104 protein-coding genes and 1 other annotated feature (2 of these 105 cut by a window edge) are annotated in these 115,343 nt (G+C 37.9%); of the genes, 79 read left to right on the top strand and 25 right to left on the bottom strand.

From position 1 onward, the window contains the following. The 7 genes from mnmE to MKY71_RS18445 form a co-directional block, all read left to right on the top strand. Positions 1-1,371, top strand: the 3' portion of a protein-coding gene (gene mnmE / locus MKY71_RS18475; RefSeq protein ID WP_340733588.1) for a tRNA uridine-5-carboxymethylaminomethyl(34) synthesis GTPase MnmE. 15 nt of this gene lie to the left of the window's left edge; 1,371 of the gene's 1,386 nt are visible here — the last part of the coding sequence; its start codon lies beyond the left edge, outside the window; its stop codon occupies positions 1,369-1,371. 27 nt (positions 1,372-1,398) lie between these two features. After that, complete coding sequence (mnmG, locus tag MKY71_RS18470) at positions 1,399-3,294, top strand: tRNA uridine-5-carboxymethylaminomethyl(34) synthesis enzyme MnmG (RefSeq protein WP_339174577.1); 1,896 nt, start codon at positions 1,399-1,401, stop codon at positions 3,292-3,294. Positions 3,295-3,353: 59 nt separating this feature from the next. Then, positions 3,354-4,070 carry a 16S rRNA (guanine(527)-N(7))-methyltransferase RsmG gene (rsmG, locus tag MKY71_RS18465; RefSeq protein WP_340733587.1) on the top strand — a complete coding sequence of 239 codons (717 nt, stop codon included), beginning with the start codon at positions 3,354-3,356 and terminating at the stop codon, positions 4,068-4,070. A 249-nt stretch (positions 4,071-4,319) separates the two neighbouring features. Then, positions 4,320-5,204: a nucleoid occlusion protein gene (gene noc / locus MKY71_RS18460; protein ID WP_339174573.1), complete on the top strand. Its 885-nt coding sequence runs from the start codon at positions 4,320-4,322 to the stop codon at positions 5,202-5,204. 222 nt (positions 5,205-5,426) lie between these two features. Beyond that, on the top strand, positions 5,427-6,188 hold the full coding sequence (locus tag MKY71_RS18455) for a ParA family protein (RefSeq protein WP_339174571.1): 762 nt from the start codon (positions 5,427-5,429) through the stop codon (positions 6,186-6,188). Further along, a complete protein-coding gene (locus MKY71_RS18450) occupies positions 6,181-7,026 on the top strand; it encodes a ParB/RepB/Spo0J family partition protein (protein ID WP_339174570.1) in 846 nt (281 codons plus the stop codon). Before MKY71_RS18455 ends, MKY71_RS18450 begins: the two co-directional genes overlap by 8 nt. Positions 7,027-7,138: 112 nt before the next feature. Beyond that, complete coding sequence (locus MKY71_RS18445; RefSeq protein ID WP_339174569.1) at positions 7,139-7,846, top strand: DUF554 domain-containing protein; 708 nt, start codon at positions 7,139-7,141, stop codon at positions 7,844-7,846. Here the strand turns inward: MKY71_RS18445 and yyaC are convergent. Continuing rightward, entirely contained in the window at positions 7,763-8,389 is a 627-nt protein-coding gene (yyaC, locus tag MKY71_RS18440) for a spore protease YyaC (protein ID WP_339174568.1), read from the bottom strand. The two genes, MKY71_RS18445 and yyaC, sit on opposite strands and share 84 nt — an antisense overlap. Positions 8,390-8,504: 115 nt before the next feature. Here yyaC and MKY71_RS18435 point away from each other — a divergent pair, with 115 nt between their 5' ends. The 3 genes from MKY71_RS18435 to ychF all read left to right on the top strand — a co-directional run bounded on the left by MKY71_RS18435 (position 8,505) and on the right by ychF (position 10,843). Further along, positions 8,505-9,410, top strand: coding sequence for a mechanosensitive ion channel family protein (locus MKY71_RS18435; RefSeq protein ID WP_340733586.1), 906 nt, complete (start codon positions 8,505-8,507; stop codon positions 9,408-9,410). Between the two features lie 3 nt (positions 9,411-9,413). Next, positions 9,414-9,614, top strand: a complete 201-nt coding sequence (locus tag MKY71_RS18430) for a DUF951 domain-containing protein (protein WP_079523585.1) — start codon at positions 9,414-9,416, stop codon at positions 9,612-9,614. A gap of 128 nt (positions 9,615-9,742) precedes the next feature. Beyond that, a complete protein-coding gene (gene ychF, locus MKY71_RS18425; protein WP_339174564.1) occupies positions 9,743-10,843 on the top strand; it encodes a redox-regulated ATPase YchF in 1,101 nt (366 codons plus the stop codon). Between the two features lie 57 nt (positions 10,844-10,900). Here ychF and MKY71_RS18420 read toward each other — a convergent pair whose 3' ends face one another. Beyond that, the gene (locus MKY71_RS18420; protein WP_340733583.1) at positions 10,901-13,711 is read right to left on the bottom strand and encodes a carbohydrate binding domain-containing protein; all 2,811 of its coding nucleotides are present in this window, start codon (positions 13,709-13,711) and stop codon (positions 10,901-10,903) included. A gap of 395 nt (positions 13,712-14,106) precedes the next feature. Here MKY71_RS18420 and rpsF point away from each other — a divergent pair, with 395 nt between their 5' ends. From rpsF to rpsR, 3 genes are read left to right on the top strand one after another with little or no spacing between them, the layout of a single operon-like run. After that, positions 14,107-14,397 carry a 30S ribosomal protein S6 gene (rpsF, locus tag MKY71_RS18415; protein ID WP_008408357.1) on the top strand — a complete coding sequence of 97 codons (291 nt, stop codon included), beginning with the start codon at positions 14,107-14,109 and terminating at the stop codon, positions 14,395-14,397. Between the two features lie 38 nt (positions 14,398-14,435). Then, the gene (gene ssb / locus MKY71_RS18410) at positions 14,436-14,993 is read left to right on the top strand and encodes a single-stranded DNA-binding protein (protein WP_339174560.1); all 558 of its coding nucleotides are present in this window, start codon (positions 14,436-14,438) and stop codon (positions 14,991-14,993) included. A gap of 41 nt (positions 14,994-15,034) precedes the next feature. After that, the gene (gene rpsR, locus MKY71_RS18405) at positions 15,035-15,274 is read left to right on the top strand and encodes a 30S ribosomal protein S18 (protein ID WP_191701183.1); all 240 of its coding nucleotides are present in this window, start codon (positions 15,035-15,037) and stop codon (positions 15,272-15,274) included. Positions 15,275-15,427: 153 nt separating this feature from the next. On the opposite strand, the gene rbsB is transcribed toward rpsR, so the two are convergent. Genes rbsB through MKY71_RS18375 form a run of 6 tightly spaced genes read right to left on the bottom strand, consistent with a single transcriptional unit; the run spans position 15,428 to position 21,069 of the window. Beyond that, positions 15,428-16,366 (bottom strand): ribose ABC transporter substrate-binding protein RbsB, encoded by a 939-nt coding sequence (gene rbsB / locus MKY71_RS18400; protein ID WP_340733580.1) that lies wholly within the window; start codon positions 16,364-16,366, stop codon positions 15,428-15,430. A gap of 15 nt (positions 16,367-16,381) precedes the next feature. After that, entirely contained in the window at positions 16,382-17,323 is a 942-nt protein-coding gene (gene rbsC / locus MKY71_RS18395) for a ribose ABC transporter permease (protein ID WP_339174556.1), read from the bottom strand. After that, positions 17,310-18,806, bottom strand: a complete 1,497-nt coding sequence (locus MKY71_RS18390; protein WP_340733578.1) for a sugar ABC transporter ATP-binding protein — start codon at positions 18,804-18,806, stop codon at positions 17,310-17,312. Before MKY71_RS18390 ends, rbsC begins: the two co-directional genes overlap by 14 nt. A 15-nt stretch (positions 18,807-18,821) precedes the next feature. Beyond that, the gene (gene rbsD / locus MKY71_RS18385) at positions 18,822-19,211 is read right to left on the bottom strand and encodes a D-ribose pyranase (RefSeq protein ID WP_339196716.1); all 390 of its coding nucleotides are present in this window, start codon (positions 19,209-19,211) and stop codon (positions 18,822-18,824) included. After that, complete coding sequence (gene rbsK, locus MKY71_RS18380; RefSeq protein ID WP_339174552.1) at positions 19,208-20,086, bottom strand: ribokinase; 879 nt, start codon at positions 20,084-20,086, stop codon at positions 19,208-19,210. The genes rbsD and rbsK overlap by 4 nt, the downstream gene beginning before the upstream one ends. Next, positions 20,083-21,069 carry a LacI family DNA-binding transcriptional regulator gene (locus MKY71_RS18375; RefSeq protein WP_340733575.1) on the bottom strand — a complete coding sequence of 329 codons (987 nt, stop codon included), beginning with the start codon at positions 21,067-21,069 and terminating at the stop codon, positions 20,083-20,085. The genes rbsK and MKY71_RS18375 overlap by 4 nt, the downstream gene beginning before the upstream one ends. Positions 21,070-21,566: 497 nt before the next feature. Here MKY71_RS18375 and MKY71_RS18370 point away from each other — a divergent pair, with 497 nt between their 5' ends. The 14 genes from MKY71_RS18370 to rlmH all read left to right on the top strand — a co-directional run bounded on the left by MKY71_RS18370 (position 21,567) and on the right by rlmH (position 37,661). Beyond that, a complete protein-coding gene (locus tag MKY71_RS18370; protein WP_339196713.1) occupies positions 21,567-22,514 on the top strand; it encodes a YybS family protein in 948 nt (315 codons plus the stop codon). A 13-nt stretch (positions 22,515-22,527) separates the two neighbouring features. Continuing rightward, positions 22,528-24,504, top strand: coding sequence for a DHH family phosphoesterase (locus MKY71_RS18365; protein ID WP_339174547.1), 1,977 nt, complete (start codon positions 22,528-22,530; stop codon positions 24,502-24,504). Then, positions 24,501-24,947, top strand: a complete 447-nt coding sequence (gene rplI / locus MKY71_RS18360; protein ID WP_339174546.1) for a 50S ribosomal protein L9 — start codon at positions 24,501-24,503, stop codon at positions 24,945-24,947. Before MKY71_RS18365 ends, rplI begins: the two co-directional genes overlap by 4 nt. 12 nt (positions 24,948-24,959) lie before the next feature. Then, on the top strand, positions 24,960-26,312 hold the full coding sequence (gene dnaB / locus MKY71_RS18355; RefSeq protein WP_079523573.1) for a replicative DNA helicase: 1,353 nt from the start codon (positions 24,960-24,962) through the stop codon (positions 26,310-26,312). Positions 26,313-26,500: 188 nt separating this feature from the next. Further along, positions 26,501-27,787, top strand: coding sequence for an adenylosuccinate synthase (locus MKY71_RS18350; RefSeq protein WP_339174545.1), 1,287 nt, complete (start codon positions 26,501-26,503; stop codon positions 27,785-27,787). Positions 27,788-28,078: 291 nt separating this feature from the next. Continuing rightward, entirely contained in the window at positions 28,079-29,548 is a 1,470-nt protein-coding gene (locus MKY71_RS18345; protein ID WP_340733572.1) for a M23 family metallopeptidase, read from the top strand. 246 nt (positions 29,549-29,794) lie between these two features. Continuing rightward, on the top strand, positions 29,795-30,505 hold the full coding sequence (gene yycF, locus MKY71_RS18340) for a response regulator YycF (protein ID WP_008408338.1): 711 nt from the start codon (positions 29,795-29,797) through the stop codon (positions 30,503-30,505). Between the two features lie 5 nt (positions 30,506-30,510). Continuing rightward, on the top strand, positions 30,511-32,346 hold the full coding sequence (walK, locus tag MKY71_RS18335) for a cell wall metabolism sensor histidine kinase WalK (RefSeq protein WP_339196709.1): 1,836 nt from the start codon (positions 30,511-30,513) through the stop codon (positions 32,344-32,346). Next, positions 32,343-33,674, top strand: a complete 1,332-nt coding sequence (locus MKY71_RS18330) for a YycH family regulatory protein (RefSeq protein WP_339196706.1) — start codon at positions 32,343-32,345, stop codon at positions 33,672-33,674. The genes walK and MKY71_RS18330 overlap by 4 nt, the downstream gene beginning before the upstream one ends. Beyond that, positions 33,661-34,494 (top strand): two-component system regulatory protein YycI, encoded by an 834-nt coding sequence (locus MKY71_RS18325; protein WP_339196703.1) that lies wholly within the window; start codon positions 33,661-33,663, stop codon positions 34,492-34,494. Before MKY71_RS18330 ends, MKY71_RS18325 begins: the two co-directional genes overlap by 14 nt. A 12-nt stretch (positions 34,495-34,506) precedes the next feature. Next, positions 34,507-35,295 carry an MBL fold metallo-hydrolase gene (locus MKY71_RS18320; RefSeq protein ID WP_251691005.1) on the top strand — a complete coding sequence of 263 codons (789 nt, stop codon included), beginning with the start codon at positions 34,507-34,509 and terminating at the stop codon, positions 35,293-35,295. 175 nt (positions 35,296-35,470) lie between these two features. Then, entirely contained in the window at positions 35,471-36,763 is a 1,293-nt protein-coding gene (locus tag MKY71_RS18315; protein WP_340733570.1) for a S1C family serine protease, read from the top strand. Between the two features lie 163 nt (positions 36,764-36,926). Continuing rightward, positions 36,927-37,091: a CxxH/CxxC protein gene (locus MKY71_RS18310; protein WP_079523607.1), complete on the top strand. Its 165-nt coding sequence runs from the start codon at positions 36,927-36,929 to the stop codon at positions 37,089-37,091. A gap of 90 nt (positions 37,092-37,181) precedes the next feature. Further along, a complete protein-coding gene (rlmH, locus tag MKY71_RS18305; protein ID WP_339174534.1) occupies positions 37,182-37,661 on the top strand; it encodes a 23S rRNA (pseudouridine(1915)-N(3))-methyltransferase RlmH in 480 nt (159 codons plus the stop codon). On the opposite strand, the gene MKY71_RS18300 is transcribed toward rlmH, so the two are convergent. From MKY71_RS18300 to MKY71_RS18285, 4 genes are all read right to left on the bottom strand, one after another. After that, the gene (locus MKY71_RS18300; protein ID WP_340733568.1) at positions 37,596-39,317 is read right to left on the bottom strand and encodes a recombinase family protein; all 1,722 of its coding nucleotides are present in this window, start codon (positions 39,315-39,317) and stop codon (positions 37,596-37,598) included. The two genes, rlmH and MKY71_RS18300, sit on opposite strands and share 66 nt — an antisense overlap. Positions 39,318-39,384: 67 nt before the next feature. Further along, positions 39,385-40,854, bottom strand: a complete 1,470-nt coding sequence (locus tag MKY71_RS18295) for a recombinase family protein (RefSeq protein ID WP_340733566.1) — start codon at positions 40,852-40,854, stop codon at positions 39,385-39,387. Positions 40,855-40,859: 5 nt separating this feature from the next. Beyond that, positions 40,860-41,033 carry a hypothetical protein gene (locus tag MKY71_RS18290; RefSeq protein ID WP_340733565.1) on the bottom strand — a complete coding sequence of 58 codons (174 nt, stop codon included), beginning with the start codon at positions 41,031-41,033 and terminating at the stop codon, positions 40,860-40,862. Positions 41,034-41,363: 330 nt separating this feature from the next. After that, positions 41,364-42,029 carry a hypothetical protein gene (locus tag MKY71_RS18285; protein WP_340733564.1) on the bottom strand — a complete coding sequence of 222 codons (666 nt, stop codon included), beginning with the start codon at positions 42,027-42,029 and terminating at the stop codon, positions 41,364-41,366. Positions 42,030-42,154: 125 nt separating this feature from the next. On the opposite strand from MKY71_RS18285, the gene MKY71_RS18280 reads away from it, so the two are divergent. The 3 genes from MKY71_RS18280 (at position 42,155) to MKY71_RS18270 (ending at position 45,633) form a co-directional block, all read left to right on the top strand. Next, entirely contained in the window at positions 42,155-42,583 is a 429-nt protein-coding gene (locus tag MKY71_RS18280) for a helix-turn-helix domain-containing protein (protein WP_340733562.1), read from the top strand. Between the two features lie 353 nt (positions 42,584-42,936). Then, positions 42,937-43,935: a hypothetical protein gene (locus MKY71_RS18275; protein WP_340733560.1), complete on the top strand. Its 999-nt coding sequence runs from the start codon at positions 42,937-42,939 to the stop codon at positions 43,933-43,935. A gap of 894 nt (positions 43,936-44,829) precedes the next feature. Beyond that, positions 44,830-45,633 carry a lincosamide nucleotidyltransferase Lnu(B) gene (locus MKY71_RS18270; protein WP_340733559.1) on the top strand — a complete coding sequence of 268 codons (804 nt, stop codon included), beginning with the start codon at positions 44,830-44,832 and terminating at the stop codon, positions 45,631-45,633. 332 nt (positions 45,634-45,965) lie between these two features. Here MKY71_RS18270 and MKY71_RS18265 read toward each other — a convergent pair whose 3' ends face one another. Next, complete coding sequence (locus MKY71_RS18265) at positions 45,966-47,036, bottom strand: Fic family protein (RefSeq protein ID WP_339196678.1); 1,071 nt, start codon at positions 47,034-47,036, stop codon at positions 45,966-45,968. Positions 47,037-47,358: 322 nt separating this feature from the next. Between MKY71_RS18265 and MKY71_RS18260 the strand changes: the two genes are divergently transcribed. From MKY71_RS18260 to MKY71_RS18250, 3 genes are all read left to right on the top strand, one after another. After that, positions 47,359-49,734, top strand: a complete 2,376-nt coding sequence (locus MKY71_RS18260) for a TOTE conflict system archaeo-eukaryotic primase domain-containing protein (RefSeq protein WP_340725440.1) — start codon at positions 47,359-47,361, stop codon at positions 49,732-49,734. Positions 49,735-49,911: 177 nt separating this feature from the next. Next, positions 49,912-50,307: an SAM-dependent methyltransferase gene (locus tag MKY71_RS18255; RefSeq protein WP_340733558.1), complete on the top strand. Its 396-nt coding sequence runs from the start codon at positions 49,912-49,914 to the stop codon at positions 50,305-50,307. 36 nt (positions 50,308-50,343) lie between these two features. Continuing rightward, the gene (locus MKY71_RS18250; RefSeq protein WP_340733557.1) at positions 50,344-50,619 is read left to right on the top strand and encodes a hypothetical protein; all 276 of its coding nucleotides are present in this window, start codon (positions 50,344-50,346) and stop codon (positions 50,617-50,619) included. Positions 50,620-50,682: 63 nt separating this feature from the next. Here MKY71_RS18250 and MKY71_RS18245 read toward each other — a convergent pair whose 3' ends face one another. Then, the gene (locus MKY71_RS18245) at positions 50,683-51,873 is read right to left on the bottom strand and encodes an MFS transporter (RefSeq protein ID WP_340733556.1); all 1,191 of its coding nucleotides are present in this window, start codon (positions 51,871-51,873) and stop codon (positions 50,683-50,685) included. A 320-nt stretch (positions 51,874-52,193) separates the two neighbouring features. On the opposite strand from MKY71_RS18245, the gene MKY71_RS18240 reads away from it, so the two are divergent. The 5 genes from MKY71_RS18240 to MKY71_RS18220 all read left to right on the top strand — a co-directional run bounded on the left by MKY71_RS18240 (position 52,194) and on the right by MKY71_RS18220 (position 59,603). Then, a complete protein-coding gene (locus MKY71_RS18240; RefSeq protein ID WP_340733555.1) occupies positions 52,194-52,976 on the top strand; it encodes an alpha/beta hydrolase in 783 nt (260 codons plus the stop codon). 434 nt (positions 52,977-53,410) lie between these two features. Continuing rightward, positions 53,411-54,976, top strand: coding sequence for a histidine kinase N-terminal 7TM domain-containing diguanylate cyclase (locus MKY71_RS18235; protein WP_339174528.1), 1,566 nt, complete (start codon positions 53,411-53,413; stop codon positions 54,974-54,976). A gap of 134 nt (positions 54,977-55,110) precedes the next feature. Then, complete coding sequence (locus tag MKY71_RS18230; RefSeq protein WP_340733554.1) at positions 55,111-56,907, top strand: sulfatase-like hydrolase/transferase; 1,797 nt, start codon at positions 55,111-55,113, stop codon at positions 56,905-56,907. 709 nt (positions 56,908-57,616) lie between these two features. Beyond that, the gene (locus MKY71_RS18225) at positions 57,617-57,919 is read left to right on the top strand and encodes a DUF4212 domain-containing protein (RefSeq protein WP_339174525.1); all 303 of its coding nucleotides are present in this window, start codon (positions 57,617-57,619) and stop codon (positions 57,917-57,919) included. Between the two features lie 16 nt (positions 57,920-57,935). Further along, positions 57,936-59,603, top strand: a complete 1,668-nt coding sequence (locus tag MKY71_RS18220; RefSeq protein WP_340733552.1) for a sodium:solute symporter family protein — start codon at positions 57,936-57,938, stop codon at positions 59,601-59,603. A 62-nt stretch (positions 59,604-59,665) separates the two neighbouring features. Here the strand turns inward: MKY71_RS18220 and MKY71_RS18215 are convergent, their stop codons facing one another. Continuing rightward, positions 59,666-60,760, bottom strand: coding sequence for a YhgE/Pip domain-containing protein (locus MKY71_RS18215; protein ID WP_340733551.1), 1,095 nt, complete (start codon positions 60,758-60,760; stop codon positions 59,666-59,668). A 188-nt stretch (positions 60,761-60,948) separates the two neighbouring features. Here MKY71_RS18215 and MKY71_RS18210 point away from each other — a divergent pair, with 188 nt between their 5' ends. Further along, on the top strand, positions 60,949-61,539 hold the full coding sequence (locus tag MKY71_RS18210; protein ID WP_339174520.1) for a TetR/AcrR family transcriptional regulator: 591 nt from the start codon (positions 60,949-60,951) through the stop codon (positions 61,537-61,539). 59 nt (positions 61,540-61,598) lie between these two features. Here MKY71_RS18210 and MKY71_RS18205 read toward each other — a convergent pair whose 3' ends face one another. Next, positions 61,599-62,252: a TVP38/TMEM64 family protein gene (locus MKY71_RS18205; RefSeq protein ID WP_339174519.1), complete on the bottom strand. Its 654-nt coding sequence runs from the start codon at positions 62,250-62,252 to the stop codon at positions 61,599-61,601. A gap of 222 nt (positions 62,253-62,474) precedes the next feature. On the opposite strand from MKY71_RS18205, the gene MKY71_RS18200 reads away from it, so the two are divergent. After that, positions 62,475-63,218, top strand: coding sequence for a DUF4230 domain-containing protein (locus tag MKY71_RS18200; RefSeq protein WP_339174517.1), 744 nt, complete (start codon positions 62,475-62,477; stop codon positions 63,216-63,218). Positions 63,219-63,538: 320 nt separating this feature from the next. After that, positions 63,539-64,807 carry an OFA family MFS transporter gene (locus MKY71_RS18195; protein WP_340733549.1) on the top strand — a complete coding sequence of 423 codons (1,269 nt, stop codon included), beginning with the start codon at positions 63,539-63,541 and terminating at the stop codon, positions 64,805-64,807. A gap of 119 nt (positions 64,808-64,926) precedes the next feature. Here the strand turns inward: MKY71_RS18195 and MKY71_RS18190 are convergent, their stop codons facing one another. Further along, entirely contained in the window at positions 64,927-68,724 is a 3,798-nt protein-coding gene (locus tag MKY71_RS18190; protein WP_340733546.1) for a S8 family serine peptidase, read from the bottom strand. 350 nt (positions 68,725-69,074) lie between these two features. Here MKY71_RS18190 and MKY71_RS18185 point away from each other — a divergent pair, with 350 nt between their 5' ends. Further along, a complete protein-coding gene (locus MKY71_RS18185) occupies positions 69,075-69,299 on the top strand; it encodes a hypothetical protein (protein WP_339196647.1) in 225 nt (74 codons plus the stop codon). A 102-nt stretch (positions 69,300-69,401) separates the two neighbouring features. On the opposite strand, the gene MKY71_RS18180 is transcribed toward MKY71_RS18185, so the two are convergent. Beyond that, positions 69,402-69,989 carry a hypothetical protein gene (locus tag MKY71_RS18180; protein ID WP_340733544.1) on the bottom strand — a complete coding sequence of 196 codons (588 nt, stop codon included), beginning with the start codon at positions 69,987-69,989 and terminating at the stop codon, positions 69,402-69,404. Positions 69,990-70,344: 355 nt separating this feature from the next. Here MKY71_RS18180 and MKY71_RS18175 point away from each other — a divergent pair, with 355 nt between their 5' ends. The 8 genes from MKY71_RS18175 to MKY71_RS18140 all read left to right on the top strand — a co-directional run bounded on the left by MKY71_RS18175 (position 70,345) and on the right by MKY71_RS18140 (position 77,514). Next, entirely contained in the window at positions 70,345-70,767 is a 423-nt protein-coding gene (locus tag MKY71_RS18175) for an organic hydroperoxide resistance protein (protein WP_339174509.1), read from the top strand. Positions 70,768-71,154: 387 nt separating this feature from the next. Continuing rightward, entirely contained in the window at positions 71,155-72,363 is a 1,209-nt protein-coding gene (locus tag MKY71_RS18170) for a glycosyltransferase (protein ID WP_340733539.1), read from the top strand. Then, the gene (locus tag MKY71_RS18165; RefSeq protein WP_339196641.1) at positions 72,329-73,072 is read left to right on the top strand and encodes an HAD-IIB family hydrolase; all 744 of its coding nucleotides are present in this window, start codon (positions 72,329-72,331) and stop codon (positions 73,070-73,072) included. The genes MKY71_RS18170 and MKY71_RS18165 overlap by 35 nt, the downstream gene beginning before the upstream one ends. Before the next feature lie 161 nt (positions 73,073-73,233). Beyond that, positions 73,234-73,575 carry a CotD family spore coat protein gene (locus tag MKY71_RS18160; RefSeq protein WP_445683740.1) on the top strand — a complete coding sequence of 114 codons (342 nt, stop codon included), beginning with the start codon at positions 73,234-73,236 and terminating at the stop codon, positions 73,573-73,575. A gap of 171 nt (positions 73,576-73,746) precedes the next feature. Beyond that, positions 73,747-74,829, top strand: coding sequence for a type III polyketide synthase (locus tag MKY71_RS18155; protein WP_340733655.1), 1,083 nt, complete (start codon positions 73,747-73,749; stop codon positions 74,827-74,829). Position 74,830: 1 nt separating this feature from the next. Then, a complete protein-coding gene (locus tag MKY71_RS18150; protein ID WP_340733653.1) occupies positions 74,831-75,373 on the top strand; it encodes an isoprenylcysteine carboxyl methyltransferase family protein in 543 nt (180 codons plus the stop codon). A gap of 195 nt (positions 75,374-75,568) precedes the next feature. Beyond that, positions 75,569-76,708: a zinc-dependent alcohol dehydrogenase gene (locus MKY71_RS18145; RefSeq protein WP_339174503.1), complete on the top strand. Its 1,140-nt coding sequence runs from the start codon at positions 75,569-75,571 to the stop codon at positions 76,706-76,708. Positions 76,709-76,872: 164 nt separating this feature from the next. After that, a complete protein-coding gene (locus MKY71_RS18140) occupies positions 76,873-77,514 on the top strand; it encodes a peptidylprolyl isomerase (protein ID WP_339196636.1) in 642 nt (213 codons plus the stop codon). Between the two features lie 25 nt (positions 77,515-77,539). Here the strand turns inward: MKY71_RS18140 and MKY71_RS18135 are convergent, their stop codons facing one another. Continuing rightward, the gene (locus MKY71_RS18135; protein ID WP_340733538.1) at positions 77,540-78,292 is read right to left on the bottom strand and encodes a DUF2268 domain-containing protein; all 753 of its coding nucleotides are present in this window, start codon (positions 78,290-78,292) and stop codon (positions 77,540-77,542) included. Positions 78,293-78,392: 100 nt separating this feature from the next. On the opposite strand from MKY71_RS18135, the gene MKY71_RS18130 reads away from it, so the two are divergent. Beyond that, entirely contained in the window at positions 78,393-78,650 is a 258-nt protein-coding gene (locus MKY71_RS18130) for a hypothetical protein (RefSeq protein ID WP_339174498.1), read from the top strand. Positions 78,651-78,758: 108 nt separating this feature from the next. On the opposite strand, the gene MKY71_RS18125 is transcribed toward MKY71_RS18130, so the two are convergent. Next, on the bottom strand, positions 78,759-80,327 hold the full coding sequence (locus MKY71_RS18125) for an IS1182 family transposase (protein WP_340733537.1): 1,569 nt from the start codon (positions 80,325-80,327) through the stop codon (positions 78,759-78,761). A 322-nt stretch (positions 80,328-80,649) separates the two neighbouring features. Beyond that, positions 80,650-81,498 carry a DegV family protein gene (locus MKY71_RS18120; protein ID WP_339196633.1) on the bottom strand — a complete coding sequence of 283 codons (849 nt, stop codon included), beginning with the start codon at positions 81,496-81,498 and terminating at the stop codon, positions 80,650-80,652. Positions 81,499-82,021: 523 nt separating this feature from the next. Here MKY71_RS18120 and mqo point away from each other — a divergent pair. The 8 genes from mqo (at position 82,022) to MKY71_RS18080 (ending at position 89,576) form a co-directional block, all read left to right on the top strand. Beyond that, positions 82,022-83,506 carry a malate dehydrogenase (quinone) gene (mqo, locus tag MKY71_RS18115; protein WP_339196630.1) on the top strand — a complete coding sequence of 495 codons (1,485 nt, stop codon included), beginning with the start codon at positions 82,022-82,024 and terminating at the stop codon, positions 83,504-83,506. Between the two features lie 101 nt (positions 83,507-83,607). After that, complete coding sequence (locus MKY71_RS18110) at positions 83,608-84,087, top strand: methylated-DNA--[protein]-cysteine S-methyltransferase (protein ID WP_339196627.1); 480 nt, start codon at positions 83,608-83,610, stop codon at positions 84,085-84,087. A 44-nt stretch (positions 84,088-84,131) separates the two neighbouring features. After that, positions 84,132-84,737, top strand: coding sequence for a class I SAM-dependent methyltransferase (locus MKY71_RS18105; protein WP_340733536.1), 606 nt, complete (start codon positions 84,132-84,134; stop codon positions 84,735-84,737). Positions 84,738-84,981: 244 nt separating this feature from the next. Further along, positions 84,982-86,193, top strand: coding sequence for an ABC transporter substrate-binding protein (locus MKY71_RS18100; protein ID WP_339174491.1), 1,212 nt, complete (start codon positions 84,982-84,984; stop codon positions 86,191-86,193). A 77-nt stretch (positions 86,194-86,270) separates the two neighbouring features. Beyond that, positions 86,271-87,146 (top strand): branched-chain amino acid ABC transporter permease, encoded by an 876-nt coding sequence (locus MKY71_RS18095; RefSeq protein ID WP_339174490.1) that lies wholly within the window; start codon positions 86,271-86,273, stop codon positions 87,144-87,146. Positions 87,147-87,155: 9 nt separating this feature from the next. Further along, on the top strand, positions 87,156-88,094 hold the full coding sequence (locus MKY71_RS18090) for a branched-chain amino acid ABC transporter permease (RefSeq protein ID WP_340733534.1): 939 nt from the start codon (positions 87,156-87,158) through the stop codon (positions 88,092-88,094). Then, a complete protein-coding gene (locus MKY71_RS18085) occupies positions 88,091-88,867 on the top strand; it encodes an ABC transporter ATP-binding protein (protein ID WP_339196622.1) in 777 nt (258 codons plus the stop codon). The genes MKY71_RS18090 and MKY71_RS18085 overlap by 4 nt, the downstream gene beginning before the upstream one ends. Position 88,868: 1 nt before the next feature. Next, positions 88,869-89,576, top strand: a complete 708-nt coding sequence (locus tag MKY71_RS18080) for an ABC transporter ATP-binding protein (protein WP_339174485.1) — start codon at positions 88,869-88,871, stop codon at positions 89,574-89,576. Positions 89,577-89,644: 68 nt separating this feature from the next. Here MKY71_RS18080 and MKY71_RS18075 read toward each other — a convergent pair whose 3' ends face one another. Further along, positions 89,645-90,370, bottom strand: a complete 726-nt coding sequence (locus MKY71_RS18075; RefSeq protein ID WP_340733533.1) for a DUF6904 family protein — start codon at positions 90,368-90,370, stop codon at positions 89,645-89,647. A 49-nt stretch (positions 90,371-90,419) separates the two neighbouring features. Beyond that, the gene (gene rluF / locus MKY71_RS18070; protein WP_339196617.1) at positions 90,420-91,124 is read right to left on the bottom strand and encodes a 23S rRNA pseudouridine(2604) synthase RluF; all 705 of its coding nucleotides are present in this window, start codon (positions 91,122-91,124) and stop codon (positions 90,420-90,422) included. A gap of 352 nt (positions 91,125-91,476) precedes the next feature. Here rluF and adh point away from each other — a divergent pair, with 352 nt between their 5' ends. From adh to MKY71_RS18045, 5 genes are all read left to right on the top strand, one after another. After that, on the top strand, positions 91,477-93,003 hold the full coding sequence (gene adh / locus MKY71_RS18065) for an aldehyde dehydrogenase (protein WP_340733532.1): 1,527 nt from the start codon (positions 91,477-91,479) through the stop codon (positions 93,001-93,003). Between the two features lie 17 nt (positions 93,004-93,020). Beyond that, complete coding sequence (locus MKY71_RS18060) at positions 93,021-93,377, top strand: DUF779 domain-containing protein (RefSeq protein WP_339196611.1); 357 nt, start codon at positions 93,021-93,023, stop codon at positions 93,375-93,377. A 116-nt stretch (positions 93,378-93,493) separates the two neighbouring features. Then, a complete protein-coding gene (locus tag MKY71_RS18055; protein ID WP_340733530.1) occupies positions 93,494-94,468 on the top strand; it encodes a DUF4003 family protein in 975 nt (324 codons plus the stop codon). A 31-nt stretch (positions 94,469-94,499) separates the two neighbouring features. Beyond that, on the top strand, positions 94,500-95,930 hold the full coding sequence (locus MKY71_RS18050; RefSeq protein WP_340733529.1) for an aldehyde dehydrogenase family protein: 1,431 nt from the start codon (positions 94,500-94,502) through the stop codon (positions 95,928-95,930). Between the two features lie 64 nt (positions 95,931-95,994). Beyond that, positions 95,995-96,483, top strand: a complete 489-nt coding sequence (locus MKY71_RS18045; RefSeq protein ID WP_008407032.1) for an acyl-CoA thioesterase — start codon at positions 95,995-95,997, stop codon at positions 96,481-96,483. A gap of 57 nt (positions 96,484-96,540) precedes the next feature. On the opposite strand, the gene MKY71_RS18040 is transcribed toward MKY71_RS18045, so the two are convergent. Then, positions 96,541-97,854, bottom strand: a complete 1,314-nt coding sequence (locus tag MKY71_RS18040; protein WP_340733528.1) for a globin-coupled sensor protein — start codon at positions 97,852-97,854, stop codon at positions 96,541-96,543. 165 nt (positions 97,855-98,019) lie between these two features. On the opposite strand from MKY71_RS18040, the gene MKY71_RS18035 reads away from it, so the two are divergent. The 8 genes from MKY71_RS18035 to radA all read left to right on the top strand — a co-directional run bounded on the left by MKY71_RS18035 (position 98,020) and on the right by radA (position 107,187). Next, a complete protein-coding gene (locus MKY71_RS18035; protein ID WP_339174468.1) occupies positions 98,020-98,232 on the top strand; it encodes an acyltransferase in 213 nt (70 codons plus the stop codon). A gap of 120 nt (positions 98,233-98,352) precedes the next feature. After that, positions 98,353-98,658 (top strand): DUF4870 domain-containing protein, encoded by a 306-nt coding sequence (locus tag MKY71_RS18030; RefSeq protein ID WP_339174467.1) that lies wholly within the window; start codon positions 98,353-98,355, stop codon positions 98,656-98,658. Positions 98,659-98,860: 202 nt separating this feature from the next. Next, positions 98,861-99,325 carry a CtsR family transcriptional regulator gene (locus MKY71_RS18025; protein ID WP_339174464.1) on the top strand — a complete coding sequence of 155 codons (465 nt, stop codon included), beginning with the start codon at positions 98,861-98,863 and terminating at the stop codon, positions 99,323-99,325. 12 nt (positions 99,326-99,337) lie between these two features. After that, positions 99,338-99,880 carry a UvrB/UvrC motif-containing protein gene (locus MKY71_RS18020; protein WP_079523516.1) on the top strand — a complete coding sequence of 181 codons (543 nt, stop codon included), beginning with the start codon at positions 99,338-99,340 and terminating at the stop codon, positions 99,878-99,880. Then, positions 99,877-100,974, top strand: coding sequence for a protein arginine kinase (locus MKY71_RS18015; RefSeq protein ID WP_339174460.1), 1,098 nt, complete (start codon positions 99,877-99,879; stop codon positions 100,972-100,974). The genes MKY71_RS18020 and MKY71_RS18015 overlap by 4 nt, the downstream gene beginning before the upstream one ends. Next, positions 100,971-103,415 (top strand): ATP-dependent Clp protease ATP-binding subunit, encoded by a 2,445-nt coding sequence (locus MKY71_RS18010; protein WP_340733527.1) that lies wholly within the window; start codon positions 100,971-100,973, stop codon positions 103,413-103,415. The genes MKY71_RS18015 and MKY71_RS18010 overlap by 4 nt, the downstream gene beginning before the upstream one ends. 133 nt (positions 103,416-103,548) lie before the next feature. Beyond that, positions 103,549-105,705: a leucine-rich repeat protein gene (locus MKY71_RS18005; protein ID WP_340733526.1), complete on the top strand. Its 2,157-nt coding sequence runs from the start codon at positions 103,549-103,551 to the stop codon at positions 105,703-105,705. 108 nt (positions 105,706-105,813) lie between these two features. Next, entirely contained in the window at positions 105,814-107,187 is a 1,374-nt protein-coding gene (gene radA, locus MKY71_RS18000) for a DNA repair protein RadA (protein WP_079523513.1), read from the top strand. A gap of 69 nt (positions 107,188-107,256) precedes the next feature. On the opposite strand, the gene MKY71_RS17995 is transcribed toward radA, so the two are convergent. Further along, a complete protein-coding gene (locus MKY71_RS17995; protein ID WP_340733523.1) occupies positions 107,257-107,904 on the bottom strand; it encodes an acetate uptake transporter in 648 nt (215 codons plus the stop codon). Between the two features lie 286 nt (positions 107,905-108,190). Here MKY71_RS17995 and MKY71_RS17990 point away from each other — a divergent pair, with 286 nt between their 5' ends. From MKY71_RS17990 to rlmB, 7 genes are all read left to right on the top strand, one after another. Beyond that, positions 108,191-109,267, top strand: coding sequence for a PIN/TRAM domain-containing protein (locus tag MKY71_RS17990; protein ID WP_340733522.1), 1,077 nt, complete (start codon positions 108,191-108,193; stop codon positions 109,265-109,267). Between the two features lie 13 nt (positions 109,268-109,280). After that, positions 109,281-109,961 carry a 2-C-methyl-D-erythritol 4-phosphate cytidylyltransferase gene (ispD, locus tag MKY71_RS17985; protein WP_339174446.1) on the top strand — a complete coding sequence of 227 codons (681 nt, stop codon included), beginning with the start codon at positions 109,281-109,283 and terminating at the stop codon, positions 109,959-109,961. Positions 109,962-110,083: 122 nt separating this feature from the next. Continuing rightward, positions 110,084-110,560 (top strand): 2-C-methyl-D-erythritol 2,4-cyclodiphosphate synthase, encoded by a 477-nt coding sequence (ispF, locus tag MKY71_RS17980; RefSeq protein ID WP_339196592.1) that lies wholly within the window; start codon positions 110,084-110,086, stop codon positions 110,558-110,560. 230 nt (positions 110,561-110,790) lie between these two features. Beyond that, the gene (gltX, locus tag MKY71_RS17975) at positions 110,791-112,251 is read left to right on the top strand and encodes a glutamate--tRNA ligase (RefSeq protein WP_340733521.1); all 1,461 of its coding nucleotides are present in this window, start codon (positions 110,791-110,793) and stop codon (positions 112,249-112,251) included. A 99-nt stretch (positions 112,252-112,350) separates the two neighbouring features. After that, positions 112,351-112,572: a binding site (T-box leader), on the top strand. A gap of 90 nt (positions 112,573-112,662) precedes the next feature. Then, positions 112,663-114,066: a cysteine--tRNA ligase gene (gene cysS / locus MKY71_RS17970; RefSeq protein WP_339174441.1), complete on the top strand. Its 1,404-nt coding sequence runs from the start codon at positions 112,663-112,665 to the stop codon at positions 114,064-114,066. Further along, on the top strand, positions 114,067-114,480 hold the full coding sequence (locus tag MKY71_RS17965; protein ID WP_339196586.1) for a Mini-ribonuclease 3: 414 nt from the start codon (positions 114,067-114,069) through the stop codon (positions 114,478-114,480). A gap of 2 nt (positions 114,481-114,482) precedes the next feature. Continuing rightward, positions 114,483-115,343 carry the 5' portion of a 23S rRNA (guanosine(2251)-2'-O)-methyltransferase RlmB gene (rlmB, locus tag MKY71_RS17960; RefSeq protein ID WP_339174435.1) on the top strand. 3 nt of this gene lie beyond the right edge of the window, so the window shows 861 of its 864 coding nt (coding positions 1-861); its start codon is at positions 114,483-114,485; its stop codon lies off the right edge, out of view.

Genomic DNA, 115,343 nt, shown 5'->3' with positions numbered 1-115,343 from the left:
ATTGCTGCGATTTCCACTCCGATGGGAGAAGGAGCTATTGCGATTGTTCGTCTGAGCGGCGATGAGGCGGTAGCAATTGCAGATAAAATATTTAAATCACCAAATCATAAGCGGTTATCGGAAGTTGCGACACATACGATCCATTATGGGCATTTGATCGACCCGAAAACTGATGAAGTGGTAGAGGAAGTAATGCTAAGCTTAATGCGCGGACCTAAAACATTTACGCGTGAAGATGTTGTCGAGATTAATTGTCATGGTGGTATTGTATCTGTTAACCGAGTACTGCAGCTTGTATTACGATATGGTGCACGTTTAGCAGAGCCTGGTGAATTTACGAAGCGCGCATTTTTAAATGGCCGTATCGATTTGTCACAGGCAGAAGCGGTAATGGATTTAATTCGTGCGAAAACCGATCGTGCAATGAATGTTGCACTCGGCCAGATGGATGGAAAGCTTTCACGTCTTATTACATCTTTACGCCAAGCCTTATTAGAGACATTGGCACAAGTGGAAGTAAACATTGATTATCCGGAATATGACGATGTAGAAGAAATGACGATTCCTGTACTTCTTGAAAAATGCGGTTGGGTTCGAGAGGAAATTATTAAATTACTTCAAACATCATCTCAAGGTAAAATTTTGCGTGAAGGTTTATCTACCGTTATTTTAGGACGTCCGAACGTAGGTAAATCATCTCTTTTAAATAGTTTAGTTCAAGAAAATAAAGCAATTGTAACCGACATTGCAGGTACAACTCGTGATATTATTGAAGAATACGTAAATGTTCGTGGAGTTCCTTTACGTTTAGTTGATACAGCAGGTATTCGGGAAACAGAAGATATCGTTGAACGAATCGGTGTTGCGCGTTCGAGAGAGGCATTGAAAGATGCTGATTTAATCTTGCTTGTATTAAATTACGGGGAAGAGCTTACAGAAGAAGATGAACGCCTTTTTGAAACGATTGAGGCGATGGATTATATTGTCGTTGTCAATAAGACAGATATCGAACGTAAAATCGATTTAAACCGTGTTCATGAATTGGCTGGTAAACATCGTGTCGTAACGACTTCGTTATTGAAAGAAGAAGGTGTAATTGAGCTGGAAGAAGCAATTGCAGCATTGTTCTTTGAAGGGCAAGTGGAAGCGAATGATTTAACATATGTATCAAATGCGCGACATATTGCGTTATTGCATCAAGCACAACAGGTAATTGAAGATGCGCTTGCTGCAGCTGAATCAGGTGTACCTGTCGATATGATTCAAATCGATGTGACTCGTACATGGGAGATTCTTGGTGAAATTATTGGAGATACTGTACAGGAAAGCTTAATTAATCAGCTATTCTCGCAGTTCTGTTTAGGGAAATAAATCGGAATAAAAGAGAGGAAGAACAACATGTCAATACAATACGAAGCAGGTAATTTTGACGTAATCGTTGTTGGTGCAGGACATGCAGGTGTGGAATCTGCATATGCAGCTGCAAAAATGGGTGCAAAAACACTCATGCTTACAATTAACTTAGATATGATTGCGTTTATGCCATGTAATCCATCAGTCGGCGGACCTGCAAAAGGAATCGTTGTTCGTGAAATTGATGCACTTGGCGGTTTAATGGGACGCATTATCGATAAAACACATATTCAAATGCGTATGTTAAATACCGGAAAAGGTCCTGCAGTACGCGCATTACGTGCACAGGCGGATAAATTCCAGTACCAGCATGAGATGAAACGGGTTTTGGAAGAAGAAGAAAACCTTCAAATTCATCAGGCAATGGTCGATGAACTAATTGTAGAGGATGGCGCAGTAAAAGGTGTTATTACTCAAGTTGGAGCAATTTACCGTGCACCGGCTGTCATCATTACAACAGGTACATTTTTACGCGGGGAAATTATTTTAGGAAATCTGAAATATTCTTCAGGTCCAAACAACCAGCAGCCATCAATCAAATTAGCGGATAACTTAAAAGAATTAGGATTTGACTTAATCCGATTTAAAACAGGGACACCACCACGTGTAAACAACCGTACAATTGATTATTCAAAAACGGAAATACAGCCTGGTGATGATGTACCCCGTGCGTTCAGTTTTGAAACAACTGAATATATTATGGATCAGCTTCCTTGCTGGTTAACTTATACAACAGAAGAAACACATCGTACAATTGAGGAAAACCTGCATCTTTCTCCAATGTTTTCAGGGATGATTAAAGGGACAGGTCCTCGTTATTGCCCATCAATTGAAGATAAAGTAACACGCTTTAACGACAAACCGCGTCACCAGATTTTCCTGGAGCCTGAAGGACGCAATACACGTGAAGTATATGTTCAAGGCTTATCGACAAGCTTACCTGAGCATGTTCAGAAAAAATTAATTGCATCGATTCCTGGTTTGGAAAATGCTGAAATGATGCGTGCAGGCTATGCGATTGAGTACGATTCAGTGATTCCTACACAATTGTGGCCAACATTAGAAACGAAGAAAATCCAAGGTCTATATACAGCAGGTCAAATTAACGGTACTTCAGGCTATGAAGAAGCAGCAGGCCAAGGCTTAATGGCCGGGATGAATGCCGCAGCGAAAGTGTTAGGCCGTGAAGAAATTATTTTAGACCGTTCAGATGCCTATATTGGTGTATTAATCGACGACCTTGTTACAAAAGGTACGAATGAACCTTACCGTTTATTAACTTCTCGTGCAGAGTACCGTCTTCTATTACGTCATGACAATGCAGATTTACGTTTAACGGAAATCGGTTATAAAGCAGGAATGATTACGGAAGATCGTTACGCGAAGTTCCAAGCGAAAAGAGCAATGATTGAACAGGAGATCGCCCGTCTGCGTGAAATCATCATTAAGCCAAATGCGACGACACAAGAAGTAATCCGAAATGCTGGCGGCGCGGAGCTAAAAGATGGTATCCGCGGAGCAGACCTTTTAAAACGTACAGAAATGACGTATGATTTAGTTGCTTCCCTAACTCCATCAGAAGTGGAACTTACGGATGATGTAAAAGAGCAGATTGAAATTCAATTAAAATATGAAGGGTATATTCAAAAAGCACTTCAGCAAGTAGAAAAAATGAAGAAGCTTGAGGATAAGAAAATCCCTGAAAATATCGATTATGATGCTATTCCTAGCTTGGCGACAGAAGCGCGTATGAAGCTGAAAAGTGTTCAGCCGCTCTCAATTGCTCAAGCATCGCGTATTTCAGGTGTAAACCCTGCAGATGTTTCAATTTTACTTGTCTATATTGAGCAAGGTAAAATTGCAAAAGTAACTACGAACTGAATGATGTGAGCGTCTTTATTCAAAAAGGCGCTCATTCTTTAATATGGAGGTGTCATTTTATGAACGAAAAGCAGTTTATCGAAGCATTGAAGGAAAAGGGTATTGAGCTTTCCGAACACCAGATTGCGCAGTTTAGAAAATATTTTGAGCTTTTGGTTGAGTGGAATGAAAAGATGAACTTAACGGCGATTACAGATTTGGAAGGCGTATATTTAAAACACTTCTATGATTCAATCAGTGCATCATTTTATTTTGATTTTACAAAAGTGACAACAGTATGTGATGTTGGTGCAGGTGCGGGCTTCCCAAGTATCCCGATTAAAATTTGCTTCCCGCATTTGCAAATTACGATTGTCGACTCGCTTAATAAACGAATTACATTTTTAAATCATTTAACAAATGAGTTAAACTTGGATTATATGACATTTGTTCACGCTCGTGCTGAAGAGTTTGGTCAAAATGCAGCATACCGTGAAAAGTTCGATGTTGTCACAGCCCGCGCGGTTGCACGTCTTTCTGTATTGTCAGAGCTATGTATTCCATTAGCTAAAGAAGGCGGTTACTTTGTTGCATTAAAAGCTGCAGCAGGGGCTGAGGAATTAAAAGATGCGACAAAAGCCATCTCTACATTAGGCGGAAAATTAATAGAGGAGTTTGCATTCCATTTACCTGTAGAGGAAAGCGAACGTTCCCTTTATGTATTTGATAAAGTGAAATCAACACCGAAAAAATACCCACGTAAACCAGGTGTTCCTAATAAAACACCAATTAAATAAAAAAATTAACGAAATTTGAAATATATCCGTCTTTTGCTGCATATATATTTATATTTATGTTTTTTTAGTGGATAGAAAAATATAAGTTTATTTTGAAATACAAATGGGTAAAGACATTATTTTGTCCTTTTTAAGACGAAATCGGTCTTTCTCGTAAATTACTATTCATTGAACACTGTACATTTTTGAATGAATCAGAAATAATATTGTATATGAGGTAGACAGTTTCCTAAAGGTGGTGCCACACGGATGAAAAGTACTTTTTCACGTTTTTTCGGAGGCGGGAGCAAAGAGCCTGAAGTAAAAAGTGAAGTAGAAGTAATAGAGAATATCTCGATGGCTTCAGAAGAAGTAGTTAAAATTCCAATAGACAAAATCATTCCGAACCGTTATCAGCCACGTACAGTTTTTGATGATGAGAAGATTGAAGAATTAGCAAGAACGATTCATACACATGGCGTCATTCAACCGATTGTGATTCGTCCAATAGATAATGACCCAGATAAATATGAAATAATTGCCGGTGAGCGACGTTATCGAGCGATGAAATCTCTGCAATGGACAGAAGTGCCTGCCATTGTACGCAATTTAAATGATCGAGAAACGGCGTCTATTGCCCTGATTGAAAACCTTCAACGTGAGGAATTAACAGCAATTGAAGAAGCGCTTGCTTATCAACAGTTATTAGGGTTGCATCAGCTTACACAAGAAGCGCTTGCACAACGTCTTGGTAAGGGACAATCAACAGTTGCTAATAAATTGCGTTTATTAAAGTTGCCTCAATTTGTTCAGGATGCTATTTTAAATCGTGAAATTTCGGAACGTCATGCCCGGGCTTTAATTGTAGTCAAGGATGAGCAATTGCAAATGCAACTCATTGCAGCGACGAAAGAGTTTGATTGGAATGTTAGACAGCTTGAAGAGCAAATTCAAAAAATTCTAAATCCCGATGAGCCAGAGATAAAAAAACGTAAACCAAGCAGAAAAGCGATTAGCAAAGATGTGCGTATTGCCCTTAATACGATCAAGCAGTCGTTGTCTATGGTGACGAAAAGTGGAATAAATGTAAAAACGGAGGAAGAGGATACAGACGATTACTACCAAATCACTGTAAAAATTCCGAAGAGAAAATAAATTACTGAACTGCCCGAAAGATAATGACTTTCTAGGCAGTTTTTTTAGTAGAGTACTAGAATCAGCAAGTTTTTTTGAAATAAATTATGTTTCATAGCATCGTTTTCTAACATTTTTTGTTAAGATAAAAGAAACAGTAATGTAAAAGGAAGATTTAGTCATCCGAGATTTTTAGACTTTAAAAATATACCTAAATTGAAGTGATGAAAGCAGGTGCGGATATTGGGACGTATTATTGCGATAGCCAATCAAAAAGGTGGCGTTGGAAAAACGACAACCTCTGTTAACTTAAGTGCATGTTTAGCTTTTTTAGGAAAGAAAGTATTAATAATCGATATCGACCCACAAGGTAACGCTTCAAGCGGATTAGGTGTTCGAAAAGGTGATTTAGAGAGCTGTGTATACGACGTATTGATCAATGATGAAGATATTAAAGGCGTCATTCAACAAACGGATGTAGAAAATTTATATATTGTTCCTGCGACAATATCTCTGGCAGGGGCTGAAATTGAGCTTGTATCCACAATTTCACGTGAAGTTCGATTGAAGAAATCATTACAGGAGATTAAAAATAACTTCGATTTCATTATTATTGATTGTCCGCCATCGCTTGGCTTATTAACAATCAATGCACTGACGGCATCCGATGCACTGATTATCCCGGTTCAATGCGAATATTATGCATTGGAAGGGTTGAGCCAGTTGCTCTCGACAGTGCGCCTTGTCCAAAAGCATTTGAACAAGGAGTTAATGATCGATGGCGTATTGCTCACAATGCTGGATGCACGTACGAATTTAGGACTTCAAGTAATCGATGAAGTAAAACGCTATTTCCAGGATAAAGTATATCGTTCGATTATTCCGCGTAATGTCCGGTTAAGTGAAGCACCAAGCCATGGAAAACCGGTAATTTTATATGATGCAAAATCACGCGGAGCGGAAATCTACTTAGAGTTTGCAAGGGAAGTGATTAAAAATGGTTAAAGGTTTAGGTAAAGGAATTGATGCGCTTTTTCGTGAAGAGGCCGTACATAAAGAAGACCAGGTACAGCAAATTGCAGTCGGGAAAATTTTAGCAAATCCATTTCAGCCACGTAAAATCTTTGATGAAACTGCAATTGAAGAATTAGCCAGCTCTATTATTGAACATGGTATTATTCAACCGATTGTTGTCCGTAAAAATGCTAGGAAATATGAAATTGTAGCGGGTGAACGCCGTTATCGTGCGGCTGTAAGTGCAGGTTTAACAGAAGTACCTGTTATCGTAAAAGACTTTAATGAGCAGCAAATGATGGAAGTAGCTATTTTGGAGAACTTGCAACGTGAAGATTTAACTCCAATTGAAGAGGCAGAGGCATATAACAGTTTAATTGTGAAACTGAATTTTACACAAGATGATTTAGCAAAACGGTTAGGAAAAAGCCGACCGCATATTGCTAACTTAATACGTCTACTGCAGTTGCCGGAAGATATTCGAGACCTTGTCAATGAAGGAAAACTGACTATGGGGCATGGCCGTGCATTGCTCGGATTAAAAAACAAGCGACGCATACCTGAAGTAGCTCATAAAGTAATAAAGGATCACCTTAATGTTCGCCAATTGGAAAAGTATATTCAAGATTTAAATGAGGCCGTTTCACGTGAAACAAAGCCTACAAAAAAGGATATTCATACACAGGCAACAGAGTCCCAGTTACGTGATTACTTTGGAACACAAGTACAAATCAAAAAAGCTAAGAATAAAGGTAAAATCGAAATCGAGTTTTACTCAGATGATGATTTGCACCGTATTTTAGAAATATTAAATATGGAACAACAGTAAAAAGTGCTGAGCGAAAAGTTCCAGCACTTTTTTTATGAACAGTTATAATATTAAAAGTATAAATACATACAATTGAATAATTTGTAGACAGCAAATAGAAAGAGGAAATTTCATGGTACTACTTGGTTCACTGTTAAATGCATTATTTATCATTATCGGTGCATTGGTCGGCCGTATTTTTAAAAATATCCCGGAATCCATGCAGCAGACAGTGCTATCCATTATCGGTTTAGTCGTTGCACTGTTAGGTATCCAAATGGGATTGGAAAGTACGAATTTTATTATCCTTATCATCAGTTTAATCATAGGTGCGGTCATCGGTGAAAGGCTCGACCTTGAAGGGAAGTTTAATCGCTTCGGTCATTGGATTGAATCACTCTTCGGTAAGCGCGCACAAAAAGGAACGATAGCAGAGGGGTTTGTTACCGCAACGCTCATTTTTGTTATTGGCTCAATGGGAATTCTCGGTGCTCTCGATAGCGGATTGCGCAATGATCATAATATCCTCATCACTAAAGGGATTATCGATGGATTTATGTCGATAATATTAAGTTCAACTTTAGGGATCGGTGTCTTATTATCGGCCATTCCTGTACTTTTATATCAAGGTTCGATTGCATTGTTTGCCGGTGTTATTAGTACATATATTCCTAGTGAAGCGCTGGATCTATTCATTACAGAAATGACGGCAACAGGCGGGATTATGATAATGGCAATCGGTTTGAATATTGCCGGTTTAACGAAAATCCGTATAGCCAATCTGCTGCCAGCGATTTTGATGGTCGGGATACTCGTTGCGCTCACTTTTCCGTTTCAGTAAATGACGCTGCCATGCTAAAACGAGGGCACGAACAATTTTATCACTCATAGAATACGTAACATGCAATCTTGTATTTTGTAATACTTTCGCTTCCATAAAGCCTCCTACGTTAACAATTCCTTTAACAGAGATGTTACCGATAGGGGGCAATTCCTTTTTCACGGCTTTACCGGGATAAAGAGGACCCTGTTGGATTAGAATAGAACCAATCGCATTTGATTCACCTAAGCATGCATCAATTGCAATAATAAAAGGTTGTTCTTTTTCGTTAATAAGCTGTTCATAGCGTTCTACGATATTGAGCGCATGAAGCGGTGCCTGCAATGTTCCAACTACCGGAAATGGAAATGAGAAAGTTTGGTGCAGCTGGCTCCCAATGATCGGACCTAGTGCATCACCTGTAGACCGGTCAGTACCGATACAGCAAAAAATAAGTTCTTCATGGTCAAACGGAATCGTTTTTAAAAAGATTTCGCTCAGCTCCCAAACAGCGCTCGTTTGCTCGTAATGAACGCTATAATTTTGTGGACAGGCTTGTGTCATATTATCACTCCTTTAATTTTCTGATTTAAGTAGATTACTCGAGAAATAAGCTGAAATACGATATATTTATGCAGTATATTCAATTTTAAAGTTTGTTATACAAGAGGTGGTAAATTTGGAAGAAGATTTGAAATTAGATTTAGAAGAATTCTCTGAAACAGACTTAAAGGGACTCGCACACTACACGACAAGGCTGTGGGATTACGTCACAAGTGCTGAATTTTGGGACGCTATTATTATAGCCAGCGCGAAGATTCTGGCGATTATCGTTATTTCATATCTTGTCGTTTTTATCGGCAAAAAGATTATTCATCGTGTGTTTATGCTGCGTGTAAGAACGAATGAACGCCGGCATCTTACAATTGTAAAACTGCTGCAAAGCGTTCTGAGCTATTTAGTGTACTTCTCTGCCATTATGGGGGTTTTATCGGCTATGAATATCCAAGTTGCCGGATTGCTGGCAGGGGCCGGGATTGCTTCTGTAGCCATCGCCTTTGGTGCGCAAAACTTAGTGAAGGATGTCATTACAGGATTCTTCATTATTTTAGAAGACCAGTTTGGTGTAGGGGATTTTGTGAAAATCAATACAGCAGAAGGTACCGTTATGGAAATCGGTCTTCGCACAACGAAAGTAAAGGGAGTAACAGGAGAACAGTTTATTATTCCGAACGGCAGTATTGTAGATGTCATCAACTATTCCATCAATAACTCAAAAGCTACGATAAATATGCAAATTTCGCTCGATGCAAATATTGAAAAAGTGCAGATGGTCATCCAAAACTATTTGGATACGTTACCGCAAAAATATGAGGAGCTTGTTTCAGCTCCTGTCTTTTTAGGTGTCACAAATACGACAAGCACAGAAGCAACGATTGCTATTACAATAGAAACATTACCATTACAGCAATATTCAATATCGCGTACTATTCGGAAAGATGTGATCGACATCCTAACGCGCAACGGTATTCCTCTTGCTGTACCGAAAATGATGTTCTATGAGCGAAATCAGGGAGGAGAATAATAGATGGAAGCAAAGCAGTACGGTCTAAATGACGTTGTGGAAATGAAAAAACAACATCCTTGTGGCACAAACGAATGGAAAGTAATTCGATTAGGTGCTGATATTCGCATAAAATGTGAAGGTTGCGGACATAGCGTTATGATTCCACGCCGCGAGTTCGAGAAAAAAATGAAGAAAATTTTACGCCAGGCAGAAGAAGTCTAAAAGCAAAATAGACTTTTGAGCGCGCAATCAATATAATAGACAAGGTTGTAAAATTTAATGGACAGAAAAATCCATAAAAGAATTAATAATAAATTTAAATGAACTGAACATAGAAAGGTTGTGTCAATATGGCATTAACAGCTGGTATTGTTGGTTTACCTAACGTTGGGAAATCGACTTTATTCAACGCAATTACAAAAGCAGGCGCACTTGCGGCTAACTATCCGTTCGCAACAATCGAACCGAACGTTGGTAGTGTAACTGTTCCGGATGAGCGTTTAGACAAATTAACAGAATTAGTAGTACCAAAGAAAACAGTTCCGACAACTTTTGAATTCACAGACATCGCAGGTATCGTTAAAGGTGCTTCAACAGGTGAAGGTTTAGGTAACAAATTCCTTGCTCACATTCGTGAAGTAGATGCGATTTGCCAAGTTGTTCGTTGTTTTGAGGATGAGAATATTACGCACGTTTCAGGTACAGTAAACCCGATCGATGACATTGAAGTTATTAACTTGGAGTTAATTTTAGCGGATATGGAATCAGTGGATAAACGTATTGCACGTGTAGCTAAAATGGCAAAGCAAAAAGATAAAGATGCAATGGTTGAAGAGCCGATTCTTCAAAAGCTAAAAGAAGTATTGGAAGCTGAAAAACCTGCGCGTGCCGCAGACCTTTCAGATGATGAGAAAAAAGTAATTAAAGGTTTACACCTATTAACAATCAAACCAATGCTTTATGTTGCGAACGTTTCTGAAGATGAGGTAGCGGATCCATCTGAAAACAAGTATGTAAAAATGGTACAAGAATACGCAGCAGCTGAAGGCGCACAAGTTATTACAGTTTGTGCGAAAATTGAAGAAGAAATTTCTGAGTTGGAAGATGACGAGAAAAAAGAATTTTTAGCTGAATTAGGAATTGCTGAATCAGGTTTAGACCAATTGATTAAAGCTTCATACAGCCTATTAGGTTTAGCTACTTACTTTACAGCAGGTGTACAGGAAGTTCGTGCATGGACATTCCGCAAAGGGATGAAAGCACCTCAATGTGCCGGTATTATCCATACTGACTTTGAACGTGGCTTTATCCGTGCTGAAACAGTAGCATTTACGGATTTAGTAGAGTACGGTTCAAAACCGGCTGCAAAAGAAGCAGGCAAAGTGCGCGCTGAAGGTAAAGAGTATGTAGTTCAAGACGGCGACGTTATGGAATTCTTATTCAACGTATAAAATAAAGCAAAGGGATACTCCGGATAGTAATATTCGAAGTATCCCTTTTTCTATTTATCAGTTATTCCCTTTACCAGGTTTGTCTGGCTGATTGCCTTTACCAGGCTTTTCTGGTTGGTTTCCTTTACCGGGTTTATCTGACTGATTCCCCTTACCAGGTTTTTCAGGTTGATTGCCTTTGCCTGGTTTTACAGGTTGCTCAGGTTCTTCCGGGGTACTTACTTTTTCCCTTTCGAACGTTAATTGCATATCGTCAAAATAGGCACCATTCGTTGTGAAGTAATTTGAAGTACCAACATGAATACGAGCATATTTAGCTTCTGCTGGTGCTGTTACTACAGCTTGAACAGTTTGCCATTCCTTATGACCGCCACGTACGTGAATAATACTTTCATTATCTATATCCGTACCTGTCTGTACCCCGTTTTCATCATAGTAACGGAATAGAAGTGTAGCACTGCCATCTTCCAAAAATAGCTTTGTTGAGGCAGTATAGGTCTGTCCAGCATCAATCGGGATCAGATCAGACTGAGCAAATACTGTTTCGTTTTGAGCAGTGTCCACTATTTTTAAACTATTTTCACCACTGTGAGCACGTACAGAACTTACCTCAAACATTGCATTTGGAGAAAATGTACCGAACAATGAAGACCAACCGGAAATTTTGTTATCTATTACCGGTTCTTCAAAGCTACTGTTTTCAATTTCAACATAAATTGTCTCCATTTCAGGTATTTCAGGCGTTACAACCTGGCCACCTTCAACTACAGGAATCATATAAAGATGAGTCGCAGTAGCATCGATGTAATAAATATTTTCATTCCCGGCTGCATCTTCGGCTAATACCATGAAGTCTATTTCAGGACCGTTTGAAATAAGTGAAACAGAGTCCATCGTTTCGGGATCTATTACTGTAAGTTTACCTGCAACATCTGTATATAATAGGCCGTCCTTTCCAAATTCGATATGAACTGGCCGCCACATACCACGGTTTTTAATAGACGGATACAAGTTTTTATATTTCACAACATCGAGCGTTTCAGGATTTAAAGCAAAAATAATACCATCTACCGCTCCCCACAATAAATCATCCGGTCCGAATGTTAAGCCGCTTATCATTGGTGGTGCATCTAATTCGTCAATCGCCAGCTCTGTTTCCTTTATGACACGTTCTTCGGCAATATCCCAAATAAACAGTTTAGCTTCAGATGCAGTCGGATTAATATCCAAACCGCCACGAATTGTTGTGGAACCGTAAATTTTGCCGTTGTGCATTGCCAAGCCAACAATACTTTGGTCTTTCACAATATTGGTATACGTATTTCGTTCATTTGTCGTTGTATCAAAAATCGTAAGAGATCCGCCTAGCTTTTGATAGTTAGGAATTGTCCCGATTAATAATTTATTGTCTTCAAATTTCATAATGTAAGGGCGATCCTGATTGTAATCCGTTTTTAATTCAAACAGCGTTTCACTTGCTAATGTGTCAGTGTTCATCTTTTGAATTACGGCACCTGGGTAAATACCGAAATAAAGGTCACTGTTATTACCGGCGATTATTCCTTCTGCCTGTCCTTGACTATAAGTAACAAACTGATTTGTTTTTGTATTAAACCTAGAACCTTTTGGACCGCCTGGGTAAGTCGTCATATAAAGATTCCCATCAGGACCTTCTCCTAAATTGTGCAATTTTAAAGGAGAGGCAACCATTACACCAGGTAAAGTTTGAGATTTCCCTGTTTGCAGGTTTGCAACGACAAGCTGTCCTAACCGTGACATTGTTACAATTGAATCGCCCGGCAATTCAGTAGTATTAAATTGTAGGATAGCACCACCACGCAGTCCTGCAGCATAGCTGATACCTGTTCGACGTATTTCAAGTGTTGTCATATCGACTTCTACAAATTCACGATTGTGTACTACATACATTTTGTTATCTTTTGAAGGAAGCTGAATAAAGCCAAAGCTGCCAACATCATCTATTGAACCATCATGTAATTTACCGAGTTTAAAATCTTCGACCCACTGCTGAGTTTGCAGATTATAAATTAAAATAGCTCCTTCTTTTCCTTCATCAAAACGTGTCACTAAATACTGGCCGACGATTGACATATCATATGCAAAATTAACTTCTTCTACTGGTTTACCGATTATTTCCGGAACATTTTTCGTAATATCCTCTTTTTCAAATGTAGTTGCATTAATACGATATACCTTTCCGGAAACACCTAATCCGGCATATAAATAGCCTTCGTAATATTCTAAAGAACGTACATAGCTCGCCGCTCCATCATCGATCTTTCCTAAATCAATGAACTGTTTTGCAGCTGAATCATATTTGAAAATTCGTCCATTGCCTTCAGCGTAGGAACCTACATATAAGTTTCCGGCCTCATCTGTAGTACTGCTCCATAATTGATGATCGGCATTCGGTGTACCCAGTTTGGAAAGCTGTTTTGTTTGGGGAGAATAGCTCCAGACTTCACCAACATTTGTATTTGTTAATGCAGCGATAAAGACAGTGCCATCTTTTGAAATTGAGTGACTCCAAACTTGAGAGATATTATCCATTTGTTTAGAGAATAACAATTCATTTGTTTGAACATCGACGATATTGAAAATACCGCCGTTAGCTGTTGAATAAACAACGTCTTTTCCATCTTCCCGTCCAAAGACAGCATTAATTAGAACTACCTCGGAAGCCCAGACGCCTAAGTTGACGGGTTCTTTAAAACCGCGGTTTTTTAACTGGGCCACTACATTTTCATCGTTTGCATAGGAGAGGTTACTAAATCCTAACGACACAGTAAGGACCATAACTGCAACAATAATCAATTTAAATCCTTTTATAAACAATTGACTGAACATAAAAAACCTCCTTTTTCCTTTAATAGGAAATATTTTATCGGAAATTTCTGTTAATTGTTGTCCTCTTAATGTCTTTAAATCAAGCAGGTAAATAATTGATTAAAAAGGATTATTCAATATAGGTCTATTAGTATGATAAAAATGCGGATTAATAATAAAAGATAGGGAAAACTGTAAAAATAAATTTTAGTTTTATTTGCAAAAGGTGAGCTGCTCTTATCAGGAAAGTAAACTTTATTTCGAATCATACTTTATAAAGTATTTTTAAAAGACATCTGAGGTTGCACCTAATGGGTAACTATGATACAATTCATTGATGTGAGTAATAGAAGTTACTTACTCCTTGCTCCCTATTTAGTAGGAGAGCCCAAGTCCATAAGGAGGTGCAAACACAAATGAGAAAGTACGAATTAATGTACATCATCCGCCCAAACATTGAAGAAGAAGCGAAGAAAGCTTTAGTAGAGCGTTTCCAAGAAATCTTAACTTCAAATGGTGCAGAGATCACAGAAGCAAAAGATTGGGGTAAGCGTCGTTTAGCTTACGAAATCAATGACTTCCGCGAAGGTTTCTACCAAATCGTGAAAGTTAACGCTGGTACTGAAGCTATCAACGAGTACACTCGTCTAGCTAACATCAGCGAAGACATCATCCGTCACATCGCAGTACGCGAAGAAGACAAATAATTTTTAAACTTAAATGCTGAAAAAAGGAGGGTGCATTGATGATTAACCGTGTCGTATTAGTCGGAAGACTTACAAAGGATCCAGAGCTTCGTTACACACCGAGTGGAGTTCCAATGGCACGTTTTACGATTGCCGTAAACCGTACATTTTCGAGCCAGTCTGGTGAACGTGAAGCAGATTTCATAGGCTGTATCGCCTGGAGAAAACAAGCTGAAAACTTAGCAAACTTCATGAGAAAAGGGAGTTTGATTGGTGTAGAAGGTCGTATTCAAACAGGTAGCTTTGAAGGACAAGATGGAAAGCGTGTGTATACAACAGATGTCGTTGCTGATTCAGTGCAGTTCTTAGAACCACGTGGAGGAGCTAATGCATCACAAGGTGCACAAAGCCAACAATACAGTGGTGGGCAAAATTATGGTGGTCAACCATCTTATAATCAGCCTAACCAACAATTTGGAGGCGCGCAATCCCAGGATTCATACGGTTCTTATCAACAGCCATCTCAAAATCAGCAAAACTATACACGTGTAGATGAAGATCCATTTGCAAACAGCAAAGGACCGATTGAAGTGTCTGAAGACGATTTACCGTTCTAAGAACTTCGCATCTATAATTAAAAATTAAAAGGAGGAACACGATAATGGCACCACGTCGCGGAGGCCGCAAACGCCGTAAAGTTTGCTACTTCACTTCAAATAACATTACGCACATCGACTACAAAGATGTAGATCTTTTAAAGAAATTCATCTCTGAGCGCGGTAAAATTTTACCACGTCGCGTAACTGGTACTTCTGCTAAATACCAACGTAAACTTACAAACGCAATCAAAGTTTCACGTATTATGGCATTATTACCATTCGTAGCTGAAGAAAAATAATTTTGCTTAAAAGTACAGCATTGGCTTATTCGGCCTCTGCTGTACTTTTTTTATTGTACGAAGTATTTTATCAGTCGATAAAACAAAGGCCGCCACAAAATCACTTGTGACAGCCTGAGAGATGCAATAGCCTATGTGCAGGCTGTTGCATTATTATTTTGTAATTAATTCAAGATTGACTGGAATGACTTCTTCAACCGTTTCACCATTTAAATAAGCAATCGCTGTTTCCATTGCAATCTTTCCGATTTCATCAGGTTTTTGCGCAACTGTTGCAGCCAGACTTCCTGCTTTAACAGCAGCTACCGCATCGTCAGTCGCATCAAAGCCGACCACTACGATCTTCTTACCAGAAGCTGATATGGCTTCTTGCGCACCTAATGCCATTTCATCATTGTGTGCAAATACGGCTGTAATATCCGGATTAGACTGCAGTATGTTCTCCATTACTGTTAAGCCTTCTGAACGGTTAAAGTCCGCTGTTTGCTTTGCAACGACGTCTAATATACCTGTGACAGCTTCATTAAATCCTTGCCCGCGATCACGTGCAGCAGACGATCCTGCGACACCTTCCAATTCTGCAACTTTGGCACCTTCACCAACCAACTCTGTAATATATTCACCAGCCAGCTTACCGCCAGCTACGTTATCAGAAGCGATATGTGATACGACTTCGCCACCTTCAGATGAACGGTCAACTGTGATGACCGGAATATTTAAAGCATTAGCAGATTCAACAGCAGTTGCAACCGCAACAGAATCTACCGGGTTAATAATGATCAGATCAACGTTTTGTTGGATTAAATCTTCAATATCGGAAGCTTGCTTTGATGCATTATCCTGCGCATCTACAATCGTTGTTTTCACACCAAGCTCTTTTGCCTTTGCTTGTGCATTTTCACTTAGCGTGACGAAGAAAGGATTGTTTAAAGTTGAAACAGATAAACCAATTGTCAATGTATCGTTACTGCTTTCCGTTGATGTAGCCGATGTTCCGAAAGAAGGCTCCAAAGAGAATCCTGGTTTTACCGAACACGCCGACAGCAATACAGTGGCCAAAAGTGCCATTAATAAGATTAATTGTTTTTTCACGCTGATGACCTCCTTTTACGCTGTTTTTTTACGGTCAATTAATACCGCGATTAAAATAACAATTCCTTTTACTACTTGCTGGAAGAATGAAGAAACACCGATTAAGTTCAATCCGTTATTCAACACACCGATAATCAAGGCACCTACTAATGTACCGAAAATCCAGCCTTTACCGCCTGTTAAGCTTGTCCCACCTAAAACAACTGCTGCGATTGCATCCAATTCATAAGATGTCCCGGCTGTTGGCTGTGCAGAGTTTAAGCGTGAAGTTAAAATCAGCGCAGATAAAGCAGCTAACATACCTGTTAATGAATAAACTGCAATTTTTATACGATCGACATTGATTCCTGATAATTTAGAAGCCGCTTCATTGCCGCCTACTGCATAAACACGGCGACCGAATGTTGTTTTATGCATAATGACATATAACGCAATGAAAGCTAAAATCATTGTACATACCGGAACTGGGATACCGAAGAAATATCCTTTACCTAACATTTGGAACGTAATTTCATTTCCTAAGTCTGAAACCGGACGACCATCCGTATACACTAATGTTAAGCCACGGTATATTGTCATTGTTGCCAATGTTGCGATGAATGGTGCTACTTTTCCTTTTGCAATGATGACACCATTGATAGCGCCAAGAACGGCACCTAACAATAAGGCAGCCAGCATCGTTAATACAGGATCTATTCCTGAAGCAAGCATTGTGGCAGCTACTGCACCTGTAAGGGCCAATGTGGAGCCAACTGATAGATCGATGCCGCCGGTTAAAATAACAAAAGTCATACCAAATGCAATTAATGCACTAATCGATACTTGACGTAATATATTCAAAACATTATCTGTTGTCATAAAGCTTGGATTTAAAATCGTAATGACAATTACAATTAAAAATAATCCTAAAAGAGGACCTAGCTTTCCTAACATTTCTTTTGAGCTAGTTTTTAGCAATTTCTTCTCCTCCTGTTGCGTAATGCATAATAGTTTCTTGTGTTAAGTCAACATTGTCTAAAACAGCTGTTTGACGTCCTTCGTGCATAATCATGACACGGTCCGCCATACCTAGCACTTCCGTTAACTCTGAGGAAATCATTAAAATGGCAACACCTTCCTCGGCTAACTGATTCATAATCGAGTAGATTTCCTTTTTGGCACCGATATCAACACCGCGAGTAGGTTCGTCCAAAATTAAAATATCCGGTTTTGTACTTAACCACTTTGCGATAACTACTTTTTGCTGATTACCGCCGCTTAGTGAACCGACAGCCTGTGTCGCATCACTGCAGCGAATATTTAGCTGCTCGATATATTTTGAAGCATGTATTTGCTCTTGTTGTGGTTGAATAAAGCCACTTTTTGCGATCGTTTTCAAATTGGTTAAAAACATATTTTCCTTAATTGAAAAATCGAGTACAAGACCTTCTGTTTTACGGTCTTCCGTCACAAATCCAATGCCGTGTTTCATTGCCTGTATCGGGTTTTTGATTGATGCTTTTTTTCCGTGGATGAAAATATCGCCTTTGGACTTTTTAAGGTTGCCGAAAATAGCCTGGGCTACTTCTGTACGGCCTGCTCCCATTAAACCGGCGAATGCCAGGATTTCTCCTTTTCGGATCTGAAAGTTAATATCTTTGCATAACGAAGGACATGTTAGCCCTTGTACTTCTAAAGCAACTTCGCCTATTTTTGCATTACGGCTAGGATAACGTTCACCAAGCTCACGTCCGACCATCATTTTAACGATTTCATCAAAATTTGTTTTTGGGATTTCACGGACCCCAACATACTCACCATCTCGTAAAATCGTAATACGATCACAAATTGCAAAAATCTCTTCCATACGATGTGAAATATAAACAAATGAAATACCTTTTGCTTTCAGTTCTCTAATCGTTTCAAAAAGAGTTTCAATTTCACGATCTGTAAGGGCGGCTGTCGGTTCATCCATTACGATATACTTTGCCTCTGAATTGATGGCTTTTGCAATTTCAATCAGCTGTTGTTTACCGACTGATAGCGAACCGGCAGGCTGACGTACATCAATATGCAGACCGAGTTTTGCAAGCAGTGTCGTTGCTTCTTTATTCATTTCACGTGTACGCAGGAAGCCTGTACGACCGACTGTTTTTTCTTTTCCTAAAAACAGGTTTTCCGCTACAGATAAATGCGGCAGAATGTTTAATTCCTGATGAATTACGTGAATGCCTAAGCTTTCAGCGTCTTTTGCTGAAGTAAATGTATACGACTGACCATCAACTAGCACATCACCGTTATCACGCGAGTAGATGCCGGCCAAAATTTTCATCATTGTTGACTTACCGGCACCATTTTCACCCATTAAGGCGTGAATTTCCCCGTCTAACAGGGTGAACTCAACATTGTTTAATACGACGTTGCCATTGAATGCTTTTCTTATGCTCTTCATTTCAATCATGTTCCGTCACCTACCTTAGAAAATTACGCCGCTTTGTAGCATGATATTGGCGTATGGTGTTATTTCGCCTGTACGAATAATGACCTTTGCTTCACTCGTCATCTTTTTAAACTGTTCGTGGGATATATATGTAACCGGTTCCACAATTTTCAATAAAGAGGAGTGGATAGGTTCGTTTGCAGTTACTATTTCTTCAGCTAAAAAACTGTGTTCCACTTTTAAATCTTCTAGAACAACTTCTAATATTGTCATAAATCCAGGTTCACCCAGTTTGTATGCTAAATCGATACATGTAACGCCTTCTGGAATCGGCAAGCCGCAATCAGCGATAACAATCTTGTCTGTATGACCTAAACGTGCAAATATACCGGCTAATTCGCGATTTAAAATGCCCTGTTTTTTCATTTTGCGCCTTCCTTTCGAGCAGTTACTTCTTCTAGTTTTGGCATACCACCTTGGGCTCCAAATTTTTCAACGGATAATGACGCTGCAATATTTGCAAAAAATACTGCTTCTTCAATTGACTGACCGTTTGTAATAGCATGTGCAAATGCACCGTTAAATGTATCACCGGCACCTGTTGTATCAACAGCTGTCGTTTTATATCCTTTTACATGAACATGTTTTGTTCCATTGAAGTAACGTGCACCATCTTCACCTAATGTTACGATTAACTGATTTGGATATTTTTCCAATGCTGCTTCAACATCGTTTCCGAAAAGTAAGGCACATTCAGTTTCGTTTGGTGTTAAGTATTTAATATACGGCATCCACTCAATGTTGAAATTTGCTGCCGGTGCAGGATTGAATAGTACGGGTACTTGAAGCTCTTTACATAATTTCAAGCTGTACTCAATCGTTTCTACTGGAATTTCAAGCTGCATAACAACTAACTGACTGTTTCCGATAACAGTTTTTGCTGCAGCAATTTCTTCTGGTGTTACTTTCGAGTTCGCACCGGGTACAACGACAATACGGTTGTCCGATTCGTGGAGTAAAATATTTGCAATACCTGTAGCACCAATTGTATTTATAACTAAGCTTGTATCTATATTTTCTTCATTCAGATTCGCACGCAGCTCCGTACCGAAGCTGTCTGTGCCGACAGCACCTAACATTTTAACTTGGCTGCCTAATCGTGCAGCAGCTACTGCCTGGTTCGCACCTTTACCGCCTGGAACTGTTGTGAATAAGCTTCCAAGAACAGTTTCCCCTTTTTTAGGGAATACATCCATTTGAACGACCAAGTCCATATTGATGCTTCCAATTACTGTGATCATTTTGCAGCTTCCTTTCTTGTCGTCCCTCGTACAATTAGTTGTGGATCTATATTTAATACTGTCTGTATGATTTCTTTGCCTTCAATCTGTTCAATTAACATTGTTGCAGCTGCAGTCCCCATTTTGTATAAGTTCTGACCGACCGTCGTTAATGGGGGTGATACCATTTCGCCAAGTGCAATACCATCAAAACCAACAATTTGCAGGTCTTCCGGTATGCGCTTCCCAAGCTTATGCGCAATATGGAGGGCAGCAATGGCTAATGTATCGCTGCTTGCAAAAATACCATCAATCTGCGGATTTGCTAATAGGGTCTGTTCAATCGTTTCAGCAGCAACTTTAAAATCAAATGGTGTTGTTATAATGATTGGCTCTAGTCCTTGTTTATCCGTTGCTTCAAGAAACCCAATAAGTCGATCATCTGCAGTTTTCAAACCTTGCGGACCACGTATACATAGTAAATTCCCAGCCCCATTTGTAACTAAATACTCGGCCCCTATCCGGGCTCCTTTTTGGTTATCGGTTGCCACGGTCGGGATCGTTGCATCGATTATTCGGTCAAGTGCAACAATCGGCGTATTGATGGACATATAAACAGAAGGGTCCAGTAAGCTCGTTGCTACTATTAAGCCGGCCACATATGTTTGTGACAGGCGTTCCAAATATAACAATTCTTTATCTGTTTGGTCGTCTGAATTACAAAGAACAACTGTATAACCAAAAGACCATGCCATGTCTTCCACAGCACGAGCAAGTTCAGGGAAATATGGATTTTTTATATCTGGAACAATAAGACCAATAATATTGGATTGTTTTTTACTTAATGAACGTGCAACACTGCTTGGCTTATAATCCAGCTCAAGTATTGCCTGTTCAATACGTTCTGACGATTTTTTACTGACATAACCATTTTGGTTTAAGTAGCGTGATACTGTCGCCACAGAAAGATTTGCAACCTTAGCTACATCTTTAATGTTAACCATATCTCCGCCCCCTGAAACAAAATGTGTTACCGGTTACATAATATATGCTATACAATACGAATTGTCAACGAAATAAAGTACATAAAAGACAGAAAAAAGGCTTTTAATACGTAAAAACTAGTTATTCAAACAAAAAATACTCCATATTAAGTTATACTGAAAAAATCATAATGACATACTATTCATTTCTTTAACACTTTATATGATGGATTTCTAACCTATATATTGGTCATATGACAGTTTTTACATGTATTTATAGCCTTAGATTTAGGGGGATTTTTCAAAAGAGGAGAAGTTAAAAGGGTCTGTCGCAATGGATTGGTTTAATTCATTGTTCTTGTCGTAACGGTTATTTTGTTTGAACTTGCAAAAATGGTACAATAGGAAGGTGAGAAAAGTTGAAAGTAGACTGGCCGAAAAGCTGGCCAAAAGTAATAGCAAATTTTTAATATTCCTTGCATTATAGTCTTACGAACAACAGATAAGGAAGGTTCTCCATGCAAAATAATCAATCAAGAAAGCTGGCACAAGGTGCAATGATGATTGCGCTGTTCACTGTGCTGATGGCAATCGTATTTTATATTCCATTGGTGAATATTATCGCGGCGATTATTGCTCCATTACCGATGATTTGGTATAGCGCAAACTATAATCGGAAGTCATCGATTTTAGTCGCAGTGATTGCTGTATTAATTACTTTTTTTATTGGTGGACTGCTATTACTACCCGCTTCATTAATATTTGCGGCAGCAGGTGTAGCGATAGGGGATGCTATTTTTACTAAAAAAAGTAAAGTATTTATGTTTCTTTCAACAAGTATTGTCCTGCTGATCACATTTGCGATTCAGTATTTAATTTCATTGCGTTTGTTTGAAGTAGACTTTATTCGGGATTCTCTTGCGCTCATGAAGACGAGCTATATGGAATCGATTAAAATGACGGAAAGTTTGACTGGACAACCTGTGCCCAAAGAAACAATGGAAATGGCGAATACAATGTTAAATACGTTGGAAATGACAATACCGGCTTCCATTACATTTGCCATGTTATTTTTAACATTTATTATCATTACCGTTAACTTGCCGATTTTAAAGCGTTTAAAAGTAGACGTACCAAAGTTTGCGAAGTTTAGTGAATTACGTTTACCACGATCGGTATTATGGTATTACTTAATCGTTTTATCAGTGAATTTATTCGTTCGTCCAGAAGCCGATTCAACATTGGCTATTATTATGCTAAATATTTCAATGGTATTATGGGTATTATTAACAATACAAGGTATTTCTTTTATACATTTTGTCATTGATGCATTTGGTTATCCGAAGTTTATAAAAGTTTTAAGTACAATTTTAGCGATACCTCTCTATTCGATTGTTATTTTAGTAGGTATTGTTGATTTAGGCTTTAATGCACGTAATTACATTCGTGAAAAGAGTCAGAAATGAGGAGCTGATGGGAATGGGGATTTTTCGTAAAAGACCAATTCGATATCCACTATTAGTATTGTTTTTACTGGGTGCAGTAGCAGCTATCCTTATGATGATGTGGAATGTATGGGTGGGAATAGCCTTTATAGCTATTTATTCAATAGCAGCTTACTACACGGTAAAAGTTGAATTATTAACATATGTAGAAACGGAAAAGCATATTCAGTCACTTTCCTACCGGATGGAGGATGTTGGAAAAGAGGCATTTCTTGAAATGCCGTTCGGAATCCTGATCTTGAATGATGAACTGACGGTGGAATGGGCAAACCCGTTTATGCTTCGCGTTTTGCAGCAGGAATCACTAGTCGGGTATGAACTTGAAATGATTTCAGAGGAACTGCCTCTACTTGTTAATCAAGACCAGAAAAATGAAACGGTCATTGCCATCAATGATCGGAAATATCATATTTACTATAAAGAAGAAGAAAAACTTTTCTATTTCTTTGATATTACAAAGCAAGTACAGATTGAAAAGCAATATATGGCGGACCGTACAGTACTCGCCATTCTATTTATCGATAACTATGATGAGCTTACATCAGGTATGGATGACCAGGCACGAAGCGTCACTAATACGATGATGACATCGATTATAAATGAATGGGCAGCACATTATGATATCTTTGTTAAAAGAATCGCATCGGACCGTTACATGGCAGTATTAAATGAATCGATTTTATCGGAGCTTGAGCAGAAGCGTTTTTCAATTTTAGATGTAATCCGTGAACGAACTTTGATGCAGAAAAATTTATCATTAACATTAAGTATCGGTATTGGAGCAGGTTCTCAATCTCTTGTGGAGCTTGGACAGTTAGCACAGTCGGGACTTGACCTCGTTCTGGGCCGTGGTGGTGACCAAGTTGCGATTAAGCAGTCCAATGGTAAAATTCGCTTTTATGGCGGTAAAACAAACCCAGTTGAAAAGCGCACAAGAGTACGTGCCCGCGTAATATCACATGCACTGAGTGATTTAATTCAGGATAGCGACCGCGTTTTCGTAATGGGACATAAAAATCCGGACATGGACTCAATAGGAGCATGTGTCGGTGTACGTAAAATGGTTGCGATGAACGGAATTGAAGGGTCTGTCGTAGTTAATTTCGATGAAGTACGCGGAAGTGTAGACAGGTTAATGACCGAGTTGGAGGAAAAAACCGATTTTTACGATCGCTTTATCACACCGGACGAAGCGTTATCAAAAATCACTCCAAAATCACTCGTAGTTATTGTCGATACACATAAGCCGAGTATGGTCATTGATAGTCGCTTATTAAGCAGAACGGATAAGGTTGTTGTTATCGACCATCACCGTCGCGGGGAAGAATTTATCAATAATCCGACATTAGTATATATGGAGCCATATGCATCTTCTACAGCTGAACTCGTTACGGAGCTCCTGGAATACCAGCCTCAAAATGAAAAGTTGTTGCCGCTTGAAGCGACAGCCTTATTATCTGGTATTATTGTGGATACAAAAAGCTTTACATTAAGAACAGGTGCACGTACATTTGAAGCCGCTTCATATTTACGTACATTTGGTGCTGATACGGTGCTGATTCAACGTCTGTTAAAAGAAGATGTAGAAACATATGTCGCCCGTTCGAAAATTATTCAAACTGTTGAATTTCCGTTTGCAGGAATTGCGGTTGCACACGGTGAAGATTCAAAAGTATACGATTCAGTATTAATCGCACAAACGGCGGACATTTTACTCACAATGAAGGATGTCGGTGCCTCATTTGTCATTGCCCATCGTAATGATGGATTAATCGGCATTAGTGCCCGTTCATTGGGAGAAGTGAATGTCCAGCTCGTCATGGAAAAGCTTGGCGGTGGTGGTCATTTAACAAATGCCGCTACCCAAGTGGAAGCACAATCCATTGATGAAGTGAAAAAACTATTAAATGAAGCAATTAATGAAGTAGTCGAAGGGAGTAAAGAATCATGAAAGTAGTATTTTTAAAAGACGTAAAAGGTAAAGGCAAAAAAGGTGAAATTAAAGAAGTGGCAGAAGGTTATGCACGCAACTTCTTAATTAAAAATGGTTATGCAAAAGAAGCAAACAACCAGGCAATCAGCGAACTGCAAGGTCAAAAGCGACTAGAAGAAAAAAATGCTGCAGCAGAATTACAGGCAGCAAAAGATTTAAAAGAACAGTTAGAAGCAATTACAGTAGAAGTAAAAGCGAAATCAGGTGAAGGTGGTCGCCTATTCGGTTCAGTATCTACTAAGCAAATTGCAGATGCATTACAAAAGAAACATGGTTTTAAAGTAGACAAACGCAAAATGGATTGTAATGACGGACTTCGTTCATTAGGTTATGCCAATGTACCAGTGAAGTTACATCATGATGTAAAGGCTACTTTAAAGGTACATGTAATTGAAGAATAAGGAGCGACAACAATGAACGAATCCATGATGGACCGTGTTCCTCCACATAATAGTGAAGCGGAACAATCGGTCATTGGAGCCGTTTTCCTTGAACCGCAAGCTCTTATAACAGCATCTGAAATTGTGATTGCAGATGATTTTTATCATATTGCCCATCAAAAGATTTTCCAAACGATGCTGAACTTGAGCGATCAGGGAAAAGCAATTGATCTTGTCACTGTAACGGAAGAATTATCAGCAAAAAAAGAGCTTGAGGATATCGGCGGATTAAGCTATATTACGGAATTGGCGAGTGCTGTTCCGACAGCCGCCAATATCGCCCATTACGCAAAGATAGTTGAAGAAAAGGCGATTCTGCGTCGCCTTATTCGCGTTGCATCTAAAATTGCAGATGACGGGTATACGCGTGAAGATGAAGTAGAGGTTCTTTTAGCAGAAGCTGAAAAGAAAATGCTTGAAGTTTCGAACCGTAAAAATGCAGGCGACTTTAAGCACGTAAAAGATGTTCTCGTTCAAACATTTGATAATATTGAACAGCTCCAGTCACGTGACGGAGATGTAACTGGTATTCCGACTGGTTTCCGTGATTTGGACAAGATGACGGCCGGTTTCCAACGCAATGATTTAATTATTGTAGCTGCCCGTCCATCAGTTGGTAAAACAGCCTTTGCCCTCAATGTAGCCCAGAGTGTTGCTGTAAAGGCACGTGAAAATGTAGCCATCTTCTCACTTGAGATGGGCGCGGACCAACTTGTCATGCGTATGTTATGTGCAGAGGGAAATATTGATGCACAACGCTTGCGTACAGGTGCTTTAGAGACAGAGGACTGGAGTAAGCTGACGATGGCTATGGGAAGTTTATCGAATTCAGGTATTTATATCGATGACTCTCCGGGTGTGCGGATGACGGATATCCGTGCGAAATGCCGACGACTGGCTAAGGAAAGCGGTTTAGGGATGATCTTAATCGATTACTTGCAGCTTATTTTAGGTAGCGGTAAGCCAGGTGAAAACCGTCAGCAGGAAGTATCGGAAATTTCCCGTTCTTTAAAAGGTTTAGCGCGTGAACTAAAAGTGCCGGTAATTGCTCTATCGCAGCTGTCACGTGGTGTAGAGCAGCGTCAAGATAAACGGCCAATGATGAGTGACTTGCGTGAATCGGGTTCGATTGAGCAGGATGCCGATATCGTAGCCTTTTTATACCGTGATGATTACTACGATAAAGAATCGGAAAGTAAGGATATTATCGAAATCATTATTGCAAAACAGCGTAACGGTCCAACAGGTACGGTAAGTTTGGCTTTCCGTAAAGAGTATAATAAGTTCCTGAACTTAGAATTTACCCCCCCTCCTCGAGAGGAATGACACTTAAACACGAACATTCTACATTAGTTAAATGTGGATGTTCGTGTTTTTTATTGACATTTAGGATTTGAACTTGTTAAAATGTTCATGTTTCATCATTACGGAATTAAAAGGTAAATTCTTATGAATAAGAATGAAATACTTAATACATAATCATTAGGTGAATCATTCGTCGGAGGTGCATATAGATGACAGCTGTAGTTGTAGTAGGTACGCAATGGGGAGATGAAGGAAAAGGTAAAATTACGGATTTCCTTTCAAAAAGAGCAGATGCAATCGCACGTTATGCTGGTGGAGATAACGCGGGACATACAATTAAAATTGGTGAAGAGACATATAAATTGCATTTAATCCCCTCAGGAATTTTTTATCCGGATAAACTTTCGGTTATAGGAAATGGTGTAGTTCTTAATCCAAAGTCAATTGTAACGGAATTAAAAGGACTGCAAGCTAGAGGAATTGATACTTCCAATTTAAGAATTTCCAACCGTGCACATGTTATTTTGCCATATCATATTTATCAGGATATTGTAGAAGAAGAGGCACGTGGTGATGAAAAGATAGGAACGACAGCAAAAGGAATTGGTCCATGCTACCAAGATAAAGTTGCCCGAATCGGGATCCGTGTAGCAGATCTTTTAGATAAAGAAATATTTGAAAAAAAATTACGTGCAAATTTAACACTAAAAAATCGTTTATTTACGAAGTTTTATGAAGTAGAAGGCTTACAATTCGATGATATTTTTGAGGAATACTATGCATTTGGTCAAGAAATTGCCCAATATGTAACGGATACATCAAAAGTGCTGAATGATGTTATTGATGAAGGCGGCAAAGTCCTGTTTGAAGGTGCACAAGGAATTATGCTAGATGTCGATCAAGGAACATATCCATATGTAACATCTTCAAATCCAGTGGCAGGCGGTATAGCAATCGGATCAGGTGTAGGTCCAACAGCTGTAGAACGTGTTGTTGGTGTTTGTAAAGCATATACATCGCGTGTAGGGGACGGCCCATTCCCATCTGAACTTCATGATGAAATTGGTCAGCAGATTCGTGAAGTAGGCCGTGAGTATGGTACAACAACAGGCCGTCCACGTCGTGTTGGATGGTTTGACGCGGTTGTCGTTCGTCATTCGCGCCGAGTTTCAGGAATAACAGATCTAGCTTTAAACTCTATTGATGTATTATCAGGGCTTGAAACAGTTAAAATTTGTACAGCGTATGAATATAACGGCGAACAAATTACAGAATACCCGGCAAACCTGGAAATCATTGAACAATGTAAACCAGTCTATGAAGAACTACCAGGTTGGTCAGAAGATATAACAAACGTTCGTGCATTTGATGACCTACCTGAAAATGCAAAAAATTACGTACAGCGTATTGTAGAGCTTACAGGTATTTCATTGATGACTTTCTCAGTGGGTCCATCTCGTGAGCAAACAAATATCGTAAATGAAATCTGGAAATAATGAGTTTGAATTAGAAGAGTGTATTAAAAGTCTAGCCGGCTTTTAATACGCTTTTTTTTGTTAGTAAGAAAAACTATAAATGGATATAAAGTGGGGGTATGTACTAATTTACCTACTAAAAATGTAACATTCATTTAGAAAATAATACATTTACATTACAAAAAGACTGGAACGGTTCATTTGAAATGTGAAATATGCTACATTAGCAAAGTGTGTTTTTAGTCACCGCTCATTATTTTAATGAAAATACATCATTTTTATAGAACAGATCTAGTTGAAAGGAGCTTTATCATGAGTTCAAAAGGAAACAAGTTAGACTTAAAAAAATCAAATCTAAGTCTAATGAATCGTCATAATAGAAAATTTAAAATGGCTGCATTATTTGCCTTACTTGCTTCTACTGTGACATTCAATATAGGTTTCGCGAATGAAACAGATAAAGAAAAATTCGCTAAAGTTTTTCACGTTTATGTAGCTGATACATACGTAGGTTCTGTTGCAGATGAAGCAACAGTAAACGAGTTTGTCGAGAAAAAAGAGCAAGAGGCAAGCGAACAATATGAAGATTTAGTAATTGACGCAGGCGCCGATATCTCACTAATTCCAGAGCAAGTATTTACAGTCGATGCCAATGAAGAGCAGACGTTAAAAAACCTTCAAGAGGCAATAACTGTTCAGGCAAAAGCCTACTCACTAAAAGTGGGAGAAACAGTCGTTGCATCAGTGAAGGATAGAGAAGAGTTTGAAGCTGTAATTGACGGATTAAAGCTTCAATTTGTGACACAAAATGATTTAAAAGAATTGCAAAACAATGCATCTAAAGATTCTTTACCCGAATTACAAAAGGATGAAACACGTCTGGTAGATCTTACATTATCTACCCCAATTACCGGAGACGAAGTATTAGCCGAACCGGCAAATATTGTTTCTGCAAAACAAGCGGTTCAACTTTTGCAAACGGGTGCATTGGAGCAAGAAGTATATACTGTAAAAGCAGGAGATGTGTTAGGTTCAATTGCCAAAGCACATGATTTAACAACTGCAGATTTATTAGAGATCAACCCTAACCTTAAAGCGGATACGGTCCTGCAAATTGGTGAACAAGTCAATGTAACGGTTCAAAAACCATTTGTTACGGTCAAGGCAGTTTATGAGAAGAAAAGAGTAGAGGGAATCGACTTTGCGAAAATCGTCAAAGAAGATGCTACGATGCTTAAAGGTAAAAAAGTAGTGAAGCAAGAAGGCGAAAAGGGTAAAAAAGAAGTTTCATATTTAATTACAGAAGAGAATGGAGTCCGAACTGAAAGAATACAATCAGAGGAAAATGTAATATCAGAACCTGAAAATCGTATTGTTGTTGTCGGCACGAAGGTAGTTCCTTCTATTGGAACAGGTAATTTTGCTTGGCCGGCAGTCGGAGGTTATATATCAAGTAATATGGGAGAGCGTTGGGGCCGTTACCACTACGGGATTGATATTGCCCGACCATCAAATTACACGATTAAAGCTTCAGATAATGGTGTTGTCAAAACTGCAGGTAAGCATTCAACATATGGAAATTATGTAGTGATTAATCACAATAACGGCTTTGAAACGTTATATGCTCATTTATCTCGCATTGATGTAGAGGTAGGACAAGTCCTAGAACAAGGGTCTGCTTTAGGACAAATGGGTTCGACAGGCCGTTCAACTGGAACACATTTACATTTTGAAGTTCATAAAAACGGTAAAGAAGTAAATCCGTTATCATATTTAAATTGATTTTTAGCAGTCCAAAATAGAATTGGGCTGCTTTTTCTATAAAATGGTCTCCATATTATTTAGGTGGATAAAATTCAAAAATAATTCTTAAATGAGAGGAATATTTCCCGGAAAATAATCATAGCAGTATAGCTGTATAGCTGTATAATGCACCAAATGGCAAACCATGATAGAGTAGTTATAGTAAAAATAAACATACCCTTTCATAATTATATAGAGAATTTATGAGAAAAGAGGAATTAGATGATGGATAAAACGATATTAGTTGTAGATGATGAAAAACCAATTGCGGACATTCTACAGTTTAATTTAATAAAAGAAGGTTACCGCGTAATTTGTGCATATGATGGGGACGAAGCGCTTCAAAGAGTAGAAGAGGAGCAGCCGGATTTAATGCTGCTTGATATTATGCTGCCTAAACGCGACGGCATGGAAGTATGTCGTGAAGTGCGTAAAAAATATGATTTCCCGATTATTATGTTAACGGCAAAAGGATCGGAAATCGATAAAGTACTGGGATTGGAAATGGGTGCTGACGATTATGTAACAAAGCCGTTCAGTACGCGTGAATTAATCGCCCGTGTAAAAGCGAATATGCGCCGATTAAATGTGCCTGCTCAAATAGAAGAAGCACAAGCAGAAACGAATGATATTGTCGTAGGCTCTTTAACGATTCAGCCGGATGCCTATTTAGTATTAAAGCGTGATGAGTCCATTGAATTAACACACCGTGAATTTGAATTACTGCATTATTTGGCAAAACATATCGGTCAGGTAATGACACGTGAGCATTTACTGCAAACGGTATGGGGTTATGATTATTTCGGTGATGTACGAACAGTGGATGTAACAATCCGCCGTTTACGTGAAAAAATTGAAGATAATCCAAGTCATCCTTTATGGATTGTTACGAGACGAGGAGTCGGCTATTACTTACGAAACCCTGAACAGGAGTAAAATACATGCAAAAAGTGAGCTTTTTTAAGTCCATCCATGTAAAGCTTGTATTGATTTATGTCCTATTAATTATTATTGCTCTTCAAATTATAGGCATTTATTTCTCAAAGCAGCTGGAGACGAATTTAAAAACGAATTTCCAAGATTCGATTCGCCAAAGAATAGAGCTTGTGCATTATAGTGTACGTGAAGAAATGTTAAAAGACCGGGATGAAAATACTCCCCCAACTATAGAGTATAGTTTAAAAACGATTTTAGAAGGATTTTCTACAGAAGATATTAACAAGATTAATGTAGTGGATCGCAACGATCGTATATTGGCTACTTCCGATGATGATCAGGCAGTTGTAGGTCAGCGTATAAATGAAGAAATTATACAACAGGCCGCCTCTTCCGAAACATTGTTGGATAAGATTTCATTGGATCGGGATACTGGGCAGCGCATTTGGATACTAGCTGTCCCTATTATGGATAACGCAGGCCCTAAAGAGGAATTGAAGGGTGTTATATATGTTCAATCGAATATTGAAAAGGTTTACGAGCAACTAAATGAAATTAACCGAATTTTTGCGGCAGGTATCGCAGTATCGCTTGCCATTACAATCATATTAGGAATTTTAGTTGCCCGGACTATAACACGCCCTATTTCCGATATGCGAAAACAGGCGCAGGCAATGTCAAAAGGGAATTATGCAAGGAAAGTTCGTGTATACGGAACAGATGAAATCGGTCAGTTAGCCATTGCTTTCAACCATCTGACCAATCGTCTGCAGGAAGCACAATCCACAACAGAAGCAGAACGGCGGAAACTGGCAAGCGTACTTAGTAATATGACAGATGGTGTAATTGCAACAGACCGTAAAGGAAAAATTATATTGATTAACGACCCCGCATTGGAATTGCTTCATGATTCACGTGAAACAACTTTAAATCGTCCAATTGCGTCTGTTTTGCGTTTAGACCAGGAATATAGTTTTGAAGACTTGATTCATATGAAAGATCCTGTGAATCTTGATTTTAGTATGAATGATGCTCCATATGTATTACGAGCAAACTTTTCTGTAATTCAAAAGGAAACAGGTTTTGTAAATGGTCTGATTACGGTATTGCATGATATTACTGAACAGGAAAAAATCGATATGGAACGTCGTGAATTTGTTGCGAATGTATCCCATGAATTGCGTACGCCGTTAACGACGATGCGCAGCTATTTAGAAGCACTTGCAGAAGGTGCATGGAAAGATGAAAATATAGCGCCGGCATTTTTAAATGTTACGCAAACAGAAACAGAGCGTATGATTCGCCTTGTAAATGATTTGCTGCAATTGTCAAAAATGGACAGCCAGGAATATGAACTGAACCTGGAGTTTGTGGAATTTAACAAGTTTTTCACGCAAATTATCGACCGTTTTGAAATGTCGAAGTCACAGAATGTAGAATTTATCCGATTGCTTCCGGAAAAAAGCTATTTTGTTGATATTGATACCGATAAGCTTACACAGGTAATCGATAATATTATTTCAAATGCATTGAAATACTCTCCGGATGGCGGCAATATTCGTTTTGGCTTTACCGTTCATGATAATATGATTCGCGTTATGATTTCAGATGACGGTATGGGGATTCCGAAAGAAAATGTGACAAGAATTTTTGATCGTTTCTATCGCGTAGACCGAGCAAGAGCAAGGTCGATGGGTGGAACAGGATTAGGTCTTGCAATCGCTCGTGAAATGATTGAAGCACATGGCGGGAAAATTTGGGCAGAAAGTGAGGAAGGCCAAGGTACTACGATATTCTTCACATTGCCATATGAATTGGATGAAGCGGGGGATTGGGAATGAAATATATTGAACAGATAAAATCACTTTTATTAGCATTCCTTGTTTTACTCAGCATCGTCTTCACACTTCTTATTTGGACTTACAAACCTGAATATGAAACGGTTAAGGAGACCCAGATTGAGGAAGTACTTGTCGGCAAACCGAAGGAATTACAGGAAGTAATAAAACCGTACCGGATGTTGTATCGCCAAAATGAGCAATTTTATGGGACAGTCTCTTCAACACCATTAAAAAATTTATACAGCCACTTACGGTCATGGCAAGTTTACGAGATGGGTTTAATTAACAGTGAACTTTCAGATAGTAAAATGAACGAAATGCTAAGTATGGATAATCGTATAACAATGTTCTTTAATGAAGAAATTCCTTTGCGCGTTTTCGCTAATCTTATGTCATTTAATGATAATGAAATACCAGATACAAGCTTTACACATTTTATTGTAGACTGGTCAAATGTAGAGAGTAGCAATCAGCTGCAGTTACTTTTCCTAAACACAGAAACGCGATTATTGTATAGAGCGTACGCGAGTGTGCCGGACAAAGATTATTTCATGGAGAAGATAATTGAACCGGCAAATAATTATAGCCAATATGTTGAAGTTGAACGGGAACCTTTACGTTCTTTATATGTACCGAAAGAACCTATTCAATCAACAAGGTTAAGATATTTAGCTGAAGATATTGAACCTGATTTATTTAAAAAAATCCTGTTTACCGATTTAAAAATTGTACAGCGGAATATTGAAAGTCCTCAATCTGAAAGGTTTACTGATGGGACATCATTAATGACAGTAGACAGCCAAAATCGGGTTATAAATTATGTATATCCGACTGCAGAAAGTGCTGCACCGATTCCCGCCGCAAGATTATTTATAGATAGCTTTAATTTTATAAATGACCATGGTGGGTTTACAATGGATTACCGCTTGTCTTCAATGAATATTGAAAGGCATATTACAGAGTATCAGCTGTTTATACAGGGGCTTCCTGTATACAGTGATGTAATGACTCGTCTCGCAACTACTTGGGGTGAAAACCGTATTTTCCGTTACCGACGCCCTTATTATTCGATGGGTACTATATTTCAAAGGGTACAGAAAGAACTCGAATCAGGGGAACAAATAGTTGAGACTCTTCGTACGGAAAACAATAAATTATTTAGAGAAGCAGATGAAATCGCTGTTGGGTACGAATTAACACTTGAGGACTCAGAGCAGGATACAGATTTAGTCCTCGTATTGGAACCAAAATGGTTTGCCGTAACAAACAATACATGGAAACGCCTTTCACCCATGGAAGTAGGGGGTGACGAAGTTGGATTGGAGTAGAACGAAAACTATTTTTATATGGGTTTTCCTAATATTGAACCTCTTTTTATATACGCAGTATTTAGAGAGCTATAAAGAAGGGGAGAAAATAGAAGTTTTAGGGGAAACAATGGAAATCGAAGCACGTTTGAAAGGGGATAATATAACGTATATTGCCCTTCCGAACAATAAGGAAAGTGCAGCATATTATTCCGGACAAATTAAAAATTTCTCTCCATCAGAAGTGCCATATTTCACAAATCAAAGCGCAAAAATCGAAAATAACAATAAGCTGATTGTCACGATGGACAAGCCTGTGAAACTACAGAAAAGCGATACGCGTGATTCGTATACTGATTTCGTTCATAATAATGTATATGAAGGTGATTCCTATGTACTTTGGGGTATTGATGAAGAGAAAAAAGAAGCGACATTTTTCCAGAAGGTAAACGACGTAACATTGTATTATAATGTACGTGGGTATATCAAACTTTATTGGGATGATAACAACCGTATTATTTCCTATGAACAAACAATGCTGGAAAAGCATGAAAAGTTAGATAAAGAACAAAATCTATTAACTGCAAGACAAGTATTGCAGATTTTATATGGAAAGAATTTATTAAAACCAGATTCTCAGATTACGGAAATGAATCTAGGCTATTCTACAATTGTTCAATTAACGCAAACACAGGTATTTGCACCGACATGGGAAGTCCGGGTAAAGCGGGCTGATGAGACAGAAGAAATACATTTTGTAAATGCGGTACAAGGACGAATTGTAGAGATCCAAAATGACTTATCCGAAATTGTCGAGCAGACAGAGGATTTGGAAGAGTAGGGAGTTTTAACAATGCGATTTAGCGTTTTAGCAAGTGGCAGTACAGGAAACGCAGTCTACGTAGAAAATGATGAACACTCATTTTTGATTGATGCAGGCTTAAGCGGAAAGAAAATGGAGCAACTGTTTGCTAATATAGATCGTGATATGAAAAGTTTATCAGGTATTTTAGTAACACATGAGCATAGTGACCATATTAAAGGACTAGGTGTCATTGCACGGAAATATAATATTCCTGTATTTGCAAATGCAAAAACATGGACAGCGATGGACGGGCTAGTAGGAACAATACCAACCGATTTATGTTTCGATTTCGATATGGAAACAGTAAAAACATTTGGCGGATTGGATATTCAATCATTTGCAGTGTCCCATGATGCTGCTGAACCGATGTTCTACACATTCTATGAGAACGGGAGAAAGCTAGTTGTCATTACAGACACAGGTTATGTCAGTGACCGGATGAAAGGTTATATCTCAGCAGCAGATGCCTATGTATTTGAAAGTAACCACGATGTGAGTATGCTTCAAATGGGCAAATACCCTTGGAGTATTAAACGCCGTATATTATCGGATGTAGGCCATGTTTCAAATGAAGATGCTGCAGTGGCAATGGCTGATGTGGTCGCAGAAAAACCGACGCAAATTTATTTGGCGCATTTAAGTAAAGACAACAATATGAAAGATCTGGCGCGGATGAGCGTAGAGCAGACATTGCAGTCTTGCGGCATTATTGCAGGAGAATATTTGCATCTGCATGATACCGATGCAAACGAGCCGACAAAGCTTGTGACAGTTTAATATCAGCAAAGCATAATTGAACTAAATATGGGTAAAAGATAGGTGTGTTAAAAGTTTCTACTTTTAGCATACCTTTTTTATTTATATTTTTAATTAGGTTTTATGTGATTTTCATCTAATTTTAATGTTAAATGTGTATGCTATCAGTAAGGAAAACAAAGAAAGGATGAGGGATATGGGTTACTATCCTGAAGATGATAAGAAGGAAATCCAAAATGATCGTATTGCAGAGCTTGAGGCTCGTTTAAAAAGAGAAGAAGAAGAAAAAAAACAGCGGCAAAATAGAAAGGAAAAAAGAGGCGGCAGTAAAGGCGGTTATTTTTTATCTGGTTTAAGTGGTGTTGTCGTTGGTGCTTTACTATTATGGCTTCTGCTTCCCTCGTTGGCAAACCAGTTACCGGGTGGAAATGAAGTAAACTCGGTTACAAATAATTCCCCAAACTCAACGATTAGTCAAACTGCAACAGAGGTAACAACAGATGTAACAAATGCAGTTGAAAAGGTATCAAGTGCCGTTGTAGGGATTACAAATATTCAAAATGTAGCACCAAATTTTTGGAACCAAAGTACAGGAGAAGCTCAAGCGGTAGGTAGCGGTTCGGGTGTTGTTTATAAAAAAGAAGGGAACTTTGCCTTTATCGTGACGAACCACCATGTTGTGGATGGTGCAGAACAAATTGAAGTGACGTTGGATGATGGTGAGAAAGTAAAAGCAGAGCTTATCGGTTCTGATATTTGGACAGACTTGGCGATACTTTCAATACCAAGTGAAGGAATAGATACAGTAGCCAACTTTGGAGATTCGGATGTATTAAAACAAGGTGAAACAGTGATTGCAATCGGAAATCCACTCGGTTTAGATTTTTATGGCTCGGTAACAACAGGCGTCATTTCGGGTAAAGACCGTTCTGTACCGGTTGACTTAAATGAAGATGGTGTCGAGGATTGGTCAACAGAAGTATTACAGACGGATGCAGCAATTAACTCAGGGAACTCAGGTGGTGCCCTAGTAAATATCGCTGGTGAATTAATTGGTATAAATTCAATGAAAATTGCCCAATCTTCAGTTGAGGGCTTAGGATTTGCAATTCCAATCAATTCAGCCATTCCGATTATTGAACAGTTAGAAAAGCACGGGGAAGTACAACGCCCAACAATGGGTATTTCCTTAGTCGATTTAACGGAAGTACCGGCTTACTATCAACAGCAAACATTGAAATTACCGGAAGAAGTAACAAATGGTGTTGTCATTTCTCAAGTTGTAAGAGGTTCTGCAGCAGATAAAGCAGGTTTACAGCAGTACGATGTCATTGTGGAAATGGATGGCGAAAAAATCGATAATGCAATAGAGTTACGCAAACATTTATATAATGAAAAATCTATTGGGGATACATTAAAGATTAAAGTTTATCGTAACGGTAAAATAGTAGAAGCCGATTTGAAGTTAGTGGAAACTGCACAATTATAAATGTGGATAACTTAATTAAAGAATGAAATTGTACACAACGGGTAGAGAAGAAAAAGGCTTGTCTTTTCTACTCGTTTTTTGTCTGTTACAATGGGTTGTGGATAACATTTCAAAAATTGTGAATAAGTTTGTGGAAATTTCAGAAAAGAAAGAAGGTTTAAAAATGAAGACATACAGCTGCGAAACCCATATAGATCATGCGTTGGATATGCATGTGGCAGAAACAGAAAATTTCCCGATGATGGATTTATTATCGGAAGAAGAAAAGTTATCAACAACTTGTTCTTACTGTGAACAGTCAGCAACATATGTTGTATCAAGTAAATAACTTTACACAATATGTAGTTTTTAGTTGGGGATATGTGCATAACTTTTGTGGATAACTTGTTTGTAAATGGAACGTAAAGGTGGATAAGTTGTGAATATTACTATCATCTCGGTTGGTAAGTTAAAAGAAAAGTATTTAAAAATGGGTATCGAAGAATATGTTAAGCGATTAGGCGGCTATGCAAAAATCGACTTAGTGGAAGTACCGGATGAGAAAGCACCTGAACAGTTAAGTGATGCTGATATGGAAATCGTCAAACGTAAAGAAGGAGAACGTATCCTTGCGAAAATCAATGACGGAACCTATGTCATCGCATTGGCACTGGAAGGTAAAATGAAAACAAGCGAAGAAATGGCTGCAGATCTAGAGGCATTGATGACCTACGGGAAAAGCAAAGTCGTGTTTGTAATAGGCGGATCATTAGGATTGCATGCGGATGTACTTAAGCGCGCAGATGAAAAACTATGCTTCGGAAAAATGACCCTACCTCACCAGTTGATGAAACTAGTGCTGGTAGAGCAGATTTACCGAAGCTTTAGAATTATTAAGGGCGAACCGTACCATAAATAGAGGCAAAAAAAGTTGTAAATAAGGTGGCATTTTGTGGTCGTAAGCAGATATAGAGGATGTACATTCATTTTCTCTATCTGCTTCGCGATACAAGAGGTGGAGAAGTGTAAAGGTTTTAGAAACATTTACTTCTGAAAAATCGAAGTTAAGTTCAACTATATCAATTGAGCGCGGTTTACCTTTTGGTTGCGCAATTGTAATTCTTTCAATAAGTAATTGTAGTAACCTTTTCTGATGTTCTCTTGACGCATATTTATAAACTTCTAAAAATCGCATCAGCAACGTTTGAATAAGCTCAGGTTGTATTACTTTAGAATCGTTAGAGCTTAATTGCGCGGTGATTTCATTTTGTCTTTGTTCTAAAGCTGTCTTTTCAGATGATAATTTTTGTAAGCGCTCATGTAATATTGTTACAGGCAATGTCTTTTGTTCAAATGCATCTAAATACTGATTTTGAAGCGACTGTATTTCGAGCAGTCGTTTTTTTATTACTTCAAGTTCCATAGTTAAAGAATGTAGCAATTCAATTGAAGTAGTATTAAGAGCTTGTAGTTTAGTAAAGAGTTGTTCTTCATTATGAGCGAATTGTTCAATCTTATTAATGAGTTGTGCTTCTGCTTCGTATGCTTTTGTTGAATTGGCACTACAAGCGGATGCTCCTTTGTTGTGAAAATCAGAGCAAACGTAATAACGATATTTCCTTTTTGTTCCGCCTTTTAGAGTACAAGTTGTAGTGGCTGGAACCATACCTTGATTACAAGTAGGACAGCGCAACAGACCACTAAGTAAAAATGGTTTATTCGATTGACGTTGTTTAAAGGATTTGCTGTTTCGCCTTGCTTGAACAATATTCCAAAGGTCGTCTGAAATAATCGACTCATGCTTGCCTTCAACAATAATTGGATTAGGATTTCTACTTTTTCTACGCTTGCTATCCCAGTTTTCAACTTTTGCCCAGCTGATTTTACCGTTGTACACGATATTGTCTAAAATTTGTGCAACGCCGTTTATGGAAAAATGATGTCCACGTTTTGTTCGATAGCCTGCTTTATTCAAGTGATTAGCAATTGCTTTCAACCCTTTACCTTCTGCATACAATTCAAAAGCTAATCGAATAATAGAGGCTTCCTTTTCATTAATAACCAACTCTTTCTCAATGACGTCATACCCGAATATAATACCACCATTCCAGGATCCTTCTAATGCGCGTTGCTTCATACCGAGCTTTACATTTTCAGACAGCGTATTACGTTCCATTTCAGCGATAGAAGCCATCAGCTGTACAACTAATCGACCAATTGGACTGCCTGTATCAAAGTTTTCAGAGTAAGAAATGAATTTTACGCCGTTATCTTCAAACAGGTCTAATAACGTAAGCGTGTCCAACATGTTGCGCGATAGACGTGAGATTTTCCAAACGAGCACAGCTTGAAACTTATTTTTATCGACGTCGGCTATAAGTTTTTGAATTGCGGGACGCCCACTAATGTTTTTTCCACTTATCCCTTCATCCACATATTCACCTGTGATTTCCCAGCCGTATAACTGTGCATACTGGCGCAATGTTTGCAGTTGTGCAGAAATACTATAACCTTCTGTTGCCTGTTCCTCCGTTGAAACCCTACAATAAATAGCAACTTGTCTGATTTCATTCATGAAAAATCCTCCTTTCAACGCCATTTTAATACGAAAAGAAAAAAAGAGAAAGGATGCGCCCTTTCCCTTAAATAGCTTGATTTAAATATGCTAAATCAAATTTATATATGATGTCTTTAATGGTTCGGTTCTTTGGTTTGTCAGCTGGATTAATGTGAATCTCTTTAATTAAAGATTGTAAAAGGATCTTCTTATCATCATCTTCTATCGTATTGAAAAATTGTGAGAAGTCACTTAATGAATTCGCAACAATAGTTGTTAAGAAGTGTTTATCACTTAGTTTTATCTGTTGGTTCAAGCTTTCTATTTGCTTTACAAGTGCTTGCTCTTCCTGTTGTACGTCATGTATCTCCTCTTCGAACATTTCTTCTGTGATGATTTCCCGCAAGCGCCAATTCATCAGTTCTTTTCTTTTGCGTTTTAAATCTGCCAAGTCTGCTTCTTGTTTTTTCACTTGCTGTTGCATAGTCATTACTTCGTTCATGGAGTTAGAATGGAGTGTGTTAATTAATGGCTCAACAAGATTATGCTTTTGAAGGGTGGCGAAAACTTGCTCATATACAGTTTTTTCGGCGTATTCCTTTGGGATAAGATTGGCCGCACAAGCGGAGGTGCCACTATTTTTGTTGCGCGAACATTGATAATATTTATACTTTGGACTGCTATTCCCTTGAACCATCGGAGAGCCACATTGCGGACATTTTAATAAACCAGACAGCGGAAAGCTACCAGGATGAATCTTATCTTGAAAATGACTATTTAGTTTCATCACATTTTGGGCTTTTTCCCAAAGTATGACGTTGATGATAGGCTCATGTTTTCCATTTTGTAATTCACCGCGCCATTTCATTTTTCCAATATAAATCGGATTATTTAAAATGGTTTTCACGGCAAAAATGGTCCAGTAGTTATTTTTCTTTGTCCGAATACCTAAGTCGTTTAGGGTAGAAGCAATTTTTTTATAGCCCCATTGCTCATTTGCGTATTTATTAAAAATAAAGTTTACTATCTTTGCTTCTTCAGGGACAACTTTTAGCTGTTTATTTGAGGAGGTGTAGCCATAAACAACACCGCCATTAAAAAGCCCTTCTGAAGCTCTTTTTTCCATACCTGAACTTGTTCTACCAATAATCATATCTCTTTCCCAATCTGCAATTAACGACATCATTTGATATAAAACTTTTGAGCGGGGATCACTTGTATCGATATTATCAGCAATACAAATGAGTCGTACTTTAGCATCGTTTAGGCGCTTATAAAAATAAAGTGCTTCTAAATTGTCACGCGAAATACGGTCAGAATCATAGACAACGACACAATCGATCTTATTGGCTTTGTCCATAATGAACGCATACATCGCCTTAAATGCTTCGCGATTATTAACGGATTTACCTGATTTAGCTCCTTCATCAAAGATATGGATAAGGGTAATGCCGTTAGAGTCGCAGTATCTTTTAATTTCTTCGGTTTGCTTTGCGATAGAAGTGTTATCTAATTGTTTATCTGTACTTACTCGAACATAACCTACTGCACGCATATATATCACGCTCCTAATTGATCTTGTTTATGTTGTTCGCAAAGTTTTTTTTCATATTTAAGGATCATTTCTGAGAGGGTATTTAAAAAATGGCGAGCATGGTACTTTTCAAGATCGGTACCAATTAGTAATTGTTTTTCGATTTCTTCGTGGAAGTTTAGAGAAGGGGATTGTTTCATAAGAGGTCATCCTTTCGTGGAATTTATTGAGGAAGGCTAACGAAGAAAAAGCTTCAATAGCCTATGTAAGGGGGAAGGCACAAAAAAACTGGCTTATTTAGAAACACATGTATTAAAATGCGCAGTTAGCCAAAAATGGGCGCAAAAATCCCAGTGAGCTATCAAGCATTTTAAGTAAAAACATGTATCTAAATAAACCAGTTAAAATATACAAAAACCATAAAAAAATCATATGTTAAATGTCTATATGCAATTTTATAATTGTAATTTTAAAAAAATTTTTTCATTTGTCAATAGAAAAACTGTCCGAGAAATGTCTATGCATTAGAATTAAAGTTTAGTCTGGAGTTCTATACTTTGAATGCTTTCGATAGGCATAGAGATGGTTATGTCACTTATATCACCAATATCCAGGTCAATACTCGGGTCATTAATAGGTGAGTTTATTAAAAGTCTATATTCAGATTGAAAATCATACTCTCTTGGTTTACGAAAAGCTCCCCATTCGCCATTAACCTCATTAACATCGACATATTCAACAAGACCTCGGCTATAACCTATACCTAATTGCTTGTTGAGAGCAGATTCAAATCTATTAAGAAATTCTTTAAAATCCGTTATATATACAGCGGTGTCACCAAAAGTTTGAACTTTAGGATCGATTAAAAATGTTCTATTGGATGTTAAAAATGATTCTACAATTTCTTCTGTAAGCGCATATAAGCAAAAAATAGGATTCTTGGAAGATGAATTTTTATAAGTACGTATTGGTCCCACTAAGTCATTGCTATCTAACTCATAATTTCCAATAACTATTTTGTTTTGTGCTGGCGAAAGAACCATATGAGCGCCCTCATATTTATCTCCGCGCTTTGCATTATCATGTTTTTTTTCAAAGTCTTGAAACTGTTTAAGTTGCTTAAAATGTATTTTTCCTTTTTGAAATTCATCCATCCACTTTCGATTTCCGAATTTGATAATAGCATGAATATACATAAAACATCTCCTAATTTATATGTTTCATTTCTATTTAGAAGTTATAAAAAACTTTAATCTAATTAAAATATAAAAACACAAATATTGGAATACCAGATCGGTATATGTTAGGGGGAATCAAAGATATGAAAGCGGTAAAAGTATTTGATGAAGCATTTGCGGAGAAATTGAAACGTTTGCGTAAAGCACGTGGCATGACGTTGCAACAATTGAGCGCGGCGACAGGAATTAGCCCCTCGTATATTTCACGCTTGGAGCGCAGCGAAAAGCAGTGTCCGTCTTTTCCAATTTTGATGGAGCTGTCGCGCGCGCTCAAGGTAGATTTAATGACCTTGGCAGAAGGGTTAGCTGAGCAGGAGGGAGTCTTGGATCTTTACTCATTAATGTTTAAGTCGCCGTTACGAGTGGCAGATAAGATTTTGACGAGAGAAGAAACAATGATGGTATTGAACATGATAGAAAGGATAGTTGAATTTGAATGGAGCAGAGAATCGCAGTGGCATGAACTTTCTGAGTTAGGTAATGCAATTAATAAGTTGAAGAATTTAAAATGACTTCTATGCCGAGGACGGTATGTTCTCGGTCTTTTTTGTATTGAACAGTGTCCGACATTAGAAGGGCTTTTCAAATAATAAATTGTATGTATAATGTCTTTTGAAAACCTCTAAATTCCCACAATTATAATTTATCCCTTTCATTTTTATTCTCATATATATTTGTTCGTTGAAAATGGCATATTGATTTGGCGCGACAAGCTTCATTATTAGCGGTGCTTTGTGTCCTCGTGCGCACGTTCTCGTGAAGAATAAATATATTTGAATTGGGAAAAAAATAAACTCCTAAATACTATGAAATCACAGAGTTAGATAAACCTAATTACATACTAATAGATTAGGAGTGATCACATATGATTCATACTTTTTTAATGAAGTTTCCAATTACTGATGAAGATGTAAACGTAGCGCAAATTAAATTTGGAACGGATTACAAACATTTAAATCAATATTTCCAAAAGGTATACGGTGAATACTTTAATTTTGCGTTAGTCCCTCAAATCACAAAAGGACATGGGAGATGGTATTTATCATTGTTTGTTGATGCGGTGGCGCTGTTACAAAAATCTGACATAACTGAAACGGATTACAGGGAGATCAAGTTAAATATACTTGAGTGCTTAATGCTGTTGTTTAATCACGCAACGCATTACGATTCTCACATACTCGCGAGATTAGACTACCGATTCGATGTAACAATTGAAAATAAACAATTGCGCAAGTTATATTTCCATTTAATTAAGAAACATGTTGAAAAATACCGTCATCAAATAAAGTGTACAGGTAAGAAAAATGCTTCAGGTGAATTCGAAGACTTTAATACGACGGTTTATCATAATTCGCAATCGGTAGTAACAACTGCGTATGATAAAGAAGCTGAAAGGTTTGCAAAGCGCTGTAAACTTCAACCTTATGAAAAAGACGTAATACGTTTTGAAGTAAGGCTTCTTTATAATCACTTATACTATAAGGCAAGTAAGAGATGTAAAACCCCTATTCCAATGAAATTGGAAAGCTACTTCAAAGAAAGTGTTTACTATTCTTACTTGAAATCCTATCTTTTAAGTATTTATCCTCAAGGAGATTATTATAAATATGCATATGCCGAAAAGTGGATCGGCTACGCGCCACTAAAAGCTACTGATAAAGCGCTTCTTAAAGAATTCCTTAAAAAGTCCGCCTATAAAAGTTTATCGACAGCAAAACGTTCCTACTCAAAATACGTTTATAATAAAATGCTAAATTATTTGGGCGACTTAAATATAAACCCTATCACGATTCCAAAGAACTATCCTCAAGCTCCACGTCACTTTAAAAACCCATTGAATGACTTATACACGAAGTTTAAATAACAACTGCTATTTGGTTGAAATATGCGATTCTGTTCCAAATGAAATCGGAAATCTATTCGCGGTTAAACTTGTATGCGAATTATATTGTGACTGTATTATTCGTAATAATATATTTATGTATTGATTTAAAGTAGATGTGCGAATAGAACTGTAATTAGATAAGCAATTACAGTTTGAATATAATCGTAAAGTTATTCATGAATATATTTGCCAGTGAGTTGTATTGCAATTGTATTCATAATCGCAATATGTTTGCGCATCTATTTCAAATTAGATTAGTGATTATAATTGTTATTCGATTAGACATTTGCATATATTTGTATTCACAAACTGTGAGAAGTAAAAAAAATATTAGTTGAACAAATTGTGTGAGAATTGAAATTCGTTTAGAAGGCAACAGTATAGAAATTGAAAGGAACAATATAATGAGAAGTTTAATCAAAATCGGTTAGTAAAGAATGTAGATAGTGACTTCGATGAATTCATAAAGAAAAATCGACTAAAATAAGTTAAAGAGGAACCTACTTAAACTATAGGGGTAATAGAGTTTAAGTATATTTCTTCACAGTTTGTAGTTTTGATTGTTAGCTACTATAACTTGAATTCTTAATTTAGAGATGTTAAAATTGTCATACTATAAATGAAAGGAATGATGGGTGGACAATGAAGAACTAACCTAATTTTTCAGAATTTGAAATAGCATATTTCAGATTAAAAAACTTAGGATTAGTCTGCCCATTTTTCTATATACTATATTACTTTAATGCTAAACAGCTGAATGGCTAAATAGCTTTATTTGAGTACGGTAAAAATGCGATTTGACTAATCCTTCCAAAATCATTTGGGAGGATTTTTTATTCTCCCTAAAACTAAATTAAGAAAGAGGAGATTAAATTGTTAAAACAAAAAGAACTAATAGCAAGGGTTAAGAAACTGGTCGAGTTAGATAAAAAAATATCTGCTTGTATGATGTATGGCTCTTTTACAAAAGGAGAGGGCGATCAATACTCTGATATAGAATTTTATGTTTTCCTAAAAGATGACACGGTTTCCACTTTTGATTCAGCAAAATGGCTATATGAAGTCGCTCCATACTCATTACTCTACCAAAATGAGTACGGTACGGAAGTAGTGATTTTTGAAAATCTAATACGTGGTGAATTTCATTTCCTTTCCGAAAGGGAAATGAATATCATTCCTTCGTTCAAAGAAACGGGTTTCTTTCCTGATACAAAATCTATGTTCATTTATGATGAAACAGGACAATTAGAGCAGTATTTATCAGGATTAGGCGGTTCAGGGCCAAAAAGACTGACAGAAGAAAACGTTAATTTTTTATTGAATAATTTTTCTAACCTATGGTTGATGGGGATTAATGTTCTCAAAAGAGGAGAATACGCTCGTTCGTTGGAACTTCTATCACAATTCCAAAAAAATATTCTGCAACTCATTCGAATAGTGGAAGAAAACGCTGATAACTGGCTCAATATGACTAAAAATCTTGAAAAAGAAATTAGTCCTGAAAGCTATGAAAAGTTTAGAAAGACTACTGCTCGATTAGAGAGATCAGAACTACACGAAGCGTACAAAAATTCCTTACTCTTCATTATAGAACTGTATAAATTTCTTGAAAGACGGTATCAATTAACTGTTAGCAATGATTTTTTCGAAAAACTGTTACATTATATGAATGAATAGAAAAAGTCCCTATTGTACTAACAGTGATTCTTTATATAGAAGAAAACAAACAACGAGCTTGTGGTTGCAAGCTCGTTTAGTTAGTGTTTTTTGCCTCTTAAATTACCACGGTGAACCGTATCATAAGTAAGTGCGGTTTTTAATAAACCATCGATTACAGTAGATTTATTGTAGTTGGTGGTTTGTTTTTGTTAGATAGTAAATAGAAATTTGCAGATAGATTACGGGAGGGCGTAACATATTCTAGAAGAAAGCTAAAGAAGTGAGATAAGAATTAGTGATCAATATTGCCACGCCAAACATTTATTTGATAATGTTTGGCGTGATTTTATTTAGTCTTCTTTATAACCTAAATCATTCAAAGTTAAATCTTTATAATTTTTACCAATTCTATACGATGTGATACGCTGATTTCCACTAGCCCCTTCAATTATATTTCTTTCTAACCAAGTATTAGCCCATTTTGTAATCGTTATTGGTTTCACTTGGAACAGTTCAGCAATTTCTTTTGGTTTAACAGGTCTATTGCGTTCAATTAAATAGCGAAGTAACGTTTTTTCTTTTGGCTCTAACGATAAGATACGCTGATCTGTAGTGGAGGTAGCAAATTGGATAGATAGATTAGCAACTTTTTCATAGGCAAGTGCCATTGTTCTAAGGAAATACTCAATCCATGGAGCTAAATTTTTTGGATTTTCACGCCCATCATAATAAAGAGCGGGTAAGCCCATTTGTAAATGTTTGTAGTAGCCTTGTAAATCTTCAACATAATATTCTTCAATAGAATGGAAGCCTTTCACATCATAATTAGTTGTTGATAAAACATAAGATGCTAAAGCTCGTGCGGTACGTCCATTACCATCTTCAAAAGGATGAATCGTTAGTAGTTGATAAGTAACAATTGCAGCTTTAATCGGAACAGGCATTTCGTTTTCTGACTGTATCCATTTAACAAAAGATTTCATTAACGCAGGGACATCAGAGTATTCTGGAGGAATATAATCGGGTTGTCTTGTTTGATTATCGAAAACAGCAAATAGTACTCCTGGAGGCATTGGTCCACGGTAATTACTTTTAGAAGACTTTCTACCTGAGCCATGTTTAACAATGATGGAGTGTAACTTTTTAATAAAATCTTCAGTTATGGGTGTATTTTTATTTTTTTCTTGTGTTAAAAACGAAAGGGCTTCCCAATAATTTCGTACTTCTTCCTCGACAGGTATTCTTAAGTCGTCCTTCTTTTGTTTAACTACACGTGCAACCTGTTCTAAATCTAAAGTATTCCCTTCAATTCGTGTTGAGTAATGGGTTGCTTTTAATTTAGCTTGTTCTTTTAAGTCACTTTCAATATGTGCCGGAATAGGCATTAGTTCTACGATAGATCGAGAACGTTCAATTGACATTAAATCTTTTACAATAGCTTGCGTGTAAATAAATTTTGGTGTGTACAGATGAATCACCTCAAATAGAATATAATAACGTACGTTAATTATACGCTATTCGTATGCTAATTTATAATTTAAATACGCTATTTATACGCTAAATTTAAATTAATGATACGTTAATTTGTTGAGATATTTTGATAGCGAAATAATTGGTTATTTTTCACTTTTTCTAATTTTGAGTTTAATTTAAGGATACAAAAATCTGGTGCAAAAAATTATAATGAATTTAGATGAATCGGAATAAAAATTGAGTTTTAAAAAAACGGAAAGGCACAATTTGATGAATATTGAACAACAACTCCATCAAGCCCTTTTAGAAATCGAACATTTAAAAAAAGAAAATGCACATTTGAGGGGATTGCTTAAACAAAAGCAAGTTGAACCAAATAAAATAGTAGAGCCAGTTAAGCGAGCTAATCATAACGAACAATTGAAAGAAAAAATCCTTCAAAAAAGAGTGCAGATTTTTAAAAGTTTATTCCGCGGAAGAGACGATGTTTATGCTGTTCGATGGCAGTCTAAAAATAATAAATCAGGTTATACACCTGCCTGTTCGTTAGAGTGGCAGCCTCCGTTATGTCAGAAGCCAAATATAAAATGTTCGCAATGTCAGGTTAGAAAACTAATACCTCTTAGCGATGAAACGATTTATCGGCATCTTTCAGGAGAGATTACTATCGGTCTATACCCATTGTTAAAAGATGAAACGTGTTGGTTTTTAGCAGTAGATTTTGATAAACGTGATTGGCAAAAAGATATTCAAGCATTTGTAGATACATGTCAACAACTTGATGTACCTGTTAGTATTGAACGTTCGAGATCTGGAAATGGAGGACATGTGTGGCTGTTTTTTAGTGAGCCCATTTCAGCAAAAGTAGCTCGACAATTGGGGCATTTTATTTTATCAGAAACGCTCTCTAATCGATATGAAATCGGAATGGATTCCTATGATCGTCTATTTCCAAATCAAGATACTTTACCAAAGGGAGGATTCGGAAATTTAATCGCACTTCCTTTACAAAGAGGTCCTCGAATACAGTTGAATAGTGTATTTGTAGATGAAAATTTTAATGCTTATGAAGATCAATGGGGATATTTAGAAAAAGTTCGTAAATTAGATTTAAATGCAATCAAAAAAATACTATGGGCAACTTCTCAGCCGAAGCAGATTATACAAGTGAAAGAAGTGAAGGATAACGATGTAGATAAGCTTCCATTAGCTATTACAATCATCGAAAAAAACGGACTATATTTAAATAAGCATGAAATTCCTTCGCAAATAATGCATGAGATTTTAAAGTTATCCTCAATAAAGAATCCTGAATTTTTCAAGGCACAGGCTAGACGCTTAAGTACGCATAGTATACCTAAAAATATAAATTGTCATGAGGAAACTACTGACTTTATTATTATCCCTCGCGGATGCAAGGAAGCGTTAATAAAGGTATTAGAGGGCAGAGGAATTACGGCTTTATTTGACGATCAAACACAATTAGGTGAAACAATTACATCTAACTTCAAAGGGAATTTAACGCCAGAACAACAAGTAGCGGTAGAAAAGCTTTTGGAACGTCCAATAGGAATTTTATCGGCCACAACAGGTTTTGGTAAAACGGTTGTAGCTGCATCACTGATAGCGCAAAGAAAGGTGAATACATTAATTATTGTTCATCGGAAACAATTAATTGAACAATGGAAAGAACGTCTTAATGTTTTTTTAGATAAAGATACATTAATAGGTCACATTAGTGGAGGGAAAAATAAGCAAACATTTAATATTGATATAGCCACAATTCAAAGCTTAAATTATCGTGGAGAAATAAAGGATGAAGTGAAAAACTATGGTCAGGTTATTGTGGATGAGTGTCATCATATTTCAGCAGTAAGCTTTGAAAAAGTAATGAAAAAAGTAGAAGCTAAATATATTTGCGGTTTAACGGCTACTCCTACTAGAAAAGATGGTTTACATTCAATTATGACGATGCAATTAGGTTCAATTTGCCATAGAGTTACAGCTAAATCCTATTCAAAAGTACATTCATTTGAGCATCTTCTATATCCTCGTTATACGCAATTTAAAGATAATACAACAAATGATTCTAAAAAAATTCAGGACGTTTATAAAGCACTAATACAAGATGATGTTCGCAATCGATTAATTTTTGATGATGTGTTACAAGCTTTAGATAACGGAGCTACCCCATTGATTTTGACTGAAAGAGTAGAGCATGTGAAAATTTTAGAAGGTATGTTTAGAAACTTCGTAAAAAATTTGATTGTGTTAACGGGCGGTATGAAGTCTAAGGAGCAATTGGAGAAATTAAATGCATTGCAAAATTTAAATGCGAATGAAGAGCGGCTCATTATCGCAACAGGAAAATATATAGGAGAAGGTTTTGACCATGCAAGTTTAGATACATTATTTTTAGTGATGCCTTTATCATGGAAAGGAACATTGCAGCAGTATGTTGGTAGGTTACATCGGGTAGATGAAAATAAATCAGTAGTAAAGGTATATGATTATGTTGACCGAAAAGAGCCAATGCTGCAGAGAATGTTTGAGAAAAGGTTGAAGGCTTATCAATCAATGGGATATAAACTTGTTGATGAAAATAAAAGTAAGTTATCAAGTACAGAGCAAATAAAGTTATTTTGATTTATATGAAAGTGCTAGAGTAAATAGATATCCATATTAAATATGTACTTCTTTTCTTTATTATAAACGTTAGTTAAATAACCGCACTTAGCTACATTACGGTGAACCGTACCATAAGTAAGTGCGGTTTTTGAAATTCAGAAATAGCATCATCCCTATGTAAAAGGTTGGAGAAAAATGAACAGTAACAAGTATAAAGATTATTTTACAAAAGACTATTTGATGGGGCCAAATTCGATACGACTTCTCGAGGAGCTCCTAGTTAAAAATCCGGAAGCCATAACAGGTGGAACAATTCTTGATCTTGGCTGTGGTAAAGCACTAACATCGGTTTATATTGCAAATGAAACGAATGCAAATACTGTCTATGCAACAGATTTATGGATTTCTGCAACAGAAAATTGGGAAACCATACAACAGTGGAAGCTTGAGGATAAAATGATCCCAATTCATGCGAATGCACTAGACTTACCTTTTGCGAATGATTTTTTTGATACAATTGTGAGCATTGACTCTTACCATTATTACGGCTGTGAAGAACAATTTTTTGCGAAGAAAATGCTTCCCCTTTAAAAAGGTGGTGGGTACGCACTAATTTGTGTTCCTGGTTTGAAATCAGAGCTTGAACAAGTACCTGAGGTGATGAGTGAATGGCTGGAAGATGCTGTTGATACATTCCACAGTGCGAATTGGTGGGAAAAACATATTCAACAAGGCTGTGAGGATTTAATCGAGGTGACGGTCTATGAATCGGATCAATTCGAAGCGTGTTGGCAGGACTGGATCAATACGGGGAACGAATACGCGTTAAATGATGCTGAATTTTTAAACCGTGGCTTAAATGAATTATTAAACTTTGTTATGATTGTTGTTCGTAAAAAATAGTAATCGGTTCAACTGAAACAGGCACATTCGCTTCATGCGATTGTGCCTGTTTTTCTACTAAAACTATTCAGATGTATTTTGTTTTCGGTCTAATTGATGACTTAAGAAAGTTAGCAGACTTGCACAGACGGCAATTATCCCACCGACCCAAGCTACATTCATTAAATTTCCTTGATGGTACACAATTCCACCTAATGCAGAACCGAAAGCGATGCCTACGTTGCTTGCCACTGGCATTAGTGAAGCGGCGAGTCCTGTTGCTTTTGGCTGGTAAATTCCTGCAAGGTCAATTAAATATAGCTGAGTAGATGTTGTTAAAAGAATAGCCATTAACGACATTAATCCGATATTTATTAATCCTAAAACAAAATGATTGGTAGTCCAAAATAAACTAGTCAGAACAACTGCTTGCACGAGAAAAACAAACCGAAGGCGACCGATTGCATTTTGGCTAGCAATTTTACCAGCGAGGATGTTGCTGAAAATGGAAATAAATCCATAACTAAATAAGATTATACTAATTGACTTATTTGGTGCCCCCATTTCTTTCAAGATTGGTACAAGGTATGTAAAGACCGCATAAGTTGCGCCAAATCCGAGTGCAGGAATGAAAAAAGCCATTAATATACGAGGATTGGTCAATAAAGAAAACTGATCACGTATCGAACTGCGTACTTGACTGAGTTTATGAGGTAAGACAAAAAAGGATGCCAAAAATGCCAATCCTCCTAGGAAAGTGGTTAACATGAAAGTGGCATTCCAGCCGTAAGCTTCAGCGATAACAATACCCATTGGCACTCCAACGACATTTGCAAGTGTGAAACCACCGAAAACGAATGAAATGGCAAGTCCGCGTTTTTTAATCGGGATGGTTTCACTTGCTACAATCATAGCTAGAGAGATTAAAACTCCTGTTACAACCGCTGTCATAATTCGTAGTGTAAGGAGCATGATATAACTCGTCGAAATTATGCATAAAGCATTTAGAATGATGAAAGATGCCATTAAAAACAACATCCATTTACGCTTTGGTAAGTGACTTGTTACTGACATCACCAGTGGTGTAGCGATGGCAAACGTAATTGCAAATGCAGAAACGAGTGTACCGGTTTTTGCATTAGTCATATTAAGACTTGAAGAAATATCTGTTAAGATTCCGACAATAACAAATTCACTTGTCCCAAGTACAAATGTTAATAAAGAAAGTGTTAAGATCAGCAACCAATGTTGCTTTGATAATTTTGTGGAGTCCATAAATACCTCTTTCTTAGATGAATGTAAATGTGTACCATAATAATTACACAACCTTAACATCATACCAAGAATATGTTTTCCTGAAAAACCCTATCTTAGTCAAGGAGAGAAGGATACTCCCTAAAATCCCCTTCAATTCAGTTCTTTTTAATTATTCATTACAAAAATTAAAGGTTAAATAGATCTTATAAATTGAATTTAGGTTATGTAGTAGATTACTTGAAATTTAATAACTATAATGAAAATACAGGAAAATTAAACTAATTTAAATGTCTGGTAGGAGACTTAAGTAATGATTTTATTTTTAGTTGGGTTAGTAATTGGGTTGGCTATATAAGGAATATGAAGGGTATTTGCCGGTTATATTCTGGGTACACGGAGGAGCTTTTTTGGGGGGTGACAAGTCGGATATTACTGAATATGCAGTTCAGATTGCTAGTAAAGGCTATATCGTAATTAACATTAATTATGGCTTAGCGCCGAATTCCAAATATCCCACGCCGTTATATCAAGTAAAAGAAGCTTTTCAATTTATAGATAAAAATGCAAAAAAATATGGTATTGATATGAATCGTCTATACTTTGCAGGGGATTCAGCAGGTGCACAAATTATAAGCCAATTTGTGAATGTTCAAGTAGATAAAGGCTATGCAAATATGCTTGGAATAGAAGGTACTGTTTCATCAGACAAGATTAAAGGTGTGCTATTATTTTGTGGACCATACGATGTTTCAAAGCTTTCCAATAGTAGTAGCTTTTTAATAAATTTTCTGTTTAAGCGAGTTGGCTGGGCTTATATAGGTGAGCGAAATTGGACAAATTCAGATAAAGTAAAGGAAGCTTCTATTCTTCAACATGTTTCTGGCAATTTTCCATCTACGTTTATAACAGATGGTAATATAGGGTCATTTGATGATCAAGGGAAAGAATTAGCTGATAAACTGAAAAACAAGGGTGTAGAAGTTTCCCAAATCTTCTATTCAACTGAAGAAGCTAAGTTAGGACATGAGTATCAATTTATGATGAATACACTTCAGGCTGAAAATACATTTAATAAGCTGATAGAATTTCTAGATAATACAAGTCAAAAACAGAAGAACTAATTTTAGATTTTCGCCTTACTATAAAGATACATAAGCATAGAGTAGATTATTTTATGGCATAAGCTTAATAATTAATTTTATAGTCAATGAGTCAATGCAAATTGCAATAATTTTATCCATACTTAGGCATATCCAGATAAAATGGGTATGTCTTTTTTAATTTTGATAATAAAAGGAGGAATTCAACCAATCAGAAGGGAAAAAAGATGTAAAGGGATGTATTAAAACAATGGTCTAATTTCCGAAAGAAGAATGGAGAAAGATTTAACTGAGTGCTAGTGGAGATCTTGCAAGCAAAAGTATATTGTAAATCAGAGTCACGTGATAATATTACGAATAGATATATTAAAATGGATTTTTCAATTTGAAATAGTTCTATCCTTATCTTTATAACTTAGTATTTATTGAAAGACTCTATCGGAGGAATACACATTATGAGCTATAACTTTATACTTTCATCCATTTTATTTCTTTTTGTTTTTTGTTACATGATGTTGCTGTATTATGCTTGGCAAAATAGAGAAACTCCTATTTCGATTAGTTATGGCTTGGGTGTCTTGACAGCATTTTTCTATACATTTGGCTATGCATTTCAACTTTTAAGTACGACAGTAGATCAAATGATGTTTTGGATACATATTCAATATATAGGAATTCCCTTTGCTCCATTTATTTGGGTAATCATGACATTACAATTTACAGGTAAGCAAAGGTTTTTAACAAAAAGAATAATTCCCCTATTATTAATCGGTCCCATTTATACATTAACTGCCCATTTTACTAATGAATGGCACCACTTATTTTATAAGAGCGCGGCATTAGATTTTTCTCAGGGATTTCCGCTAATTGATTTGGATAGAGGCCTACTATTTTACTTACATATTTTCTACGTTTATAGTTACCATTTGTTTGGTATTGTATTATTACTTCAAATGTATTTTAAGGCAAATAAAGAGAAAAGAAAACAAGTAATCCTGATGATAATTGGTTCTTTATTTGTGTTTGGTTTTCCATTCATCCATTCTATAGGTGCAATAAAAATTCCAATCGATATTTCGCCATTTGGACTTATTTTTTCTTCATTATTTTACCTATGGGGAATTTATCAATTTAATATGCTGAAATTATCTCCTTTGGCTATGAAAAAAGTTTTCGAATCTATCAATGATGCTGTAGTCATTTTCGATACAGATAATAATTTAAAAATTTATAATAAATCGGCTAATAGTTTGTTTGAGCAGCCTAATCAAAAATTGATCGGCAAATCGGCAGCAAAGATTCTATCTCAATTCCCGCTATTAGTACAATTCATTGAACATAATGCTGAAATAGATAACGGATCATCACAATCAATGCAGCTGGGAGATAAATATTATAATGTTCATTTTTCATATGTAAACGGAAGTAATAATAAGCCGATTGGAAAGATGTTCATATTACATGATATTACGGAATCTATAAAGTATGAAGAAAGCTTACTTTTGCAATCTAGACAGTTTGAATACTTAGCGCATCATGACGTATTAACCGGGTTATATAATCGTACTTATTTTGAAGAAGAAGTTAAAAAGAAGTTGAGACAGTCCAAAGAAAAAGATGCTGCATTAATGCTCTGTGATTTAAACTTCTTTAAAGAAATAAATGATGTATACGGTCATTTAACAGGAGATAATGTGTTAGTTTTTGCATCAAATTGCTGGCGTGAAAATTTACCAAACCCACATATACTTGCACGCTTAGGCGGCGATGAATTCATTATGTTTTTTGAGCAGATTGAATCAAAGGAAAAGTTTTTAAAGCAAATAAGTAAGGTACGTTATGTATTCCAGAAGAATTTATATAAGAAGAATGACATTGAAATCGAAGTTGTACCAAGTATGGGTATTGCTTTTATAAAAGAAGATGGCTTAGACTATGAAACCTTATATCATACGTGTGATAAACGTATGTATGAGGACAAAAAGATTACGAAAGAAACTTATTCAATGAAAGAAATGTAGAGAATTCCCTTAAATAGTAAGCATACAGAGCCAGTTGGTGCCTTTCTGAGTAATATCCCCCTAATGCGTATCGTAATTTTTAAACTGTAATCATAAGATGTTTTAATTATTGATGTTTGCAAGGGGGAAAATATTTGGAACTGCAGAAAGAGGAAAACATACGGGAAGCAAAACCTAATATCCTTATCTTTCTAGTGGATGAACAACGGTTTCCGACTGTTTACGAAAATAAGGAACTGAAGAAATGGCGTAAAGAAAACTTAAAGACACAGGAATTATTACGGGAAAATGGAATGGAATTTTTAAACCATTATGTTGGAAGCATTGCTTGTTCACCGAGTAGAGCAACACTGTATACGGGACAATACCCATCATTACATGGACTGACTAAAACAATAGGGGCTGCTGCTTCTTCATTTGAACCGGATGTATTTTGGTTAGATCCTAATACAGTTCCAACTTTTGGAGACTATTTTCGTGCGGCAGGCTACCGTACATTTTGGAAGGGGAAATGGCATGCGAGCCCTCAGGATATTTTAATTCCTGGAACTCAAGATGCATTGCCTAGTTACGACTCAAATACAGGTATTCCTGACCGAAAACTTGAAAACTTTTACTTGGAATCTGATCGACTAAATGAATTCGGCTTTTCTGGCTGGCTTGGTCCAGAACCACATGGATCAAATCCCCGAAATTCTGCTTCATCTGCTGCCATCGGAACGAGTGGGCGTGATGAAGTGTATTCAAGAGAGGTAGTTGATTTACTTCATACACTTGAAGCAGATAGCATTAATGAAAGTCAGCCTTGGTTGATCGTATCTTCATTTTTAAATCCACATGATATTACATTGTTCGGCGAAACAACTGAATACCACCCGCTATTTAACTTTGAAGTAGACCCTTCTGTACCTTTTATTCCACCTGCTCCTACATCGGATGAATTACTGCACACAAAGCCAACTGCGCAACAAAGCTACAAGGAAACCTATCACAAAGCCTTCCAGCCAACAAGAGACAGTCTTTTTTATCGTCAGCTTTATTTTTCTCTCCATAAAAAAGTCGATCAAGAAATGGGTAAAGTATACGATAAATTAAAATCGAGCAAGTTTTATGATAATACGATTATTATTTTTACTTCTGATCACGGGGATTTATTAGGTGCTCATGGGGGATTATTTCAAAAGTGGTATAACGCATACGAAGAAGCGACTCATGTACCATTTATCATTCATAGTCCGAAATTGTTTTCAAATAGGCAAACTACAGATATGCTAACGAGTCATGTAGATATTTTGCCTACTCTGCTGGGATTGGCAAAAATTGATGCAAAAAAAATTCAGCAGGAGTTAAGGAAAAATCATACTGAAGTACATCAACCAGTAGGAAGAGATTTAACGCCACTTCTCCATGGGGAAGATGCTTTCCTGAGGAGAAATGAACCAGTGTATTTTATGACCGATGATGATGTAACAAGAGGATTATCTCAGGTTAGTATTACTGGTCAACCGTATAATTCTGTTACCCAACCAAATCATATAGAATCAGTCATTGCTTATCTTTCAACAGGTCAAAATAGGGAAAAGGAGCTCTGGAAATTTTCCAGATACTTCGACAACCCCCAATTTTGGAGTAATCCCGGAGTAGAAGATCAAGTAACGGAAATCCAGAGCCAAACGCCAATTAATGAAGAGGTCACTGTTTCTCTGTCAAAAATAGTAACCAAAACAATTCCTGTGCCCGAACAATATGAGCTGTATAATCTTACGAAAGATCCTCTTGAAAGAAAAAATCTTGCAAATCCTATACACGCAAATGTCGTAACAAAGTTGATTCAATCATTAATGATGAGTCTTCTGGAAGAACAGCGGGAGCAAAAAAGGCTTATTCCAACGAACGGCACTGCAACGTGTATGGAAGATAGCGCTGGTTAATAAAAATAACATAAAAAAGCTTAGAGGAAATTAAATGCTAATAACCTCTAAGCTTTTTAAATTTTTCTGCAAAAAAAGGCAGCATCTCACTTGGAGATGCTGCGGTAGAATTCTTTGTTCCTGAAGAACTCTAATGGGTTTGGCACCCAATAATGCTGATTTAACCATTTTAAATAAACATTTTCGATGTCAAAAGAATGCTGGTCATTCATTACTATTCCAATATAACATAGGGAACCGCGGAACCTTTAATAATTATGTATTCTGTGTTTAAGTTTATAAGAAAAAATGTATCCGATAAAATAGGAAATAAACTATATCATAAGTTGGGATATTTTTAATGAAAACCACCTGGAACGTTGATTTTTCTTCGTACTAGGTGGTTTTAATTTTTGAAGCTTGTCTTTTTTAGTTATCCCTACTCAAATGATTTTTTTATTCTATAGTCGTTTTATCCTGGACATTTTTAACATACATTAAAAAAAACATAAAGACATAGGGGGAATTAGTTGCTTCTATTCATTATTCTTTTCTCCATTTGCTGTCTTGCTTATGGACTAATAAAAAAACGTTTTATCGCGCTCACCTTTCCTATAATAGGACTTATGATTTTAATGGTCGTTAAGGTGATTTTAGTACCACTTCCTTTAAAGGAAACACTTCTTTTTATTTTTGATTTACGATAAAAATTTGAAGAAAGAAGGTCTAGATGAAAAAAATCGACAAAAAAGTTGCTGATGCCTATTTCCGTGAGAAAAATACGTACATGGCTGTTTACTTTGTTATTTGGTTTTTAGTTTCGTATGTTATGGTAGCGCTTGCAGATTCATTAACCGAAGTTCAGTTTTTAGGGTTCCCGTTCCACTATTTTATGGGGGCAATTGGAGCTTTGTTTACCTTCATTATTTTGCTGTTTGTAAATGCGATTGTTGGAGACAAAATCGATAAAAAGTATGGAATCAGTGAAACGAGAAATGAAGAAATTAGCGCAAATAATATGATAAATCATTAATGAGGGGAGGTAATTTATGGATACTCAATTTATAGTTTCAACGTTAATTATACTGGCTACATTTGCTTTGTATATATGGATTGCGGTTTATAATACGGCGAAACAAACATCTGATTTCTATGTTGCTGGTCGTGGCGTACCACCTATTTTTAATGGGATGGCGATTGGTGCAGACTGGATGAGTGCAGCATCCTTTATCGGGATGGCTGGTACGATTATGCTGCTTGGCTATGATGGATTGGCTTATATTATGGGCTGGACTGGCGGTTATTTATTTTTATCAATATTACTTGCGCCACAGCTACGGAAATTTGGTCGCTATACTGTGCCTGAATTTATCGGGGACCGTTTTAATAGTAAGGCAGCACTTATAATAGCTGCTATATGTACAATTATTATCAGCTTCACATACTCAATCGGACAGCTATCCGGTTCTGGTGTAGTAATCGGACGTCTCTTTGAAATTGATGCGAAAATAGGAACAATGATCGGCGTTGTGCTCATTGCATTTTATGCTGCATTTGGTGGTATGAAAGGTATTACTTGGACTCAAGTAGCACAATACATCATTTTAATTATCGCCTATTTAGTACCTGTTATTTTTATGTCCTTCCATTTGACTAGTAATCCTTTACCATGGATTTCCTATGGTGAAATTTTAACGAGAATGGGTGAACTCGATCGGGAGCTCGGTATTTCGGAGTATTTTGCACCTTTTACAAATGGAACTAAGTGGCAGTTTTTAGCTCTTATGTTTACGTTAATGTGTGGTACGGCTGGACTTCCGCATGTAATCGTACGTTTTTATACAGTTGGTACTATGAAGGCGGCTCGCTGGTCAGGTGCATGGGCATTAGTGTTTATCGGGCTTTTATATTTTAGTGCACCAGCTTATGCAGCTTTTGCTCGCTTTATATTAATGACGGAAGTTGCCGGTAATAAAATTGCGGAGCTACCTGCTTGGACTCAATCATGGATAGATACAGGGAAATTGGGGATAGCCGATGCAAATGGTGACGGCATTCTTCAATGGCCTGAACTGCAAATTGCCAATGATATTGTTGTAATGGCTACACCTGAAATTGCAAATCTTGGTGTATTTGTTATTGGACTTGTGGCTGCAGGCGCAATGGCAGCCGCCTTATCTACAGCTGGTGGTTTAATGATTTCTATATCCTCTTCATTTGCACACGATATTTATTACCGTATCATCAATCCACAAGCATCTGAACAAAAACGCCTGTTAATAGGACGTATTTCAATTGTTGTTGCAACACTATTGGCTGGTATTATTGCATTAAACCCTCCTGGTGCCATTACTCAAATTGTTGCATGGGCATTTGCGCTTGCAACAGGTACGTTCTTCCCAGCACTCGTTTTAGGTGTATGGTGGAAGCGTGCTAATGCAAAAGGAACAATAGCGGGAATGCTAGTCGGTTTAGCGGTAACACTTATTTATATCTTCAGTGCGAAGTATGGTGGCTATACAATATTAGGCATCATTGATACGGGTGCAGGTATTTTCGGAGCCATTGCTGCCTTCGCTACTAATATCATTGTTTCGCTTTCAACACGGGCACCATCACAAGAACTTCAAGATGCCGTTATAAATCTGCGTTACCCAGAACAAATGGTTTATAAAGACGGCGAAGTTTATTTAAATGACGGATCAGCGAAAGAATAAAAATTGAGGGAAATAAAAAAACGTTATTTTGCACCGAATGCAAAATAACGTTTTTCTATTTGTTAGCTTTGTTGTTCTTTCACTTTTACTGGTTTGAAAACAGACAGTAAGAAAATAACTAAACCTGCAATGCCAATTCCTAAAATTGTATTGAAGGAAGCACCCGTGTAAAATCCGCTGCCGAAGTAGAAAATTTCTCGTAAACCTTCAGAAGCAAAGCGAATTGGTACCCAAGGACGAATGAAGTTTACAAAGAAACTTGGAAGCATTTCCTGTGGTGTCATAAGAACACCCATACCTAAAAGCATGACGACCATGAATAATGTAATCGCCGGTTTGCCGATCCATGCAGTAATTGCAGATACTAATAAATAGAAACAGAATGCCGCAAATGATACAAAGAAGGCAACCAGAAAATAGCCTGGCATATTAATTCCTGCGATTTGTGCAAGTGTTGCAACAGTAAAGCCCGAGAATAGGGCAATAATTACGCCGAATAAAATTTGCCCCCCTATGAGACGTAATGTTTGTTTACGAGTTAACAGTTCTTTTTTCAAGATGCCTGATGTTGCTAAAAATACAATGAATCCACCGATTAGCGCACCTACCCATGCAGGTACTGCCAATAAAGTTGGGGCACTCCCGTTAGCAGTTGATGCTGTAATAGGATTGTATATTTTTTCTTCAGCAACAATTGGATTTACTAAGATCGCAGCTTGTGTAGCATCAATTTTATCATTACCAAGCTGTGATAAAAAGTTTGCCGAATATTGGTCATTCACTCCAGAGACAAGCCCGTTTAAAGCAGTTTTCGCATAGTTTGCGCCTGACATATTAAAGCCTTGGTTAATAGATATTTGCAGTTTGGCAGCTTCGTTATTCGATAATGCATTTTGCAATGTGTCATTGTAGCCTTCAGGGATGACAAGTGCTGCGTAATACTTTTTATCTGCAAAAAGTGACTCAATATTTTCTTCCTTTTCATTTGTAAATGCCATAACCGGTTCTGCACCATCTACACCTTGACTCATTTGTTTCACAGCTTCAAGAATCGTATCAACGTGTTGACCCTCATCATTGACAATAAGAGCAACCGGCAGATTTTTTACTTGCGGATTCCCTTGTGCGAATAGGTTTACTGAAAGAAAATAGAGCAATAATTAATATAACAGCAATAGGAGCAGCCCATGCTAATTTTTCTTTAAATAATCTCATTTGAATTTCATCCTTTCTCAAATTTCAACATGTTGTTTATTATTACTCATTTATTTTATAATTTAAGGGGAAATCAAAGCAATCAACAAAATAAACAGATTGTTCAATTTTGAGGAAAGAGGGTGTTTTTTTGAGCGTTTATACGGAAAAAAATCGACGAACAAAAGAACTTATTCAGAAATCATTTATGGAGATGCTGGAGAAGAAAACTTTTGATTCGATTACAGTGGGGGATATAGCGAAAACGGCCAAGATTAATCGTGGGACGTTTTATTTACACTTTATCGATAAATTTGATTTGCTGGATCAGATTGAAATACAACTATTTGAAGAGCTAGGAGATCATATTGATGAATTGCAATCGAGCTATTCATCTACACATACGTTTGAAAAAGGACAGGAACAATTAGCTTCCTCATTATTTAATTCGATAAAAATGCAGGCACCACTTTTGAAGATCTTTTTAAGCGAACATGGAAGAGCGGGTTTCCACCTTCGATTTAGAGCAGCGTTTTCAGAAAAAGTACGAGTAAACCTGGAGGGGAATGAAAGCTTCATCGCAAACTTAAATGTGCCGATGGAATACTTTTTAGCATTTATTACATCTGCTTTCCTAGGTTTAATTGAACAATGGGTTCAAAATGATTTAGACAAGACCCCTGAAGAGATGACTGCTTTATATATTAGTATTATTTCCTTTATTCAAAGGAAGAGTACTTAAGGTACAGTTGATATATAGCTAATAAACAAAATAAAAAAGAAGGTGCGATACCTTCTTTTTTAAATACTGCTTGTACGTTGCTTTTTAATGAATCGGACTGCAACGATAATGGCTGCAATTGCAATAAGCACATAAAAAAGTTGTCTATATTGCTGTGAGACAGAGACAATTCCATAAGAAATAGAGGCTAATACTAGTCCATAAATCATGTTGCCAATTGTAGTAGCTGAAATAAAATACGATATTTTCATTTTGCTTAAACCGGATACGATGTTAATTAAATTTGTAGGAAGGAATGGCAAAATACGCCCTGACAGAACAAATAGGAATCCATTTTTATTAATTTGCTGCTCATATTTTTGTAGTTTTTCAGAAGTGAATAAATTGGCGAAAAAAAAGCGAATGGAAAGGAAGATTGATGTACTTCCAATAACACTGCTGAATGTACTAAATAAATAACCGCGCCAAAATCCAAACAATGCAATATTAATCGTGATGACTAAAATTAACGGGATAAATGTAAATAAGTTCTGTAGGAACATTAATAATAGCATTATTAAAATAACGACAGTTAGATTGTTATGGGCAAGCTCTAAAATAAGCTGGGGTGACAGATCGGAAACAGAAATACCGCTTTTGTAAAGCGTAAAGAATAAACCTGTTAGAATTGCTGCAAATAGAGTCCCTCTTATAAACAACGATTGTTTTTTCATTTCGTAACCTCTCTTAATATAATTCCATTCGATAGTTTAAATGTATTTGACGAAAATTGCTATTAACAAGATTTGAAAAATATGAAAAAGGATTACACATCGGTCGATATATGTTGTAATCACCTTTTATAATCTAACAAAAGTAGATAATTTGATATGATATTCTAGTATAAATATGGAAATTATAACTTTCCTCAATACAATAAGAGAGGAGGAGACGCCTTGAGTAAAAAAGATGAAGCATTAACACAAATTGAACAAGTACTGCACGAATTGAAAAAAAGTGAGCAAGAAAGTGCTGCCACTGCGGTTATAGGACAACGCAGTGGAAACTCCAATATTTCCGGAGCAATATTTAAGGTTATATTTAAATTTTGGGGATTTAAAATTTTATTAATTGCATTGCTCCTTATCCTTTTCACATTCGGGGGTACTTGGTTATTTTTCGGTACTACTTTTAAAAAAGAAAGTACAGTATTTGTGGAACAGGTTCAGGAATTAGCAATGCTCGCAACCGCTGAAGCTCATATGAAAGTAATCATTGAGCAAGAGGATAATAAACTGTTTGGGAACGATATTTCGGTTAATTTACCAGGTACAAAAAGAGAGTTATTATTGATAGTTCCTGCGACAGTCATTGCAGGCGTTAATCTGAAAGAAGTTACATCAGATGATATTAAAGTGAATGAAGATACCAAAGAGATAGAGATTGCCCTGCCTCATGCAACATTTATACAGGAACCTGCGATTCAGATGGAAGATGTCAAAACTTTTTCGGATGAGGGGCTGTTTCGTGGGGAAGTGAAATGGGATGAGGGATTTGACCTGGCAACGGAAGCGCAGAAGAAAATCAAAGATGAGGCTATGGAAGTAGGTTTGTTGGAGTCAGCAGAAAAAAGTGCCGAGAAAGTTCTCGCAGGTTTTTTCCGGAATCTTGGCTATACGGTGAAGATAATATTTAAATAAATTTTAGTTTAATATGTTGTAATAGAAGGATAAAATTTTCTGCTTCAAACAGTCTAATTACTATGATTAGGCTGTTTTTTTATGTAATGAAATACAGAATAGTCCGAAAAAGTTGCGAAGCATTTCTAGAATTATAAAAATTACTATTCATTTATCACGAATGTTATTATATAATCACTTTGTTAATGTTCGTAAAAATAAAATATTTAATCCATAAATTACTTATTATTATTAATAATTTAATTAATATACGAACTTTAATGTAAAATATTGTTTTAAAGTTCGTGTTTTGGATTAAATGAATAATGAGGAGTTTTGAAGTGGGAAAGTTTGATAACAAATGGATGCGTGCGGTCATTCCAGCTTTATTGATTCATTGTAGTATTGGTACGGTTTATTGCTGGTCGTTGTTTAAGGGGGATATTGCCTCTTATATCGGCAAACCTGTCAGTGAAGTGGAATGGGCGTTCAGTATAGCGATTTTTGTTCTTGGTATGTCTGCGGCATTTGGCGGAAAGTTTGTCGAAAAGGATATTCATAAGTCTTCTTTGTTAGCAGCAATGTTTTTTGTTGCAGGGATGGCAGCAACAGGTTTCTTTATTTATCAAAAATCATTGATCGGTATTTATATTTCTTACGGAGTTGTGATGGGGATTGGACTTGGAATTGGCTATTTAACACCTGTAAAAACACTGATGCTCTGGTTTAAAGAACAAAAGGGATTGGCAACTGGTCTTGCTGTTGCCGGCTTTGGTTTGGCAAAAGTGATTGCAAGTCCATTAATGGAAAAGCTGCTCGGTAATCGAAATAGTGAAGGGGTGTTAGTAGACCCTACGAATATTTATACAATGTTTTATATTTTAGCCGCAATCTATTTAGTCATGATGGTTATCGGACACTTAATTTTAAAGAAACCGGCTGGATATGAAGAAGAAAATATTGAAATGCGTAGCTTTAGTTATAGAAGAGTATTGACGAATAAAACGTTTATCGGTATTTGGCTAATGTTCTATATCAATATTACATGTGGTTTAGCGTTAATCTCACAGGAAAAAGGTATTTTAGCTTTCATTGGTTTTGGAGCGATTGGGTTAGTTAGTTCGCTTACTGCCATTTTCAATGCTGGTGGAAGAATTGCATTTTCTGCATGGGGAGATCGTTTAAAAGATCGTAACTCTATTTATAAAATAATTTTTATTTCTTCTATTAGCATTATTTTATGTACGGTTGTATTTGATGGAATAAATAACTCTATGGCCTTTCTGATCATTGCTTTACTTTGTATTGTGAATGCAGGTTACGGTGGAGGGTTCTCATCTTTACCGCCGCTATTATCAGACCGATTTGGTATCGACAGTATTTCAACTGTACATGGTTTAGCTTTATCTGCATGGGCATTTGCAGGGTTGACGGGCAATCAGCTAAGCGCAATTATTCTTGAAAAGACACAGTCATACGACATGGTATTATACGTAATTGCCGCTTTGTTCACGGTTGCGACTTTAATTAGTATATTCGTTGTGAAACCTGAAAAAGTGAATTTGGAGGATGAAGAGTTTAGTAAGAAAAAAGAAATAGTAATCGGATAAAATTTCGAAAGGGTGCTTTAATTTAAAGGCATCCTTTTTTCTTAAGGATAAAAAAAGCTAAGTTTAAGCTCCATCGAGGGATGAAGTCTTAAACTTAGCAATACTAGCTAAAATATTAATTAAATTTCATATTCTGTAACGTCATTGTTATTTTTAGGTCCTTTACCATTACCATTACCATTGCCGTTACCATTGCCGTTACCATTGCCGTTACCGTTACCATTACCGTTACCGTTGCCGTTACCATTACCGTTACCATTACCATTGCCATTGCCATTACCATTACCAGGCTTTACAACGTTGACATCAAATGTAAGGGTATGCTCACCATATGTTACTGTAACAGAGGTAGTACCTGGGCCTTTACCTTTTACAGTACCTGCATTTACAGTAGCAATCTTATCGTTTTCAACTTGGTAAATTGCAAGGTTTGTAACATCTTTTTCTGTTGTTTCACCGTTTAATGTTGTTACTTCAGTAATTTTAACAGAAACTTCTTTACCGACTCTTGTCTCAACTTGAGCTTGGTCGATTTCCAGAGTTACAACTGGTTCTTCCACTACAGGTGCTTTAACAGTAACCGTTACTGTTGCTTCATTTTCGCCATGTGAAACAGTAATTGTCGTTGTGCCTTCTGCTACTGCAGTTACTAAACCATTTACAACTGTTGCGATATTTTCATCTGCCACACTATACGTAGCTTTTGAAGTTACGTCTTCTTCTGTAGCATCACCTTCAGCAGGTGTTGTTGTTTCTGTTACCGCAAGCTGTGCCGTTTCTCCAGCTGTCAGGTCTAGCTCAGTCGGATTTACAGAAAGCGTTACAACAGGTTCTACTACTTCATTTTCAAAGATAATCGCTTCGCCAACATTACCAGCAGCATCTGTAATTACTACTGTTACAGCATTTGTTTCTGCTGTTACCGGGAATGTGAAGCTGCCGTCCTGATTTAAGTTGAATGCAACTGGTGCTTGTACTTCGCCGTTTACAGTCGCAACATATGAAGCTTTTAGTTTGTCATTTAAATCATAGTCTAAACCGTATAAATACAGTTCTTCATTGTAGTCGATATACTTATCTGTTACTTGTCCTGAAACAACACCTTCAGCTTCTGAACCTGTAATTTCTGGTTTTGTCGTTTTTACAACAATCGGTCCTACATAATCTGAAATTATTCCTGTAGCTGCAAGACCAGTAAAGTCAATTGTATATAGACCATCCGGAATCGTAGTTGCAGGTGCACTACCCCAAGGTTTATACTGTCCGCCAACATTCAGCGTATAAGATCCTTTACCTAATGAAGTACCTGAATGCAGATAACCGATGTAGCCGTCCCCATATTCTCCGCCTTCAGGATTCATAATATCCCAAAGCTCGATATAGTTCGTTGTAACATCACCCGTTAATGTGAATGAAAGTACAGCGGAATCTTTAATACCGTCACCGTTAAATGACAGATCAGTTTCTGTGATTTTAAAATCTTTAATTTCAGTTGTTGCTGCCGCGCTGCTGAAATCGGCTGCGAATGGCAATGAAGCTTCCGTAGATCCACCGTTAATGTTGATGAAACCTAAAATCTCAGAGCCGTTTGGTGCAACAGCTTGTGAAGCCGTTAATGTAATGTTTAAAAGCTGCTCACCAGCTAAAGTAAATGATGGCTGATCCACTGTAATAGCTGCATCGCCAAATGTTTTAGTCACATCTACGGATACGTTGTAGTTACCGCCGTTTCCTTTAATGTCTTTTACTAGTACTTGTTTCGTTACAGAAATATTTCCGTCCTTTAATGATTGAGGACCAAAAGTAACTGTCCCTTTTTTGTTTTCTACAATTGCACCAGTGCCGTCTAAAACTGCCGTATCAAGTGCATATGCAAGAATTTCCGGATGAGCCGCCGCATAAGCATTTACGCGTCCAGCACCTTGAGAGAATACATCATATTTAGCAGTATCCAATATTTTTGCTGTATTCGAAAGTGCCACTTTGACATCGAATGCATTCCAATCCGGATTTGCCTGTTTTACTAATGCTGCGATACCAGCAATATGTGGTGTTGCCATAGATGTTCCCGTTTTACGATCATATGCTTCAGTATAAACCGCATCAGGGAAGTCCGATTTATACATAGGAATCGTTGACATAATGTTTGTTCCAGGCGCTGTTACGTCTGGTTTAATATCGAAATTCGGTGTAGAAGGACCACGTGAACTTGAAGAGTTTACATCATCTCCAGTTGTCGTAGTTGAAGCAAACTTGCCGAAGCTTACTTTTCCTGTACCCCCTGCTAATGCCACGCGAATTGCCTCGCCGTCTGTTACTGACATATCAAATGTTGGCAGGAACTCAAAAGAATCACCAAGGAATGTGCCTGAAATGTTAGGTGCATTCGTTCCGCCTGCAAAGTTATGAATAATTGTAGCTACCGCCCCGTTTGCTTTAGCATTTGCAATTTTATCGACAAATGCGATATTACCACGGGAAATTAACGCTACTTTACCTTCAACATCAATTCCTTCAAAATCTTTTACTTCGCCGTTTCCAGGAATCGCAACTAAATCAAATTCACCTTGAAGCTGTGTTGATAAGTTTTTACCAAAAGTTGTTCCCATTAAAGGAAGCTGTTTAGTTAAGTTGTAGTCGCCTGCTGTAACGTTAACTTCACCGTTATACATTGTTTCGGGGTTTGTTGTATTACCGACTGCAATCCCTAAACGAGCAGTTGCAGGTGTGCCCATTGTTCCACGGTTTGGACCAGAGTTACCTGTTGCAACAACACCGATTGTTCCAGCCATCATTGCGTTATTGATAGCAAATGATCCTGCATCTGTTTCTGTATTAGCACCACCGCCAAGTGAAAGGTTAATTACATCCATTTCTTCTTGAACTGCTGTTTCAATTGCTTTAACAATACCTGATGTTGCACCGCTGCCGTATGCTCCAAGAACGCGGTAAGCATAAAGGTCTACTTTTGGTGCAATCCCTTTAATGCCGAATTCGTTAGCACCAATTGCCGCAATTGTTCCGGCAACATGCGTACCGTGAGATGTATAGAATGAGCTTCCATTAGCATTGAATTCAGGTGTTCCTGCTGGACGCTCTGAAGGTAATGTTTCCGATGCATCGTCATCTGCACGTGGTTTAGAGTATGTTGAAGAGTTAGGAATAAAGTTTTTTCCGCCTTTATAAATGCCGGCAAATTCAGGGTGATCTGCATCGATACCTGTATCAAGCACTGCCACTTTTACTCCTTGTCCTTCAATGCCTTCATTCCAAAGTCTTTCGATACCAAGGAAAGAAATACTTGTATTCATCTGTGCTTCCACAGGCACATCTTTAATAAGTTCTGATGGGTTTTTTGATTTTATTGGTTTTGTTGTAACCTCTTCTGATGCGTATACTGTTGCATCCGGTTCAATTAAAGTGATTCCCTCTACTGAAAGCAGTTTTGGAATATCATTTGCTTTAATTGTTGCAGCAAATCCGTTTAGTACCGTATCAAATGTGTATCCTTGTGTCATTTGCACTTGTTTGGCAGTTAACTCTTTTTTAACTTTTGCCTGTTGTGCTTTTACATTTGAACGAACTTCATTTGCACGGGCATTCGAGAATTTTTTGCCTTTAACTTGGCTGATTCCTTGTTCTAATGCCACCGGTTTTTCGGATAAATGAACGATGACTGCAACCTCTTGATTGCCTGAAATATTTTGCAGGCTTTCATGAAGGACTGGGCCATCTTTAGACAAGCTAAGTTGTTCAGCGATTGCCGCCTTTAGCTGAATGATGCTTTCACTTTGTCCATCCTGTTTGAATGGTTTTGATTCTTCAGCGCTTGCATTCGAGAATGGTACCAATAAAGAGAGCACCATGACGAAAGCTAAAATACTACTGAAAAATCTCGTAAAATTAAACTTCTTCAATTCACATTTCCCCTTTGTATTAAATTTTCGCACTATTCTGTTTAATGCGGTATTACCAATTTATCACAATGGAAATTATCCGAATATCGAAACTTTTATTTTTTCCAAAAGATTGATAAATAGTATTAGTTTGGTAGAGATAGGTTAAAACTATCTTCCTACAAATTTTGTGAAATAGTAGAACTATCTTATGAGAGGAGGAGAATTGAAGGACCCCTAATTCACTAATAGGGGAAAGGAGATTGTATATTTCTTTAATAAAAGGAGTTAAGAATGGTTAAACTTTTTAATGAAAAGTTTAAAGCTGAAAAGGCTTTTATACTTTTCAATAAATTCAATGGGGGATGGCTATGTCAAATATGGATTTTAAACGCAACAATGCAAAAGCAAGAGGCAAGCAAAGTGCGAATAAGCTAGAAGTAAATCAAAGTCGTAAAATCTCACAGCAAGAAGAGTATTTATCAGAACTTGATTTTATTTTTAATGCAGCTCCAGCAAAAGAAAACAACGTTCCTTCTAAACGTAGTAAAACAGGCATGAACGAGCCTGAAAGTGAACGAACTGCCTGGAACTAATTTATATTTGATATCTATTCATTACATTGAGGTAAGAACTAAGGCTTTGACCTTGGTTCTTTTTATTTGAAAGGTTTTTATTAATGTTTAATAGCTACTGAATCAATCATGATTTTTCTTTTTTATTTCCTCTTCTGTTTCTTCAATCTCTTTCATGTATTCCTGATATTCAGTCTCCACCTCGGTTGTAGAGGGGAGGAAATGTTCTTTTGATGCATCAATCCGCTGGCCATAGCGAATCATTTTATAAATTATCATGCCGTTATTTGGTTTTCCGCTAAATGTGGTCATCGGGACGGCATCAAATAAAACATAATAAAATGCATAAAAGACAAACCGATCCCAAAATGTTTTATATTCTTCAATGATTCCGTTAGCAATCAGAGAATTAATTGTAAGACCGAATACTAGATTGATTAAAATTGGCGCGGAATAAATACTAATAAAGGCAAATTTATTTTCATGCTTTAATTTGTCATACGAAAACCAGCTATAAAAATGATAGTATCTGCGGATATCGAACATACCAAACTTAAAAATTCTGCGCCCGGAACCAATCGTTACCCTTGGTTGAATTACGCCAAACAGCCGGCTGACAATTGCATATCCCAGCTCCCTAAGAAATACGACAGCAGGCAAAATAATAAATGCAGAAATGACTAATGAAAAGAGATCGGATATGCCAAACATATTGCTATCCCCTCCCAACGAATACTTGTAAGTTGATACCCCTCATTTATAAAACAAAACATAAGCAACCGTTCTGTTACCAACACTTACAATGTTTAGATTCCAGCCCTTATTACAGGAAAACAATATATAAAAATAGTACATAGAGGCTCGAAAAACCATAGTTTCAATCTGACAGTCCCGCCTGTAATCCCCTTTTTCGGGCAAAGAAATCGGCCTATAAAAACACTTGATCTGAATAATTTCTTGCTCCCTATTATGAAAATTAACAATTAATTAACATTAAATACTTTTGAAAAAAGAAAAAACCGGGTAAGGATATGTTGTATTTAAAAACGAAAGGTGTGGAAGTGGAATGTCTGAAAAATTATTTACTGCGATTGCAACTGCTTCGGGGGGACGTGAAGGGAAAGTACAGTCGGATGATGGGGTAATTCAATTTGAAACAGCAATGCCAGGTACACCGAGAGCAGAAAAAATTGAGAATTCAACAAATCCGGAACAGCTATTTGCTGCAGGATACGCTGCTTGTTTTGACAGTGCCCTTCAATTAACAGCAAGTAAAGCCCGTGTTAAATTCACGTCTGAAGTAACAGCTAATGTCAGCTTATTAAAAGATGAAAAAGACCAAGGATTTAAGCTTGGTGTTGTGCTTCAAGTGAAAGGGACAGATATTGAGCGTGAACAGTTGGAAGAACTTGTGCATAAAGCGCACGAAGTATGCCCGTATTCAAAAGCAACAAGAGGCAATATTGAAGTTTCACTTGAAGTGATTTAAGTGATCTGGACTAAATACACTCATTATAGGTATTTATAACTGATATTGATTAATCTAAATAATAATAAAGTAATATTTTTGGTGGTTTTTAGAATATTTTGTTTAATTGTCAGTCAATCAGGGAACTTATCAATCGAGCTAAAAATTATTATTTCTTATAAAACCGTAAAATTCAACGTCCTTAATCTCTCTTCTATTATTTGCTAGGTAGTGTGAGGATGTTTGAATTTATCGAGAATAAAGGACAGCTTAAGAAGTTATAAATACTACCTAGCTAATGAAGAGTAATTTATGAAAAGTTACCATCATTTCATTAAAATCAGCAAGACAGCAGTAAAGTTTTACAGCTATGATTCGCTGCTTAAGAACGAAAGGATGAGATTTCATTTGAGAAAGATATTATTTATTTCTGATCATGGCGACCCTTTAATTCCGCTTGGAAGTAAACAAGCAGGTGGACAAAACAACTATGTAAAACATCTGGCCCTACAGCTTGATGGACTTGGCTACAGTGTGGATATTGTTACACATTGGAGCGATGAACAAAAACCGGCTGTTGAACAGTTGGGTGAGCACAGTAAAGTATACCGTTTTGCAGGTGGTCATAAAGGCTTTGTTGATAAGCGAAAGATGTTTACTTTACTTCCTCGTTTATACGAAGAAATGACAGAAACCCTGGATATTAGCAGTTATGACGTTATTCATACTCATTACTGGCTATCAGGAGTACTTGCATATAATCTGCAGAAGGAATATTCATTCTTCTGGTGTCACACAAACCACTCCCTTGCAATTGCAAAAGAGCAAGGTACAGGCTTTATGGAAAATAAGCGTAAGCACTTTGAAAAGCTGATCATGGAGCAAGCTGATGTAGTAATTGCTACTACGCCAAATGAGAAGCAACAGATCGAAGTTTTTACAAAGAAAAAAAGTACAGTTTCAGTTGTACCCGTAGGAGTTTCACCAGTGTATCTGGCTTCTACTGAAGAAGAGGAACAGTTTGCATTTCCGTACTATTTTTATGCCGGCCGTTTAGAAACATCAAAAGGGATTTTTGATCTTTTAAAAGGTTTCAGACATATGCTGGAAACGGAGGAAGTTCCTAAAAACGTGAAGTTACTAATTGCAGGTGGCTGTGGGGAAACGGTAGATGTAAAAAACTATCGCCCAAAAAGCGAACCGCTAAAAGAAGCGATTAAAGGAATGGAAGATCGTGTATTATTCCTTGGCCCCAAAAATGAAAAACAGTTAAAAAATCTTTATGCCGGTGCATTAGCCACTATTATGCCTTCACATTATGAATCGTTTGGTATGGTAGCAGCAGAAGCGCAGGCTTGTGGTTGTCCTGTAATTGCGACCCATGTAGGTGGACTGAAAAATGTCGTTAAATCCGGGGTGACAGGTCTTCACATACCTAAAGCAGATGTGCAAAAAATAAGCGACAGCATGGCGTATTTCTTAAAGAACTCACCTAAACTATTAAAAATGCGTCGTGATGCAAAACAATATGCACTAAAAGAATTTAACTGGTCTCTTATTTCCCGCAAAGTAAAGGAGCTGTATGAACGAAAAAATGCTTACATTTCCTTACCTTAAACCTCGTGTTTTAGCAACAGATTTAGATAATACGATTGTTAGTGATAAGATTCCGCATACTGAACTGTGGGACACGCTGGCTCTTGAAAATACATCTCTTATATATATTACAGGAAGATATAAACAGTCCGCGATTGATTTAATCGAACGTGAACAACTGCCCAAACCGGACATTTTAATATGTGATGTTGGAGCTTCGATTTACCTTGGTCCCACATATGAGCTTGATCAGGAATGGGCAGGCAACATTAAGCAGGAAGACTTTGAACAGGTTAAAACGATAGCTAAATCCATAGACATTGCCAGACAGCCAATAGACACACCTTGGCGACTGGCCTATTTTGCAAGTAAAATGCAAGTTCAAATACTTAACCAAGCAATCAAGCAAAATGATTTAGCAGTTGACCTTATTTTCAGCAGTGAAAGGGATGTAGATATCCTGCCTGCAAATATTAATAAAGGTGCTGCTCTTAAATATGTACTTAATAAATGTCAATATAATGGAGAGGTTGTTGTAGCCGGGGATTCAGAAAATGATCTCAGTCTTTTCCAGCTCGGTTATCCAGCGATTGCTGTTGGAAATGCATGTGATGCTATATTAGCATTATCGGAAAATGAACATATCCATTATGCAAAGGGACATGCCTCTGCCGGTGTAAAAGAAATATGGGAAAAACTTTACACACCATTATCACAAAAGATTCAATAGGTTTTTACTAGACAATTATTTTCCCGATTTTACTTTCCTCTTTTGCATATTAATCATATTCTTAAAAAATTGTTTTTTAACAATAGGCAAGTAAATAGGTTATTCCGAATTCCCTTCATAAGTTAGTAGAGATACAACAACATGAAGGAAGGAGGATAAAATTGACTAATAGAAACTGGTTTAATTCATTTAATGATGAAAGAGGTCAATCGTTTTTCAATAATGCTCAGCAATTGCCAACGCAAACATCACCAACACAATACGCATCACCGCAAATATCACCAACGAGACAATATGTTCAAAGAAATGTATCAAACACGGTGGTGCCACATGTGCATCCGTCCCACTTAACTACAGTCAACCAACATTATATTAACAACCAACACTATTTCCCTCATACACAATCTGTTGTGAATGAGTGTTTCGAAACTAATACGATGTGTGGAACACCGTTTAGACCGAATACTGGCGGATGTGGTTGTTCAAAACGAAGAGGCTGGTAAGTCATTCTTCAATCGTTGTGACTTATGTTAATAAAAAGATAATAGCACCATCCACTTAATGGATAGTGCTATTATTCATGGACAAGCCTTAAAATTTCCATCTATATCTGTATATTTTTATGACTTTATCAATACATTGAAATAAAATAACTCGTATAAGGAGAAATTACTATTCCAAAAATCGCCTCAGTTAGTACTCATACACCGCCTTTCACATTAGCTCAGACAAATATTGAGCAATTGACGAAAGAGCTTTTCCAACATAAAATTCCGAAGTTAGAACGATTATTGAAAGTTTTTGAGAATGGTGAAATAAAAACACGGAATTTATGTGTTTCACCTGAATGGTACCGTGAAGAACATACATTTGAAGAACGCAATGAGCTTTATATAAAACTGGCTACCGAATACAGTGTCGAAGTTATAAAAAAATGTTTATCAAACCGTTCCTTTTTACAACAGGACCTATCTACAGAAGATATTGATGCCATTATTTTCATCAGTAGTACAGGCATATCAACGCCAAGTATTGATGCCCGTGTTATGAATGTACTCCCTTTTTCCAATGAAGTGGTCAGAATTCCGATATGGGGGCTTGGCTGTGCAGGGGGAGCGGCAGGTATTAGCAGGGCGTATGACTATTGTAAAGCACATCCGGACGCCAAGGTGCTTGTCGTCTGTGTTGAACTATGCAGTCTTACATTCCAGAAAGATGATTATTCTAAAAGTAACCTCGTTGGTACTTCCTTATTTGCTGATGGAGCGGCTTGTGCCCTTGTATGCGGCGATGATGTCGAGCTAGAGCAGAATGGACCAATTCCATATATTAAAGGACGTGGCTCAAAGTGGATGCCGGACTCTGAAGATGTAATGGGTTGGGATGTAAAAAATAGCGGTTTGCATGTTGTATTTTCAAAGAGCATTCCGGTCATTATTTCTAAGTGGCTTGGGCCGTTTATTCATGAATTTTTAAATAAGCACGATGTTTCACCAGAACAAATTGTAAATTTTGTAGCACATCCCGGGGGGAAAAAAGTGTTACAAGCTTACGAGGAAACGTTGAATTTAACAACGGAACACACAGATGTTTCACGTGAAATATTACAGAAAAATGGAAATATGTCTTCTCCGACAGTTCTGTATGTTTTGGAGCAATTTATGTTAAATGAAAAAAGAGCAGATACTCTAGGACTATTAGTTGCACTAGGGCCTGGCTTTAGTGGAGAAGTCGTATTGTTGGAATGGAGGGAGTAAGCTGGTTTTTTATATTGTACTAGCTTTTGTAATTATTCAAAGATTAGTTGAGCTGGTTGTTGCAAAGAGAAATGAAAAATTAATGCTTGCTAAAGGAGCATACGAAGTAGGTGCTTCTCATTATCCATTCATGATTTTATTGCATACGAGCTTTTTCGTAAGCCTTCTTATTGAAGTAGTATTTTTCAGCGGACAATTTACACCCCATTATATTTGGCTCGTTTTATTTTTATTGCTGCAGATGTTAAGAGTATGGTGTCTAGTTTCACTAGGGTCTTTCTGGAATACGAAAATTATTATTTTACCGGGAGCGAATGTAGTTGCAAAGGGGCCATATTCTTTTATCCGTCATCCGAACTATTTGGTCGTATGTTTAGAAATTGCTATATTGCCACTAATGTTTCAGGCGTATTTTACAGCTATTTGTTTCACCATATTAAATTTTATTATCCTGTCTGTTCGCATTCCGATGGAGGAAAAAGCTCTGAAAGAAGGCACAGATTATACAACTTACTTAGAACGTAATAATGTAAAGCAATCGTAAATTGAAGCACGAATCCAATTAAACTGTTCCTCAACTGTTAGACACCTTTAATAATTGAGAAACAGTTTTTTTATGTTTGGCAATCGGTCAAACAACCATTAATAGTATGTATATTTTTTTAACTGGGGGGTATATACATACAGAATGACTTTACGAAGTTTAATTCTAATACTTTATCTACCAGGAGGGGTCTTTTTGAAAGCAGTAACGTATCAAGGTGCCAAAAAAGTAGAAGTAAAAGAAGTTCCGGATGCAAAAATTGAAAAGCCAGATGATATTATTGTACGCATTACCTCAACTGCCATTTGCGGATCGGATCTGCATATTTATCGTGGAGCTGTTCCGGCGCGAGAGGATTTTGTAATTGGACATGAGCCTATGGGGATTGTGGAAGAAGTAGGACCTGACGTAACAAAGGTTAAAAAAGGGGACCGTGTTGTTATTCCTTTTAACGTTGCTTGCGGCGAGTGTTTCTACTGTCAAAATCAGTTGGAAAGTCAATGTGATAATGCCAATGAAAATCCGGCACTTGATTCCGGCGCATATTTTGGATATACAGAGCGCTACGGTAACTTCCCGGGTGGGCAGGCAGAATATTTGCGTGTACCATACGGAAACTTCATACCATTTAAAGTACCTGACAACTGTGAACTGGAAGATGAGGCATTGCTATTTATATCTGATGTATTGCCTACAGCCTATTGGAGTGTGGAACATTCAGGTGTTAAAAAGGGCGATACGGTTATTGTATTAGGTTCTGGGCCAATCGGGTTAATGGTTCAGAAGTTTGCATGGATGAAAGGTGCGAAGCGTGTAATGGTAGTGGATCCTTTAAACTATCGTTTAGAGCATGCAAAACGTACAAATAATGTTGAAATCTTCAACTTCGATGATTTTGACGATGTAGGAAGTCATCTGCATGAGCTTACACATGGAGGAGCCGATGTAGTTATTGACTGTGTTGGTATGGATGGGAAAATGTCTCTTGTAGAAAAGGCACAGCAAAAGCTGAAACTTCAAGGGGGAACACTTAGTGCCATTGATGTTGGAATTAAGGCTGTCCGAAAATTCGGTACAATCCAGCTTACAGGTGTGTATGGTTCAAAATATAATATGTTCCCATTAGGCAATATTTTCGAACGTAATGTAACCGTGAAAACAGGACAAGCACCGGCAATTCATTACAGTCCGATGCTTTATGAAATGGTTGCTGAAGGGAAGATTGATCCAACAGAAATCATTACTCATAAAGTACCATTATCTGAGGCAAGTGAAGCATATAAGAAATTCCATGACCATGAAGATCAAAGCATTAAATTTATTTTAAAACCTTAATTCTCTTTTCAGTGAATTTAAATAATAACATTCTCTATAACATCTAAAACATTGCAACGGTAATGTTTTAGATGTTTTTTATTGAAAATGATGTTTCCTGGAGATGCCTGCGTTTATACTTCCGTAGTATGATGGAAGTATGTTGGAAAAGGAGATGAATTTAAGTGAAGAAGTTTTATCAGATGGTTTTATTTACAATGCTAATCGCCATTTTAGCAGCATGCGGTAAGGAAACGGCGGACAATAAAGAGCAGGAAAGTACTGTGAATTATGCTGAGGAAGTCGCAGAAAATCCAATTGTTACGATTACAATGGAAAATGATGAAAAGATTGTTATTGAGCTTGAACCAAAAACAGCTCCAAATACAGTGGCCAATTTTATCACACTTGTGGAAGATGGATTTTATGATGGTCTGATTTTCCACCGTGTCATTCCCGGTTTTATGATACAAGGCGGGGATCCGGATGGGACAGGTATGGGTGGTCCTGATTATGCAATTAAAGGGGAATTTACATCAAACGGATTTGAAAATACATTAACACATGAGCGTGGTGTAATTTCAATGGCCCGTTCCCAAGATCCGGATTCGGCAGGCTCACAATTCTTTATCATGACGGAGCAGGCAACACATTTGGATGGTGACTATGCAGCATTCGGCAAGGTAATTGAAGGAATGGAAACGGTCGATGAGATTGTTTCTGCTGAACGCGGAGCTAATGATAGACCGATGGAAGATCAAAAGATGAAAACAGTTGAAGTAGACACGAAAGGCTTTGATTATCCGGAGCCTGTCGTTCAAAAATAATATGTAAGGGAGTAGCCGTAATGAATTATTCGGTTACTCCCTTTTTCCATCCTGCACCTTCCAGCAAACTATGTGATGGCATGGACAGCAATTGTTTTACGTCATAAGGGCCTTTCTTTTGTAAAAAAGCTTCAACTAACCGATAACCAGTACAATATCCGATCCAAGGGGGTAAATTTAATGCCGTGTCCCCGAATAAAAAAGCTTGATGTGCATGTAAACCCGGTACATGTAAAGCTTTGGTGAAATGAGTATCCCAATAACTTAATACTTCCTCCATAGAATACTGCTTCGTCCAGGAACTTAATGCATATTCTCCATACAAGCTTTCCACCGCATGCTCGGCAAGTCCTTCCATAAGCAATGAATCAAGCAATGTAGGGGGTTCTATTAAAAATCTGCGCCTGCAAATATGATGATATTCATGGGTAAGCAGGGCATGAAGTTCTTTTATTGTGACGCGGGGTGAAACATACAGACAAATACCATAAGGATAGGCAACACCATTTTTCACAAACCCGTTTTTTATCGGCAAAATCGCAACTGGTATATCAGGTCCATCCCATAAACGTATCAACTCTTCTAATAATCTTTTTGATATTTGCCAAACATCCAGTGTTAAGTGGAGCTCATCATGTTGAAGCAACCCTTGCTGTAAAAGTTCAAATTGAACGGCCTCTGGTGGAAATCGAGGGAAAATGGATTGGATGATCGGATAGGCTGCCAGTTCACGGTGTTCTGTTTTTTTAAATAATAATTTTGTATCAAGAATAGGCATGACATTCTCCTTTTTCTTAGTGTATGAACTAGACGATGCGCATGTATGTGCAAAAAGCTTGAACATATAGTAGAAAAACTTACAGAAAGGAGGAGAACTTATGAGTCACCAAGAGGCGTATGATTTGTGCTGCAAACATCATGGGAAACGTGTGAGAATAAATGATAATAAAGGAAATGTCCATGTTGGAAGAATTACAAAAGTAGACAATCGTATGGTTTGGATTATGCCTGATAGAGCGGGCTATGGGATTGGATTCTGGGGATTTGGTGGAGGATATGGAGCACCAGGATTTGGTTATGGCATTGCATTAGGAGCAATTACAGGCATTGCTTTAGCATCAATCTTTTTCTGGTAAAAATAAGAAGGGGTTGGGACAGAATTAGTTCCAGTTCACGCAAAAATAGAAATTGCACAATGCAATTTCTCTTTTTTGCGTTTTATAAAGAAAATATTGGAAGAGGTGTTATCCTCTTACCGCATACTTCCTTAAATTTGTGGCCATTAATGCCAAACCTATTTCGTTAGTAACTTTCGATTTTCCACGAACAGAAAATCGACGGAAACACAAATTAGCCTTCAAGAATCCAAAAACTGGCTCCACGTCGATTTTACGTCGACGATAAATGGCAGCCGTTTTTTCTTCTGAAAGCTTCGCTCTTACTTCTTCTTTTTGTTTTTCCCATTTCTCATTAATCATGAGTCTACGATTTTTACCTTCTGCAGCTTTTGTACATTTTGTACGGAAAGGACACCCTGTACATTCCTCACATTCATAGATTTTAAATTCTCGTTGAAAACCCGATTTATCTGTACGAACAGAGTTATATTGGAATCGTAATCTCTTTTCATTTGGGCAAATGTAGACATCGTTTTCTTTCTCATACACCCAATTACTTGTCTTAAAAGGATCATTTTTATATTTTCGCTTCTGTTCGTTCAAGTATTGATTAAATGTAATGAGTGGAGTTCGTTTGCGTTTGTTAAGAATATCATGGTAATTCTGTTCACTGCCGTATCCGGCATCCGCTACAATATATTTTGGTAACTCGAAATAATTTTCTTCAATTTGACTAAGAAATGGAATAAGTGTTTTCGTGTCTGTTGGATTTGGAAATACATCATAAGCGAGTGTGTATTGACCTTCAGTAGCGATTTGTACATTATACCCTGGCTTCAATTGGCCGTTTTGCATATAGTCATCTTTCATCCGCATAAATGTTGCTTCATGATCCGTCTTTGAATAACTGTTACGTGTGCCAAACACTTCAAAATCTTTTTGGTATTTCTGCTTTCTTATGATCCAATCATGTACTTGTTTGAGGATTTGCTTCGGTGTTTTTCGTTCGCTACGTAATCTTTTTCGCTCAATGACATCTTCAGAATGTTCTATTTTGCTTGTATAGTCGTCGACTACTTCTTCTAGGTGATGTGCTACTTGAGTTAACTCTTCTATCGATAACTGCTCATCACTTTCACGTTTGATTTCAGGAATAATTTGATGCTCCAATAACTCATCGTAAAGTTTATTTGATTTTTCTACGAGGTTGGTATGATGTTTTTCCACTGATTTTTTCCAAACAAATGTGAATTTATTGGCATTTGCCTCAATCTTTGTGCCATCGATAAAAATCGCTTCTTGATCGATGAGTTTTTCTTCAACTAGCTGACAGCGGAATTGTACAAAACATTGGCGAATGAGTTCCTTCATATTGGGATGTACACGAAAACGGTTAATAGTGCGATAACTTGGTTCATATCCTTGGGCAAGCCACATCATACGGATACTGTCTCTTGTCAGATCCTCTATTTTTCTTCCTGAAAAAGTGGATTGTGTGTAACCGCATAAAATCAGCTTTAGCATCATACGTGGATGATATGATGGACAACCAGTATGGTGAATAAAGGGAGCGAAAGCTTCGTTCGGAATGCTTTCGACCAAATGATGGATAGAAAAGGCAATATCATTTTTATGTAACTTTACTTCTAAATCTAGCGGTAATATAATTTGATTCATGTTATAATCTTTAAACATAGGGACACTTCTTTCGTTTGAAATTTGGTTGTAGGATACTTAAATTTTAACAGAGAATGTCCTTTTTTCATGCCTGAAATTATGCAGAGATTTACTTGATATAGAAGAAAAATTAGTTGTTCGGAGTGAAGGCGGCGACTCCCAGGGGACAAGCACGTGGGAGAGACTACAGGCTCGAGCCGTGCCCCCAGGAAAGCGTCCGCCGTAACGGAGAACAACGACTACATAGTAGACACATAATAATAAAGCCGTTCAAACTTTACTCATCGTAAATTTGAACGGCTTTTGATTTTGAGGCGGGTTTTGTCCCACCCCCTTTATGTTATTTATCATTTGTAAAGTAAATTCCGACTGTGCCGCGGCCGACATGCGCACCGATTACAGAGCCGATTGTTGTTGTTTCAATTGCTTTAGGCTGAATCTTTTCTTCAATTGCAACTTTCACTTCATGCATCAGTTCCTCATCGTTACTATGAGAAATACCGACAATCTTATTCGTGAAGTCACCGCCACGTTCTTTCATAATATCTGTCATACGATTAATCGCTTTTTTGAATCCACGTGTTTTTTCTATTGGTACAAGCTTGCCATCATCCATATTTAAAATAGGCTTAATATTAAGCAATCCACCCATAAATGCGCTCGCTTTTGAAACACGGCCGCCTTTAGCTAAGTGGTTTAAATCGCCTACTGTAAATAAATGTTCCATTGAATTGGCCATTGCTGTCAATTTTTCAACAGCTTCATTAAATTCAATACCAAATTTATTTAAACGTACAGCTTCTTTTACTACTAAGCCTTGACCATAAGAAGCGCATTTCGTATCAATAACTTCTAATTTCAAGTCCGGATAACTTTCCAATACTTGATTTTTTGCCAAAATAGCTGTTTGGCATGTACCAGACAATTCAGATGAAAAGGCAATATAAACTCCCTCTTCTCCGGATTTTGCTAATTCTTCGAAAGCGTTAATAAATACTTCTAATGAAACTTGTGATGTTTTAAGTTGCTCACCTTCAGCAATTGCCGCATATACCTGGTCAGTTGTGATGCCAATAATGTCATCATACTCTACACCTTTCACTAATACGCGTAACGGAAAAAGATGCACTTCTTCAGTATCAAAAAATGATTTCGGTAAGTCAGAACCACTGTCCGTAAATATTTTCATAAACATCCCCCTTATCTCACTCTGATTGATTTTAGTTTTAAATTAAATTATGAACTATTTACATTTGTCATGTATTTCTTATGATAACTGTACTTATTATATAGTTTATGCAAAGAGCGATGCCTACTATTCTTACAAAATATTGCCGATATTTCAAGTTGATCTTAATAGAAATTCCATTAAATAAAAAGTATAGTCTTCTCATTGTAGCACAACTTAAAATAGACGAAATAGTTAGAAAAAAGTTGTTGGAAAATAAAGAAAACATAAATAAATGATTTTTGAGCTTCTACAAAATATGCTTAAAAATGTTTTACCTTTTCTCGCAAAAGACAACCTTTTCACTTGCTGGGGATGTCGCAGTTTGTATATATTTTAATCTTTTCACAATTGTGTTACACTACAATAAGGTAATAAATGATATAGAATCAATGGAATCGTCTCCTATATAGGGTTGTCGATAATAGAATAGAGCGCTTACATTATTCTAAAAATCTTAATATATATGTAAGGGAAGGTAAAAATGAGTAACAAGCATATCAAATCAGACGTTATCTTAATTGGTGCCGGAATTATGAGTGCTACTTTAGGTACAATGCTTAAAGAATTAGCACCGGATTGGAAGATCAAAGTATTTGAGAACTTAGCTAAAGCTGGTGAAGAAAGCTCTCACGAATTAAACAATGCCGGAACTGGGCATGCCGCTTTATGTGAGCTTAACTACACAAGCGAGAAGAAAGACGGAACAATCGATATCACTAAAGCGATTAACGTTAACACACAATTCCAAGATTCACTACAATTTTGGACTCACTTAGTTAACACAAAGCAAATCGAGAAACCGGAAGAATTCATTATGCCATTGCCACATATGAGTATGGTACAAGGTGCTAGCAATGTTGAGTACCTTAAAAAGCGTCATGCAGCAATGACAGCGAATCCATTATTCGAAGGCATGGAATTCTCAGATGATCCTGAAACACTAAAGCAATGGATCCCTTTAATTATGAACGAACGTACATCAACTGAACCAATTGCTGCAACGAAAATTGATTCTGGTACGGATGTTAACTTTGGGGCGTTAACTCGTACGTTAATCTCGAACTTACAAAAGCAAGATGTAGATGTAAACTACAACCATAATGTTTTAGATGTAAAACGTTTAAAAGATGGTTCTTGGGAAGTAAAAGTTCACAACAAAGAAAACAGTAAAGTTGAATACCATACTGCGAAGTTTGTATTCCTTGGTGCTGGTGGTGGTAGCCTTGAGTTACTACAAAAATCCGGTATCCCTGAATCAAAACATATCGGTGGATTCCCGATCTCTGGTTTATTCTTAGTTTGTAACAATGAAGAAGTTGTTAACCAACACCATGCAAAAGTATACGGTAAAGCAGCGGTTGGTGCGCCACCGATGTCTGTACCACACTTAGATACTCGTTATATCGATGGTAAAAAATCATTATTATTCGGACCATTTGCAGGCTTCTCTCCGAAGTTCTTAAAAACAGGTTCAAATATGGATTTATTTGCTTCAATCAAACCACATAACTTAATGACACTACTTGCTTGTGGTGTGAAAGAAATGTCGTTGAGCAAATATTTAGTTTCTCAATTAGTTCTTTCGAAAGAAGCACGTATGAACGAGTTACGTCAATTCATTCCTACTGCTAAGTCAGAGGACTGGGAAATCAGTGTTGCTGGCCAACGTGTTCAAGTTATTAAAGACACTGACGCTGGTAAAGGTACATTACAATTCGGTACTGAAGTTGTAACTGCACACGACGGTTCAATTGCAGCATTATTAGGTGCATCTCCAGGTGCTTCTACAGCTGTATCTGTTATGTTAAAAGTAATCAACCAATGCTTCCCAGAAGAAATGAAAGCATGGGAGCCTAAGATTAAGGAAATGATTCCATCTTACGGTGAAAACTTAGTCGAAAATACAGAACTTCTTAAAGAAGTACATGAAACAACAACGAAAGCTTTAGGTTTAAACAAAGCATAATTGTTAATAGGAAGAACCTTTAATCATTGTCGGATTAAAGGTTCTTTTTTTAATGAAGAAATTACGCTATAGTAAATTTGTAGAAAAGAAGGAGGGATACGATGTATAAATTAGATTATGCTTCACCAATAGGTATTATTGAAATTACAGGCACCGAATATTTTATAACATCGGTATTATTTGCAGAACGAGAAGAAATGCTCAACCTCCCGGCTGATGATACCCCTCAACATTTACTGGACTGCTATACAGAACTGGATGAATATTTTAAAGGCCAGCGCAAAGACTTTTCGGTACTTTATAAATTACAGGGAACAATGTTTCAAACGTCAGTATGGCAAGCATTAACTACTGTTCCTTACGGAAATACCGCATCCTATAAAGAAATTGCTCTAAAGATTGAAAATGAAAAAGCAGTTCGGGCAGTTGGGATGACAAACAGTAAAAATGTGATAAGTATTATTGTCCCTTGCCACCGGGTTATCGGACAAAACGGGAAACTTACAGGATATGCAGGCGGTTTATGGAGAAAGCAATGGCTGCTTGAACATGAGCTAAAATACAGCTTTAATTTAAATTAACGTTATAGTAACATAAAATTTCAATATACTTGTGAGGTGAACGAATGAACGAACAGCAATATGATCATATGCTAAACATTCAAACAACCGGTTATCAATACGGTTTTCCAAAACTAGCAAAATACCATCGCTATGAACCAACACCTTACAGCGGGCTTGAACAATTATTCGAATGCTACGAGTTACCGGATAATGCACGTTTTCTGGATATCGGATGCGGCAAAGGGCGAGTTCCTATTTATATATATCATCGCTTCCATATTCCCGTTATCGGTATTGAAATGGATCAGAAGTTTTTTACGGAAGCCGAGCATAATGCAGAACAATACTTAAGAAAGGTAAAGAAGAAGCAAGCACCGATCCGATTTTTGAATATCATTGCCGAAACATATGAAATTACGAAGCACGATAATGTCTTTTTCTTCTTTAACCCCTTCTCAATCCATGTATTTCGTGAGTTTATGAAACATGTTATGGACTCAATCCTTGTTAATCCCCGATTGGTAGATATTATTTTATATTATCCATCTCCTGAATATATGGATTATCTGCAACAAGAGCAGTCACTTCAATGCTATTTAGATATAAAATTACGCTATGAAAAAAATGAAAATGAACGTATCGTCGTTTTTCGGATCCCGGAAAAATAAACGGCGATTTTTTTATTACCAGAAACTATTAGACTGTAAATTTCGAATACATAAAATAAACAGAATAATCGTACTAGACTAATAATTGCTATTCGTTTACAATACAGAAGTTGGAATAATTGTTTATATTATTCTTGTAAATTTTATTCTGAATATTGAAAATTTAGATTGTACGAATGTAGGGTATTGGTTATAATTATCAGAAATATCAAACATTTGGAGTATGACTAAGGGGGAAATGATGATGACAAATCACAAAAAGACAAAAAAGTATGGTTCATTATTCATGGCGACAGCATTATTAACAGGGGTATTAGCTGGATGCGGTGATGATACCTCTAGTTCTTCAGGATCAGGTGGTGGCGGCAATGCAGCTGGCGACACAATTAAAATCGGAGCAAACTTAGAATTATCAGGTGCTGTAGCTTCTTACGGATCATCGATTAATGATGGTGCAAAATTAGCGATTGAAGAAATTAATGCAGCAGGCGGTATAGATGGTAAAAAACTGGAGTATATTCCAGTCGACAATAAATCAGAAACAGCTGAGGCAACTTCTGCTGCGATGAAATTGGCAGAACAGGAAAAGGTAGTGGCAATGTTGGCGCCGGCTACTTCAGGTAACTCGGTTGCAACAGTACAAATTGCAGCACAGCATAAAGTTCCAATGGTTACAGGCTCAGGTACTGCGCCAAATGTAACGGTAAATGATGACGGTTCAATTAATGAATATGCATTCCGTACATGTTTCATCGATCCATTCCAAGGGACGGTAGCAGCAAACTTCGCGACTAATGAACTAGAAGCGAAAAACGTAGCGATTTTCGCGGATAACGCTTCAGATTATGCAAAAGGTTTAGCGGCATCATTCAAAGAGACGATTTCTGCAAATGGTGGAACAGTAGTCGCTGAAGAGGCGTATGTTGCAAAGGACGTAGACTTTAAATCTCAATTAACAAACATTAAAGGGAAAAATCCTGATTTCATTTTCATCCCTGGATACTATGAAGAAGTAGGGATTATCGTAAAACAAGCCCGTGAATTAGGTATTACCGTTCCGTTAATGGGTGCTGACGGTTGGGATTCGCCAACATTAATCGAATTAGCTGGTGCTGACGCATTAAATAATACGTTTATTACGAATCACTACTCATCTGAAGATCCGGATTCAAAAATTCAGGACTTCGTTAAAGCATTTAATGATGAGTACAGCCAATCACCAAATGCTTTCCATGCATTAGGCTATGATTCTATTTACTTTATCGTAGATGCAATCAAACGTGTAGATGGAGACATTACAGGTGAAGCGATTCAGAAGCAGCTTGCAGCAACGAAAGATTTAAGCTTAGTAACAGGTACTTTCACAGTTGACGAAAACCACAACCCAGTAAAATCAGCAACAGTTCTAGAATTCGTAGACGGCAAACAACAGTTCAACTCTAAAGTTAATCCTTAATTTTTTACGAGTAAGGGGGGCGGAACTAGCCTCCCTTTTTTTTTCATACATTAATAGAGAAAAAAGGAGTGAACTGTATGGAATGGATCCAACAATTAGTGAATGGTATTTCGCTAGGTAGTATTTATGCTCTAATCGCACTAGGCTATACGATGGTATACGGAATTATTAAGCTCATCAATTTTGCCCACGGTGATGTTTTCATGCTTGGTGCTTTTATCGGCTTTTATGCCATTGCACGTTGGGAAATGAATGTCTTTTTAGCACTTATTCTTGCAATGATATTATGTGCTGTCATCGGTGTAATTATAGAGCGTGTCGCTTATAAACGACTGCGTAACGCAACCCGAATCGCAGCTCTTATTACGGCAATCGGTGTCTCACTGTTAATCGAGTATACGGTAATTTTCTTTAGAGGTCCTTCTCCAGAGGCGTATCCGACAGTATTTGCAACGAAGAACATTGAAATTTTCGGTGCACAGATCAGTACGCTGGCAATTTTTATTTTATCGGTTTCGATTTTCTTAATGATCTTATTACAATTCATTGTTCATAAAACAAAAATCGGTAAGGCGATGCGCGCCGTTTCCCATGATGCAGATGCAGCTCGCTTAATGGGCATTAACGTAGATAATACGATTTCAGCGACATTTGCAATTGGTTCTGCATTGGCAGGAGCTGCAGGCGTAATTTTTGGTATTTACTACACACGTATCGATCCGCTAATGGGGATTATGCCTGGTATTAAAGCTTTCATTGCAGCTGTTTTAGGTGGTATTGGCATTATTCCTGGGGCAATGGTAGGCGGTCTTGTACTAGGAGTTGTTGAAACAGTTGTTTCGGCGCTCGGATATTCATTATGGCGAGATGCAGCCGCATTTGTCATTCTGATTTTAATTCTAATATTACGTCCAGCGGGTATTTTCGGTAAAAATACGCGCGAGAAAGTGTAGGTGAACAGCATGAAAAAATCGAAAATCTTTTGGGGTTATGCCGTCCTAGCACTTGTGATTTATGCAGTTGTACAATTAATGATTTCCAACGGTGTCATCCAGTTCTACTATCAAAATATGTTCATCGCAATGTGTATCAATATTATATTGGCAGTAAGTTTACACGTCATTATCGGGGTTACTGGTCAGTTTTCGATAGGGCATGCAGGTTTCCTGGCTGTCGGTGCTTACATATCGGCTATTTGTACAATGAAATTTGGTATGCCATTTATTACAGCCATTTTAATCGGTGCTATTGTGGCAGCACTTGCCGGATTACTTGTAGGTATTCCATCGCTTCGTTTAAAAGGCGACTACCTGGCGATTGCAACGCTTGGGTTTGCTGAAATCATCCGAATTGTATTTGTAAATACGGATTATGTAGGTGGTGCAGCAGGCTTGCAAGTTGCCCATCAGTCTACATGGACATATGCCTTTTTCGCAACATTCATTACAATACTCGTCATCTCCAACTTTACGAATTCACGTCATGGTCGTGCGTGTATCTCGATACGGGAAGATGAAATTGCCGCAGACGCAATGGGGATCAACACAACGTATTACAAAGTTGTCGCATTTGCAATCGGTTCGTTCTTCGCCGGAGTGGCAGGTGCCATCTATGCTCACAACTATTATATTATCCAGCCGACTGCGTTCGGGTTTTTAAAATCATTTGATATTTTAATATTCGTTGTATTGGGTGGTTTAGGAAGTTTATCCGGTTCTGTTATAGCAGCAATCTTACTGACTTTCGTTTCTACGTATTTACAGGACTTCCCGGAAACGAGGATGATTATTTACTCACTGATTTTAATATTAGTTATGCTTTATCGTCCAACAGGCTTATTAGGCTCAAAAGAGATCACAGCATACTTAAAGTTTGGTAAAAAAGGAGGTTCACGCGTATGAGCAGTGCACTTCTAAAAGTAGAAAATCTGGGTATTCAGTTTGGTGGTTTAAAAGCTGTTCAAAATGTAGAAATGCATATGAATCAAGGAGAGTTGATAGGTTTAATCGGTCCGAATGGTGCAGGGAAAACAACAACGTTTAATATGCTGACGGGTGTATATGCACCTACGGAAGGCACGATTCTATTCAATGGAAAGTCAATAGGCGGCTTGGATCCATTTAAAGTAACACGACAGGGCATTAGCCGGACATTCCAGAATATCCGCCTCTTTAAAGAGTTATCAGTACTGGATAATGTAAAAGTCGCAAACCATGGTTTGGCAAAACATAATTTAGTTTCGAGTATATTCCGTTTACCTAGTCACTTTAGTGGTGAAGAGAAGATGGAACAGGAATCCTTGGCATTTTTGAAAATATTCGGGCTTGATGTATACCGGGATGAGCTTGCGAAAAACTTGCCTTACGGAATGCAGCGTCGTCTGGAAATTGCACGGGCATTGGCTGCTGCACCAAAGCTATTATTGCTGGATGAGCCTGCAGCCGGAATGAATGCAAAGGAAACACACGATTTAATGGAGCTTATTGCCTTCATTCGTAAAGAATTTGATTTAACGATTTTATTGATCGAACATGATATGAACTTAGTTATGGGGATTTGCGAACGGATTTACGTGCTTGATCACGGACAATTGATTGCTGATGGGACACCTGATGAAATACGTTCAAACCCGAAAGTTATTGAAGCGTACTTAGGTGAGGAGGTTACAGAATAATATGCTAATAATCAATGATATCGATGTCTTCTATGGTAATATCCAAGCATTGAAAGGAATCTCCCTCGAAGTAAAAGAAGGTGAAATAGTCACACTGATCGGTGCCAATGGGGCAGGGAAAAGCACATTGCTTAAAACGATTTCAGGTTTACTGAAACCAAAGCGCGGCTCGATTGAATATTTAGGTGCGGCAATTGATGGAAAGCCGGCACAGTCCATTGTGAAGGCCGGAATTTCCCATGTACCGGAAGGCCGTCGTGTGTTCTCGAATATGACAGTGGAAGAAAATCTGGAATTGGGTGCCTATTTACGAAGTGACAGAGAGGCTATAAAGAAAGATTTAAACCATGTATTTGAGTTATTCCCTCGTCTGTTAGAACGACGCAAGCAGCTTTCAGGAACGTTATCAGGCGGTGAACAGCAAATGCTTGCGATGGGCCGGGCTCTAATGGCTAAGCCGAAGCTGATCATTATGGATGAGCCATCAATGGGTCTTGCGCCGCTCATGGTAAAAAATATTTTCAACATTATAGAAATGGTCAATAAGGAAGGTGTGACGGTACTCCTTGTGGAGCAAAATGCACATATGGCGTTATCTGTTGCCCACCGCGCCTATGTTTTGGAAACAGGCAAAATCGTCCTGACAGGTTCAGCAAAAGAACTGCAGGAAAGTGATGAAGTAAGAGCCGCTTATTTAGGCGGGTTATAAAATGAAAACAAGTCCGCTACTTTCAAATCGAAAATAGCGGACTTCTTTTATTCAGACTCTTTCAAAGGCTACCAAACGATCGTATCCTCTTCCGGATATTTAAATGTAAGCTCCACTTCATGAAAGGATTGCTTTGAAATGCTTGTCACCCCTAAAAGCTGCTGAACAAGTACTTTATACGTCTCATCCTCTGCTAGAAAGCGAAAAGCAAACGATGCAATATGTGCAGCACGCTCTTCTTTGGATAATGATAAATACTCCAAATTTAAAATATCAACATACTGCGTTGCATACTGATGGAACAAAGGAGATTTTGTATGAAGCCTCGTTAAAAATGCCACGTAATGTTCCTTGGTCATGAAAGAGGCAATCGCATCAGCAACGAGTGCCTGAAATTTACGGACCGATGTCACCGCGATGCTCCACTCCGAATTATTTATCGTCTTTTTATAAAGTGAAATAAAATCATTTAATGCCAGTGCTGCAAAAATAAGTTCAGGTAATAAAAAGTTGACCCCGTAATAAATATTTCGCTCTGGAATAATGGCATTCATTTTCTTTTTCGTCTCTTTATTCACACCATTCGGCACAAAATCGATATGGTGTTCGCCTTTGGAAGCCTGGCGCAATTTTAAGCAAAACGATAATAGGCGTTGTCTTACTCCCTCATAATGAAAGTAGCGCTTTTCTTCCCCGATTACTTCATAAATTGCATGAATAATATCATCTAAATCCCAATAGTCTCCACTTATCGTTAATCCTGTTAAGTTTTCGGTTGGTTTAATTGTCAGCATGATGATACCCCCTTTGCATATAAAGGAACCTTCACAGTATAAAAAGTCCTTATTGCTTTGGTGTGTAGTTCAGTAACTGGAACAGTTCATTTCGTTCTTTATCTGTAAGGTCACGCCACTGTCCGACTTTTAAATTGCCGATATGAATATTCATAATACGAATGCGCTGTAATCGCTGTACAGAATAGCCGAGAGCAGAACACATGCGGCGAATTTGGCGATTTAACCCTTGCTCTAAAATAATTTTAAATACTTTCGAGGAAACCTTTTCTACTTTGCAAGGTAATGTCGTTGTATCTAAAATTTCCACGCCCGAGCTCATATCACGGATAAACTGATCGGTAATCGGCTTGTCCACCTGTACAACATATTCCTTTTCATGATGATTTTCTGCCCGTAAAATTTCGTTGACGATATCACCGTCATTTGTAAGAAGCAGTAAGCCTTCTGAATCTTTATCCAGACGTCCGATATGGAAAATACGCAGAGGGTGGTTTACAAAATCCACGACATTTCCTTCGATATGTTTTTCCGTTGTACTTGTAATTCCAACAGGCTTGTTCAGTACGATATAGACTAATTCTTCCTGTCTCTTTACAGGCTTGCCGTCAACTAATACTTCATCGCCTGTTTCAACTTGGCTGCCGTTTGTCGCCACAACCCCATTGATTTTTACACGGCCGTCTTCTACCCATTTATCTGCACCGCGACGTGACACGATACCTGTTTCTGCTAAAAATTTATTGATTCTCATAATTTTTCACCTACTAATAGAATATCTTCAGTATACATGAATATATCTTTAATTTTGTATTACTTCATTTAAAATGACACTTGTTTCTATAGCGAACAAACCTATCTTTACTGGAATTTACCCATTTTATACATTTTTATTATAGTATTCTCTTTTTTCAGTATAACAGAGTGGCGAATAATAAAATAATCAGAAAATTGTAGTTTAATATTTGAAATGATTCCACTTTTCTGACAATATAGTAGATGAAGATACCTCTCACAGAAGAGTGAGCTTTACAGCATGGATTTCAGCATAACCTTTTTATGAGAAGGTATGGTCACCATAATTTGTGCAAAGGGGAGAGATTTCAATGGCAGCAGTGTATCAAAATCCAAACACGGATGGCGCATTAGTAAATTTCAAGGAGCGTTACGACAACTTTATCGGTGGTAAATGGACACCGCCAGTAAAAGGGGAGTACTTCGACAATATTACTCCTGTAACGGGTAAAGTATTTACCAAAGTGGCGCGCTCTACTGAAGAGGATATCGAGCTTGCTTTAGATGCAGCACATGCAGCAAAAGATGCGTGGGGTAAGACATCAGCAACTGAGCGCTCGAATATTTTACTTAAAATTGCAGATCGTATGGAACAGAATTTAGAAATGCTGGCCGTTGCAGAAACATGGGATAACGGTAAGGCAGTACGTGAAACATTGAATGCAGATTTACCTTTGGGCATTGATCACTTCCGCTATTTTGCGGGTGCTTTACGCGCACAGGAAGGGTCTCTTAGTCAGATTGATGAAAATACAGTGGCCTACCACTTCCATGAGCCGATTGGTGTCGTTGGACAAATTATTCCATGGAACTTCCCGCTATTGATGGCTGTCTGGAAATTGGCACCTGCATTAGCTGCAGGGAACTGTGTCGTATTAAAACCGGCTGAGCAAACACCGGCGTCCATTTTAGTACTTGTTGAGCTGATTGAAGATTTACTTCCGCCAGGTGTGCTGAATGTTGTGAATGGCTTCGGTCTGGAAGCAGGTAAGCCGTTAGCTTCAAACCCGCGCATTGGTAAAATAGCGTTTACCGGTGAGACGACGACAGGTCGCCTTATTATGCAATATGCATCACAAAATCTAATTCCGGTTACTCTGGAATTGGGCGGTAAATCACCGAACATTTTCTTTGAAGACATTATGGATGCAGACGATGCATTTTTGGATAAAGCGGTGGAAGGCTTTGTATTATTCGCTTTAAACCAAGGTGAAGTATGTACATGTCCTTCGCGTGCACTTATTCAGGAGTCAATTTACGAGAAATTTATGGAGCGCGTATTAAAGCGTGTAGAAGCAATTAAAACAGGTAACCCTTTAGATACAGATACAATGATGGGTGCTCAAGCATCATCAGAACAAATGGAAAAAATCCAATCTTATTTACAAATCGGTAAAGAAGAAGGGGCAGAATGCTTAATCGGCGGCGAGAAAAATGATCTAGGCGGCGACTTCGCAGAAGGCTACTATATTAAACCGACTGTATTTAAAGGTCACAATAAAATGCGTATTTTCCAAGAGGAAATTTTCGGTCCGGTTGTCGCTGTTACAACATTTAAAACGAAAGAAGAAGCATTGGAAATCGCAAATGATACATTATACGGGTTGGGATCAGGTGTTTGGACACGTGATATGAATACCGCTTACCGCTTCGGCCGTGGTATTCAGGCAGGGCGTGTATGGACAAACTGCTACCATGCATATCCGGCACATGCTGCATTCGGCGGCTACAAGATGAGTGGTATTGGACGCGAAACACATAAAATGATGTTAAGCCACTACCAGCAAACGAAAAACCTTTTAGTAAGCTATGATGAAAACCGCCTAGGTTTCTTCTAAGAGAGGGGGTGCGAAATTTGGTTGAACGCGTTATTGCAACCGATGCAGCACTACAATTAATCGAGAAGTTGAAAGAACGTCACGGACCGATTATGTTCCATCAATCCGGGGGGTGCTGTGATGGTTCGTCCCCAATGTGTTATCCGGATGGCGATTTAATTATCGGCAACCAGGATATATTGCTTGGTCATATTGGCGGCAGTCCGTTTTATATGCACAAAAACCAATACGATTATTGGAAGCATACACAGATTATTATTGATGTCGTCGATGGGCGCGGTGGAATGTTTTCGTTGGAAGGCGTGGAAGGGAAGCGCTTTTTATCTAGATCACGGGCCTTCACAAAAGAAGAGCTTGATGAGCTTCAAGTATAATGGTGGAAAAGGGAATGCTGTTGCGACAATCAGCATTCTCTTTTTTTATTGGACATAAGCAAAATTTTTTTACTTCAAAATTTTAGGCGTATAATCATAAGTAGGAGTGTGAACTGATGGATCAAACAGCTTTTATACAATTACTTAAAAACAATAATGAGCGGATGGAGCTATTTTTCGGGTCAGATGTCCAAAGCAATGCCCGCATACCGCTAGCGGTACAATTTACATTTTCACGTGAAACATTTAATGGTCCTTTATTTGAGAAAAATGTAAAAGGTATACATAGTCAAAAATCGAAGCAATCATTTTTTGAGTTTTTCTCTACACCATCAAATAAATCGGTATTAACGTATAAAATGTTAGGGCATTTCGTATTGCATCCGCAGACTGAACAGGAGCTTCATCGAGTAAGGTCCAATGAAAAGGCATTATTGAGCGCAGGGTTTAAAAGCAGCGGCTATCTACACATTGCATCCCTTTTTTTAACGGACGAAGCACATGCGAAAAGAGCGAAAATTTTACATGACGAGATGAAAAAGCATCATTACTTCCTGACGGGAAAAGATGATATCCCCTACGCGGTTTTACTGACAAAGAAGCAAAGTAATCCAGTTAATCTTGCCGAAACAATGCGGAAATACTATGATGCATTGCACAGCGAAGGATTTAAAAACGGTGATGCCCTGCAGGCAATGGCTCAGCTATTGTCATTGTATGATGAAGAATTTCAGCCTGTATTGACTGAATATGTAGTTGCGATGAGGCAGTCATTTATAAATAGTGGCGTGAAAGTGAAGAAAAGATTTTATCCGTATATAGCGTTGCTTGCTGTAGCAGGCGCTACATCAGAAGTTGTCGATGAAATTGTAGAAATGGAAAAGATGCTCGCCAAACTTTCGATGTTTATGGGGATGCAACCGTATGCTTTAATGGTCGCTGTACAATTTGTGCTGAAAAATTTGATTGAAAACGATACATTATCTAATTTCAACGATAGTTTATTATTTATGCAGGCTCTTACAATGAGCGATTATATAGGCGATTTGCCATTTCTATTGGCAATCGATATTCTCGATATAATTTTTTAAATTGGGTAAACAATAGTGAGGAGTGATTTAAATGAAACAGACTAAATTATGGATTAATGGCAAATGGGAAAGTACAAAAGAAACAACAGAGTTAAAAACACCTTACACGGGAGAAGTGCTTGCAAATGTGGCAAAAGCTACAACAGCGGATGTGGAGCGTGCGATTGAAGGTGCCCATCAAACATTCCAGTCATTCAAAAAAACGACTGCTTATGAACGTGCGGAAATTCTATATAAAGTTGTAACGATCATGCGTGAACGTAAAAAGGAACTTGCAAAAATATTGGCGGATGAAGCGGCTAAACCGATTTCAGCAGGTATTGCCGAATTGGACCGTACGATTGCAACATATCAGTTCGCTGCCGAAGCGGCAAAACAAAGTACGGGCGAAACGATTCCGATGGATGCAGCACCTGGCGTTAAAGACAGAATCGGTTATACAAAACGGGTTCCATTAGGTGTAGTATCTGCAATTACACCGTTTAATTTTCCTTTTAATCTTGTAGCTCATAAATTAGGTCCAGCCTTTGCTGTAGGGAATACAGTTGTATTAAAGCCTGCCTCTCAAACGCCGTTAAGTTCTCTTGTAATGGCTGAAATTTTCAAAGAAGCAGGTTTACCGGATGGCGCATTGCAAATTGTGACAGGCAGCGGCGGCGAATTGAGCGAAACACTTGTAACACATCCACTTGTAAAAAAAGTGACATTTACAGGTAGTGGTGCGGTCGGACTGAAAATTAAAGAAAAAGTCGGCCTCCGAAAAATTACACTGGAGCTTGGTTCAAATGCGGCGCTCATCGTAGAACCTTCAACACCGCTTGAAAAAATTATGAAGCGCGGTGTAGGCGGAGCATTTGGGTTTGCCGGACAAGTATGTATTTCATTGCAACGCATTTATGTTCATAGTTCGATTTATGAGAAGTTCACAAAATTATTTGTTGAAGAGACAAAGAAACTCGTTGTCGGAGATCCGCATGATGAAAAAACGGATGTAAGTGCAATGATCCATCCTGATGAGGTTAGCCGTATAAAAAACTGGATTGAAGAGGCGAAACAGCATGGGGCAACCGTTGCAGCAGGAGCTGAATTTACAGAGCGCACATGCTCGCCAACTGTCATGACGAATGTGAAGCCTGATATGAAAATTGTTTGTGAAGAGACGTTTGCACCGATTGTATCCATTGTACCTTATGAGACATTGGACGAAGCAATTGCCCTTGTCAACGGATCAGAACTTGCACTAAATGCAGGGATCTACACAAATGTGTTAACCGATGCGATGAAAGCTGCCGAAGAGATTGAAGCAGGTGCAGTCATCATTAATGATATTCCGACATTCCGTACAGATAATATGCCGTATGGAGGCGTCAAAATGAGCGGTTACGGTAAAGAAGGCATTAAGTATGCTGTGGAAGAAATGACCGATTTAAAATTTATTACAATGAAGTTGAATTATGAATAGTTTGGACTAGCACTTCCATCTTCTGAATAGTAACATGGAGTGTAGTTCAGAAAGGAGGAAGGTTATGAAAAATACTCTGCCGATGAGCTTTTCAAAATCTATCCAGACACGATTAGTACTACCTCCTGATACAAATCATCATCAGTCGATATTCGGAGGAAAAGTGTTAGCATATATTGATGAAATTGCAGCGATTGCAGCGATGAAACATTGCCAAGGCGAAGTCGTTACTGCTTCTTTTGACTCAGTCGATTTCGTATCCTCTGCCTATGCAGGTGATATGATTGAGTTGGAAGCTGTTGTTTCCGGGACAGGCCGTACTTCAATGGAAGTGTATGTACGGGTTGTATCAAGAAATATTAAAACAGGTGCAAAGAAATTAACGACGGAATCCTTCGTAACGATGGTTGCGATTGACGAAAACGGCAAGCCGAAAGAAGTACCGGGTGTTGAACCGGAGACAGATTTCGAACGCCATTTATTTGAAACAGGTCCGATTCGTCAGGAACATCGAAAACAAAAGCGAGCATTATCAAAAAAACGCCGTGCATAATAAAAGGGATACCAAATGCAAATTAACATTTGGTATCCCTTTAGTATTTAAATAAAATTAATCATGCAGCTCCTGAACAATATGGAGCAATGAATCCGATGAAGTTAATACATTGTTTGTCGTATGTGTTAAACCGGTAATAACAGACGAAATGGCATGAATGTCTTCATTTGTATTTTCATATTGCGTTTTAATGCCATGTACGGCTTCTGTAATGGATGTAAAGGAATCCGCCAAGTTTTTTTGTGTATCCACGCTCATTTTTACTTGTTCATCAACACTTGATACAGAATCGGACATTTGTGAAATACTCAGTTCCGTTTCTTTAATTAAATGGGAAACGTTCTGTACCGCATTTTTAGTTTCCTCAGCAAGCTTTCGAACTTCATCAGCTACTACGGCAAATCCTTTTCCGTGTTCACCTGCACGTGCTGCTTCAATAGATGCATTTAATGCAAGCAAGTTTGTCTGATCGGCAATTCCCGTTACTAATCCAACAATCTCGGCAATTTTTTTAGATGATTGACGCAGTTTAACCATTGATGATTCAAGTGTATCCACACGATCTAAAATGTTTGTCATAATAGCTGTTTGGTTAATTAAATAGGTAGTACCTGTCGTTGATTTATTTTCCGTTTCCGCAACTAAATTTAAGCCTTGAGTTGTATTCGAAGCAATTTCTTCAGATTGACTCGCGATTTCCTGTAACGAGGCATTTGTCTGATCACTAATATGCGTTAATTCTTGTGCTGTTTGTTGAATTCGCTCAACAATTCGGGATTTCATTTCCAAACTTTCAGTACGAATGCGCTGTTCTTCTTTTTCATAGGCTTCAATTACAAGCTGCTGCTCGAGGTTGATCAGCTTTGAAAAGGCATCTATAGCTTTAGCCATTTCTCCATTCGACATTTCAATTTTACTGATAAAGTCGATAAACGTTGTCATTAGCGATTGGAATGATGCAATATACCACTTTGATTGCAATCCGATTTTGACATGGACATGCGCAATCGTTTGTCGTTCCTCTATGTATTTAGAATCGATATTACAGTTGAACATCGCTTCTAAATGCTTTGTTAAAGTACCTTTAAGTCGCTCCATTCGAGCTGAGCTTCCTATAATATCTACGAGTTCAGGACTTAAGCTGATTGCACCGTAAAACTTTTCCACCATAACCGGAACTACCTGTTGTGCAAAAGGCTCCAGCTGTTTAATCACGGCTAAATCCTCTTTCGTTAATTTTAGTAATTGAAGCTGTTTATGTAAGTTAGGATAGTTTGAAACATCCAAATTTACTTGCTGACTGTACTCAGCTATATCAAAAAATGGCTTGTTTGAAACTTTTGTTGCTCTTGAAAACAGAATACCCATGTTCTTCCTCGTTTCGTGTATTTATTAAATAATACTATTTTACTGTTTATATCGGTTAGTATCAGTAATATTTCTATAAAGAATTAAAATTTACAGTAATTTGTATTTAAGGTAAGATAATAACTATTAAAATAGATGCAGTAAATAGTGAAAGGCGTTGTAAAGATGAAGTTTCATAAAGGGCGTTTGAAATTTGTTTTACCTTTGTCCCTAGGGGTGGCGATTGCATCGTATATTATGCTCGTTAATAATTACGCAGAAGTAGGCAGTCGTGACCGCATATTAATAGTTATCGGAGCAACAATCCTAACCGCGGTTATTTCCTACTTTTTATTTCCTCAGGAAGGCGACAACCCGAAGGATAGAGGCCCATACTGATTAAATATCGACGTTATTTAAAAATCTCGAAATAAAATTCGGGATTTTTGTCCTCTCTATGAAACTTTTATGAATATTATCCGTAAATAAGCTAATAAACTAAAGTGAGGTTGATATCAAATGGAATCTAAATGGTCGAAAATCATCATACATGCCAGTGCATTCTTTGCACCATTCCTAGTACCGATTCTGTTTTTCTTAATAAGTTCTGAAGATGAAGTAAAACGTACAGCAATCCAGGCATTGCTTTTCCAGATTGTATTCGGAATTTTAATAGCGATTGCAGGAGTTCTTTCTGTAGTTTTAATTGGTTTACCATTCCTGTTAGTATTTTTGGTCATCTTCTGGATTGCACCGATTATCGGTATTGTAAAAGCATTATCTGATCAGCACTGGAATTATCCAATTGTCGGACGCTGGGTATAATTTATCCTCATTCTGGCAAAGTTCATAAAAGCGGTAAGGTTTGTTTAAAAACACCTTATCGCTTTTTTTACATAAATAGGGATTTATTAATGTAAAAATAGGGAAACCTAAAACAAGAGTGATTAGTTGCATTACAAAAAATAAATGTTGTATATTTAAGTCAAAGATAGTCAAAGTCAGTTGATGAGAGGTGAGAGACAGCATGAGGAATATATCTGACATAATTGAAGGGTATTTGAAGGAAGTTATTGAATTAGAGGGACAGGGACTTATTGAAATAAAGCGTAACGAATTAGCTAAGCAATTTGCCTGCGCTCCTTCTCAAATCAATTACGTTATCAATACACGTTTCACGACCGAGCATGGCTACTATGTAGAGAGTAAGCGGGGTGGTGGCGGTTATATTCGGATTTTGCGTGTAACAATCCACTCTAAGAAAAATTTACTGGACGAAATGGAAACACAAATAGGTAACGCCATTGCTCAGACTAATGCTGAACGTATTATTTTCCGGTTATTGGAAGAGGATATTATTACAGAGCGAGAAGGAAGCATCATGAAAGCCGCTTTAGATCGGGTCACATTACAGGTAGCTTTACCGCTGCGTGATCAGCTAAGAGCACGTATTATGCATGCGATGCTACAAACGATTTCTTTTGAAAAGTAGAGGTGGATTATTATGATATGTGAGCATTGTAAACAGCGTCATGCCAATGTTACCGTTACTCAAGTTCACAATGGGCAAAAAGTAGAACGTCACTACTGTGAAGTATGTGCTACTCAATTTCATCCATTTCAATTTGATGTAAATGAAGAGCCAGCATCTCTTCAGCAGCTTATTTCAAATTGGTTCAATTTTGTACCTGTGAATGCAAAAAAAGAAAGTACGACAACGAATACAAACAGCCCAAAATCCTGCCCTTCCTGCGGGTTTACGTACCGGCAGTTTTTAAAGCAAGGTAAATTTGGATGCGGCCAATGTTACGAAACATTTAGCGAGCAATTACCACAGCTACTTGAACGACTTCAGGCAGGTACTCAGCATGTAGGGTATGTGGAAGAAGGGCCTTCAAAAGAAAAAGTAGAACAACAAATCCAAGAGCTCCGATCATCACTGCAGCAAGCTATTGCGGAAGAGCGTTTTGAAGATGCAGCTTCCATACGTGATGAGGTAAGGGAATTGGAAAGTAAAATAAAACAGGAAGGTGAGGGGAACGCATGAACATCGAGCATTTTTTAACGAATGCCAGTCCCAGCTGGATGCAGCACGAAAGCGATTCAGATATCGTCATTAGCACGCGCATTCGGCTTGCTCGTAATATTGCCAATACTCGATTTCCGATTAGTTTTACAGAACAGGAAGCACAACTGATTGAAGAAAAAATGATGCAGTCATTATTATCTTCGGATAACAATCCATATCAGTTTTCCTATTTCCAAATAAAAGATATGCCGGTTTTACAGCGCCAAATATTAGTGGAAAAACATTTAATCAGCCCGAATTTGGCACGAAGAAAAAAAATTGGATCATTTTTTTTAACAAAAGATGAATCCATTAGCATATTAGTAAATGAAGAGGATCATATTCGCATCCAGAGTCTTATGCAAGGCATGAACTTAAAAGAAGCATTTGATAAGGCTCGTAATATTGACCGCTTCTTAAGTAAGTCAATTACGTATGCATATGAAGACCGCTATGGTTATTTGACAAGTTGCCCAACAAATGTCGGAACAGGACTTCGAGCTTCTGTCATGCTCCATTTACCGGCACTCACAATGATGAAGCAGATGAATCCGTTAATTCAGATGATGACAAGATTAGGAATGGTAGTGCGGGGTATATATGGAGAAGGCAGTGAAAATTTAGGAAATATTTATCAAATATCAAACCAGATTACTTTAGGTAAATCAGAAGAAATGATTTTGCAGGAGCTTCAGGATGTTGTCGAGCAAGTAATCAAAAAAGAAGAACTTGCCCGCAAAAATTTGCTGATGCGTGCCCCTTCCGTGTTGGAAGACCGCCTAAGCCGCTCACTCGGTACTTTGAAGTATGCAAAAATTTTAACGAGTGAAGAAGCCGCAAGCTGTTTATCAAATGTGCGTCTTGGGGTAAGTTTAGGATTATTAGAAACAATTTCCCAGCGTAAACTAAATGAGTGCATGCTTATTATGCAACCTGGACTCATTCAGCAATATATTGGTACTACGTTACAACCGGCAGAGCGCGACATGTATCGTGCGAAGCTGTTGCAAGAAAAGTTAAACGAGCAAGATGAAGCTACAAACAATGGGGAAAAAGGAGAGGATTTTCTATGATGTTTAATCGATTCACACAACGTGCTCAAAAGGTATTACAACTTGCTCAAGAAGAGGCCATTCGTCTTAAGCATAAAGAAATCGGAACTGAACATATTTTACTTGGCTTAATTCGTGAAGGTGGCGGAATTGCCGCTAAAGCATTGGAAGCAATTAATATTAGCCCACAAATGATTGAAAATGGCATTGAAGAACTCGTTGGAAAAGGAACTGAAGATGTAGGACCTATCGTACATTACACACCACGTGCTAAAAAGGTAATCGAACTTTCATTGGATGAATCGCGTAAATTAGGGCATGCATATGTTGGAACAGAGCATATTTTATTAGCTTTAATTCGTGAAGGTGAAGGGGTTGCTGCCCGCGTATTGGCCAATACTGGTGTAAGCATCAATAAAGCACGCCAACAAGTGTTACTGTTATTAGGCAATAACGACTCAAACAATAGCGGTAATTCAAGCATGACACAAACAGTAAATACACCAACGCTTGATAGTTTAGCCCGCGATTTAACAGCAGTAGCACGTGAAGGTTCACTTGACCCGGTTATCGGCCGCTCAAAAGAAATTACACGTGTTGTTGAAGTACTGTCACGCCGTACAAAAAACAACCCGGTACTGATCGGGGAACCAGGTGTAGGTAAAACGGCTATTGCAGAAGGCTTGGCACAACAAATCATCAATAATGAAGTACCGGAAACACTGCGCGATAAACGTGTAATGACGCTTGATATGGGTACAGTTGTAGCTGGTACGAAATATCGTGGGGAATTTGAAGACCGTCTGAAAAAAGTGATGGATGAAATTCGCCAGGCGGGTAATATTATTCTATTCATCGATGAGCTTCATACATTGATCGGTGCAGGTGGCGCGGAAGGTGCAATTGATGCGTCGAATATTTTAAAACCATCATTGGCACGTGGCGAACTGCAATGTATCGGTGCAACAACATTGGATGAGTACCGCAAGTATATCGAAAAAGACGCGGCATTAGAGCGTCGTTTCCAACCAATCCAAGTTGATGAGCCAACTGTTGAAGAAACAATCCAGATTATTAACGGTTTACGTGACCGCTATGAAGCACATCACCGTGTGAAAATTTCGGATGAAGCGGTAGAAGCGGCTGCGAAATTATCGGATCGCTACATTTCGGATCGTTTCTTACCGGATAAGGCAATTGATTTAATTGATGAGGCTGGTTCAAAAGTGCGCTTACGCTCTTACACTGTTCCACCTAATCTAAAAGAGCTGGAAGATAAATTGGAAGGCATTCGATCTGAAAAGAATGCTGCCGTTTCAGGTCAGGAGTTTGAAAAAGCTGCTGCATTGCGTGATACAGAGCAGAAGCTGAAACAAGAGCTTGAACAGCTGAAAAAAGAATGGAAAGAAAAGCAGGGCAAAGAAGAGTCTACAGTTTATGTAGATGACATCGCGCAAGTTGTAGCGATGTGGACGGGAATTCCAGTTTCAAAAATCGCTCAGGCAGAATCTGCGAAGTTATTAAACCTTGAAGAAGAATTACACAAACGCGTAGTTGGTCAAGGCGAAGCAGTAGAAGCGATTTCCCGTGCAATCCGCCGTGCCCGTGCAGGCTTAAAAGACCCGAAACGTCCAATCGGTTCATTTATTTTCCTTGGACCTACAGGTGTGGGTAAAACAGAATTGGCACGAGCACTTGCTGAAGTAATGTTCGGTGATGAAGATGCGATGATCCGTGTAGATATGTCCGAGTACATGGAGAAACATTCGACTTCACGTTTAGTCGGTTCACCTCCAGGTTATGTAGGATTTGACGATGGTGGCCAATTAACAGAAAAAGTCCGCCGCAAACCATATTCGGTTGTACTGTTGGATGAAATCGAAAAAGCACATCCGGATGTGTTCAACATTTTACTGCAAGTGTTGGAAGACGGACGCTTAACGGACTCTAAAGGTCGTGTTGTCGATTTCCGCAATACAGTTGTCATTATGACATCGAATGTTGGGGCAGATGCCCTGAAATACCGCAAACACGTTGGATTCGGTGCTGGTGTAAATGCATCGAAAGATAAAGACATGAAGAGCACAATGCTGGAAGAACTGAAAAAAGCGTTCCGCCCAGAGTTCTTAAACCGTATTGATGAAATGATTGTGTTCCATTCATTAGAAAAGGATCACTTAAAAGAAATCGTATCCTTAATGGCGAACTCTTTAACGAATCGCCTGAAAGAGCAGGATATCGAACTGCAGCTTACAGATGCAGCGCTTGAGAAAATTTCTGAAGAAGGCTATGATCCACAGTATGGTGCGCGTCCATTACGTCGTGCATTACAAAAACATGTGGAAGACCGCTTATCCGAAGAGCTGTTAAAAGGTACATTGGATAAGACGCAAACAGTCGTGCTTGATTATGCAGATGACGAGTTTGTTGTACGTACACAAGAAAAAGTAGCAACAAATTAATGTTAAACAGACGAAGCTGGATATTTCCTGCTTCGTCTTTTTTTGAAAAAATTGTTGGGGAAATGAAACTTTTTTTAAAATAATCCGTCAGTACAGGAATTTAAATTTCTCCAAATAAGGAAGGGTGACTGAAATGAAGAAATTAATAGGGGTATTCTTAGCGGTTGCGTTGATGACCATTTTCGTTGCACCAACAAGCATTAAGGGTAGTACTACAGATCAGCTGAGGTATGAAATTGTTGCAGGTAAGGAAATACATATTTTAGGCTGTAAAAGCGACTGTCCTGAAATATTGAATATCCCGGAGACAATCGAAGGGCTGCCTGTAACAGAAATTGCGGATGAGGCATTTTATATTCAGCGTACAGATTATGCAGATACAGACATAAAACCAACTTATATAAAGCAGGTCACGTTACCGAAAAGTTTAAAGCGAATTGGTCAGCGTGCATTTTACTGGCAAGATTTACAACACGTGATTTTACCTGAAGGGTTAAAGGAAATCGGACATCATGCATTTAGTGAAAATGAACAATTAGCAAATACAACATTGACTATTCCCAAATCGGTTGAAAAAATAGAGCTTCGTATCGGTCAATTTAAAAAAGTTGTATTTCCGTCTCAGTTTACAGATCAAATTACAAAAACCTCAGGAGATTTTTATTATCAAGTATTCAAAAATAACGGTGAATCTGAAATACGTATTACAGACTACAAACGTCAGACATCGAAGACAACGATAACCGTTCCTGCTAAAATTGATGGTTTACCTGTAACCGAAATTGGCTTTGCGGCATTTTCAGAGGAGAACCGGTTCAATACGACCGATATGGTTTCTCCAGTCCGTACAGTCATATTACCGGATTCCATCAGAAAAATTGATGACTATGCGTTTTATACTTTTACCGGCAGAGAGAATGGAATAGAACTGAAGTTACCCGCTTCGCTGCAAAGCATCGGGAAATATGCATTTTACTATAACAGTATAAAGGGCACATTAACTTTACCGAAATCCCTGAAGACAATTGGGGAAGGGGCATTTATGTTAAACAGAATCTCTGCTGTATCCATCCCGGACAGCCTAACAAAAATTTCGGAAAAAGCTTTTTTTGAAAATGAAATAAAGGCATTAACGATTCCAAAATCAGTAACAGCGATTGAACCATATGCGTTTGCCAACAATCAGCTGTATGAACTGACAATTCCTTCAACGGTTAAAGAGCTGGGTGAGTATGTCTTTAATAAAAATCGACTGAATACGGTGCATATTAAAGGTGATATTAAAGTGATTCCAAGCTACGCCTTTTCTGAAAATCGGATTAGCGAATTATCCTTACCGAAACGTTTGCAAACTATTGAAGATAATGCTTTTTCACTAAACCTTCTTGAAAATTTAGTTCTGGGAGATACGGTGACAAAAGTTGGATCTCGTGCTTTTTACGGTAACAAGATAGGCGGTATTACACTGTTTGCGAATAATGCGCATATTGAAGAAGATGCCTTTTCATATAATGAGCTGAATATGATTGATGTAAGAGGAGAGAATGTTATTTTAGGCCGACAATCACATCCGGAACAATCGGAATTGATTGCATATGCTGATTATGAACTGAAAAAACCTTTTACAAATTGGGGAAGTGTCAATAAACAGCCGTTTAAAATTTACTTTTCTAAAAACGGAGAGAAACCGACAGAACCAACACCAACACCAGAACAGCCGCAAGTACCAGTTTTACCAACATTACCTGAAGAAGAACAGCCGATTCCGGCAAAACCGGTAACATTGAAAGATATTAAAGGCAACTGGGCTGAAGAGACAATTATTGAATTTGTCCAAAAAGGTATTGTTTCAGGCTATCCGGATAGTACATTCCGTCCAAATGAGCCAATGAAACGTAAACATGTTGCGGCATTGCTTGCAAAAGTATATGCACTCGAACCGGTAGTACCGGCTGTGACGTTTAAAGATGTATCTGCGAAGCATCCGAATGCGGCCGCAATTACAAAGCTGCAGCGTGCGAATGTAATTCATGGTTCAGATGGATATTTCAATCCGGAAGATACGTTAACACGTGGCCAATTTGCAAAAATTTTAAGTTTAACTATGGGAATAGAAGCGAAGGGGACTGCTACATTCCAAGATGTAAAACCGGATTATTGGGCAGCGGGCTACATTAGTGCTTTGGCAGATCGTAATATCGTTGGTGGAGATCGAGGCAATTACAAGCCTAACGCTCCTGTCACTCGTGCACAATTTGTAGCAATGCTGAAACGGGCTTTACCACAATAACTTTTCATGCAAAACGCTAACCGAAAAAGAAGTTTGCTGCAGATTAGTGGGTATTCGATATTGTTTCGTGTACAATTATAGGAACAAACATTCGAAGGAGCTAGCAAAATGGCAAAAAAGAAGTCTAAATTTATGTGCAGCAGCTGTGGCTATGAAGCGGCAAAATGGATGGGGCGCTGTCCTGGCTGTGGTGAATGGAATACGATGAATGAAGAAGTCGAAGTCATCACAAAAGGGCCGCGTGGTGCGTTCCAGCATTCTACAACGGCGACAAAGGCAACACCGATTATTCATGTGGAAGTACAGGAAGAAACACGTATCGCTACAGAAATGAATGAGTTCAACCGCGTACTTGGTGGCGGTATTGTACCAGGCTCACTAGTACTAATAGGCGGCGACCCGGGTATTGGGAAATCGACTTTATTACTGCAAGTATCGGCGCTTCTTTCCAATCAGGGAAAACGTGTTTTATATATCTCGGGTGAAGAATCCGTACGTCAGACGAAGCTGCGGGCTGAACGTCTAGGGGTACATACGCCGGAGCTTTATATTTACTCGGAAACGAATCTGGAGTTTTTAAATCAAACAATTGATGAAGTTCAACCGAAATTTGTCATTGTCGATTCGATTCAAACGGTTCATCATCCGGAAGTGACAAGCGCACCGGGCAGTGTTTCGCAAGTACGTGAATGTACAGCGGAACTGATGCGTATTGCAAAAACAAAAAACATCGCAATTTTCCTTGTTGGTCACGTTACAAAAGAAGGTCAGATTGCCGGTCCGCGTATTTTGGAACATATGGTAGATACGGTGCTTTACTTTGAAGGGGAACGTCATCATAACCACCGGATTTTACGCAGTCAGAAAAACCGTTTTGGATCTACAAATGAAATTGCGATTTTTGAAATGCTTCACGGGGGGCTAAAAGAAGTATTGAATCCATCCGAACTGTTTTTACAGGAACGATCGCAAGGTGCTCCCGGCTCAACGATCGTTGCATCGATGGAAGGGACACGTCCAATCCTGGTGGAAATACAGTCTCTTGTTACACCAACAAGTTTCAATTATCCGAAGCGTATGGCAACGGGGGTTGATCAAAACCGTGTTCAGCTTTTAATGGCAGTACTGGAGAAACGTATGGGTATGATGCTTCAGGCACAGGATGCGTATATTAAAGTTGCCGGTGGTGTGAAGCTGGATGAGCCGGCGATTGATTTAGCGGTATTAACGAGTATTGTTTCAAGCTTTAAAGATCAGACAGTACGCCCGACAGACTGCTTTATTGGGGAAGTGGGGTTAACCGGTGAAGTACGCCGCGTTTCCAGAATTGAACAGCGTGTACAGGAAGCGGCAAAGCTAGGGTTTAAACGAGCATTTATTCCAGCTTCTAATATTGGCGGCTGGGAATTCCCGCCGGACATTCAAGTCGTTGGCGTCGAAACAATCAGTGATGCACTACGTGAATCTTTCCAGAATTTATAGGGATAATTTTTAGTAGAACATTCAAAAAGAGGCATGGAAAGTAAAAATACTTTTCATGCCTTTTTATAATTATGCTTTTACCGTTTTTTCTTTCTTTAAAAATGCTTCTCTTGTGAAAATGCCAAAAGGCTTTCCAATCGGCAGGAAGTTAAAGCCGAAATGCTTGTTCAGTACATTGGCACCCGCACCGTAAAGTGATAAAAGAGCAATGATTAACTCAGAGTAGGCAGCTAATAAATGCATACCGTGCTCCATAACTCCAAATGAGCTTAATGCCAGCCCGATAAATAAGAAGTCGATCATGACAAAGATGGAAAATAGAACTTTATTTGTTTCTGCTGCACCAATCGTCATAAATAGGGTAAAGATTAAATAACCTAAATACACAACACCGAGCTGAGTTGTATCCGCAGATGCCTGTAATGTTTCACCAAATACACCGGCTTGAACGAACCAGCTCATGCCTACACCCATCCAGAACAAACCATACGCGCCGAATGCAGTCGTACCAAATGTATTATTATGCTTCGAATCTAATACAGATGCGTAAAATTGTGCAATACCTCCTAAAAATATTGCCCAAGGAATAACCAGACCTAAGCCCTCTGTCCAGCCTAATTTTTGAGTGGAAGCAACAAATGTTACAATCGCCAAGCCAAATAAACCAATGGCAGAAGGATCGGCAGTAGAAATTTTTACTTCTTTTGCATTATTCAAAACGTATTCTCCTCTTCTAAGTTGAAATTTTCTATTATACTGAAATAATATATGCATTATTTTGATTAAACTACTGGTAGGGGGAATTTAGAATAAAGTACGTCATTTTTGAATTAATATCGTGTAAATCTAACTAAAAAAATTAGGGAATAGTCTTAAAAAATGGGTAAAATCCTAATATTGGAATGTGTTTGCGATTTGTTAATTATTTGCCCTTGCTTTTGGTATCTGGGCTTCGCATGAATGAAACTTTAGATGTATAATTATTAAATAGGAGGTGAAACAAATGTTGAAGAAAATAATTCAAGTAGCATTTTTATTTATCGGTGGAGCATTAGGCCTTATTTTCTTACCGCCCTTATATGCATTCATGAACTTATCATCCAATCCTTGGCTTAATAATCCATACTTCAGTGTCACGATAGGTGCTGCTTTGTTATTCGTTTTATCGTTTGCGTTATCTGATTACTTTGTAAAATTAATTACTTGGTTAGAGGAAGTATTATTTAAATTACCTGCAGCGGATTTACTGTTTGGTACACTCGGTTTAATCGTGGGACTATGCGTAGCAACATTGGTCGGTGTCGCAATCAACCAAATGAACATTCCTGTTATTACCGATGTTGTTCCAGCTATTTTATCCATTGTTCTCGGCTATCTCGGTTTCCGGTTAGGATTCAGTAAACGGGATGAGCTGTTGCAGATCTTTTCCGGGAAGTCCACGAAAAAGCGTCAAAATGACGGTTCTATCAAGGAAGCTCAGGAGCAGCAGTACAAATTACTTGATACGAGTGTCATCATTGATGGACGTATTGCCGATATTTCAACAACAGGCTTTGTTGAAGGGATTTTGGTCGTGCCTCAGTTTGTATTAACGGAACTGCAGCATATTGCGGATTCGTCTGATACATTGAAGCGTACACGTGGCCGCAGAGGACTTGATATTTTAAAACGTCTTCAGGATGAACGTGCGTCTAAAGTGCTTATTACGGAAGTTGATTTTGAAGATGTATCTGAAGTGGACTTAAAGCTTGTTCGCTTAGCGAAAAATATGAGTGCTCAAATACTGACGAATGATTTTAACTTAAATAAAGTTTGTGAACTGCACCGGGTACAAGTATTGAATATTAATGATTTGGCAAATGCGGTGAAACCGGTCGTTATTCCGGGTGAAGATATGCAAGTTGTTGTCATAAAAGACGGAAAAGAACACAATCAAGGTGTTGCCTATTTAGATGACGGAACAATGATTGTTGTAGAAGGCGGCCGCAGTTATATTGGACAGGCGATTACAGTTACGGTAACAAGCGTCCTTCAGACATCAGCGGGGCGTATGATTTTCGCCAAGCCAAAAGAAGATTAGGATGTGAAGCATTTTGCGTTATGAAGTCGTTTTGCCGGCAGCAGGAAGCGGAAAGCGCATGGGTGCCGGGCAAAATAAACTATTTTTAAACTTAGTTGATAAACCAATTTTAATTCATACACTTCTTGTTTTTGAACAAGATGAAAACTGTACAGGAATTTGGCTTGCTGTTAAAGATGAGGAACGTCCATTTATTCAGTCGCTCATCGAAAAATATAATATTGCTAAAGTAAAAGGTATGCCTACAGGTGGTGAAGAACGCCAACATTCAGTGCATTCATGCATTAAAGAAATGAATGCAGTGGATGTTGTCCTTGTTCATGATGCGGCAAGACCGTTTATTACGATTCCGAAGATTGCCGAGCTTGCAAAAGTTGCATATGAAAAAGGGGCAGCCATTGCAGGGGTTCGGGCAAAAGATACGATGAAGGTCGTCCATAATGGCCTAATTAAAGAAACGGTTGACCGTGAGTCGTTATGGATGGTTCAAACACCGCAAGCGTTCCGTTACGATTTATTGGCAGAAGCTGAAGATGCAGCTGAAAAGGCAGGTTTTTTAGGGACGGATGAAGCGATGCTCGTCGAACGTTTAGGTCATGATATTCATATCGTGGAATGCAGTTATGAAAATGTAAAAATGACAACGCAGGAAGACTTGATTTTTGGGGAAGCTATTTTAAAACAGCGAAAATAAAAGTTACCTTGAAAAGAAAACAGCTTTGCGAAGGCTTTTTCAGCACAAGTCGATTATACTAATGATAATGAGATTACCAGAAAGAAGGTGAAGGCTGGCTTACTTTGTAGGCTGGCAACGATATGTTTCGAATTGGACAAGGATTTGACGTTCACGAATTTGCAGAAGGACGTCCATTAATTTTAGGTGGTATTACAATTCCTCATGAGCGCGGCTTAGTAGGCCATTCGGATGCCGATGTACTTTTACATACAGTTACAGATGCTGCATTAGGTGCAATTGGTGAAGGGGATATAGGTCGTCACTTCCCTGATACAGATCCGGAGTGGAAAGATGCGGATTCGGCAAAGTTACTTGAATTCATTTGGAAAATGGTTGAAGAGCGCGGATACAAATTAGGGAATGTAGATTGTACGATTATGGCACAGCGTCCGAAAATGGCTCCATATATTTCACAAATGCAAAACCGAATCGCACAACTATTGAATGCGGAACCTTCGCAAGTAAATGTAAAGGCGACAACAACAGAGAAGTTAGGTTTTGTCGGACGTGAAGAAGGAATCGCAGCAATGGCAACAATTCTGTTAGTTAAAGCATAAAGTGAAAATTCCCTTACCGTTAATACGGGGTAAAATTGCGGGCGTGTGTCAAAAATCGGCACACGCTACTTTAATTTAATAACTTACAGTGGTAGAATGGTTAAAGTTTAAAAGACATCTATTGTGCCGATATTGGACAATATAATGTCCGGTTATATACATATAAAAGTAATTTTTTATATGTGAAAAAGGTCGAGCGTTTTTGACGCTAAAATTAGGAGGCAATATTTATGACGAAAACAGTTCGCGTTCGTTATGCACCATCGCCAACAGGATTTTTACATATCGGTGGCGCACGTACAGCTTTATTCAACTATTTATATGCAAAACATCACAACGGTACTTTTGTAGTACGTATTGAAGATACAGATATTGACCGTAATGTAGAAGGTGGAGAAGCTTCTCAACTTGATAACTTACGCTGGTTAGGCATTACACCGGATGAGTCTATTGATATCGGTGGCCCATATGCACCTTACCGTCAAATGGAGCGTCTTGATATTTATAAAGAGCATGCAGATAAAATGCTGGAAAACGGACAAGCTTATAAATGTTTCTGTTCTTCAGAAGAGCTTGAAGCATCACGCGAAAAGCAAAAAGCACAAGGTGTTGCTGCACCTGCATATGATGGGAAATGCCGTCACTTAACAGCAGAGGAAGTTGCTGAAAAAGAAGCTGCTGGTATCCCGCACACAATTCGTATGCGTGTTCCTGCAAATGTTACGTATCAGTTCAATGACTTAGTTCGCGGCGAAGTATCGTTCGAATCAAAGGATATCGGTGACTGGGTACTTGTTAAAGCAAATGGTATCCCAACATACAATTATGCGGTAGTGCTGGATGACCACTTCATGGAAATTACACATGTATTCCGCGGAGAAGAGCATTTATCAAACACACCAAAACAAATGATGATCTTTGACGCATTCGGATGGGAATATCCGCAATATGGTCATATGACATTAATCGTAAATGAAGAACGCAAAAAATTATCAAAACGTGATGAGTCAATCATCCAGTTCGTTACACAATATAAGGACTTAGGTTTCTTACCGGAAGCGATGTTTAACTTCTTTGCATTACTTGGCTGGTCACCTGAGGGAGAAGAGGAAATCTTCTCACATGACGAATTAATTAAGCTGTTCGACGAAAAACGCTTGTCAAAATCACCATCAATGTTCGATAAATCAAAACTGACATGGATGAACAACCAATATATTAAAAAAATGTCTCATGAAGAGGTAGTTGCTTTAGCGTTACCACATTTACAAAAAGCAGGCTTACTTCCAGCAGAGTTATCAGAAGAACAACATGCATGGGCTTCTGAATTAATCGCTCTTTACCATGAGCAAATGAGCTTCGGGGCAGAAATCGTAGAATTATCGAGCCTATTTTTCACAGAAGAAATTGCATATGATGAAGAAGCAAAAGAAGTGTTAGCTGGTGAAACTGTGCCGGCTGTTATGGCATCATTTAAAACACAATTAGAAGCTTTAGAATCTTTTGATGCCGCTTCAATTAAAGCAGCTATTAAAGCTGTACAAAAAGAAACAGGCGTAAAAGGTAAAAATCTATTTATGCCAATCCGTGTTGTGACAACTGGTCAAACACATGGTCCGGAATTGCCGAATGCGATCGCTTTATTAGGCAAGGAAAAAACAATTGCTCGTGTTGAAAAATTTGCAGAGTAATTCATTTTAAGGTTTGGAACTAAACATCAAATTTTTAGAATGGATAAAATGATTGATTTTTCTGAAAATAGATGTAAAATGAATGTAAATTCCATAAGTGATAGCACGTTGAGAAGGAGAAGTATGCTGCGCACCCCTTGTTAGAGAGGATCATCACCGGCTGAAAGTGATCCAGGTTAAGGCAAAGCTGAAATGCACCTTTGAGTATTTAACTGAACTTGAAGTAGGTTAAATCGACTTGTCCACGTTACAGGACTTTAAGCGGAAAAAGTATTCGTACTTTTTCAACCAGAGTGGAACCGCGCATCGAGCGTCTCTGTCACCTTCTTGAGGTGATAGAGGCGTTTTTTTATTAAAATGACAATTTAAACCAATGACATTTAAAGAGTACTACGAAAAAGGAGAGGCAATATGACGATTCAAATTTTCAATTCGTTGACAAGACAAAAAGAACCATTTATTCCGTTGGAGGAAGGTAAAGTAAAAATGTATGTATGCGGACCAACTGTATACAATTACATTCATATTGGAAATTCCCGCCCGGTAATCGTCTATGATACAGTACGCCGCTATTTACAATATGCAGGTTATGAAGTGAAGTTCGTTTCAAACTTTACCGATGTAGATGACAAAATTATTAAAGCAGCGAATGAGTTGGGTGAAGAAACTTCTGTATTAACAAATCGTTTTATTGCTGCTTATTTTGAAGATATTACGGCACTGGGATGCCAAAAGGCGGATGCCCACCCGCGTGTAACAGAGCATATGGATGATATTATCGCGTTTATTAAAGTGCTGATCGACAAAGGCTATGCATATGAATCGCAAGGTGATGTTTATTACCGTACACGTAAATTTAATGGTTACGGAAAGTTAAGTCACCAATCGATTGATGATTTAAAAGTAGGAGCGCGTATTGAAGCGGGTGAGAAAAAGGAAGACCCGTTGGATTTCGCATTATGGAAAGCTGCAAAAGCAGGTGAAATCAAGTGGGCATCACCATGGGGAGAAGGACGTCCTGGATGGCATATTGAATGTTCTGTAATGGCGCGCGAGCACTTAGGCGATACAATCGACATTCACGCAGGCGGACAGGATTTAACATTCCCTCACCACGAAAACGAAATTGCCCAATCCGAAGCGCATAACGATACAACATTTGCGCGTTATTGGATGCATAACGGCTATATTAATATTGATAATGAAAAAATGTCAAAATCACTTGGTAACTTTATTTTAGTGAATGATATTCGCAAGCAAATCGATCCGCAAGTATTGCGTTTCTTTATGCTGTCAGTACATTACCGCAACCCGATTAACTTCGCTCAGGATTTGGTGGAAGCAGCGAAAAGCGGATTGGACCGTATTCGTACATCGTATACGAATGTCGAGCACCGTCTGTCTTCTTCTGCAAGTTTAGGGGATAACAGCGAACAGTGGCTTGAAAAAATCAGTCAGATTAAAGTTGATTTTGAAAATGCGATGAACGATGACTTTAATACAGCCAATGCGGTTTCGGCATTATTTGAACTTTCCCATATTGCTAATGTGTATTTAAACGAAGCGAATACGGATAAAGAAGTATTACAGGCAATTTTAACGATGTTTGATACAATTGGAAATGTATTAGGTATTCATATAAAAGTAGAAGCAGGCTTACTCGATGAAGAAATCGAGGCATTAATTGAAGAACGTAACCAAGCCCGTAAAAACCGTGATTTTGCTCGTTCAGATGAAATCCGCGACCAGCTTTTGGGCATGGATATTGTTCTTGAAGATACTCGTCAAGGTACACGCTGGAAACGAGGACAGTAAATGCAAAATTTAACACCACATGATGTCATACAGTTAAATGCACTGGCGCTCGCTTATATGGGCGACGCCGTGCTTGAACAAAGAATTCGTGAACATTTAATATTGTCGGGTCGTGCCAAGCCTAACACATTGCATAAAGAAGCAACGAAATACGTTTCGGCCAAGTCCCAGTCCAATATTGTGCATCGCATGATCGAAGAGAAATATTTAACAGAAGAAGAGCAAGCTGTTTTCCGTAGAGGACGCAATGCCAAATCAGGATCTGTTCCGAAAAATACAGATGTCCGCACATACCGTAATAGTTCTGGATTTGAAGCGGTTTTAGGCTTCTTATTCCTGAGCAAAGAACATCAACGCGCAAATGAAATAATCGATTACGCAATCGAAATTGTCGAACAGGCAAAAGGAGTGTAACTATGGCAGAGAAAAGACAGCAAAATCGTAAACCAAGAGATTTTAAAGGACGCGATAAAAAAGCAGATACTTTTAAAACTCATGAGAAAAAGCAACAAGAAAAACCGCAATCTGCCCAGGAAGAACTGACAGGAGAAATGATTGCAGGGAAAAATCCGGTACTTGAGGCACTACGCGCAGGCCGAGAAATCAATAAATTATGGATAGCTGAAGGCGTCAAAAAAACAGGTGTCCAGGAGCTGATGGACTTAGCAAAAGAGCAAGGTGTCCTTGTTCAGTTTGTACCGAAGCAAAAAGTAGACAAGCTTGCAGAAAATCATCAGGGAATTGTGGCATCGGTTGCGGCATATGACTATGCAGAATTGGATGATTTATTTGATGCGGCGAAGGCAAAAAACGAAGACCCGTTCTTTTTAATTTTGGACGAATTGGAAGACCCGCATAACTTAGGTTCGATTATGCGTACAGCCGATGCGATCGGTGCGCATGGTATCATTATTCCAAAACGCCGTGCAGTTGGTTTAACGGCAGTTGTCGCTAAAGCTTCCACAGGTGCAATCGAGCATGTCCCTGTTGTGCGGGTTACCAATTTAGCCCAAACAGTGGATGAGCTGAAAGACCGCGGTGTATGGATTGCTGGGACAGATGCAAAAGGTTCGGCTGATTATCGTAAAATGGATGCAACATTACCGCTTGCATTAATTATTGGTAGTGAAGGTAAGGGAATGAGCCGTCTTTTGAAAGATAAATGTGACTTCTTATATCACTTGCCAATGGTTGGTCATGTAACATCATTGAATGCTTCCGTAGCAGCGGCATTACTTATGTATGAAGTGTACCGCAAACGACAAGAAGCTAACGGA

The sequence above is a fragment of the Solibacillus sp. FSL W7-1324 genome, assembly GCF_038008025.1.
In the GTDB taxonomy this organism is placed as follows: Bacteria; Bacillota; Bacilli; order Bacillales_A; family Planococcaceae; genus Solibacillus.
Note: the sequence above shows the minus strand (reverse complement) of the source record. Positions and strands in the feature narration are given on the sequence as shown.

Excerpts from the sequence above, each read along its gene's own strand:
- MKY71_RS18075 (WP_340733533.1), bottom strand. The coding sequence starts at position 90,370 with ATGCTGACAATTAAACCAACCGAAAACTTAACAGGATTAACGATAAGT.
- MKY71_RS18025 (WP_339174464.1), top strand. The coding sequence starts at position 98,861 with ATGAGGAATATATCTGACATAATTGAAGGGTATTTGAAGGAAGTTATT.
- MKY71_RS18365 (WP_339174547.1), top strand. The coding sequence starts at position 22,528 with ATGGGGATTTTTCGTAAAAGACCAATTCGATATCCACTATTAGTATTG.
- MKY71_RS18275 (WP_340733560.1), top strand. The coding sequence starts at position 42,937 with ATGATTCATACTTTTTTAATGAAGTTTCCAATTACTGATGAAGATGTA.
- yycF (WP_008408338.1), top strand. The coding sequence starts at position 29,795 with ATGGATAAAACGATATTAGTTGTAGATGATGAAAAACCAATTGCGGAC.
- MKY71_RS18030 (WP_339174467.1), top strand. The coding sequence starts at position 98,353 with ATGGAATCTAAATGGTCGAAAATCATCATACATGCCAGTGCATTCTTT.
- MKY71_RS18010 (WP_340733527.1), top strand. The coding sequence starts at position 100,971 with ATGATGTTTAATCGATTCACACAACGTGCTCAAAAGGTATTACAACTT.
- yyaC (WP_339174568.1), bottom strand. The coding sequence starts at position 8,389 with ATGACACAAGCCTGTCCACAAAATTATAGCGTTCATTACGAGCAAACG.
- MKY71_RS18280 (WP_340733562.1), top strand. The coding sequence starts at position 42,155 with ATGAAAGCGGTAAAAGTATTTGATGAAGCATTTGCGGAGAAATTGAAA.
- MKY71_RS18420 (WP_340733583.1), bottom strand. The coding sequence starts at position 13,711 with ATGTTCAGTCAATTGTTTATAAAAGGATTTAAATTGATTATTGTTGCA.
- MKY71_RS18350 (WP_339174545.1), top strand. The coding sequence starts at position 26,501 with ATGACAGCTGTAGTTGTAGTAGGTACGCAATGGGGAGATGAAGGAAAA.
- MKY71_RS18370 (WP_339196713.1), top strand. The coding sequence starts at position 21,567 with ATGCAAAATAATCAATCAAGAAAGCTGGCACAAGGTGCAATGATGATT.
- MKY71_RS18235 (WP_339174528.1), top strand. The coding sequence starts at position 53,411 with ATGAGCTATAACTTTATACTTTCATCCATTTTATTTCTTTTTGTTTTT.
- MKY71_RS18390 (WP_340733578.1), bottom strand. The coding sequence starts at position 18,806 with ATGATTGAAATGAAGAGCATAAGAAAAGCATTCAATGGCAACGTCGTA.
- rplI (WP_339174546.1), top strand. The coding sequence starts at position 24,501 with ATGAAAGTAGTATTTTTAAAAGACGTAAAAGGTAAAGGCAAAAAAGGT.
- MKY71_RS18260 (WP_340725440.1), top strand. The coding sequence starts at position 47,359 with ATGAATATTGAACAACAACTCCATCAAGCCCTTTTAGAAATCGAACAT.
- MKY71_RS17965 (WP_339196586.1), top strand. The coding sequence starts at position 114,067 with ATGCAAAATTTAACACCACATGATGTCATACAGTTAAATGCACTGGCG.
- walK (WP_339196709.1), top strand. The coding sequence starts at position 30,511 with ATGCAAAAAGTGAGCTTTTTTAAGTCCATCCATGTAAAGCTTGTATTG.
- adh (WP_340733532.1), top strand. The coding sequence starts at position 91,477 with ATGGCAGCAGTGTATCAAAATCCAAACACGGATGGCGCATTAGTAAAT.
- MKY71_RS18225 (WP_339174525.1), top strand. The coding sequence starts at position 57,617 with ATGAAAAAAATCGACAAAAAAGTTGCTGATGCCTATTTCCGTGAGAAA.
- rluF (WP_339196617.1), bottom strand. The coding sequence starts at position 91,124 with ATGAGAATCAATAAATTTTTAGCAGAAACAGGTATCGTGTCACGTCGC.
- MKY71_RS18100 (WP_339174491.1), top strand. The coding sequence starts at position 84,982 with ATGACAAATCACAAAAAGACAAAAAAGTATGGTTCATTATTCATGGCG.
- MKY71_RS18080 (WP_339174485.1), top strand. The coding sequence starts at position 88,869 with ATGCTAATAATCAATGATATCGATGTCTTCTATGGTAATATCCAAGCA.
- MKY71_RS18255 (WP_340733558.1), top strand. The coding sequence starts at position 49,912 with ATGAACAGTAACAAGTATAAAGATTATTTTACAAAAGACTATTTGATG.
- MKY71_RS18180 (WP_340733544.1), bottom strand. The coding sequence starts at position 69,989 with ATGTTTGGCATATCCGATCTCTTTTCATTAGTCATTTCTGCATTTATT.
- MKY71_RS18345 (WP_340733572.1), top strand. The coding sequence starts at position 28,079 with ATGAGTTCAAAAGGAAACAAGTTAGACTTAAAAAAATCAAATCTAAGT.
- MKY71_RS18020 (WP_079523516.1), top strand. The coding sequence starts at position 99,338 with ATGATATGTGAGCATTGTAAACAGCGTCATGCCAATGTTACCGTTACT.
- MKY71_RS18130 (WP_339174498.1), top strand. The coding sequence starts at position 78,393 with ATGAGTCACCAAGAGGCGTATGATTTGTGCTGCAAACATCATGGGAAA.
- MKY71_RS18055 (WP_340733530.1), top strand. The coding sequence starts at position 93,494 with ATGGATCAAACAGCTTTTATACAATTACTTAAAAACAATAATGAGCGG.
- radA (WP_079523513.1), top strand. The coding sequence starts at position 105,814 with ATGGCAAAAAAGAAGTCTAAATTTATGTGCAGCAGCTGTGGCTATGAA.
- rsmG (WP_340733587.1), top strand. The coding sequence starts at position 3,354 with ATGAACGAAAAGCAGTTTATCGAAGCATTGAAGGAAAAGGGTATTGAG.
- MKY71_RS18220 (WP_340733552.1), top strand. The coding sequence starts at position 57,936 with ATGGATACTCAATTTATAGTTTCAACGTTAATTATACTGGCTACATTT.
- cysS (WP_339174441.1), top strand. The coding sequence starts at position 112,663 with ATGACGATTCAAATTTTCAATTCGTTGACAAGACAAAAAGAACCATTT.
- MKY71_RS18090 (WP_340733534.1), top strand. The coding sequence starts at position 87,156 with ATGAAAAAATCGAAAATCTTTTGGGGTTATGCCGTCCTAGCACTTGTG.
- MKY71_RS18035 (WP_339174468.1), top strand. The coding sequence starts at position 98,020 with ATGAAGTTTCATAAAGGGCGTTTGAAATTTGTTTTACCTTTGTCCCTA.
- MKY71_RS18050 (WP_340733529.1), top strand. The coding sequence starts at position 94,500 with ATGAAACAGACTAAATTATGGATTAATGGCAAATGGGAAAGTACAAAA.
- MKY71_RS18310 (WP_079523607.1), top strand. The coding sequence starts at position 36,927 with ATGAAGACATACAGCTGCGAAACCCATATAGATCATGCGTTGGATATG.
- dnaB (WP_079523573.1), top strand. The coding sequence starts at position 24,960 with ATGAACGAATCCATGATGGACCGTGTTCCTCCACATAATAGTGAAGCG.
- MKY71_RS18265 (WP_339196678.1), bottom strand. The coding sequence starts at position 47,036 with ATGTCAATTGAACGTTCTCGATCTATCGTAGAACTAATGCCTATTCCG.
- MKY71_RS18185 (WP_339196647.1), top strand. The coding sequence starts at position 69,075 with ATGTCAAATATGGATTTTAAACGCAACAATGCAAAAGCAAGAGGCAAG.
- MKY71_RS18295 (WP_340733566.1), bottom strand. The coding sequence starts at position 40,854 with ATGCGTGCAGTAGGTTATGTTCGAGTAAGTACAGATAAACAATTAGAT.
- MKY71_RS18040 (WP_340733528.1), bottom strand. The coding sequence starts at position 97,854 with ATGGGTATTCTGTTTTCAAGAGCAACAAAAGTTTCAAACAAGCCATTT.
- MKY71_RS18085 (WP_339196622.1), top strand. The coding sequence starts at position 88,091 with ATGAGCAGTGCACTTCTAAAAGTAGAAAATCTGGGTATTCAGTTTGGT.
- MKY71_RS18110 (WP_339196627.1), top strand. The coding sequence starts at position 83,608 with ATGTATAAATTAGATTATGCTTCACCAATAGGTATTATTGAAATTACA.
- mnmG (WP_339174577.1), top strand. The coding sequence starts at position 1,399 with ATGTCAATACAATACGAAGCAGGTAATTTTGACGTAATCGTTGTTGGT.
- mqo (WP_339196630.1), top strand. The coding sequence starts at position 82,022 with ATGAGTAACAAGCATATCAAATCAGACGTTATCTTAATTGGTGCCGGA.
- MKY71_RS18330 (WP_339196706.1), top strand. The coding sequence starts at position 32,343 with ATGAAATATATTGAACAGATAAAATCACTTTTATTAGCATTCCTTGTT.
- rbsK (WP_339174552.1), bottom strand. The coding sequence starts at position 20,086 with ATGATCACAGTAATTGGAAGCATCAATATGGACTTGGTCGTTCAAATG.
- rbsD (WP_339196716.1), bottom strand. The coding sequence starts at position 19,211 with ATGAAAAAACAGGGCATTTTAAATCGCGAATTAGCCGGTATATTTGCA.
- MKY71_RS18125 (WP_340733537.1), bottom strand. The coding sequence starts at position 80,327 with ATGTTTAAAGATTATAACATGAATCAAATTATATTACCGCTAGATTTA.
- MKY71_RS18045 (WP_008407032.1), top strand. The coding sequence starts at position 95,995 with ATGAAAAATACTCTGCCGATGAGCTTTTCAAAATCTATCCAGACACGA.
- MKY71_RS18445 (WP_339174569.1), top strand. The coding sequence starts at position 7,139 with ATGGTACTACTTGGTTCACTGTTAAATGCATTATTTATCATTATCGGT.
- ychF (WP_339174564.1), top strand. The coding sequence starts at position 9,743 with ATGGCATTAACAGCTGGTATTGTTGGTTTACCTAACGTTGGGAAATCG.
- MKY71_RS17990 (WP_340733522.1), top strand. The coding sequence starts at position 108,191 with ATGTTGAAGAAAATAATTCAAGTAGCATTTTTATTTATCGGTGGAGCA.
- rpsF (WP_008408357.1), top strand. The coding sequence starts at position 14,107 with ATGAGAAAGTACGAATTAATGTACATCATCCGCCCAAACATTGAAGAA.
- MKY71_RS18315 (WP_340733570.1), top strand. The coding sequence starts at position 35,471 with ATGGGTTACTATCCTGAAGATGATAAGAAGGAAATCCAAAATGATCGT.
- MKY71_RS18095 (WP_339174490.1), top strand. The coding sequence starts at position 86,271 with ATGGAATGGATCCAACAATTAGTGAATGGTATTTCGCTAGGTAGTATT.
- MKY71_RS18285 (WP_340733564.1), bottom strand. The coding sequence starts at position 42,029 with ATGTATATTCATGCTATTATCAAATTCGGAAATCGAAAGTGGATGGAT.
- MKY71_RS18320 (WP_251691005.1), top strand. The coding sequence starts at position 34,507 with ATGCGATTTAGCGTTTTAGCAAGTGGCAGTACAGGAAACGCAGTCTAC.
- MKY71_RS18120 (WP_339196633.1), bottom strand. The coding sequence starts at position 81,498 with ATGAAAATATTTACGGACAGTGGTTCTGACTTACCGAAATCATTTTTT.
- MKY71_RS18245 (WP_340733556.1), bottom strand. The coding sequence starts at position 51,873 with ATGGACTCCACAAAATTATCAAAGCAACATTGGTTGCTGATCTTAACA.
- ssb (WP_339174560.1), top strand. The coding sequence starts at position 14,436 with ATGATTAACCGTGTCGTATTAGTCGGAAGACTTACAAAGGATCCAGAG.
- noc (WP_339174573.1), top strand. The coding sequence starts at position 4,320 with ATGAAAAGTACTTTTTCACGTTTTTTCGGAGGCGGGAGCAAAGAGCCT.
- MKY71_RS18375 (WP_340733575.1), bottom strand. The coding sequence starts at position 21,069 with ATGGTTAACATTAAAGATGTAGCTAAGGTTGCAAATCTTTCTGTGGCG.
- MKY71_RS18290 (WP_340733565.1), bottom strand. The coding sequence starts at position 41,033 with ATGAAACAATCCCCTTCTCTAAACTTCCACGAAGAAATCGAAAAACAA.
- MKY71_RS18175 (WP_339174509.1), top strand. The coding sequence starts at position 70,345 with ATGTCTGAAAAATTATTTACTGCGATTGCAACTGCTTCGGGGGGACGT.
- ispF (WP_339196592.1), top strand. The coding sequence starts at position 110,084 with ATGTTTCGAATTGGACAAGGATTTGACGTTCACGAATTTGCAGAAGGA.
- MKY71_RS18105 (WP_340733536.1), top strand. The coding sequence starts at position 84,132 with ATGAACGAACAGCAATATGATCATATGCTAAACATTCAAACAACCGGT.
- MKY71_RS18430 (WP_079523585.1), top strand. The coding sequence starts at position 9,414 with ATGGAAGCAAAGCAGTACGGTCTAAATGACGTTGTGGAAATGAAAAAA.
- MKY71_RS18165 (WP_339196641.1), top strand. The coding sequence starts at position 72,329 with ATGAACGAAAAAATGCTTACATTTCCTTACCTTAAACCTCGTGTTTTA.
- MKY71_RS18015 (WP_339174460.1), top strand. The coding sequence starts at position 99,877 with ATGAACATCGAGCATTTTTTAACGAATGCCAGTCCCAGCTGGATGCAG.
- MKY71_RS18005 (WP_340733526.1), top strand. The coding sequence starts at position 103,549 with ATGAAGAAATTAATAGGGGTATTCTTAGCGGTTGCGTTGATGACCATT.
- MKY71_RS18205 (WP_339174519.1), bottom strand. The coding sequence starts at position 62,252 with ATGAAAAAACAATCGTTGTTTATAAGAGGGACTCTATTTGCAGCAATT.
- MKY71_RS18300 (WP_340733568.1), bottom strand. The coding sequence starts at position 39,317 with ATGAATGAAATCAGACAAGTTGCTATTTATTGTAGGGTTTCAACGGAG.
- gltX (WP_340733521.1), top strand. The coding sequence starts at position 110,791 with ATGACGAAAACAGTTCGCGTTCGTTATGCACCATCGCCAACAGGATTT.
- MKY71_RS18450 (WP_339174570.1), top strand. The coding sequence starts at position 6,181 with ATGGTTAAAGGTTTAGGTAAAGGAATTGATGCGCTTTTTCGTGAAGAG.
- MKY71_RS18135 (WP_340733538.1), bottom strand. The coding sequence starts at position 78,292 with ATGCCTATTCTTGATACAAAATTATTATTTAAAAAAACAGAACACCGT.